Here is a 115,343-nt window from a genome sequence, read left to right on the forward strand (position 1 = left end):
TGCGCGGCCAACCCCTGGTCGGCGTGGAACTGGATTATTTCGATTATCGCGGCCTGGTCCCGGAACGCGGCGCGATGTTGGCGCTGCTGGGCGATTGCGTGCTGGGCGCGGACGCGGCGGCGGCGTTGAAACTCGGTCCCGGCGACAGCCTCCTGACCACGCCCGACAACCTGTTCGACCTGGCCGGTATCTATCCCCTGAAGCTGCATGTGGTGGGCGTGCTGGGCAAGAGCCACAGCCCGGACGACCAGGCCGTGTTCGTGGATTTGCAGACCGCCTGGGTGATCGAGGGACTGGGCCATGGCCACGCCGGGCAGCCATCCAGCCCGGCGGGCGCGGGACCGTTCGCGGAGGCCGAGGCCCGCGCCCAGGCCAAGCTGGTCACTTATACCGAAATCACCCCGGACAACCTGGATTCCTTCCATTTCCATGGCGATCCGGCGGACTATCCCATCAGCGCGATCATCGCCGTGGCCCACGATGCCCGCTCGGCCACCCTGCTACGCGGGCGCTACCTCGCCCCGGACGATACCGCGCAGATTGTCCAGCCGCTCAAGATCACCCAGGGCTTGTTGCAGAACATCTTCCGGGTGGGCGCCTTGTTCGACGCGGTGTCGCTGTGGGTGGGGGCGGCGACGCTGTCGGCCCTGGGGCTGGTGTTCGCCCTGTCGCTGCGCCTCCGCCGGGGCGAACTGCATACCATCTTCCTGCTCGGCTGTGGACGGCTGACGGTGTTGCGCTTGCTCGCCGCCGAGATCGTCTTGCTCCTGCTCGCCAGCGGCTCGGTCTGCCTGCTCGGGTTGGAAGTCCTCCACCGTCATGCCGGCGATTTGATGCGCCGGTTCTTTATTTCCTGAAACCCGGAGAAACAATCATGTCCTTTCGCTTTGCGCTCCTGGCGCGGTATGGCTTCGCGCTGTGCCTGTGGTTCCTCTGCGCGGCCCTGGCGCGGGCCGACGCGGGCCGCTTGAAGATCGTCGCCACCAATTATCCCCTGGCCTATTTCGCCGAGCGCCTGGTCGGCGACCGCGCCGCCGTGGAGTTTCCCGTGCCGGCCGCCGACACCGATCCGGCGTACTGGGAACCCAAGGCCAAGGGCGTGGCCGCGCTGCAAAAGGCCGATTTGATCCTGCTCAACGGGGCCGACTACGAAAAATGGCTGTCCCGCGTCAGCTTGTCCAAGCTCAAGCAAGTCAACACTTCCGCCGCCTTCAAAGACCGCTATATCCACACCGAGGGCGTCGTCGTCCACAGCCACGGACCCGGCGGCACCCATGCCCATGCGGGGACCGTCTATACCACCTGGCTGGACTTCGAGCAGGCGGCGCTCCAGGCCCAGGCCGTGGCCGAGGCCATCGCCAAGAAGCGCCCGGAATGGAAAAGCCTAGTGATGGAGAACCTCGCGGGGCTCAAGGCCGACCTCCTGGCCTTGGACGCCGATTTGCGCAGCGCCGCCGCCGCCCAGCCCAACAAGTCCTGGCTGGCCTTCCATCCGATGTACGATTATCTGGGGCGGCGCTATGGTTTCGATATCGCCAGTGTGCATTGGGATACGGACGAGATGCCGCCGCCGCAGGAATGGGAGGCGCTCAAGCATACCCTGGCGGGACATCCGGCCAAGTGGATGCTGTGGGAGGCCGCGCCCTTGGCCGAGGTCGCCGCCCAACTCAAGGCGATGGGGGTGGCAAGCGTGGTGTTCGATCTTTGCGGCAACCGTCCACGGGAAGGGGATTTCCTGACGGTGATGCGTGCGAACGTGGAGAACCTGAAGGCGGCGTTGCGCTGACACGCCTGCGGCAGCCGGGAAACCCCGGATCCGTCCCCCAATCCCCGGACCGCGCCGGGGATTGGTTTCGGGGCGCGTCTATACGGGAAAAACCGTAGGAAACCCTGGTGATTTCACCGCGACGCGCTGCGTCCACGCCACCGCTCCCGCCCCGCAGCCCTTGCCGGGCGCGGCTTCGCGGCCAAGGCCACCATTGGCCCGGACCCTGCAATGAGCCGCCTGGGCTGGTCTTCCAGTCTTCCTCAATCCACTCTATTAGGAGATAGCTTTATGTTGATGGGCGCACTCGCCACCTTCACCCTGGTCGCCCTCATGGGCGTGATGATGGTCTTGAGCATGGCCCGCGGCCTGCCACCCGATCCGTACTACCCCAGGCTGCACGCCCTGGCGGCGTTGATCGGCTCGGGCTTGGTGATCGCCGACGCGGTCGGCGGGGACGAGCGGCTGTATCTGAACATCGGCCTGGCCGTGGTTATCATCGCGCTGGGTTTGGTCATGGCCGTGACTTCCAAGAAGGGGAAGAAAATCCCCAAGGCCGTCCTGATCGCCCATGCCGGGCTGGCGGTGGCGTGCTACGGCATCCTGGCCTTCTTCACCTTCAATCCCCAATCCACCTTGATCTAAGGCCGACCCCCGCCGGGGAAGGCCGCACGCCTTCCCCGCCCATCGTGGCCGATGGCGTCCGTCCATGCCACCCGACAAGCGGTGGCCGGGAATCCATGGGCTCCCGGCACAGTCAGTCCCCCCCTCAAAAATTCAGCGTGATCGTGGCCCGCACCTGCCGGGGCATCACCGGATGGATCATGATCCCCTCCGCGGCGGCGGCGTTCTGCGGATAGCGCGACTCGTAGTAATAGGCGATGTCGTTGGCCTTGGAGTCGAACAGGTTGAACACGTCCACCTCGAATTTCAGCTTCTGGTACTGGTAGCCCGCGCCCAGATTGACCAGGGTGGTGTCGCCCATGTAGGCGGTCCCGGTCTCGTTCAAGGGGACGTGGCCGAAATAGCGTACCCTGGCCGTCGCGAAGAAATCGTAGGGCAACAAGGCCACCACCCCGGCCCCGATCACCTGCCCCACCGAATTGGGGATATCGCTCTCGCTATGGGGCACGTCCTGGTAATGGGCCGAGGTGAAGGCGAAATCGGCGTCCAGGGTCAGCCAGTCGTTGGGCTTGTAATAGTTGGTCCATTCCACGCCGTAGCGCTCGCTCTGGCCGGTGGGCTCGGTGGTGCCGGCATCGCCCAGGAACACCAGCTCCGAATCCGAATGCAGGTACCACACCGCCAAGGTGCTGACCAGGCCGGGGATATATTGGGTGCGCAGCCCGCCCTCGGCCCCGCGTTGCTTGGCGAGGCCGGGAGCGCCTTTGACCGGCATCGTGGGGTCGAGCGGGTCGTAATGGTTGGTGACGCCGCGGGCGTCGTTGGAATGGAAGCCATAGCCGAAGTTGAGGAAGAATTCGGTCTCGGCCCAGGGACCGAACACCAGGGACAGCTTGGGGCTGACCATGGACGAGGTCTGGCTGCCCGAATCCTGGGGATGGAGCTTGTCGGTCACGTCGAAGAAGAAGGTGTCGCTCCTCAGCCCGGCGATGCTGCGGAACCAGGACAGCCAATGGGTCTGGTTCTTGAAATAGAACGACAGGCTGGTCTCGTCCACATCGTCCACGCTGATCGAGGCGAGGAACCGGCGGTTCACGGTGTGGTTCAGGGTCAGGTTGGAGATATTGTCGTAGCGCACTTGGAAGCCGACGCTGTTGTCCATGTCGAAGCCCAGCACCCGGTTGAACCAGGTCTGCTCGCCCTCGCCACCCGCCACCACCCGGCGTTCGTGCTGGTTGAGCTGGTCGCCGTTGACGGGGTCGTCGAGATAGCCGGTGAAATTGGAATACAGGTCCAGGTCGTAGTACAGGGCGTAGAGGTTGAGCTGGTTCTTATAGCCATCGCCCTTGCTCCACACATTACCGGACAGGCTGTAGCGGTCGGTCTTGCCGCCGTCGCTGGGGTCCATGGTGCCGTACAGGTCCAGGAGCCCGGCCTGCACGTCGCGCTTGGGAATCTGGTTGGTGGCGATCCAGTTGGAACGGTAGGCCTTGCCGTTGACCGAAAGCCCGAAATCCTCCTCGTCGATGGTATAGCGGATCATCCCATTGTATTTGCCCGATTCTTCCGGCTGCTTCCACGGCCCTTCGAAGAACGCCACCTCCCCGGCGTAGAGCAAATCCCCCCGTCCCAGATGATTGGAATTCGCCAACACGCCCCGGTAATAGTCGTATTCGCCGCCGGTGAACTTGGCGATGCCCTCCGCCAGGCGGTGGAAGGTGTGGAACTGGGCATAGCCCGCCGAGGCGAAATCGCCCTGCTCGGCGTAATACGGCCCCTTGCCGTAATCCACCTTATCCACCAATTCCGGGATGATGCTGTTGAGGTCGAGATAGCCCTGGCCGTGGGCGTGGGTGCGCAGGTTCATCGGCACGCCGTCCAGGGTGGCGTTGAAGTCGGTGCCGTGGTCCAGGTTGAAGCCGCGCAGGAAGAACTGGTTGGCCTTGCCCGAGCCGCTGTGCTGGGTGGCGACCGCGCCCGGCACCACTTCCACCAGTTCGCCCACCCGCGACAAGGGCCGGTACTTGAACTCGGGCTGGCCCACCTGGCCCTGCGAGGCCGAATCGGCGACGCCGAGCAAGTCGGCGGCGCGGCCTTCCACCTCGACCGTTTCCAGGTTGACCGATTCCGGTTCTTGTTCCTCGGCGGGCTGGGGATGGGCGGAGACGGGACCGGCCAGCAAATGCAAGGCCGCACCCAGGCATGGAAAGAGCGGGAACCGGGTTTTGAATCGCTGCATGGGGAGTACCTCGGAATAGGGGAAACACCGTTATTACGGGCTGGACGGTCCCGGTGGATGTATGAACTTTATAAAAATATTCTTACAGAATCGGCGTAAAAAAACCCGCGCCGCCGGGGCGGGACAGGAAAGGCGGGGAAGCGGTCCTAGAACCCGCGCTCAGTCGTGCGGGGGGGCGTGCCGAGTGGAGGGCCGGTCGGTCCGGTATTTACGGTGATCGAATTCAAGGCGCTGTGCCGCACCCCGCACCGCCTGGCCGCGTCATGGAGGGACTGGCCCGAAACCTGGCGTCCCGCCTCCAGTTCCCGGCGTAGCAGGTCGCGCACGGCTTCGGAGCGGTTGGCTACGGTTGCTTTTGCGGGGCTTCCGCCGGGGCGGGTTCGGCGGGGGCGGCTTCTTTCTTCTTCATCCATTCCGGCCGGCCCTGGGGCGGGGTATTCCCCAATGGCCCTTCGTTGCCACAACCGATGAGGAACAGCGCGAGTTGCGCCGACACCAACCCGAACAGGTATTTCTTGAACAAACCGACCTCCCGAAAAATCAAAAACGGCCAAAATCCGGGGTCGGGTAGCCACCTATGAACGCGATCCGACAACGGCTACCCGGAACCCTCCGACCGCTATCTAGCAAATCCGATGCCCAAGGTCGCGGCAACCCTCCAAGCGGAGGCCGGTTTCCGGCTCGCTTGGGCGGAACCCATGCCCAGCGCGGGCGGCCGGGTTAGCGCTGTGTGGGTATTTGGCAGGTGTAGATGCGCCTTATCACGCGGTATGTTCCCGATTCCATCGGCCTTCGCTGCCTGAATTTCCCCCGAGGGGTCCGGGCGTATCGGCGGTGGCTGGTGGATCGGGCGGTTTCGCCGTCGTTATGCGCGAGGCCGGGCCGCGGTCGATCATTGGCGGCAGGGGGCGGGCAAGTGGGAAGATATCGTCGGCATCCTTTGCCAGCGTTTGGCGTTCCTGTTGGGTGCGGTGGCCAAGGCTTTGCTCGAAACCATCGGCGCGGAAACCCGCCGGCCTTGGGCTTCAAGCCCCAAGCTTTTTATCCCGCGCCCGGCGTTTGTCCAGCCAGATCAGCACCCCGGTGAGCGATAGCCCGGCCACGGCGAGTCCGGTCGCGGCGACCGCGATCCGGCCCGGCCAGCCCGCGATCCGTCCGCTGTGCAAAGGCAGTTGCAGGGATTCGAACACATCCCCCGCCGTGCCCGCGCCGGGCCGGTAATCGCCCAATAAACGCCCGTCGTCGCCGTCGAAATAGAGGTAGGAAGGCCCGAGCCCCGCCGCCCGCGCCGCGCCGAATCCGACCCCGTAGATGCCATAGCCTGGATTGTAGAACAAGTCGGCCGCGGGTTCGGTCCAGCCGCGCCGGGCCGCTTCCGGCTCGGCCCGCGCCAGGATGGTGGCGAAGGATTGCCGGGGTTCCGGCGAAGCGCCGTCCGGTTGTTCCTCGCGTTGGTCGAAAGGCGAAGGTGTCAAGGATGAGAACAGCCCCACCACCGGCTCGAACACCGCGTCCCGCAGGTTGAAGGATATCCCGCTGACGGCCAGGATCAGCAGGGCCGGGAACAACCACAGACCGCCGGCCCGGTGCCAATCCATGTGCAGGCGCGGCCCCCGCGCCCCGCGCTTGATCTTCCAGGCCACGCCCCAGCGTTGCCGCCAGGAGCGGCCCCCGCCATCCCGCCACTTGGCCGGGAAAGTCAGATAGACGCCCAGCAGCGCGGCGAAAATCCAGGCCAACGCCATCCCGCCCATGATCCATAGGCCGGTTGCGCCCGGCGCTTGCAGGCTGTAGTGCAGCACGTACAAACAGGGCACCAGGGCCGCGCGTCGCCAGTGGCATTCCCCCCACAACCGCCGCCCCAGGATCGCCCCGCTGGCCGGATCGGCGAATACCTCGTCGAAATCCAGCGCGAACGGCTGGCCGGTAGCGGAATCGATGCGGGGGCTGATTTGCAGGCGGGCCGTTGCCCCGGATTCGATGCGCAAAGGCAAGGCGGTGACGGCCAAACGCGGGTCGGCGCGTGCCACCCTGGCCGCGAGTTCGGCGGGCGGCAAGGCCGGACCCCCCGGCGCGACGCGGAACAACGCCGGGTTGAGCCAAGCGTCCAACTCGGCCTGGAATACCAGCATGCCGCCGCTCAGGCCGGAAAAGGCCAGGAAACCCGCCAGCGCCAAGCCCACATAGCGGTGCAGGCGGACACATAACGCCCTCATGCCGCGCCCCGCTAGAAGTCGTAGCGCAGGCTGGCCAGTACCGAGCGCCGGTTGCCGTAGTAGCAGAAGCCATCGCCACAGGTGGCGACATACTCGCGGTCGAACAGGTTGCTCAGGTTCACCGCCAACCGCGCCCCCTTGAGGCTGCCGTCCAGCTTGCCGAGATCGTAATGCACCACCGCGTCGATCAAGGTGTAGGACGGTGCCCTGAGGCTGTTGGTCAAATCCCCGTAATTGGACCCCACATAGCGGAAACCGCCCCCCAACCCGAAACCCGCCGCCGGACCGACCGGCACGGTGTAGTCCAGCCAGGTCGAGGCTTGCTGGCCGGGCGTGTAGGGCAGGCGCTTGCCGAGTTGGTTGGCCTCGGTGGTTTTGGTGGTTTCGGAATCGTAGATGGAATAGCCCGCCGTCAGGTCCAGCCCTTCGGCCAGGCTGGCCTTGCCTTCCAATTCGATGCCCATGACCCGCGCCTCCCCGGTCTGGATGCTGTAACCCTGGTGGGCCGGGTCGGGATCGGCGGTCACGATGTTCTGCTGGGTGAGGTGGAAGGCCGACAAGGTGAGGAAGGCGTTATAGCCGGGCGGTTGGTATTTGATGCCGACCTCCCATTGCTGGCCGGTGGTCGGCTGGAACGGCGTGCCGGAGAAGTCGGTACCGGGCACCGGCTCGAACGAATCGGAATAGCTGGCGTAGGGCGCGAAACCGCTGTCGAACAGATAGTTCAGCCCGATCCGGTAGGTGAAGGCGGAATCGTCCTGGCGGGTGTCGGTGAGGGTGGAATACAACAGGTCGTTCTCGTGGGTGAACGACTCGGCCCAGTCGTGGCGGCCGCTCAGGGTCAGGCCGAAACGCTCGTATTTGATCTGGTCCTGGAGGTAGAGGCCGAACTGGTCCAAGTCCTGGTGCCGTTTGAGGTCGATGGGCGGGCGGTCGAAGGGCTGGCCATAGACCGGGCTGTACATGTCGATATTCGGGGCCGAACCGATACCGCTGTTGTTGTCGCCGCCCAGGTTGCGGTAATCGGCCCCGAACAGCACGGTATGCCGCACCGGGCCGGTGTCGAAATCGGCCTGGGCCTGGGTGTCCAGGGTGAATACGCCCGCGCGCGCTTGGTACAGCCCGGCGGAACGGGTGACGGTGCGGTAATCGACCGGCAAGCCATTGGCTCCGGTGACGAAGCCATCGACGAAGATCACCGGATAATCGGTCTCGACGTGGGCGTAGCGGAGGTTTTGCCGCACCTGGAAGATCGAGTTGAAGCGATGCTCGAAGGCATAGCCCACGGTGTATTGCTCGCGGTCGAAACGGTCGTAGTCCGGTTCGCCCAGGAAGCGGCTGGTGGGTATCCGGCCATTGGGATTGGGCTGTAGCGAGCCTTGTGGCGGTAGGAATTGCATCGAATTGCCCGCCTCGTCCTTCTGGTAATGGGTGAGCAGGGTGAAGGAAGTGTCGGCGTCGGGCCGCCAAGTGAAACTGGGCGCGACGAAATAGCGGTCGTCCTTGGCGTGGTCCACCTGGGTGTCGCTGCCACGGCCCAGCGCGGTCAGGCGGTAGAGGAACTGGCCGCTGTCGTCGAGCGGTCCGCCCAGGTCCACAGCACCCTGCACCCGGCCAAAACTGCCGCCGAGCAGTTCGACTTGGTGCAAGGGTTCGAGGGTGGGCCGCTTGCTCACCAGATTGACCAAGCCGCCGGGCGGGTTCTGGCCGTACAGCACCGAGGACGGCCCGCGCAGGATTTCCACCCGCTCCAGCCCGTAGGGTTCGGTGCGGATATTGGCGTAGCCGATGCCCAGGAGCCGCAGGCCATTGAGGTATTGCGGCACGTCGAAGCCGCGCAGGTTGAAATAATCGTCGCGGGTGCTGGGACCGAACATCTCGGTGAGCAAGCCTGGGGTATACGCGGTGGCTTGGCTGAGGTTCTGCGCGGCCCGCGCCGCGATTTCGTCGCGGGCCACGACGTTGATGGTCTGCGGCGTCTCGATCAACGGGGTATCGGTTTTGGAACCCGAGGCGCTGCGCTTCGCCACATAGCCCCGTACCGGACCCCAGGCGGTTTCGGTGGATTCAGTGGTTTCCCCCGTCACCGTGACCGCTTCCAGGGATACCGTCCCGTCCGGTCCCGATTCCGGGGTTTCCGCCTCCGTCCGGCCCGCCACCACGCCGCCCAACATCAACACCATCGCCCGGATCGCCGCCGCACCGGCCCTGTCCGCGCCATTGTCACGCCATCGTCGTTTCATATCGTCCTCCAGGAATTCGTGTACCGGATCACTCGGCATGGCGCGAGCATAGAGGATTGTGGTAGCTTAAAGCAAATGAGAATCACAATCGTTTATATGAATACTGTGTCGCATATCCGGGCGGACCGCGCTTTTTTCGAAAGAGGAGCCGGGCAATGAACTTGATCGGTTTGATGTTCCGGCGCTTCCGCCTGGGTTTGCTGGGGGTATTGCTGCTCAGTGTGGCGAGCGCGGGTTTGACGGTACAGGTCATGGCCTTCGTCAACGAACGCCTGATCCAGGACCCGATGGATTTGGAGACGGCCTTGCCCTATTTCGCGGGCTTGCTCGCCGCGCAATTCCTGGTCGCCACCTTGGCGCAAATCTGGATGACCACCCTGGGCCACCGGCTGGTCTACGAGTTGCGCCGCACCCTGGTCAAGCGGGTGCTGGATACCGACCTGGAACACCTGGAAACCCTGGGACCGGCCCGCATCCTCGCCAGCCTGGGCAGCGATACCGGCCATCTGACCTCGGCCTTCATCGGCCTGCCCACCGCGCTCTACGGCGTGGTCCTCAACCTGGGGGGCTTCGCCTATCTGGCTTGGCTGTCGCCGCCGCTGTTCCAGGCCACCCTGGCCTGGATGGCCCTGACCGTGGCCGTGGCCTGGATGCTGCTCCGGCGGACCCATGCGCGGGTGGAGCGGGCGCGGGAGGTCGAGGACCGGCTGTACGCGGATTACCAAGCGGTGATCGAGGGCCGCAAGGAACTGGCGCTGAACCGGGAACGGGCGCGGCGGTTGTACGAGGAGGATTTCGAGCGGGACGCCATCGCGGGCCGGAACGAGGAAACCCGCGCCGATCTCTACAACGGGCTGAACGAGAACTGGGCCAACACCATGATCCTGGGGGTCATCGGGCTGTGTTTCTTCCTGGCCCAGGGCGCGGGCTGGGCCGATACCGGCGTGGCCACCACCTATGCGCTGACCCTCCTGTTCCTGCGTACCCCGCTGGCCGGTTTGGTGACGGCGGTTCCCGGCCTGATCGGGGGGAGCGTGGCCTTGGCGAAGCTGAAATCCCTGGAATTCCCTGAATATTCCCCGACGTTCAAGGTCCGGGGCTGGCAGCCCCCCGCCACCTGGACCCGGTTGGAACTGGATAGCGTGACCTATCGTTATCCCGGCAACGAGGGGGAAGACGGCTTTGGCGTCGGTCCTTTGCACCTGGATTTGCGGCGGGGGGAAACGGTGTTCCTGATCGGCGGCAACGGCAGTGGCAAATCCACCTTCGCCCGCTTGTTGACCGGGCTATACCGTCCGCACGGCGGTGAAATCCGGCTGGACGGCGTGCCCATCGGCGAAACCCGCCGCGCCGGATTCCGGCGCTTGTTCGCCGCGGTGTTCGCCGATTTCCATTTGTTCCAGCGTTTGCTGGGACCGGACGGGTTCGAGGCTGACGCGGCGGATGCCCGCTCCTGGCTGGAAACCCTGGCCCTGGCCGACAAGGTCGCCATCGACGGCGGCCGTTTGGACGATACCCGCCTGTCCCAAGGCCAGCGCAAACGGCTGGCCCTGTTGCTGGCCCTGTTGGAGGAGCGGCCCATCCTGGTGTTGGACGAATGGGCGGCGGACCAAGACCCTGGGTTCCGGCGTTTCTTCTATACCGAGCTATTGCCCAGGCTGAAGGCGGCGGGCAAGACCGTGGTGGCCATCACCCACGACGAACATTATTTCCATGTCGCCGACCGGGTACTCAAGCTGGACCTGGGGGAAATCCGGGAAACCACGATTGAGTAGACCGCCTATCCCCAAGGGCGGACGGGTTCTTCCGCCGGTTCGGCTTCGCCCTGCCCGGCCCCGCCCAGCGCCTTGTAGAGCGCGATCAGATAGGTCGTGGTCCGCGCCTGGGAATCCGCCAAGGCTGATTCTTCCGAGAGGCTGGCCCGTTGGGCGTCCAACACTTCCAAATAGGTTGCCAACCCCGCCCGGTAACGCGCTTCGACTTGCCGCAACGCCTCCTGCAACTGGCCGACGGAAACGGCCAGTTGTTCCCGCCGCCGCTCTTCCTTGAGGAACTGGGTCAGGGCCGTTTCGGTTTCGTGCAGGGCCAGCAGCACCGTGCGTTCGTAGTTGAAATAGGCTGCCTGCTGCCGGGCGTCGGCGAGGTCGATGCCCGCCCGGATGCGCCCGAAGTTGAAGATCGGTTGGGCCAGGGAACCACCACCGGCCCAGGCGAAGGCCGACGAGCGGAACAGGCTTTCCAAGTCGGAGTTATGCAATCCCGCGAAGGCGGCGACCGATATCTTGGGGAACAACTCGGCGAAAGCCGCGCCTTGCAAGGCGGTCGCCGCCGCCAGGGCGCGTTCCGCGCCGCGCACATCCGGGCGGCGGCGCAAGGTCTCGGCGGGTGTGGTCAGCAGGGCGCGGGCGTCCGAATCGGGCACCCCGCCCGGTTCCGCCAAGCGGGAGGCCCAGGCTCCGGGTTTGCCTCCGACCAGGATTTCCAGCCGGTGCTGGGCTTCGGTCAACTGGGCTTCCAGGGCCGGGACGCGGGCCGCCGTGTCCCCGGCCTGGGCTTCGGCCCGCGCCACCACATCGCCGGTGGCCAAGCCTTCCCGGTAGAGTTGCCCGGTCAATTCCAGGGTATGGCGCTGGGTGGCGAGATGGGCCTGGACAATATCCAACTGGCGGCGGAGGTTGCGGTATCCGGTGTATTCGCGGGCCAGCTCGGCGCAGAGGATCACCCAGGTCTGGCGGTATTCCTCCGCCGTGGCCTCGGCTTCCGCCGTGGCGGCTTCCAGTTTGCGGCCCAGGCGCCCGAACACATCGATTTCCCAAACCGCGTCGAACCCGGCCAGGAAGAAATCCAGCGGCTTGGACCCGCCCGGCTGGCTGACCGGGAACACATTGTCCAGGCGGGCACCGACGGCGTTGGCGGAAACCTGCGGGAACAACCCGGCCCGGCTGGCGTGGCGTTCGGCGCGGGCTTGCCCGACGCGGGCCAGGGCTATTTTCAGGTCGAGGTTGCCGACGCGGGCTGCCGCCATGAGCCGGTCCAGCACCGGGTCGTGGAAGCTGCGCCACCATGTTTGCAAACCGGCGTCCGTGGCCGGTTCCAGGGCGGCGGCGGGGTCGCGGGCGGCTTGCCAATGGGTCGGCAGGATGGGCTGGGGGGGATGGTAGTCCGGTCCCACCGCGCAGCCCGATAGCAGGGCGCATAACGCGAGGATCGCGCCTGGGGCGGGTCTGGAAAAGCTAAGTTTCGCGGCCATGCTGCCCCCTCATTGCAGCTTGCCGCGCACGAACAGCGTGGCGGTGGACAGGGTGGCGACGGCGATGACCGCCATCGGCCAGGCGTGGGCGAACACCTCGGCGGGCGGCAGCGCCTTGAGGAAACTGCCTTGCAGGATGATGAGATAGTGTTTCAAGGGGATGGCCTCGGCCAGCCATTGCAAGACCTCCGGCATGTTCTCCACCGGGGTGGCGAAGCCCGATACCAAGACCGCAGGCACCCCGACGGCGAAGGTGCCGAGGATGGCTTGTTGTTGAGTGGCGCAGATCGAGGAAATCATCAGGCCGATGCCGACGATGGAGACGATGAACAGCAACAGGCTGGCGAACAGCAGCGGAAACGAGCCGGTGAAGGGGACACCGAAACCGAAGACGCCCGCCGCCGCCATGAACAGGCCCAACAGCGTACCGATGAGCAAGGCGGGAACGATCTTGGCCACGATGATTTCTGCGGGCGTGCAGGGCGACACCAACAACTGGTCGAAGGTCCCCAATTCGCGCTCGCGGGCAATGGACAGCGCCGTCACCAGCAAGGTCACGAACATCACCAGGACGCCGCCCAGGCTGGGCACGATGAACCAGCGGTAGATGAGGTTGGGATTGAAGCCATGGCGCACGGCCACATGGCCGGTGTCCAGGCTGGATTCGGCGTCCAGCCCGGTCACGATGGCGTTGAGATAGCCGAGCAGGATTTGGGCGGCATTGGCCCGGCGGCCATCGAGGATCACCTGGACCCGCGCCGGACGCCGCGCCGCGATGTCCCTGGAAAAGTCTTCCGGGATAACGAGGGCGGCGATGGCTTCGCGCCGGTCGATCACGTCCCGGATTTGGTTCGCGCTATGGACCGGGCGCACAGCGCGCACGAAGCCCGCCGCGCCCACCCGCGCCGTCAACTCATAACCCCAACGCCCGGCGTCGCGGTTATAGACAGCGATATCGACGTGCTTGAGTTCCAGGGTGGCGGCGAACGAGAAGATCAGCAATTGAAACAGCGGCGGGATGGTCAGCACGGCGCGGCTCTTGGGGTCGCGCAGCACGCTGAGCAATTCCTTGACGATTTGCGCCCGGAGGCGCGGCGATAACAGGGCCATGGCTCAGGTATCCAATGATTTGCGGGTCTTCAGGCGGACCAGGACGAACAGGACTAGGCCGATGATGAGCAGCGCCCCGATATTGGGCAGCAGTAAGGCCCATACATCCCCGGCCAGGAACACGGTCTGCAAGGACGACACGAAATAGCGGGCCGCGACGATATAGGTCAGGGCGCGGACCGGGGCGGGCATGGAGTCGATCTCGAATAAAAATCCCGACAGCAGGAAGGCGGGCAGGAAGCCCGAGAACAAGGCCAATTGGGAGGCGACGAACTGGTTGCGGGCCAGGGTCGAGATCAACAAGCCCTGGCCCAGCGCCGGGAACATGAAGGCCAGGGACAAGGCCAGCAAAGCCAGCCAGGAGCCGCGCAAAGGCACGCCGAACACCGACACCGCCATCGCCGCCGACAGGAACGTGGCCCCGAGGCCCAACGCCAGATAAGGCAACAGCTTCCCGGCGATGATCTCGCCCACCGAGGCCGGGGTGGACAGGATCGCCTCCATGGTGCCGCGCTCCCATTCCCGCGCCACCACCAGGGCGGTCAACAAGGTGCCGATGATGGTCATGACCACGGCGATGGCCCCCGGCACCAGGAATCTACGGCTCTCGATCTCCGGGTTGAACCAGAACCGGGGTTCCAGGCCGATGCCGCCGCCGACCGGCCCGGCCCGCCGCGCCGCCCGCCAAGCGTTCACCACGCCCTGGGCATAGCTGGCGACGAAGCTGGCGGTATTGGGCTGGGAACCATCGGTCACCACCTGGACCCAGGGGCCGGGCGTCCCGCCCCACAAACGGCGCTCGAAATCCTGGGGAATTACCACGAAACCGCGCAAGCGTCCGCCCACAAGGTCCGCGGCCACCGCCCGCCGGTCACGGGTCGGCACCGCCACGAAATAGCGGGTCGCGGCGAACGCCGCCGCCAGGGAGTGCGCTTCGTCGCCATCGGATTCCAAGACCACGCCGATGGGCACGGTTTTAATATCCAGGGACACGGCGTAGGCGAACAGGAACAGCATCACAGCGGGCAGCACGAAGGCGACCAGGATGACCGAAGGGTCGCGCACGATTTGCAGCGCTTCCTTCCAGGCCAGCGCCCACACCCGGCGCGGGTCCGGTCCCGGCCAGCGCTTCATGCCGCCCCCCGTGGGGTGTCCGCGGCGGCGTCCACGGCCTCGATCAAGTGGATGAACGCCTGCTCCATGGACGGCGGTTCCAGGCCGGGCCGGGCGGCTTGCCGTTCCAACGCGGCGGGCGTGTCGAGCGCGATCACCTGGGCTTGGTACATCAGGGCTACCCGGTCGCAATATTCGGCCTCGTCCATGAAATGCGTGGTCACCAGCACGGTCACGCCCTTGCGCACCAAGCCGTTGATATGGGTCCAGAATTCGCGCCGGGTGATGGGATCGACGCCCGAGGTGGGTTCGTCCAGGAACAGCACCGGCGGCGCGTGCATCACCGCGCAGGCCAGGGCCAAGCGTTGCTTATAACCCAGCGGCAGTTGGTCCGGCGATGCCTTGAGGTAGCTTTCGAGGTGGAAGATTTCGATCATCTCCGCGACCCGCTCGCGTTTCGCCGCCCCGGCGAGGCCGTAGACGCCCGCCGAGAATTCCAGGTTCTGCCGCACCGACAACAGCCCGTACAGCGAGAATTTTTGGGCCATATAGCCGAGGCGGCTCTTGGCCGCGCTGGTCGAGGTGCGGAGGTTCAAACCCGCCACCAGGGCTTCGCCGGAACTCGGCTTGAGCAAGCCGCACAGCATCTTGAAGGTGGTGGACTTGCCCGCGCCGTTGGGACCGAGCAGGCCGAAAATCTCGCCTTGGCGCACTTGGAAATCCACCCGGTCGGCGGCGAGGAACGCGCCGAAGCGGCGGGTGAGTTGCCGGCATTCCACCGCGAACCCGGCATCCAGCGCGACCGGACCGAAGCGTTCGGCCAGGGCCGAAGTGCCGCCCGGCCCGCCGCCCAATAGATCGATGAAGCCATCCTCGAAACGTGGGGCCACCGGGACCAGTTCGGCTTCCACCGCGTCCGCCAGGGTTTGGATTTCGGCGCGGGCCGCGTCGCGCCGCAACACCACCCGCACCGAATCGCCCTGGATCGTGCCATCGCAGACCGAGGCCAGGTCCAAGGCCCGCGCCAGCACGGCGCGGCGGTCCTGCCGGGGCGCGACAAGGCGGAGGCTGCGTTCGGCCAGCCGGGCGGTCAAGGCGGCGGGCGGGCCGTTGAACTCGATCTTGCCCTCGTTGAGCAGCAGGACGCTATCGCAGCGCTCGGCTTCGTCGAGATAGGCCGTGGCCCAGACTACGGCCACGCCCTCGGCGGTCAGGGCATGGACCATGCGCCATAAATCCTGGCGGCTGACCGGATCGACCCCGACGCCCGGCTCGTCCAACAGCAACAGCCGGGGGCTGGCGATCAAGGCGCAGGCCAAGCCCAGCTTTTGTTTCATGCCGCCCGACAAGCGCCCGGCCAGCCGCTCGGTGAACGGCGCGAGCCGGGTGAAACCCAGCAGGCGGTCGAAATGCTCCTGGAGCGACCGCGTTTCCAAGCCGCGCAACCGGGCGTAAAGCCGCAGGTTCTCCAGGACCGACAGGTCTTCGTAGAGGCCGAAGCGCTGGGGCATATAGCCGGTGAGCTCGGGGAGGCGGGCCGCGTCCCGCGTCACGTCCAGGCCCAAGACCCGGAGGCTGCCGCCGCTGGGCCGCATCAGGCCCGCCATGAGCCGCATCAGGGTGGTTTTGCCGGCCCCGTCCGGGCCGACCAAGCCGGTCAGGCGGCCAGGGTGGATGTCCAGGGTCAAGCCGCGCAAGGCTTCGGTCTTGCCGAAATACTTGGTCAAACCGGCGCTGGCGACGGCGGGGGCCGCTTCCATCTCAACGGCCTTCCGCGCCGCCGCCGATCCGTACCGTCACCGGCATCCCCTGGCGCAAACCCTGGTCGGCGTTGGCGACCACAATGCGTAGGCGGTAGACCAGATCGGTGCGGAGTTCGGTGGTTTCCACCGATTTGGGCGTGAATTCGGCGCGGGGCGAGACGAAGCCGATCCGGCCCCGGTAAACCTTGCCGGAAGAATCCGATAGCACGGCGACCTCGGTGCCGGGCACGGCCCGTCCGAGTTGGGGTTCGCCCACATAGGCGCGGACATAGACCGGGTCGCGCAGGGACAGGGTATACACCGGGGCGCTGGCATTGACCATGCTCCCGGCCTCGCGGACGCGGGCGAGGACGATGGCCTTCGCGGGCGCGGTTAAACGGGTGTCGGCCAGGGCCGTCTTGGCCTGGGCCACCGCCGCTTCGGCCCCGGCCAGCTTGGCCTCGGCAATGGCGATATCCTCGTGGCGGTAGCCTTCTTTGCGCATAGCCCACACCGCCCGCGCCGCCGCCATTTGGGCGGCGGCCTGGTCCCGCGCCGAACGGGCCAGGTCGTAGCTATGGCGGGTGGTGGCCCCGGAACCGACCACCGCGCCCTGCCGCCCGAGTTCGCCCGCTGCGTATTCCAGCGCGGCTTCGGCTTGGCGGACGGCTTGTTCGGCCTCGGCGATTTCCTGCGGGCGGTAGCCCCGGCGCAGCTTTTCCAGTTCGGCCCGCGCCTGCCGCTCCCCGGCCTCGGCGGCGGCGAGCGCGTCCCGGAACGGCTGGGCGTCGAGTTCGGCCAGTCCTTGGCCGGGTTCCACCGCGTCGCCCTCCTCGACAGCCAGGGTCGCCAGCCGTCCGGCTTGGCGGAAGGCCAATTCCACTTCCCGGATATCGACGTTGCCGTAGAGGACGATGTTCTCGTTCCCCGGCTTGGGCTGGCGATCCAGCCAATCGCCACCGAGGGCGATGGATGTGGCCAGGCCCAAGGCCACCCATATCAAGCTTTTGGCGTGTTGCATTCCCGGTCCGGTTCCCGTGGTGATCGCCATCATTATGGCAGACCGGCCCGGTGTGGAAACGGCTACCGGATGGGTTTGGCCGGGAGGGTCCAAAAGGCATACGCCGGATTTCCACCGGCGGAAGATGAATCCATGGCCGCGCTGGAAATCGCCATCAAACCCGCCGTTCAAGCCGGGTCATGCGGCATCCGGTTTCGTGGCCGAGAACCGCAGACGCACATAGTCCGCCCACCAAGCGCCGTTGGCGTCGCACAATGGGCCGCGCAGCGCCTCGACCAGCCCAGCGATGAAATCCCCCCGCTCCGCCACCGGCAAGGCGGCGGTGTAGGCTTGGGCGAACGTCGCCAACCAATCGCCCACATCGCCCGGCAACAGGGTGGGACGGGGCATCAGGTCGAGGCGTGTCACCTCGAAGCCGTGGGATCGCAGCAGTTTTCCGTATTCCTCCGGGCGGGGGAAATACCAAGGATCGGGGACCGTCAAGCCCCGCGCGGTCAGGGCCGCTCCGAGCGCCGCGACGATGCCGGCCACGTTGCCATGACCGCCGAATTCGCCGACGAAGCGCCCGCCCGGTTTCAAGGCGCGCCATACCCCGCTCACCACCCGCTCCGGCGCGGTCATCCAGTGCAGCGCCGCGTTGGAGAACACGGCGTCGAATTCGTTCTCGAACGGCAGGGAATGCCCATCCACAACCTGGGCGTCCAGGCCGAGGGCTTGGGCCGCCGCGATCATGGCCGCGCTCGCATCGACGCCGACCACCTCGCAGCCCCGGTCCACCAGCTTGCGGGACAACGCGCCATCGCCGCAGCCGAGATCGAGGATCCGCTCGCCCGGTCGGGGGTCCAGCCAATCCACCACGGGCATGCCGAGGTCGGAGACGAACCGGGCGTTCTTACTGTATTGCGCCGGATTCCAGTGTTGGGTATTCGATGAGGACATAGGCCACTCCACGGAAGGTGAACAGGAGCCGCCGATTTGAACGGCGGAGGGTATGGCCCCGGATTGCCAGGTGATTCCGTTGCGGTTAAGGCCGCTGACGATGGCCTTGGGCGCGGCGGTAACGAGGTTGGCGTCGATGGGGCCGTTGCCTTCCCCGGCGAGCAGGCGGGTATTCCTGAACACGGGGAATGGTGGAGCCATGTTAGGCGACCCCGGCCCGCAGGCGCTTGCGTTTTTCCATGGAAAATGCGCGATTTCGGCAATTAAATTGCGCTTGTTTGGTACTATGTAGATTAATATTGCCGAAATCAAACCGAAGGGAAAACCCATGGCACTCGACCGCTACGACCGCATGATCTTGGAGACGCTACAAGCCGACGGACGCATCAACAACCAGGACTTGGCCGACCGCATCGGGCTGTCGCCTTCGCCTTGCCTGCGCCGGGTACGGGCTTTGGAGGCGGACGGCTTGATCGTCGGCTACCGCGCCCACCTCGACGCCAAGAAGTTGGGGTTGTCGCTGATGGCGCTGATCGGCATCGCCATGGATCAGCACACCCCGGAGCGTTTCGCCCATTTCGAGGCCAATATCGCCGCTATCCCCGAGGTTTTGGAATGCTTGCTCATCGCCGGCCAGCGGGCCGACTACCAGCTGAAGGTGGTCGTCGAGGACATGGAGGCGTACCAGGAACTCCTATTGCACCGGATCACCCGCATTGCCGGGGTGGCCGGGGTGCATACCAGTTTCGTCCTGCGCCGGGTGGTCGACCGCGCCGCCTTGCCGCTGCCGGGATGATATCCGGTCGGCGCGCGCCGCCCCATGGATAGGTCCGGCTTTGTTCAAACCGGGAAAACCGCCAAACCGTGGAGATGGAACTTCCTCCGGGCGGACCCCGAGTTGCCCTGGGGAGCGGAATACGCCGGGTTTATCGGGAATCGATTGAAGGAGGCAGGTAAGGCTCGCGGCTTTTCGATGTCCCGTGCCGCTCGGCGGGCATATATCCGATCTTGTCGGCTTACCGCCGCGCCAAGAACCGATCCAGCGCGTTGGCGAACGCCTGGATATCCTTGGGCTTGAGCGCCCCCGGACCCCCGGTCTGGATGCCGCCGGCCCGGAGGGTGTCGAGGAAGTCGCGCATGTTGAGGCGCGCGCCGATGGTGTCCGCCGAGAAGGCTTCGCCGCGCGGCGAGAGTGCGTGGCCACCTTGCTTCAAGACCTCGGCCGCCAGGGGAATATCGCCGGTGATCACCAGGTCGCCGGGTGCGAGGCGCGCGACGATCTCGTGGTCGGCCACGTCGAATCCCTTCTGGACCCGCACGGACCTGATGTACGGGGACGGTGGGATGGGAATGGCTTGGTTGGCGACCAGGGTGAGGGTTACCTGGGTCCGGTCGGCGGCCCGGAACAGGATGTCCTTGACGGCGGCGGGACAGGCATCGGCATCGACCCAGATCATCATTGTTTGGCCCATGGGTTCAAGTGGATATTGACCAGAGGGATTGGCCGGTGGCGTCCAGATGGCTGAGGTAAGCCCGGACATCGAACTCCAACTGGTGATAGGCGGGTTCCATGTGCAGGCATAGTTGATAGAAGGCCTTGCCATGGTCCCGCTCTTTGAAGTGGGCGAGTTCGTGGACGGCGATCATCCGCAGGAACGCCTCGGGCATGTCCTTGAAGACCGAGGCGACCCGGACCTCGCGCTTGGCTTGCAGCTTGGCACCCTGCACCCGCGCGATGTTGGTGTGCATGCCCAGGGCGTGCTGGATGATCTGGAGCTTGCCGTCGAACATCACCTTGCTCAGTGGCCCGGCGTTCCGCAGATAGGCGCTCTTGATCTCCGAGACATACTCGTACAGCGCCTTGTCGGTGCGCACCCCATGGGCGACCGGGTACTTGCGCAACAACACCCCGGCCAGCCGGTCCTGGTCGATCAGGTGTTGGACTTGCTCCACCAGGGCCAGCGGATAACCGGCAAGGTATTTGGAGGGCGGGTTCGGTTTCATCGCGGCGGGTATCGGAACAACGGGGCCGGGCATTCTAGCAGACATCGTCCCGCGTTCCTGGGAACGGGCTGCGGCTGGCAGGGCCATCGCGCCATCTAGGATTCGCCGGGAGTGGCGGGCCGTCCCAGCCGCGCCTGGAAGACCGCTCCCAGGCGGGCGCTGTTGACCCTGAGGACGTAATCCGCCAACACCCGCGCCCGCCCCGCCTCCGCCAAGTTGGCCCGCAAGCCGGGGTCGCCGATCAAGCGTTCGATGGCGTCGGCCAGGCCCTCGCGGTCGGAAGCCGCCACCAGCAAGCCCTGCACCCCGTCTTCGATCAACTCGGGCAGGCCGGCGATACGGCTGGCGACACAGGGCAGGCCGGTCGCCATGGCCTCCATCAACACCACCGGCCAGCCCTCGGCGAAGCTCGGCAGCACACAGGCGTCGGCCCGTGCGTACAAACCCAGCACCGCATCCCGCCCAATCGCGCCCGTGAAGCGTACCGCTTCCCGCAGGCGCAGTTCCGCCGCCAAGGCTTCCAGGGCGGCGCGGTCGGGACCGTCGCCGACCAGGGTCAGATGGACGTTGTGGCCGCGTTGCCGCAGCGCGGCCACCGACTCCAACAACACGGCCTGGCCCTGGGCCGGTACCAAGCGCCCCACGCACAGCAAGCGGAACGACTCGGGCCGGGCGGGCCGCGCCACCGGCGCGAAGCGCTCGGGATCGATACCCAGGCGGCAAACCTCGAATTTCGGCCATTGCGCCAGCGGGGACAGCCGCTGCATTTGGCTGCGGGCATAGTGGCTGACGCAGATCACGAAATCGGCTCCCTGGATTTTCTCGGCCAGGGCATGGCCGGGCGCGTCGTAGAACTCATCCGGGCCATGGACGGTGAAGGAATAACCCACGCCGAACATGGCCTGGGTCAACAGCCCCACCGTCGCCGCCGGGGTGGCGCAATCCACGTGCAGATGGTCGAAGCCCCCCGCCCGCAGCCAACGCCCCAGCAGCGCGGCCCCGGCCAGGTGGGCCAGGTTCCTGGCGACACGCCTGGGATTGCAACCCCCCATTCCCAGGGCCAGTCCGAGTCCGCGCCAGAATCCCAAGGGCCGGGTGGCGAGGGTGACGGCCAGGGCGGTGGCCGCGCCGATCCAGCCCCGCCGCCTGGGATACCAGATCGGTCCCGGTCCGGCCCCGGCCCACCCATCGGCGTCCGGGCCTTCCGGGGCGGGATCGGGACCGTCCAGCGCCGCCACCGCGATGGTGAAACCGAGATGGCGGAGTTCGGCGATCTCCCCCAGCACGGAGGGACGGGAAAAGGTCGGATATGGCCCGATCAAATAGGCCAGCCGTGGATGCTCGCTCATGGTGTCCTCCCGATAAAACGTCCCGTGGTTCCGCCCGGACCGCCTCAAGCCCCGGCAGGTGGGATGATGCCTTCGTCCACGTAGCGCTCGTGGGTTGCGGCGATCAAGGATAGGCAATCCTGCGCCAACACCGGGGCCGATTCGGCGATATCGCGTTTGCAGGCGATTTCGAGGGCGGCCAGGGCTTCGGCCAGGCGCACGGCCCCGATCAACCGCGCCCCGCTCTTCAAGGTATGGGCTTCCCGCTCCAGGACGTCCAAGGCGCCCCGCCGCCGCCCCAGTTCGATCCGCTCCGCATGCACAGCCATCCCGGCGAAGAACGCATCCACCGCCATTTTCATGGTGTCCGCGTCGGTGTTGCGGACCAGGAGTTCCAGGATGTCGCGGTCCAGCAACGGCGGCAGGGTGGCCTGGATCGCCGCCGGGGCCGGGACCGTGGGCCGGAGCCAACGGGCCAAGGTCGCCAACAGCCGGTCGCGCCGGGCCGGCTTGGAGATGAAATCGTTCATCCCGGCGGCAAGGCAGGCTTCCCGGCTCTCGGCGGAGGCATCGGCGGTGAGGGCGATAATGGGGATGCGCGACTTGGGACCGGGCATGGCCCGGATCGCCCGCGCCGACTCCAGACCGTCCATCACCGGCATTTGCACATCCATCAGGATCAGGTCGTAATCGCGTTCGCACAGGGTTTGGTAGGCTTCGCGCCCATCCTGGGCGGTCGCCACGATATAACCGGCCTTGCCGAGCAGGGCGGTCATGATGAGGCGGTTGGTTTCACCGTCCTCCGCGATCAGCAAGCGCCGGTCGGTCTGGGCGGCGGCGGGGGGCAGGGCGTCCTCGGCGCTGGGTTCGGACCCGCTGATCCCGAGCCGCGCCGTGAACCAGAACACACTGCCCCGGCCCGGAGCGCTGTCCACGCCGATTTCCCCGGCCATCAGCCCGGCCAGGCGCTTGCAGATCGCCAGCCCCAGGCCGGTGCCGGGATGGCGGCGGGCCGGGCCGCAATCGACCTGCACGAATTCCTGGAACAAGCGCTTTTGCAACTCCGGGGCGATGCCGATGCCGGTGTCCTCGACTTGGAAACGCAGCCGGACCGCCTCCTTCTCGTACCCGGCCAGGGCTACGGCCAGATCGATCCGGCCCTGGTCGGTGAATTTCACGGCGTTGCCCAGCAGGTTGACCAGGATTTGCCGGAGCCGGAACGGGTCGCCGCGCACATAGCGGGGAATCTCCGGGGCGACCTGGAGGGATAGGTCCAGGCGGTTGGCCAGGGCGCGATCCTGGAACAGCCGCACGACCTCGTCCAGCAAGGCGCGGAGGTCGAAGCCCAGATCGCGGAGGACCAGCTTCCCGGCCTCGATCTTGGAGAAATCCAGCACGTCCTCGATCACGGCCAGCAGCGCCAGGGCCGATTGGTGGGCGGTCTTGACCCACAGGGCTTGCTCGGTGTCGAGGGGCGATTCCCGCATGAGGTCCAAGGTGCCCAGGATCGCGTTCATGGGCGTGCGGATTTCATGGCTCATGGTGGCGAGGAAGGCGCTCTTGGCCTGGCTGGCGGATTCGGCCTCGCGCTTGGCCTCCACCAGTTCCCGCTCGTGGCGCTTGCGCTCGGTGATATCGCGGGAGGAGGCGAACAGGAACGGTTGCCCCTCCAGTTCCAAACCGATGGTGCTGATTTCCACATCGAACACCGTGCCGTCGCGGCGGCGGTGCCGGGTCTCGAACACCCGGCCACCGCCGGCGATCAATTCAGGGAGCAGGGCCCGCAATTCATGCGGGGTGAAATGGGCGTCCCAGTCGGCGACCCGCAGGTTGGCGGCCTGTTCGCGGGTATAGCCCAGCATCCTGATGAACGAATCGCTGGCCTCGTGCAACCGGCCCTCCGCGTCGAGCAGGTGGATGCCGTCGCTGGCGGTTTTCAGCAGGGAACTGAGGCGGGTGGATTGTCGCGCCAACAGTTGTTCGTAGCGCTTGCGCCCGGTGATATCGCTCTGGATCGCCATGAACTGGGCGACCCGCCCGCCGGAATCGGGGATGGGATGCACCGCGATATGGATGAAATATTCGCCGCCATCCTTGCGGTAGTTCAGCAGCTCGGCCTGGAAACCCCGCTCCTGCCGCAGGCAGCCGCGCATGTATTCGACCGTTTCCGGGTCGGTGCCCGGACCTTGCAGCACCGCGCCGGGCGTTTTGCCCAGCATGTCCGCCAGGGTATAGCCGGTGATCCGGGTGAAGCCTTCGTTCACCCATTCCACCCGGCCCTGGGCGTCGGTCAGCACCACGGCGTTATCGGTCAGGCCCGCGACCCAGGCCAGCCGTCGCGCCTCGGCCTCCTTGTCGCGCAAGCGGGCCTCGGTCGCGGCGAGATATTCGTCCCGTCGCCGCAAGCTTTGGCGGGCCTGCCGCGATTCGGACCGCTGTTCCACGGCGGCGGCAACCCTGGAGTCCGGTTCGGCGGGCGACCATAGCAGGATCAATCCGGCGGGTTCCTGTGTGGGCAAAACCCGGCCCTCGAATTCCAGCCCGGTCTGGAGGTGCCGCCAGCGCATCGGCGCGGCGGCCACAGGCCGCTCGAACGCCAAGGGGGGATCATCGGGACACGCCGGGGCGAATATCCGCGCCCAGGGCAGGCCCTCCGCCAAGTCCGGGCACAGCGCTCCGAGCGCGGGGCCGGCCCGCAGGATGCGAAGTTCGGCGTCCACGGCCAGATGGTGGGGGAATACAACGTCGAATTGGGCTTGATCGAGTCCGATCAAGCCGCGATGGGAAGTGTTGGGCACCGTCATAAGCAATGGGCACGGCGGACCGGCCCAAGCCGGGATAATATCGGGGTGGGTTCGAGCATCGGCATCCAGGGTCTCCGTTTCACGGCGAAAGGCATCGTGATATTCAGCCGGGGCCGGGTGGCGGGTTCATGAGGATGACCCGGCGCGGCCTTGCCATCTTACGCCAAAGGGCGGGCGTCGCGGCTGTGACGGATACTTTCGCCGAAGACCCGCTCCCAGGCAACGGGCGCGGTGGGAACATCCACTGGGCGTACCGAGGCGGTGTTTATGGGAGCCGTCCATTTTCCCGGCAGGCGGCCCGCTCGCGTTCCTCCGGGGCCAAGATCGTCTGGAATCAGCCTGCAAAGGCGTTATTTTCAGCGGGTGCGCATTGATCCAGGCCGCCGCGCCAATGGAAGCCCAAATCCGGTAATCCCCACCCATCCTCCCTGACGAAGACGCCGCCCGGCTGCCCCTCTCCAACCGAGGCAACCGGACGGCGTTTAATCCCTACCTTGCCGGGACCGGCGGGTTCGCGCCCCCGGCCCCCTCTTCCGTTTTTAGGTGCCGGCGGTGATTTCGAGGCTCCAGCCGCCGAGGATCGAGCCGTCGTACCAGAAGAAATCATCCACCACATACAGATGCCAATCGCCGGTCGGAACCCCGCCGTTGAAGGTGCTGAGCTGTGGACCCGAAGTCACCAATTTCTGGACGGCGAGCGCGGCGGTCGAGGTATCGACCACGGTGCGGGGCGTCACCATGCCGGCGGGCGTGGGGGCCGGGAAGTAGTCCATGTCGTCCACGCTGAGCGGGTTGGTGGCGTCGTAGTCGGTCGGTTTGTAGCGGCGCGGGGCCGGGTCGGTCCAGACATTGACCCACTCGTCGTAGACGATCCCGGCGAGTTCGCTGGTCGTGCTGCTGGTCAGCGTGCCGTCGTTGCGGTTCGAGTTGGGCAGGGGCAACGCGGCGGAATCGTCGAAGGTGAAGGTGAGGTTTTGGACCGAATTGGGGGTGGCGGACGAGGAATTGGCATTCGACATCACCATCACATAGCGGCCATCCGGGGCGATCAGCAGGACGTCGACATCGTCCAGGTTGGTGTGGGACACGCCTTTCAGGGTGACATTGATGTCTTTGATCTTGAAGCCGGCCGGGAAGGCATTGGCGGGCACCTTGATCAGGCTGCCATAGGGGCTAGCCGCTTTGGACGGGATGATGACGTTGGTTTCGCGGATGGGGTAGAAATCGACCAGTCCGGCGCACTTATCGAGCGATGGGTCCGCGCACAGGTCGTTGATCTTGATGGTACGGGTGTTTTCGAACGACTTGGTGAGTTGGTCGGCGGTGGCGGCTCCGGCGGCGGCGACAGCGGCCAGCGTGATCATTGCGCGGATCGTTGGATGCAGGAAGTTGTTTTTCATCGTCGTATGCCTCTATAGGAAGGATGAAGTCCAATGGGATCGGTCGATGGGATTGCTTTATTGAAATTACGCGACTCCCAAGATTTGCCTCATTTTTTAATTTATAAAAATGAGAACGATTATCATTCTCTACCTATCCAGGGAGAGATGCAAGAAAAATCGTAATGGGGAAGGATGGCGTGTGGATTGTTAACGAGAAAGGGCCGTGCCATGGTCGGGGGAACGATGGCGGAGTGTTACGGTTTGCCCTGGAAATCCTGGAGGATGGCATAGGCCACCGGGGTCAACACCAGGCTGGCGGCCATGCCGAACAGCAAGCCCGCCGCCAGCGACAAAGTCATGGGTACCAGGAACTGGGCCTGGGCGCTGGTTTCCAGCAAGGTGGGGAGGAAACCGGCGAAATTGGTGAGGAAGGCCAGGAAGATCGGGCGGAACCGGGCGGCGCAGGCGGCTTGGACGAAGCTTGAGGCATGGCGCTGCCCGCTTGGCGCTTCTTGTTGCGGGTTTCCAGCCTCCGGCTTATCGCCCACGGCCTCGATATGGTCGAGCAGCACCAGGCTATCGTTCACCACCACGCCGCTGGCCGCGATCATCCCGACCAAGGATTCCATCGACAGCGGCAGCCCGGCCAGGGCGTGGGCCAGCACCGCCCCGCTCCAGGCCACCGGCACGGCGAACAGGAAGATCAAAGGCTGGGCGTAGGAACGGAAGGTCGCGGCGATCAGGACGTAGATCACCGCCAGCGCGATGCCGGCGTTGTGCCAGAGTCCCGCCAACATGGTTTCCTGTTCGCGCCGTTCCTGGCCGATCTCGGCGCGGAGTCCGGGGTAGCGCCGCGACAATTCGGGCAGCACGGTGTTTTCCAACTCGGCATAGAGGGCGTTGGCGTCGGCGTGTTGCGGGTCCACCCGCGCCACCACCTCCAACACGCGCCGCCGGTCTCGGCGGTTCAACTGGGCGTAGCCCGGCGCGAACGACACCTCGGCCAAGGCCGACAGGGGCGCTTGCCCTCCTGCCGGCAACCGGACCGGCAGGGTCAGCAGGGCATCCAGCGAGCGCCGCGCCTCGGGCGGATAACGCACCACCACCTTGACCTCGTTGCGGCCCCGCCGCAGGCGCTGGGCTTCCTCGCCGTAATAGGCGGCGCGGACCTGTTCGGCGAGATCGGCGAGACGCAACCCCAACCGCTCGGCTTCCGGCTTCAAGACGAGGCGGACTTCCGGCTTGCCGGGCACGGCGGAATCCATGACATCGGACACCCCCGGATAGGCCGCGAGTCGCTGTTTCAATGCCTCGGCCCCCGCCGTCAGGGCTGCGGGGTCGGGGGCGCTCAGGTCCAGTTGGATGTCGTAGGGCACATCGCCTTCGCGGTAGATGAAATCGATCCGCGCCTGCCCCAGGTCGCCGATGCGCCGCCGCCATTCCCGCACGAAATCCTCGACCCCCAGCCGTTGCCGCGCCGCCGGCGAGAGTTCCAGCCACAATCCGGCCTCCTGTTCCCAGATCATGGTTTCCTGGCCGACCAGGACGGAGAGTCCTTCCGCCCGCTCCAATTCATCGCGGTAGTCGAACAAAGCCTGTTCCACCCGCGCCGCCGCCCGGCGGATACCGTCCGGCGGCGCACCGGGCGGCACGGTCAGGCGTACCCAGAATGAATCCTTGGTGACATCCGGGCTGAGCGACAGGCGCAGATAGCCGCCCGCCACCAGGGCGGCGCTCAGCAAGGGCAGGACGATGAACAGCGCCAAGGCCAGATAGCGCCAAGCGATGGCCCGCGCCAGGAACGGGGTGTAAAAGCTTGCGACGAAGCGGTCCAGCCTGCGGTTGAGCCCGGCCCGCCAGCGCTCCACCCGACCGGGCCGGGTGGCCCCGCTTGGGGTCGCGGCCAAATGGGCGGGCAGGATGAACAGGGCTTCGGCCAGGGAAAACACCAAGGTCAGGATCATCACCAGACAGATGGGCCGCATCATCTGCCCACCCCAACCCGGCAGGAACAGTCCTGGGAGAAAGGCCACCAGGGCGATCAAGACCGACAGCGTCACCGGCAAGGCCACGGAACGCGCCCCCTGGATCGCGGCGTCCAGCGGGGCGAGTTTCCCGGTCGCCTGCTCGGCATGGACGCTCTCGCCGATGATGATGGCGTCGTCCACCAATATCCCCATCGCCAGCAGGAAGCCGAACAGCGACAACATGTTGAGCGAGACATCCAACACCGGCATGAACCACAACGCGCCCAGCACCGAGGTCAGGATGCCCAGCCCGGCCCAGACCGCGACCCGCAGCCGCAAGAACAGGGTCAACACCAAGCACACCAGCAGGAAGCCGCTCACCCCGTCTTCCACCAGGGTCCGCACCCGCTCCTCGTAGGCTTCGGAATCGTCCCACCAGGTCTTGAGGTGCAACCCCTCGGGCAGTTGCCCGGCTTGCCGCGCCACATAGTCCTTGACCCGCCGCGCCACCTCGATGGCATCGCCCCCGGCGTGGATTTCCCAGCCCTGGGCCGGTTGGCCGTCGTGTCGCCATTGGAACCAGCGTTCGTCCAGGCCGTCGCGGACCTCGGCCACGTCCTTGAGCAGCACCCGCCCGCCGTCCGGGCGGGTCCGCAACACCAATTCGCCCAGGGCTTCGGCCCGCTCGGCCCGGCCCTTGACCCGCAGCAGCAATTCGCCCGCCGGGGTCCGCACCGCGCCGCCCGCCAAATCCAGGGAAGATTGCCGTACCGCCTCGGCCAGCTCCCGTGGCGAAAGACCGTATTGCAACAGCTTGTCGGGCTGGGCCAAGACGGCGATTTCATAGGCCATCCTGCCGTAATCCACGGTCTTGGACACGCCGGGCAGGGCCGCGAGATCGGCCCGGATGCGCTCGCCATAGCGTTTGAGCGCCAGGGGATCGACCGGGCCGTACAAAGCCACCCAGATCACCCCGTTGTCGTCGTCGCGGGTCGATTCCCGGACTTCGATCCGTTCCAACGAGCGCGGCAGGCCGGGAATGGACTGGACCCTGGCCTGGACCGCGCTCATCAGCGCCTCGCGGTTATGGTCCGGCAGCACCTCGACCCGGATTTGGCAACTGCCCTCGAACACCGTGGTGACTAAGCGCTTGATGCCGGACACATCATGGATGCCCTCTTCGAGCGGCACGCAGACCGCCGCTTCCACTTCCTCGGGACCGGCCCCCGGATAGCTGGCCTCGACTTCGAACTGGTGCGGGCTGAAGCGGGGATAGACCTCCCGCTCCAGGGTCGTGAGGCCGAATCCGCCGCCCAGCCAGATCAGCAGCATCAGGAGGTTCGCGGCCACCGGGTTGGCGGCGAACCAGGGGATGAGCTTCATGGCTCCACCTGCACCGCCATCCCTGCCACCGGCACTTCCACCCCCGACACCACCACCCGCTCGCCCGCCGTCAAGCCGCCCCGGACCAGCACCCGTTCCGGTTCGCTACGCAGCACTTCCAGGCGGCGCACGCGCAGGCGGTCGGCGGCATCCACCAGTAGCGCTTCCTGCGCGGCATTGAGGACGCCCTGCGGTAAGGCGTACACATCCGCCCGCGCCCGGCCTTCGATTTCGGCCTGCACGAACTGGCCGATCCGCAGCGGTGGGCGTCCGCCGCCGCGCCCGGCATAGCCGTAGGGATCGCGCACCGCGGCCACCGCGAACAGCACGCCGGTGCCTTCTTCCATCACGCCCTCGGTGCGGATGATTTCGCCTTCCCAGCGCTGGACCTCGCCGCCATTGCGGGTGCTGAGGACGACCTTGGGGCCGGGACGGCGGGCGCGGCCCGGCCCGTTCTCCGGCAGGTCCAGATAGGCGAGTTGGTCGGGAGCCAAAGGCAGGCGGATTTCCGCCACGTCCACCGAATACACCCGTGCCAGCTTGTCGCCGACGGCCAGGGATTGGCCGATGCCCACCCGCTTTTCCCGCACCTGCCCGGCGAAGGGCGCCCGCAAATCGCAACGCGCCCGCCGCAGACGGGCGTCGGCCAGTTCGGCCTCGGCTTCCTTGAGGCGGGCGCGGGCCTCGGCCATTTGCGGCTCGTGCAGGGCCAGGGGCGTGGGCTGGCCTTCGCCCAGCACCTTCCATTCGCCCTGGGCCTGGCGGACGGCGGCTTGCTCCTGGGCGATGCCGCGCTGGGCCTCGGCCATCCGCGCCTGGGCCTTGATGATGGCGTTGTCATAGTCGCGGGGATCGATGGACAACAGGACTTCCCCCGCCTCGAAATAACCGCCCACCACCAGGCCGGGATGGACCCACACCACCTTGCCGGAAACCTCGGCGGCCAGATCGATCTCGGTGCGGGCCTGGACCACGCCCTGGGTGTGGACATCCAGCCGCACGGTTTCCGGTTGGGCAACCAGGACGCGCACCGTTGGCGGTGCGCTGGCGGATGGCTTGGCTTCCAGGGCCGGGCCATGGGCGACGATGGCGGCGGCGGCGGCGATCCCGCCCAGCAGCACCGCCAGCGGCAACAGGATTTTCCAAAGCTTCACGCCGCCCCTCCCAAGGCCAGGTACAGGCCGACGCGGTTCTGCAACAGTTGCCGCCGGGCCGAGAGCAGGGCGCTACGGGCGTTCAAGGTGCTGCGGTAGCTGTCCAGCAGGGGCAGGATTTCCACCGTGCCGTTGCGGTAGGCATCGATGGCGAGCTTGCGGCTGGTTTCGGTGCGGGCCAGGGTTGCGGTCAGGGCGTGTTCGCGCTCCGACAGCCAGCGCTCGGCGGCCAGGGCTTGCTCCACCTCGCGGAAGGCGTTCAGCGCGGCTTCGCGGTAAAGCTGCAAGGCTTCTTCCACTTGGGCACCGGCCAGATCGATCTCGGCGCTCAGCCGTCCCCCGGTGAACAGCGGCTGGGCCAAACCCATCGCCAGATTCCAACCAATGGCGCGGGGATCGACCAGTTCTCCCAGCGCGGTCCCGAAAGTGCCACCGGCAGCGGTCAGCGCCACCCTGGGCAACAGGGCTTTCTCGGCGCTGTCGAGGCGGGAATCCAGGGCGCGCAGGCGGGCGAAAGCGGCCTTGAGGTCGGGGCGGCGGGCCAGCAGTTCGGCGGGCAGCCCGACGGGCAGGGCGGCGGGCAACTCCGGCAGGTCGGCGCAGTGGCGCAAGGCGGCGGCGGGATAGCGGCCCAGCAGGGTTTCCAAGCGCCGCGCCGCGGCTTGTTGGCGGTCGCGGGCCTCGGCCAGTTGCGCCTCGGCGTCGTTGAGGTCGGTGGCGGCGAGGCTGAGGTCCAGCCCGCTGCCCAGGCCCAGTTGGAAACGCCCGCGCACCAGTTCGACCACCGCCTGCCGCTCGGCGATGGATTGCTCCACCACCCCCACCTGCTGGCGGGTTTCGGCCAGCTCGAAACATGCTTGCACCGTGCGGGCGCCCAGGGACAGCGCCGCGCCTTCCAGGTCGGAACCCGCCGCCAGCGCCTCGGACTCGGCGGCTTGCCGGGTCGAGCGGATACGGCCCCACAGGTCCAGTTCCCAAGACAGGTTGAAGGGCAGTTCCCAGAAGTTGCCCGCCACTTCGCCATTGCCGACCAGCCCTAGATGCTGGAAACCGGGCGCGAGTTCGACCTGGGGCAAGCGCTCCGCGCCCGCGATGCGGACCTGGGCGCGGGCTTGCGCCACCCGCGCCGCCACCGCCTTGAGGTCGAAATTGCCGACCAGGGCGGTGCCGACCAAGCCGTCCAGCTCGGGGGAGGCGAAGGCACGCAGCCAGGGCCGCACCGCACCCGCCAGCGCCGCCGGATTCGACCAGCGGGCCGGGACCCTGTGGGCCGTCCGGGCCGGGTCGCGTTCCGGGGGCGTGGCGCAGGCGGCGAGCAGGCCCAGCGCCAAAATGAGCGGGGTTTTGGAGAATCCGCCAGCGGTGCGGATAGCGAACCGGAACTTAATCCGCATCCAGCCCGCCCGCTTCCAGGATCGTCCGCAAATCCGCCAAGAATTCCGGTGCCCGCACGATGGCGGCATGGTCGGCGGCGACCCTGGCCGAGTTCCGCGCCGGACGGCCCCAGCCTTGTTCCAGCCGGGCTTGGGCCAGGGCGGCCCTGTCCCCGGCTGCGTCCGACCACCAACAATGTGGAGCCACCCGCAAGGGCCGGACCCGCCACTCCCGCGCCAGGAGGCTGAGCTTTTGCATAATTCCGAAGCTCCGCGCCAGTTGGGCGGCGTCCGGGAGGGCTTGGCCCGCTGGGGTGGCCGCGATTTCTTCCAGTAAGGTCAGCACGGTGGTCTCGTCGATCCGCGTGCCGGACAGCCGTGCCAGCCAAGCGTCGGCCTGGATGCCGGGGCAATGCTCCCGCAGGAAGCCGCCCAGATCGTCCAGGGCGGCTTGCTCCGGCGTATGCCCCACTTCGTCGAAACCCGGCGCGTAGCTATCCACCAGTCCCAGGAACGCCACTTCGCGCCCGGCGCGTTCCAGCAAGTGGGCCACGTCCAGTGCCAGGGCACCGCCCAAGGACCAGCCCAATAGATGGAACCGGCCTTCCGGCTGGGCTTCCAGCAAGAGGCGGGCGTAGTCTTCCGCCTGCGCGGCCAGGGAGGGCGGATTCCAGGCGCTATCCAGGAATCCCGGACAGAGGACGCCATACACGGGCCGCGCCAAGCTTTGGGCCAAGGGCCGGTAGCCGAACACCGCCCCACCCGCCGGATGGATGCAGAACAAGGGGGGGTTCCCGTGGTTCGCCGTATTCAGGGCGATTAAAGGCGTGGTGTCGGACGACTGCCGCAACAAGCCCGCAATCGTCGGGAAGCGCAATACCTGGGCCAGGGTCAGCTTCAAGCCCATGCGCCGTTCGGCGAGGCCGACCAGGCGCAGGGCCAAGAGCGAATGTCCGCCCAACTCGAAGAAATCGTCGGTGATGCCGACCTGTTCCAATCCGAGGATGTCCCGCCAGAGTTCCGCCATGCGCTGCTCGGCCCCGGTGCTAGGAGCCACCAGGGCGGGGGCGTCGCGTTCCGGCTCCGGCAGGCTGGCGCGGTCCGGTTTGCCATTGGGCAGGCGCGGCAATTTGGGCAAGGCCACAATACGGGCCGGGATCATATATTCCGGCAGGGAGGCTCCCAGGTAAGCCTTGAGCGTTTCCGGCAAGTCCCGGTTTTCCGGCGCGACATAGGCCGCTAGATAAGCCCCGCCCACGCCTTCCCACACCCGCGCCGCCGCTTCCGCCACCGCTGGATGCGCGGACAGGCGGGCTTCGATGTCCTCCAATTCGATGCGGTGGCCGCGAATCTTGACTTGTAGGTCTTGCCGTCCCAGGTATTCCACCGCGCCATCTTCCAAAAGGCGGGCGCGGTCGCCGCTGCGGTAGAGCCGTCCGCCGGGCGATGGCGCGAAAGGGTCGGGCACGAAGCGCTCGGCGGTCCAACCGGGCCGCCGCCAATAACCCCGCGCCAGTGCCGCGCCGCCGATGTATAGCTCCCCGGCCACGCCCGGTGGCAAGGGATTGAGGTCGGCGTCCAGCACATAGGCCATGCGTCCGCCCACCGGGAAGCCAATGGGGGCGTAACGGGTCGGGCAAGCGCTGTCCGGTTGCGCCGTCCAGGCCAGCGGGGTGACGACGGTCTCGGTGGGACCGTAGGCGTTGACCAGCCGCTCCGGGCGCAATGCGTGTTGGGCGGCGATGTAGGTGTCGCGGGGCAGGGCTTCGCCGCCCACGGTGATCGAGCGCCACCGCGGACCGGCGGCGGGGTCGGCCTCTGCCGCCAGTTCGGCCAGATAGTCCGGGGACAGGTCGAGGCGGGTGATCCCCTGGGCGGCGCTTTCCCGCAGGATACGGTCCGGGGTCCAGGTGTCCGGTCCCATCGGCACCACCGCCGCCCCGTGGGCCAAAGGCACGGCCCATTGGTCCAGCGCCGCGTCGAAGCACAACGAGGCCGACAACAACACCCGGTCGTCGGTTGCCAGCCGGTACAACGCGCCCATCGCCCGGCAATGCGCCGCGAAAGCGCCATGGGCCACGGCCACGCCCTTGGGTTTGCCGGTGGAACCGGAGGTATAGATGAGATAAGCCGTTTGCTGCGGGTGGATGGCGACGGCGGGCGGTTCCGTCGATTCGGAAACAAGGCCGTCCCAATCCAAGCGTAACCGCCTTGGGGTGGGCATATCCCCATGCCCACCGTCCACGCATCCCGCCGTGCCCGCGGACTCCACCAGAATCCCCGCGCCGGCGTCTTCCAGCATCTCCCGCAGCCGTTCCTGTGGATAGGCCGGGTCCAGCGGCAGATACACACCGCCCGCCTTCCATACCGCCAAGGCCGCGACGATGGCATCGGCACCGCGTTCCAACAGGACGCCCACCGGGATTTCCGCGTCCACGCCCAGCCGGATCAAGCGCCGGGCCAAGCGGTTGGCGCGGTTGTCCAACTCGCCATAACTTAGGCTTCCGGTCTCGAAAACCAGGGCTGGGGCATCGGGCCGCGTCGCCGCTTGCCGCTGGATGGAGACATGGACCGGTTCATGGGAAGCTTGGAGCGCGGCGGAACCCGTCGCGGATGCTGCCGCCAAACCCAGCCGCCCGACCGGCCTGTCGGCGTCTTCCGCCAATGCCAAGAGCAGCCGTTCCATCTGCGCGGCCAGTGACCGGATATCCTTTTCGTGGAATCGCCCCCGGTCGTAGTCGTAGCCCAGTTCCATCGCCCCGTCCACAGCGATATCCACGGTCAAAGGGTAATGGGTGGCGTCGTCCTGCGCGACCTGTCCCAGCTTCAAGCCGGAGGCTTGCAAGGCCGGATCGACCGGATAATTCTCGAACACCAACAAGGTATCGAATAAAGCCTGTCCCGCCCCGGACCGGAATCCACCCCCGGCCCAACGCTGGATGTCGTACAAGGGAAGATGCCCATGCTCGCGCAGGCCGAGATTGCGTTCCTGTAGCGCCCGCAGCCAAGCGCCCACCGGACGGGCCGGTTCCAGGACGTGGACCACCGGCAAGGTATTGATGAACAGGCCCAACAGGTTTTCCACCCCCGGCAGGTCGTCGGGACGCCCGGACACGGTGGACCCGAAAGCCACCGCCCGCCGTCCGCTATGGCGGGACAGCAGCAAGGCCCAAGCGCCTTGGGCCAGGGTGTTCAGGGTGATGCGCTGGCGTTCGGCGAAATCGCGCAGGGCGCGGGTTCGCTCCGCGCCCAGGCTGTGGCGCAAAACGCCGTGCCCGCCGCCGTTTCCGGGTCGGGGCGGGACCGCGCCCAGCCAACAGGGCTGTTCCAGGTCCGCCAGTTGCCCGCGCCAGAATTTTTCACCCGCCGCCCGGTCCTGCCGCGCTAGCCAAGCGATGTAATCCCGATAGCGTCCGGCGGCGGGTGGTGGGCCGGTTTCGAGGCCGCCTTGTCCGCGTAGGACTTCGCCCATGAGTTGGGATTGGCTCCAACCGTCCAGCAGTAAATGATGGCCGGTCCACACCAGGTAATATCGCCGTTCATCCAGCCGCGCCAACACCAGCCGCAGCAAGGGCGGGCGTTCCAGGTCGAAGCCACGTTGCAATTCATCGGCCCGGAGTTGGGCCAGGACTTCCGGCGTGGCGTCCCGATCCCGCCAATCCTGTTCCTCCACCGGCAAGGCCAGAGACCGATATACCGCCTGCAAGGGTTCGGCCCAAGCCTCGCGCCATAGGAAGCCGGTCCGCAGGATATCGTGGCGGTCTAGGGCGTCCCGCCAGGCTTGCTTGAAACGTTCCGGGTCCAGCCCTGTGATTTCCGCCGCCCACTGGGTCAGGTATAGCCCCGCGCCGGGCTGGGCCAGGGTGTGGAACAACATGCCCTGTTGCATCGGGGCCAACGGGTACAGGTCTTCGATGTCGCCCCAGGGCAGGTGGAGGGCGTCGAGTTCGACCTGTCCCAGCCCGGCCAGCGGGAAATCCGCGGGCGTCGCGCCGGGAACCGCGCCCAGGCAATGATCGATCAGGGCTTGGATTTCGGCCAGATAGGCGTCGGCCAGCCCCCGCACCGTGTCCTCGCGGTAACGCGCCCGGCTATAGCCCCAATCCAGCCGCAATCCGCCCGCGTAGATTTCGCCGTTGATCTCGAATTCGTTGCCCAGCGGGGCCATCGGGTCGCGCTCTTCGCCGGTATTTTCCGGGGCTGGGGCGAACATGCCCCGCTCTGGGTCGAAACTGGCGTCGAACTGGCCGAGATAATTGAAGGTGAGCTTGGGTCGGGGCAGCGCGGCGATGCGCTGGCGGAGTTCCGGGGGGGCCATGGATTTAAGCAGTCCGAAGCCGATGCCATGGTGCGGCACCTGCCGTAGCCGCTCCTTCACCGCGCGGAGGCAAACGCCGGGATCGGCGGCGGCGGCGAGCGTCACCGGGTAGGTGGTGGTGAACCAGCCCACGGTGCGGGTCAGGTCGAGTGCCGGGAACAGGTCTTCGCGGCCATGGCCTTCCAATTCGACCAGGATTTCCGGCTGGCCGGTCCAGCGTGACAAGGTCCGGGCCAGCGCTGCCAATAGCAGGTCTTGCACCGAGGTGCGGTAGGTCGATCCGGCGTGGTGCAGCAAGCGCCGGGTTTCCTCGGGGTCCAAGCGCAGGCGCAGGACGGCGGCATCGCGGTTGCGGGCCGGAGCTTCGGGATGATCGCAAGGCCAAGCGGGGTCCATCCCGGCCAGTTGGGTTTCCCAATAGGCGCATTCGGATCGCAGGGCATTGCCCTGGGCATACTCTGCGAGATGGCGCGCCCAATCCTGGAAAGCGCTGGTCTTGGGCGGCAAGGGCTGGCCGGGTTGGGCATGGATGGCCTGTAAATCCTCTAGCAAGATGCGCCAGGACACGCCATCCACCACCAGATGATGGACGACCAAGAGCAGCCGTTCCCCGCCCTCGGTCAGGCGGATATGGACCGCCCGCAACAGCGGGCCGCGTTCCAGGTCCAGACTACGCTGGGCCTCGGCGGCGATGGCTTCGATCCCGGCGGTATCGGTCGCGGCGCGGTGCCAGAGCCATTCCGGTTCCGCTTTGTCCGCATAGCTTTGGCGCCAGCCTTCCGCCCCGTGCCGGTAGCGCAGCCTCAAAGCATCGTGCTGTTCGAGCAGGCGCCGCAGGGCGGTTTCCAAGCTTGCGGGGTCCAGCGGGGCGCGGGGGATCAACAGCACGGCTTGGTTCCAGTGCTGGCGGTTGGGGATATCCCGGGCGAAGAATTCCGCCTGGATGGGGATCAGCGGCACGGTGCCGCTGGCCGGACCTTGGGCGATAACCGACGGGGCGGCGGTACGGACCACCCGCGCCAGCCGCTCGATGGTCTGCTGTCCGAACAAATCCTTGGGCGTGAACGCCAACCCGGCCCGCCGCGCCCGGCTCGCCGCCTGGATTGACAGGATCGAATCGCCGCCCAGCTCGAAGAAATTATCGGTGACGCCGATATCGTCCCGGCCCAGTAAGTCGCGCCAGATCGCCAGCAAGCGCCGCTCGATATCGGTGCGGGGAGCGGTGGTTGGCCGTGGCGCGGCGGGTTCCGGCAATGGGAGGCGCTGGCGGTCCACCTTGCCGTGCGCGGTGCGCGGCAAGGCGTCCAGCACCCTCAGCGCCGCGGGCACCATATATTCCGGGAGCCGTGCCGCCAGCGCGGTGCGCAGCGCGTTGGCGGTGATCCGCCCGTCCGCGCCGACATAGCCCGCCAAATAACGCCCGCCCCGGTCTTCCCGCAACACCACCACGGCCTCGCGCACGCCGGGCAGATTCAGCAGCGCCGCCTCGATCTCGCCCGGCTCGATGCGGTAGCCGCGCAGTTTGATCTGTTGGTCGGTCCGGCCCAGATACTCCACCGTGCCGTCGGCGAGTTGGCGCACGCGGTCGCCGGTGCGGTAGAGGCGGCTGCCCGGTTCGCCCCAGGGATCGGGGATGAAACGCTCGGCGGTCGGTCCGGGCCGGTCGAAATAACCCCGCGCCAAGCAAGGCCCGCCGATATAAAGCTCGCCCGCCACCCCCAAGGGCACCGGCTCCCAATCGGCATCCAGCACATGGAGCGTGCGTTCGCCCAAAGCCTGGCCGATGGGCGCGTAGGCGCTGGCACAGGGCGTGTCCGGCCCGGCTTTCCAGGCCAGGGGCGTGATCACGGTTTCGGTGGGACCATAGCCGTTGACGACCCATGCGGGCCGTAACCCGCGGCGGATGCGGTCCAGGCTGTCGCGGGCCACGGCCTCCCCGCCCACGGTGCAGATGCGGAGGCCCGTTGCCCCGCTCCGTCCCGCGAGCGCGTCGGCCAGATGTAGCAGGTGCGGCGTGGGTGGATAGATGACCGTCACGCCTTCCCGCTCGACCACGGCGGCGGTATCTTCGCCGGTCCAGCCGGGTTGGCCCAAGACCAGCCCCGCGCCATGGGCCAGGGGCGCGGCCCATTGCTCCACGGCGGCATCGAAGCTGAACGCGGCGAAATGCAGGGCGCGGTCTGGCGGTTCCAATCCGTACAACGCCCCCGCCGCTTGGAGATGCCGACTCAAAGCGCCGTGCGGCACCGCCACGGCCTTGGGCGTGCCGGTGGACCCGGAGGTATGGATGAGATAGGCCAAATGGCCGGGATGGATAACGACCGGCGGCGGTGTGTCCGGTGCGCCGGAACAATCCTCGTCGATCCGCAGGGTTGTCCGGTCCCCAGGCCCGGCATCGCCTTCTGGCCCTTCGCCGACCACCAGGACGCCGACGCCCGCATCGTCCAACAACCGCGCCCGCCGCTCGCAAGGCGCGTCCGGGTCCAGCGGCAGGAAGGCCGCGCCGGATTTGAGCGTCGCCAGCATCGCCACGATCATCTCCGCCGAGCGCGGCAAGGCCAGCCCGACCACCCGTTCCGGTCCCGCGCTCCGCCCGATCAGGCGATGGGCCAGCCGGTTGGCGCGGCGTTCCAATTCGCCGTAGGTGAGCCGCGTGTCGCCGGACACCACGGCCAACGCATCGGGCCGGGTTTCGGCTTGCCGCCGGATCAATTCATGCAACGGCACCACAGGCCAGGTCCGCGCCCAGGTGTTCCAAGCCGCGAACCGGGCGGTTTCATCTTCCCCGAGCATGGCGAGCTGGCCCAGCCGCCGTTCCGGCTGTTCCGCCAAATGCCATAACAGCCGCTCGAAATGCGCCCGCAAGCCCGCCACGGTCGCCGCATCGAACTGTTCCCGTGCGTAATCGAACACGATATCCAGGGTTTCGCCGGACTGTATCGCCAGGGTCAAGGGATAGGTGGTGGATTCCGCGTGGCGGCCTGGCCCGAAGTGCAAATTGCCGCCGCCCTCCCGCAAAGCCCGGTCCACCGGGTAGTTTTCGAACACCAGCAAGCTATCGAACAGCGGGCCGGTGGCCTGGACCGTATCGTCTTCCGCTAACTCCCGCCACCAGCGTTGCACGTCGTACAGCGGCGTAGCGCTATGCTCGCGCAGTTCCAGGTTGTCGCGTTGTAAAGCATCCAGCCATTCGCCCGCGAGCCGTCCGGGGGCGGGCCTTTGCACCACCGGCAGCGTGTTGATGAACAGGCCCACCATATCCTCGGCACCCGGCAGGTCGGCGGGTCGTCCCGAGAGCGTGGCCCCGAACGCCACCACGGCCTGGCCGGTATAGCGCCGCAACAGCAAGGCCCAAGCGCCCTGGACCAGGGTATTGAGGGTGAGTTGCCGGGTTTGGGCGAGCTGTTGCAGGCGGCGGGTCGCGGCAGGCTCGAAGCGCAGCGGCAACCACCCGTGGCCGGTGCCCAGCGGGTGGACCGGCAATCCCTCGGCGAGGCGGGTAGGTTGGCGCAGCGGTTCCAGGCATTCCCGCCAATAGCGCCGGTCGGCCTCGGTATCGCGCCGTTGCAGCCAAGCGATGTACTCGCGGTAATCGGCCACCGGCGCGGCGACCGGCTGTCCCCGGTAATGGCCCAAGACTTCGGCCAGCAGCCGGGCGCTGCTCCAGCCGTCCAACAATAGGTGATGGCAGGTCCAAATCAGGTGATGGCGGGTTGCGTCCAGCCGGACCAGGGTTAGGCGGAACAAGGGCGGCTGCGCTAGCACGAAACCGCGTTCCGATTCCGCCCGACAGAGCGCGTCGAGACGGGTTTGCTCCGTATCACCGCCGCGCCAATCGAGTGTTTCCAGCGGCAATGCCAGCGCCCGCCGGACGATTTGCAGCGGGGCGTCTTCCCGCCAATGGAAGCCAGTACGCAAGATCGGGTGCCGCCGCATCGCGGCTTCCCAGGCGGCCTGGAACCGCTGGGGGTCCAGCCCTGCCACCGCCACATCGAACTGGGTGACATAGGCATTTCCTCCCGGTTCGTAAAGGGCGTGGAACAACATCCCCTGCTGCATGGGAGTGGGCGGATAAATATCGGCGATATCCGCCGCCGGAATCGGCAAGGCATCCAGTTGTTCCCGGCTCAAGCGGGCCAACGGGAAATCCGAGGGCGCGAGGCTCTGGGCCACGCCACGGCGCTCGATCAGGGCCAGGAGTTCGGCCCGGAATTCCGCCATCAAGGCTTCGACCGTGGCCGTGTCGTGGTGGGCGCGGCTGTAGGTCCAGTTCAGCGCGAGTTCGCCGCCGTAGACCTGGCCGTTGATGTCCAGGCCATAGGTCAGCGGTGCGTCGAGGTCTTGTTCGTCGCCCCGGCTTTCGCGGGCGGGCCGGAACAGGGCGTCGCCACCGAAATCCCGGTCGAACTGGCCCAGGTAATTGAAACCGATGCCGGGCCTGGGCAGGTTCCCCAGGGTGGCGCGGGCTGCGGCATCGCCCTGGTATTTGAGCAGGCCATAGCCAATGCCCCGGCGTGGGACTTGGCGCAGGGTCTCCTTGATGGCGCGGACCGAGCCGTCCCAATCCTCGGCAGGAGCCAGGAGGACCGGATAGGCGCTGGTGAACCAGCCCACGGTGCGGCTGATATCCGGGCCGCCGGGCAGGTCTTCGCGGCCATGGCTTTCCAATGCCACCAGTACGCTGTCCTGCCCAAACCGGCGGCACCAAACCCGCGCCAACACCGTCAACAGCAGTTCATCGACCCGCGCCCGGTAGGCGGTGGCGGCTTCTTGCAACAAATCGCGGGTAGCGCCTGGGTCCAGCGCTAGCGTCAGCGTGGTGGCATCGCGGACAAAGCCGGGCACCGATTCTGCCCCGAGGCCGTCGGCCCCGGTGGCCAAACCCGACCAGTATTCCAATTCCGTCCGCAGCGGTTCGCTGGCGGCATGGTGACGCAGATGTTCCGCCCAGGCTTTGAAAGAACCGGTCCGGGCGGGCAGCGCTTCGGCGGGCCGGTCGTAGGCGGTTTGCAGGTCTTCCAGCAGGATGCGCCAGGACACCCCGTCCACCACCAGATGATGGACCACCAGCAGCAGCCGATACCCGCCATCGGCCCCGGCGATATAGACCGCCCGTAGTAAGGGTCCGGTTTCCAGGTTCAAACTGCGCTGGGCCGCCTGGGCGATGCGCTCGATTTCCTGGGCGTCGGCGGCTTCGCGCCGCCATAGCGATTCCGTGGCATCGGTGGTGGTGTAGCTTTGTTCCCATGCGCCATCGACTTCCCGGTAACGCAGCCGCAGCGCGTCGTGATGCTCGACCAAACGGCGCAAGGCCGATTCCAGCGTGTCCGCATCCAACGCCCGCCCGGTTTCCAGCAGCACCGACTGGTTCCAATGGTGGCGGTTGGGCAGGGGCGTCGCGAAGAATTCCCGCTGGATCGGCGTCAAGGGCACCGCGCCCGTGGCCGGGGCCGCCGTCCCGGTCCGCATTTCCAAGCGGCCCGCCGCCGCAGCCAGCGCCGCGACGGTCTGATGACGGAACACCTCCTTGGGACCGATGCCGATCCCGGCTTGCCGCGCCCGGCTCACCACCTGCAAGGACACGATGGAATCGCCGCCCAGCGCGAAGAAATTGTCGTCCAACCCCACCCGCGCCACGCCCAGCAGGTCTTGCCAGATGTCCGCCAGCCGTTGTTCAGTTTCGGTGCGCGGGGCCAGATAGGGCCGGTCCGGGCGTTCCGGTTCGGGCAGGGCTTTGATATCCAGCTTGCCGCCGGAAGTCCGGGGCAGCCGGTCCAAGACCCCGATCCGCGATGGCACCATATAGCCGGGCAGGCGCTGGGCCAGATATTGCGTCAGTGCGTCCGGCGACGGGATTTCCGACGTGCCCGCGACATAGGCCACCAGGATTTTCCCCGCCCCGCCTTCCCGCGCCAGCACCGCCGCCTCGGCCACGCCGGGGTACTGGCGCAACAGGCTTTCGATTTCGCCCGGTTCGATGCGGAAACCGCGTAGCTTGATCTGGCGGTCCAGCCGCCCCAGGTATTCGACCGTGCCGTCGGCCCGCCGCCGGACGTGGTCGCCGGTGCGGTAGAGACGCCCGCCGGGCACTAAGCCGAAGGGATCGGGCACGAAGCGCTCGGCGGTCGGACCGGGCCGGTGCAAATAACCCCGCGCCAGCCCGGTCCCGCCGATGTAGAGTTCCCCGGCCACCCCCACCGGCAAGGGATTGAGGTCGGCGTCCAGCACCCAGGCGGTGCGCCCGCCCACCACCCGCCCTATCGGCGCGTAGGGCGTGGGACATTCCACGCCGGGTGGGGCGGTCCAGGCCAGGGGCGTGATGACGGTTTCGGTGGGACCGTAGGCGTTGATGATGCATTCCGGGCGCAGCCGGTCTCGGACCCGCTCCCAAGTGGCGCGGGGTAATGCCTCGCCGCCCGCCGTGACGCTACGCAGGATTGGCGTCCGGCCTAGTTCCGCCCGCGTCGCCAGTTCGGCGAGATAGGCCGGGGGCAGGTCGATGCGGGTGATGCCCAGCGCGGCGATCTGGTCCAGGGTTTGCTCCACGCTCCACAGCGAAGGAGCGCCGATCACCACGGCGGCTCCGTGCAACAAGGGCACGGCCCATTGTTCCAAGGCCGCGTCGAACACCGAGGCCGCGAAATGCAAGCAACGGTCGTCCTCCCGCATCCCGAAGAGTTCGCCCATCGCCAAGCAATGCAGCGCCAGGGCGCGATGGGAAACCGCCACGCCCTTGGGTTGCCCGGTGGAACCGGAGGTATGGATGACGTAGGCCAGTTGCTCGGGATGGACGGGGGGAAGGCTAGCGTCCTGAGGCGGTAGGTCGGAGGAAAACACATCGTCATCCAAGCGTAGGGTGGGTCTATACCCAGGCCCACCGGATAACCCGGCCAAGCCCATCGAATCCCGTTCCAAGACCAGCACGCCGACCCGCGCATCCACCAGGATGGCGCGTAACCGTTCTGGCGGCGCGTCCGGGTCCAGCGGCAGATACACGCCGCCCGCCTTCAGCACCGCCAGGGCGCAGACGACCCTTTCGACCCCGCGCCCGACCGCCACGCCCACCGGCGTTTCCGGTCCCGCGCCCAGTTGGATCAAACGGTGGGCTAAACGCCGGGCGCGGGCTTCCAATTCGCCATAGCTCAGATGGGTTTCGCCCGCCACCAGGGCCAGGGCAGCGGGCCATTGCTCGGCCCGCCGCCGGATCAACTCGTGCAGGGGTGTGGCGTAGGCGTGGTCCTGCGCCGTCGCCTTGGGTACGGCCAGCCTGTCCCGTTCTGTTTCCGTCCACAGGGGTAGTTGGGCTAGGGGCCGACCCGGTTCGGCCACCCAGGCGGCGAGCAAGGTTTGGAATTGCCGGGCCAAGCGCTCGACCGTGCCCCGCTCGAATAAATCGGCGGCATAGGTCCAAAGGCCCGAGAGCTGGCCGTCGGCGGTTTCCACCGTGTCCAGGATCAAATCGAACTGGGTGGTGCGGTCCTCACGCGGAAAAGGCGCGATGCCCAAGGCGTCCAAGGTGGCGCGGGTCGCGGCTTCCAGCCGCCGATGGTTGTACATGACCTGGAACAGCGGGTTGTGGCCCAAATTCCGCTCCGGGCGCAGGGCTTCCACCAACTGGTCGAACGGCAGGTCGGGATGGTCCTGGGCGCCGAGCGCGGCGTCTTTCACCCGCGCCAGGATCGCGGCGAACCCCAGCCGTCCCTCCAACTCCGTTCGCAACACCTGGGTATTGACGAAGAAGCCGACCACGCCCTGGATTTCCGGGCGGTGGCGGTTGGCGACCGGCACCCCGATCCGCAGGTCGGCCTGTCCGGTCTGGCGGTAGAGCAGCGCTTGGAACACCGCCAGCAGCCCCATGAACAGGCTCGCGCCCTGTGCCCGGCATAACCGGGCGAGGTCGGCGGCCAAGGTGTCCGGCAGGGTGAAGGCCAGGGTCGCGCCCCGGTCGCTGGCGACTGCGGGACGGGGCCGGTCTAGGGGCAATGCCAGGACCGGATGTTCATCGCCCAGCCGGTCGCGCCAATAGGCCAATTGCCGCGCCATGGCCCCGGCGTTCAGCCAATCGCGTTGCCAAGCGGCGTAATCCGCGTATTGGACCGGCAATTCCGGCAAGCGGGGGGCGCGGCCCTCACGGGCGGCGGCGTAAAGCTCGGCGAATTCGCCGATGAGCAAGGACAGCGACCATTCGTCCGCGACGATATGGTGCAGGGCCAGGGCGAATACCCAGAGGTCTTCCGCCAGCTTGACCAGAAGCGCCCGCAGCAACGGGCCTTGCGCCAAGTCGAAGGGCTGGTCGGCGGTGTCGTCCACCAGGGCGGCGGCGGTGGCTCTGCGGTCGCCCGGTTCGGCGGACAGATCGACCCGGCGCAGCGGCACACGCAGTTCGGCATGGATGCGTTGTACTGCCACCCCATCCTGTTCCGGGAAGCGGGTCCTCAAGCTTTCGTGGCGGGCGACCAGGGCGGACAGGGCTGTTTCCAGGGCGGTTGCGTCCACCGGGCCGCGCAGGTACACCGCGTCGGCGAGGTGGTAGGCGCTGCTTTCGGGTTCTAGTTGGGCGAGGAACCACAAGCGCTGCTGGCCGTGGGACAGCGGCAGCGGCTCGTCGCGGCGGACGCGGGCGATGGGCAGCTTGAGGAAAGCATCGCCGCCCCGGCGTTTCAACAATAAGAGCAGCGCCTTGCGTTGGGCGGCGGAAAGATTGTCCAGTGGCAGATGGGGTGGGTTCATGCGGGCTATAGCTCAGGGATGTTCTGCGGTCAGCAAGGACGCCAGCGCTTCCGGGGTGAGTTGGCTCAATTCGGCCAGGGCGTCGGCCAAGGCGTGATCCGGGTCGGTCGATACCGGGCCGGAACCCAGGTGGTCGATTTCCCGCGCGAGGTCAGTCAATTCCGAATGCTCGAAGATTTGGCGCACCGACAATTCCACGTCCAGCGTCTGCTTGATCTGGCCCGCCAGCCGCATCGCCAACAGCGAATGGCCGCCGAGGTCGAAGAAGCGGTCGGAGCGGCCGACCCGCCCGACGCCGAGCAGTTCTTGCCAGATTGCCGCCAGCCTGCGTTCGGTATCGGTGGCGGGGGGCAGGTATTCGCGCCCGGCCCATTCCGGGCCGGGGAGGGCCTTGCGGTCCAGCTTGCCGTTGGGGGTTTTGGGGAGGCGGTCCAGCACCAGGATGCGGGAGGGCAGCATGGCCTCGGGCAGTTGGCGGCGCAGCGCTGCGGCCAGCGTGTCGGCGTCGGTCCCGGCCGCCGCCGCGTAGGCGACGAGGCGCGGTCCGCCGGGAGCGTCGGCCAGCAGGACCACGGCCTCGGACACGCCGGGTTGCGCCAGCAGGCGGGCTTCGATCTCGCCCGGTTCGATGCGGACGCCGCGCAGCTTGACCTGGTGGTCCAGGCGGCCGAGGTATTCGATGGCCCCGTCGGCGCGGTGGCGGGCGCGGTCGCCGGTGCGGTAGAGGCGGGTGCCCGGCCCGGCGGGGTCGGGGACGAAGCGCTCCGCCGTGAGGCCGGGCCTGCCGTGGTAGCCGCGCGCCAGGCCGACCCCGCCGATGTAGAGTTCCCCGGCCACGCCCGGCGGCACCGGGTTGAGGTCGGGGTCGAGGATATGGAGGGCGAGGTTGGCGATGGGGTGGCCGATGGGCACGGACGGGCCGTCGGCGGGGCGGCAGGTCCAATGGGTCACGTCGATGGCGGCCTCGGTGGGGCCGTAGAGGTTGTGGAGGTCCACGCCGGGGAAGCGCTGGAAAGCGCGGTCCCGGAGTTCCGCCGGGAGGGCTTCGCCGCTGCACACGATGCGTTTGAGGGAGGGATAGGGGCGGTCGTCGGCGTGGGCGGCGAATTCGGCCAGCATGGACGGCACGAAATGCAGGGTGGTGACGCGGTGTTCGCGGATCAGCCCGGCCAGCCGGGCGGGGTCGCGGTGGGCGCCGGGCGGGGCGATGGCGAGCCTGGCCCCGGCCAGCAGCGGCCAGAAGAACTCCCAGACCGACACGTCGAAGCCGCAGGGGGTCTTGTGCAGCACGGTGTCGTCCGGCCCCAGGTGGTAGGCTGCCTGCATCCAGTCCAGCCGGTTGCGGAGGGCGGCGTGGGTGTTGCCCGCGCCCTTGGGCCGTCCGGTGGAGCCGGAGGTGTAGATGACGTAGGCCAATTGCTCGGGATGGACCGGCGCGTCCGGGGCGGTGTCCGGCTCGGCGGACAGGTCCGGCGCGTCCAGGTCCAGCACCCGTGGGGCGGGCGCGTCCCCCTGGCCGCTGCCGACGAAGGAAGCCACGGACGCCCCGCCCCCGGCCAGCACGATCCCCACGCCGGAATCGGCCAGCATGTAGGCCAGCCGTTCCGCCGGATAATCCAGGTCCAGCGGCACATAGGCCGCGCCCGCCTTGAGGACGGCGAGCAGGGCCACCACCAGTTCAGGGCGGCGCTCCAGCGCCACGCCGACCAGGGTGTCCGGCCCCGCGCCCAGCCGGATCAGCCGGTGGGCCAGCCGGTTGGCGCGGCGCTCCAGTTCGCCATAAGCCACCACCTCCGAACCCCACAGCAGGGCCGGGGCCTCGGGCCGGGCCTCGGCTTGGCGGCGGATGCGCTGGTGGATGGGCGCGGGGTCCGGGTAGTGCCGGGCCGTCGCGTTCCAGCCCGCCAGTTGCGCCCGCTCGGCCGCGCCCAGTAAGCAGAGCCCGCCCAAGGGCCGCTCAGGATGGGTGGCCAGTTCGACCAGCAGCCGCTCGAAATGCCGGGAAATGCGACCGACCCTGGCGGCGTCGAAACGCGCCGGATCGTATCCGAAGGCCAATCCCAGGTTGTCACCGAGCGTGATGTTGAGGGTCAAGGGGTAATGGGTGGTATCGATATGGAGGGGGACGCCGAAGCGCAAGCGCCCGCCGACCTCGCGCAAGGCTTGGTCCACGGGGTAGTTCTCGAATACCAGCAAGGTATCGAACAAGGCTTGCCCGGAACCGGGCCGCGCCCCCAAACCGTGCCAACGCTGGATTGCGTGCAGCGGCAAGTATTCATGTTCGCGCAGGGCCAGGTTGTCGGCTTGCAGCGCCCGCAGCCAAGCCCCCGCCGCCTGCCCGGAACGCGGGGTTTGCACCAAGGGCAGGGTATTGATGAACAAGCCCAGCATCCGCTCCGCGCCCGGCAGTTCGGCGGGACGGCCCGCCACGGTGACGCCGAAAGCCACCGTGGCCTGTCCGGTATAGCGCCATAGCAGCAACGCCCAAGCGGCCTGGACCAGGGTATTCAAAGTGACGCGCTGGCTTTCGCCACCACGGCGCACCGTGGCGGTGGTGGCGGAATCCAGCCCCAGGCGCAGGTGTTCCACTCCGGCGGCGGGCGCGACCGGCGCGGGCAAAGCCTCGGCCAGCTGGGTCGGTTCCTCCAAGCAGGCCAGCCGGTCGCGCCAGAACGGTTCGCCCGCCGCGCTGTCCTTTTGTTCCAGCCAAGCGATGTAGTCGCGGAATGGCGGCGCGGCGGAACGGCGGGCGGTGGGGTCGGCATAGCATCCGATCACCTCGCCCAGCAGCAGCGAAGTACTCCAACCATCCAAAAGCAAATGATGACTGGTCCAAATCAGGTGATGGCGGTCTTCGTCCACGCGGACCAGCACCAAGCGCAGCAAGGGCGGATTCGCCAAATCGAAGCCCCGAGCATGTTCGGCGGCGCGGAGTCCGGCGAGGCGTTCGGGCGTGGCTTCGCCGCGCCAATCGAGGATTTGGAGCGGCAGTTCCACTTGGACATGCACCGCTTGCAACGGCGTTTCCGCCCCGCGCCACAGGAAACCGCTACGCAGGATGGGATGGCGGCGCATGGCTTCCCGCCACGCCGCGGCGAAACGCTCCGGGCCCAGCCCTTCGATATCCACCGCCAGTTGGTTGACGTAGGTCTGTTGCTCCAGCGCGTACAGCGAATGGAACAGCAAACCCTGCTGCATCGGCGAGAGCGGATAAAGGTCTTCCAACCGGCCCGGCGCAATGGGTAGGGCGTCGAGCCGGTCCTGGTCCAGCCGGGCCAGCGGGAAATCGGAAGGTGTCGCGCCCCGGACGCCGCCCAGGCAATGTTCGATCAGGTCCAGCAATTCGCGCCGGTATTTTTCCACCAACACGGCGAGGGTCGTGGCCCGGTAGAGGGTGCGGTTATAGCGCCAACGCAGTTCCAACTCGCCGCCGTAAATCTGGCCGTTGATTTCCAGGAGGGACGGTAAGGGCGCGGCGGGGTCGTGGTCGTCGCCCGCGCTTTCCCGCGCCGGGAAGAACCAGCTTTCGTCCTCGCGCAATTGGCCGAAATAATTGAATGACACCAGGGGCCGTGGCCCGGCGTGGAGTTGATCCCGGATATCGGGCGCGGTCAGATATCTCAGGATGCCATAGCCCTGCCCGCCGCCGGGGACTTGGCGGAGTTGTTCCTTGATGGCGGGGATGGCGCGGGAAAGGTCGGCGGCGGGCCGCAGCCGCACCGGATAGGCGGCGGTATACCAACCCACGCTATGGCTCAGGTCCACATCCCCGGAACGATCCTCCCGGCCATGGCTTTCCAATTCCACCAACAACTCGGGCTGGCCGCTCCACTGGCATAGGGTCCGCGCCAGGGCGGTCAACAATAGGTCGTCGATGCGGGCGCGATAGGCTAGCGGGGCGGCTTGCATCAACCTCTGGGTGTCCTCGCGGCCCAGGCGCAAACGGTGGGTTTCGGCCTCGGCGAAACAGCCTCGCGGACCGGGATAATCCTGGGGCAGATACGGCGTCGGTCCGGCCCGTTGGGCTTCCCAATAGGGCAGTTCGGCCCGCAGGGCGGGACTCGCGGCCTCGTCGCGCAGGCGTTCGGCCCAGGTTTTGAAGGCGCAGGTGCGGGCGGGCAAGGGTTCGGTGGGCCGCTCGTAGGCGGCTTGCAGGTCCGCCAACAGGATGCGCCAGGAGACGCCGTCCACCACCAGATGATGCGCCACCAGCAAAAGCCGGTAACTGCCATCGGCCACGGCGATATGGACCGCCCGCAGCACGGGGCCGGTTTCGAGGTCCAGGCTGCGCTGGGCCGCCTGGGCGATGTGTTCGATCTCTTGGGCATCGGCGGCTTCCCGCAGCCATAGCAATTCCGACCGGGATGCCTCGGCATAGCGCTGAACCCATGCGCCGCCTTCCGCCCGGTAGCGCAGCCGCAGCGCGTCGTGATGCCCGACCAGGTGGCGCAAGGCGGCTTCCAGTGCGGACAGGTCCAAGGCCCGCCGGGTTTCCAGCAGCAGCGACAGGTTCCAGTGCTGGCGGTTCGGAATCGCCTCCTCGAAGAACGCCGCCTGGATCGGTGTCAAGGGCACCACGCCTTGGGCCGCGTTGGCGTTCGATCCGCCCATTGGGCGCGGGTCCAGCTTATCCGCATGGGCCGCGAGCGCCGCCACGGTCTGGTGCAGGAATACATCCTTGGGCGCGATGGCCCAACCCGCTTGCCGCGCCCGGCTGACCACCCGCAGCGATACGATGGAATCGCCGCCCAACTCGAAGAAATTGTCGTCCAACCCCACCCGTTCCAAGCCCAGCACCTCGCGCCAGATCGTGGCCAGGGCTTGCTCGGCTGCGGTGGCGGGGCTGCGGAATGCGGCGCCTTGGCCGGTCCATTCCGGGCTGGGCAGGGCTTTCCGGTCCAGCTTGCCGCTGGGCAAGCGCGGCAAACGGTCCAACCGCAGGATTTGCGCCGGGACCATGTATTCGGGCAGGCAGCCGCGTAGATGACCCTTGAGTTCATCCGCTCCGGTCCCGGCCACGACATAGGCCAGCAGGCGTTTGGCCGAGCCTTCGCCATGGACCCAAACCACGGCTTCCGTCACCGCCGGATGGGCCAGCAAGCCCGCCTCGATTTCGCCGAGTTCGATGCGGTAGCCCCGCAGCTTGACTTGGTGGTCGGTGCGGCCCAGATATTCCACCGAACCATCGGCCAGCAGGCGGGCGCGGTCGCCGGTGCGATAAAGACGTGCGCCCGCTGCCCCGAACGGATCCGGCAGGAAGCGCTCCGCCGTGAGTCCGGGCCGTCGCCAATAACCCCGCGCCAGCCCGGTGCCGCCGATATAGAGTTCGCCCGCCACGCCCACCGGCAAGAGGTTGAGGTCGGCGTCCAGCACATAGGCGCTACGCTCACCCACTGGGGTGCCGATGGGGGCATAGGCGGTCGGGCAGGGGGTTTCGGGTCCGGCGGTCCACACCAAGGGGGTGATGACGGTTTCGGTCGGGCCGTAGCCATTGACGATGGGCGCGGTGCCCACCGCCCGGCGGATCAGGTCCAGGGTTTCCCTGGGCACCGCCTCGCCCCCCACCGAACAGGCCCGCAGCGGCAGGGTTTTACCGCGTTCCACCGCCCAACGCGCCACTTCGGCCAGATAGGCGGGCGGCATCTCGAACCAAGTCACGCCTTGTTCCGCCAGGGTGGTGTACGCCTGTTCCGCGCTCCAGAGTTCCGGGCCGCGCACCACCAGGCAAGCGCCCGCGATCAGCGGCACAATCCATTGCTCCACCGCCGCGTCGAAGCCCAGGGTGGCGAAATGCAGGGCGCGGTCGTCCGGGGTCATGCCGTAGCGTTCGGCGATGGCTTGGCAATGCAACGACAAAGGACCGTGCGCCACCGCCACCGCCTTGGGCTGGCCGGTGGAGCCGGAGGTGTAGATGAGATAGGCCAGTTGTTCCGGGTGAATCCGTAGGGTGGGCGTGTACCCAGGCCCATCGTTCTCGGATGTCCCGGCGGGGATGGCACCCACCCTACCCGTCTCAAGCTCCAATACCACCACACCCGGCGGCAGCCTCAATCCCGGCCTTACAGCGGCATCGGCCACCAGCAAGCGCACGCCCGCGTCTTCCAGCAAGGTCCGCGAGCGTTCCGGCGGGGCTTCCGGGTCCAGCGGCAGATAGCCCGCGCCGGATTTGAGGATGCCCAGCAGGGCGACGACCATCTCCGCCGACCGCCGCACGGCCAGGGCTACCGCGATTTCCGGTCCCGCGCCCAGGCGGATCAGGGCTTGGGCTAGGCGGTCGGCGCGGGCGTCGAGTTCGCCGTAGCTCAGGCACAGGTCGCCATCGACCAAGGCCGGGGCGGCGGGCCGCGCTTCGGCTTGGCGGTGGATCAATTCATGCACCGGGGTCGGCGCGTGCTTGCGTTCCCAAGCGTTCCAGGCCCAAAGTTGCGCCGACTCGGTCGCAGTCAGCAGCGGCAGTTCCGCCAAGGGCTGGTCGGGCCGCGCCACCCAGGCCCGCAGCAGGTGGAGGAAATGTCCGCGCATCCGCTCGATGGTCGAAGCCTCGAACAGATCGGCGGCATAGGTGAACACCCCGCCGATATTCCCCGCCGCGTCCTCCTCGGTATCCAGGCTGAGATCGAATTGCGCCGCGCCGTGATCGAGTTCGACCGGCTCGACCCGCCAGCCGGTGCGCCGCCCCAAGGCGGCGAAATCGCGCCGCTGATGGTTGTACAACACCTGGAATAGGGGATTGCGCCCCAGGCTGCGCTCGGGTTGCAGGGCTTCCACCAAGCGCTCGAACGGCACATCGGCATGGCGCTGGGCGTCCAGGGTGGCGGCCTTGACCCGCGCCAACAGGGTACGGAATCCGCTGCGTCCATCGACCTCGGCGCGGAACACCAGGGTATTGACGCAATAGCCCATCACGGTTTCGGTTTCCGGCCTGCCACGGGTGGCGACGGCCACGCCCACCCGCAGCCCGGCCTGCCCGGTGTAGCGGTAGAGCAAAGCCTGGAACCCCGCCAACAGGGCCATGAACAAGGTTGCGCCTTCGCGCCGGGCCAGTTCCGCCAAACCCGCGCCCAAATCCTGTTCCAAGCGGAACGCCACCCGTCCGCCCCGGTCGCTGGGAATCGCCGGGCGGGGCCGGTCCAACGGCAGTTCGAGGGTCGGCTGTCCATCGTTCAACCGCGCTGTCCAATAGGTTAATTGCCGGTCCAGTTCGCCCGCGTCCAGCCAAGCGCTTTGCCAAGCGGCGTAATCGGCATAGCGGATCGGTGGTTCCGGCAGCCGGGCGGCGCGGTGTTCGCGGTCGGCGGCATAGAGTTCGGCGAATTCCTCCAACAGCCGGTTCAAGGAACCACCGTCGGCGATGAGATGGTGCAAGGTCAGCCAGAGTTCGTGGTCTTCATCGGCGTGGCGGACCAGGGCCACCCGCCACAACGGGCCGCGTTCCAGATCGAACGGCTGGCGGGCGTGGTCGGTTGGGGAAAGCTCCGTTGTGGAAAAATCCAGATAGCGGATATCCACCGGGCCGGGCGGATCGATGTGCTGGAACGGCTGGCCGTCCACGGCCTGGAAACGGGTCCGCAGCGCGGTATGGCGCAGTGCCAGCGCATCGAAAGCCCGGCCCACGGCGGCGGCATCCAACGGACCCCGCAGCCGCAAGCCCCCGGCGATGTGATAGGCGGCGCTGTCGGGGTCCAATTGGGCCAGGAACCACAGTCCTTGCTGGACCGGCGAAAGCGGTGCCGGATCGTCCCCGGCCAAACCCATGGGGATGGGCAACAGGGAAAAATCGATGCCCCGTTCCGCCAAGCGTTCCAGGAACACGCGGCGGCGTTCGGGCGGCAAGGCCACGAACCGCCGGACCAAGGCCGCGGCTTGCTCGGGATCGGTGACGGACGGGTATTCCGCCACCGCGGCCCGGCGGTGCGGGGCTTCGGCGCGTTGGGCGTGATTCATGGCAGGGTCTCCAATTCTTCCAACAGATCGTTCATGGCCGCGAGGCTGTCCGTGCCCAGGACCGACGGGCGGGCCGAATCCAAGCACTGGCCGAACCCCGCGAGGTCCGGGGTTTCAAATACGCTGGCCAAGGGCAGGGCGACACCCCACTCGGCGCGGACACGGGACAGCATCCGCACAGCCAACAGCGAATGGCCGCCGAGGTCGAAGAAGCGGTCGGAGCGGCCGACCCGCCCGACGCCGAGCAGTTCTTGCCAGATTGCCGCCAGCCTGCGTTCGGTATCGGTGGCGGGGGGCAGGTATTCGCGCCCGGCCCATTCCGGGCCGGGGAGGGCCTTGCGGTCCAGCTTGCCGTTGGGGGTTTTGGGGAGGCGGTCCAGCACCAGGATGCGGGAGGGCAGCATGGCCTCGGGCAGTTGGCGGCGCAGCGCTGCGGCCAGCGTGTCGGCGTCGGTCCCGGCCGCCGCCGCGTAGGCGACGAGGCGCGGTCCGCCGGGAGCGTCGGCCAGCAGGACCACGGCCTCGGACACGCCGGGTTGCGCCAGCAGGCGGGCTTCGATCTCGCCCGGTTCGATGCGGACGCCGCGCAGCTTGACCTGGTGGTCCAGGCGGCCGAGGTATTCGATGGCCCCGTCGGCGCGGTGGCGGGCGCGGTCGCCGGTGCGGTAGAGGCGGGTGCCCGGCCCGGCGGGGTCGGGGACGAAGCGCTCCGCCGTGAGGCCGGGCCTGCCGTGGTAGCCGCGCGCCAGGCCGGCCCCGCCGATGTAGAGTTCCCCGGCCACGCCCGGCGGCACCGGGTTGAGGTCGGGGTCGAGGATATGGAGGGCGAGGTTGGCGATGGGGTGGCCGATGGGCACGGACGGGCCGTCGGCGGGGCGGCAGGTCCAATGGGTCACGTCGATGGCGGCCTCGGTGGGGCCGTAGAGGTTGTGGAGGTCCACGCCGGGGAAGCGCTGGAAAGCGCGGTCCCGGAGTTCCGCCGGGAGGGCTTCGCCGCTGCACACGATGCGTTTGAGGGAGGGATAGGGGCGGTCGTCGGCGTGGGCGGCGAATTCGGCCAGCATGGACGGCACGAAATGCAGGGTGGTGACGCGGTGTTCGCGGATCAGCCCGGCCAGCCGGGCGGGGTCGCGGTGGGCGCCGGGCGGGGCGATGGCGAGCCTGGCCCCGGCCAGCAGCGGCCAGAAGAACTCCCAGACCGACACGTCGAAGCCGCAGGGGGTCTTGTGCAGCACGGTGTCGTCCGGCCCCAGGTGGTAGGCTGCCTGCATCCAGTCCAGCCGGTTGCGGAGGGCGGCGTGGGTGTTGCCCGCGCCCTTGGGCCGTCCGGTGGAGCCGGAGGTGTAGATGACGTAGGCCAATTGCTCGGGATGGACCGGCGCGTCCGGGGCGGTGTCCGGCTCGGCGGACAGGTCCGGCGCGTCCAGGTCCAGCACCCGTGGGGCGGGCGCGTCCCCCTGGCCGCTGCCGACGAAGGAAGCCACGGACGCCCCGCCCCCGGCCAGCACGATCCCCACGCCGGAATCGGCCAGCATGTAGGCCAGCCGTTCCGCCGGATAATCCAGGTCCAGCGGCACATAGGCCGCGCCCGCCTTGAGGACGGCGAGCAGGGCCACCACCAGTTCAGGGCGGCGCTCCAGCGCCACGCCGACCAGGGTGTCCGGCCCCGCGCCCAGCCGGATCAGCCGGTGGGCCAGCCGGTTGGCGCGGCGCTCCAGTTCGCCATAAGCCACCACCTCCGAACCCCACAGCAGGGCCGGGGCCTCGGGCCGGGCCTCGGCTTGGCGGCGGATGCGCTGGTGGATGGGCGCGGGGTCCGGGTAGTGCCGGGCCGTCGCGTTCCAGCCCGCCAGTTGCGCCCGCTCGGCCGCGCCCAGTAAGCAGAGCCCGCCCAAGGGCCGTTCTGGATGGGTGGTCCATTCCGCCAACAAGCGCAGGAAATGGTCGGCTAGCCGGGCGATGGTGCCCGGTTCGAACACTTCGGCGGCATAGGCGAACACGCCGGATATCGTGCCGGCGGCGTCCTCCTCGGTGGCGAGGCTCAAGCCGAACTGGGCGGCGAACGCCTCAAGTTCGATGCGTTCGGCGCGGAGTCCTGGCAGCCGGTCCAGGGCGGAAAAATCCCGCTTCTGGTGGTTGTACATTACCTGGAACAGCGGCGCTTGATGCAGGCCGCGTTCCGGCTTGAGCGCCTCGACCAGCCGCTCGAAGGGTAGGCCGGAATGCTCTTGCGCTTCGAGGACGGTGGCCTTGACCTTGGCCAGCAAATCCGGGAAGCCGTCCCGCCCATCCACTTCGGCGCATAACACCAGGGTATTGACGAAGCAGCCGACCACGGTTTCGGTTTCCAGCCGGTCGCGCTGGGCGACGGGTGCGCCCACCCGGAACGTCCGCTGCCCCGTGTGGCGGTAAAGCACAGCCTGGAACGCCGCCAGCAGCGCCATGAACGGGGTCGCGCCCTCGCGCCGGGCCAGGCTTTTCAGATTCCCGGCCAGTTCCGGCGGCAACTGGAACCCATGCTTGGCTCCGCGCCGTCCGGTGGTGGCGGAACGGGGATGGCTGCCGGGCAGTTCCAAAACCGGATGTTCATCCCCCAGTCGCCCGGTCCAATAGGCCAATTGCCGTTCGCCCTCGCTACCCGCCAGCCAGGTGCGTTGCTCTTGGGCGTACTCGGTATAGCGCAGCGCGGGCGGCGGCAAGTGGGCCATGCCATCCGCGAGGGCGGCGGCATAGCTCGCGGCCAGTTCTTCCAGGAGTTTATTCAGCGACCAGCCGTCGGCGATGAGGTGATGCAGGACTAACCATAACTCATGGCTATCCGCGCCGGTCCTGACCAGGGCCACACGCCAGGGCGGGGCTGATTCGAGATCGAAAGCCGGGGCCAGAAAGCCCGCGACCTGGGGTCGGGAGTCGGTTCCAGCGCACAGGTCGAAATCCCGCCAAGCCACGGGCCAAGCCGGATGGACCCGCAGGAAGGGCCGACCGTCCTCGGCGTGGAACGTGGTCCTCAGCATCTCGTGGCGCCCGGCCAGCGCCTCGAAACTCCGGCGCAAAGCTGTTCCGTCTAACGGCCCGGATAAGCGCAAGCCCCCCGCGATGTGGTAGGCCGTGCTATCCGGTTCCAACTGGGCCAGGAACCACAGGCGCTCCTGGCTGTAGGAAAGGCTGGACTCTTGAGGCGGTAGGCTTGGGAGGGAATCCGCTTCCGTCTTGGATGCCTCCGGTCTCACGGCTCCGGTCTCCGGCCCCAAGTCTTCCAAGCTCGCGGCCAAATCGGCCAGCACCGGATGGTCGAACACCTGCCGGGGTGTCAGTTTCAAGCCCTGCTTGCGGGCGCGGGCGATGACTTGCAGGCTGAGGATGGAATCCCCGCCCAGGTCGAAGAAGTTGTCGGTGACGCCGACCCGTTCCACCTTCAGCACCGTTTGCCAGAGGGCGGCGAGGCGGCGTTCGGTCTCGGTGCGGGGCGGGCGGTGGGCGTGGTGCGGGGCTTCCGGGCTGGGAAGCCGCTTGCGGTCGAGTTTGCCGTTGGCGGTGCGGGGAATTTCCGCCAGAGGGATGAGCAAGGACGGCACCAAATAATCGGGCAGGCTCCGCGCCAAGGCCGCCAACAGATGCGGACCCTCGATGCCGCCGCCCGCTGCCGCCACCACATAGCCCAGCAGCCGCGCCCGTCCGGGATCGGACTCCGGCAGGTCGGCGACCACCACAGCATCGCGCACGCCGTCCAGCGCCCGCAAGGCGCGGGCGGCTTCCTCCGGCTCCACCCGGTAGCCGCGTATCTTCACTTGGGCATCGGCGCGGCCCAGGAATTCGACCGCGCCATTCCTGAGCCGGGCGCGGTCGCCGGTGCGGTACAGGCGTTCTCCCGCGGCATGCGGCACGAAGCGCTCGGCAGTCGCGGCGGGCGATCCGAGATAACCCCGCGCCACGCCGGGACCGCCGATGTAAAGCTCGCCCGGCACGCCTTCCGGCAGCGGGTTCAAATCGCGGTCCAGGATATGGACCTGGACGCCCGGCAGGGGGTGGCCTATCGGCAGGGTGGCAGCGACGAGCGCCCCGGACCCCGGTTCATAGGTCAGTGCCCCGACCGTGGTTTCGGTGGGACCGTAATGGTTGACGATACGGCAACCCGGCTTCAGCCGCCGCACGGTCTCGACCAGTTCAGCGGGGCAGGCTTCGCCGCCCAGGATCAACAGCCGTTCCGGCAGGGCGTCGGCGGGCCGGGCCGCTTGCAACAGGCCGCGCAGCAGGCCGGGCACGATCTTGAGCGCCGCCACCCGTTCCCCGGCCATGGCCTCAGCGAAACGGTCGGGATCGGCAACGCAATCCGGCGGCACGCAATATAAGGTCCGCCCGGCACACAAGGCACCGAACAGCACGGTATGGCCCAAATCGGCGGCGGGGGTGGACACCATCGCCAGCGGGCCTTCCGGCCAAGGTTGGAGCCGGTGCAGGACGCCTTGCACGTAATGGTTCAAAGCAGCGTGGCTGACCAACACGCCCTTGGGCGTGCCGGTGGAGCCGGAGGTGTAGATGAGATAGGCCGCCTGTCCGGGCTGGATTGGGGTGGCCAGTGGCGCGGGGCTGAGTTCGGCCAATCCGGGCGCTTCCGGGTCCAGGCATTCAAGGCCAAATTCATTCAGCCATGCGGGTTGCGCCCGGCCCAGCACGATAGTAGCTCCGGCAGCGGCCAACAGGGTTTGGAGCCGCGCTTCCGGCAAGCCGGTATCCAGGGGCAGGTAAACCCCGCCCGCTTTGAGGATACCCAGCAGGGCCACGGCCAGTTCCACCGAGCGTTCCAGGTAGACGCCGACACAGGTTTCGGGCCGCACGCCCCGCGCCAACAAGGCGCGGGCCAGCCGGTTGGAAGCGGCGTCCAATTCGGCGCGGGATAAGCCGCGGCGTCCATCGCGCACCGCCAGCGCGGCGGGATCGAGCGCGGCATGGTACCGCCACGCCGCCAGTACATCGGGAGGGGTTGGGGTCCAAGCTTCGCTCCGCAGCAGGGCTGTCTCGCCGGGTGGGGCGAGGCGGATATTGCCCAGGCGGCGTTCCGGCACCGCGGTCAATTGTTCCAGCAGGCATCGCAAGCGTCCGGCCAGCACCGCCATCGCCCCCGGCTGGAACCGCTGGCGCTGGCCGGAATAGGTCAGGTCCAAGGTTTCGCCCCAATGGGCGATCAAGCTCAGGGGATAGTTGTTGCGGCCCCGGCCATGGTCCAAACAGCCTGCCGGCGCATGGCGGTCCAGCAGGTCGATCCGCAAGGAGCCGTCCTGGCGCTGTAAAGCCGCGTCCAGGGGATAGTTCTCGAATACCAGGATGCTCTCGAACAGGGCCGCGCCTTCGCCGATGGCGCTGGCCTTTTGAATATCGGCCAAGGGCGTGGCTTCATGGCGGTGCAGTTCCGCGACCTGGGCTTGCAGGTCGCGCAGCCAGTCGCCGACGCTCCGGGCCGGATCGAACCGCACCCGCAGCGGCAAGGTGTTGATGAACAAGCCCACCCGCTCTTCCATCGCCGACACCTCGGCGGAACGCCCGGACACGGTGAGGCCGAACACCACCTCGCCGCTGTCGGCATGGCGGCCCAACAGCAAGGCGTGGGCGGCTTGCAACAAAGTGCCGGGCGTGACGCCCAAGCCATGGGCGGCGGTACGCAAACGGGCGGTGGCCTCGGCATCCAGCCGGGAAGCGTGTTCTTCGTAACCCGTGGCCTCCGAACCCGGCGCGGCGGGCAAGGGCAGGGGCGTGGCTTGGTCCCAATCCGCCAGTTGTCCGCGCCAATCATCCAGGGCGGCGGGCCGGTTCCGCAGCCACAGGACGTAATCGGCGCAATCCGGGGCCGGTCGCTCGAACACCGGCCCATGGCGGTAGGCCCGCATAAAATCGCGCAATACCAGCCCCAAGCTCCAACCGTCCATGGCGATATGGTGATGGCTCCACAGCAACCAATGGCGCTGGTCCGCCACCCGCAACAAGTGCAGGCCGAAACCGCGTTCCCCGGCGAAATCGAACCCCCGCGCCCGTTCCGCTTCGATCAATCCGGCCAGCCGGTGCCATTGCTCCGGTTCCGGCAGGCCGCGCCAATCCTGCGCCGCCAGGGCCAGTTCCCGCTGCTTGCTGACTATCGACACCGGGCTGTCGTCCCAGCGGTAGGCCGAGCGCAAGGCCGGATGGCGGGCGACCACGGCCCGCCACGCGGCGGCGAAGGCGTCGGGCTCCAACTCGCCTTCCAACAGGAACGCCCGCTGATAGAAATAAGGATCGTCCCGGCCCAGTTGCAGGGTGTGAAACAGGATGCCTTGCTGGATCGGCGACAGCGGATAGATATCCTCGATCCTGCCGGGCTGCGGCAGGGCGTCGAGTTGATCCTGGGTCAAACCGGACAGCGGGAAATCCGCGGGCGTGACGCCGTGGACGCCGCTGGCGCAATGCTCCAGCACGGCCCGCAGCGCGTCCCGGAATCCGTCCATCAAGGCGCGGATCGTGGCTTCCCGGTAGCGTTCCCGGCTGTAGCGCCATTCCAGGCGCAGGCTTCCGGCGTAGACCTGGGCGTTGATTTCCAATTCGTTGGCTAGCGGGGCATCGGGGTCGCGTTCCAGTCCGATGCCCTCCGGCGCGGGCCGGAACAGCGCTGTGTGCGGATCGAAACTGGTGTCGAACCGGCCCAGATAATTGAAGGTGACGGCGGGCCGGGGCAAGGCCGCGATCCGGGCGCGGAGGTCGTCCGGGGCTAGCTGTCTCAGCAGGCCATAGCCGACGCCCTGATGCGGCACCTGGCGCAAATGCTCCTTGACGGATCGGATCGACCCGCCCAGGTCGGCGCCGCCGTCCAGCCGCACCGGGTAGACGCTGGTGAACCAACCCACGGTCTGGCCGGGGTCGAGTTCCGGGAACAGGTCCACGCGGCCATGGCCTTCCAATTCCAGCAAGGTTTCGGTCGGCCCGGCCTGGTGGCACAACGCCCGCGCCAGGGCCGCGATCAGCAATTCGTGGGCATGGGTGCGGTAGGCGTGATTGGCCCCGTGCAACAAGGCGTCGGTCGTGGCGGGGTCCAGCCGTAGTCCCAAGCTGGCGCGGTGGCGGGCCAAGCCTGGACCCGTGGGGTGATCGGGCACGAACGAGGGTGGAATATCGCGCAGTTCATTTTCCCAATAGCCGATTTCGGCGCGGAGTTCGGCGCTATGGGCATAAGCGGCCAAGCGCTGGGCCCAGGCTTGGAAGGTGGGCGCGGGATTCGGGAAGGATAGCGGCGGATGCCCGGTTTCCAGCCGGGCGTATTCGGTTTGCAGGCTTTCCAGCAGGATGCGCCAGGACACCGCGTCCACCACCAGATGATGGGCGACCAGTAGCAGCCGTTCCGCGCCATCGGCCAGCCGGAAATACACCGCCCGCAGCAACGGCCCGCGTTCCAAATCCAGGCGGGTCTGGGCTTCCTGGGCGATGCGTTCGATATCCTGGGCATCGGCGGCGGCGCGGACCCAAAGCAGTTCCGTGGCTTCCGGCTCGGCGTAAAACTGAACGGGCCGGTATGGTCCGTCCGCTTCCTCCAGGCCCGCATAGCGCAGCCGCAAGCTGTCGTGCCGGGCGGGAAGGCTGTCGATAGCCTCCCGCAGATGCTCAAGATTCAGGGGCCGCCGGATTTCCAGCAGCACGGCTTGGTTCCAGTGGTGGCGGTTCGGAATGGCGAGGGCGAAGAATTCGGCCTGGATCGGGGTGAGCGGCACTTCGCCCGTGGCGGGAGCGGATTCGGACGGCGGCGCGGCGGCGGTCGCATCGGCCACCCGCGCCAAGGCTGCAATCGTCTGGCAGCGCAGCAAATCCTTGGGCGCGAACCGCAAACCGGCTTGCCGCGCCCGCCCCGCCACCTGCATCGACAGGATGGAATCCCCGCCCAGCTCGAAGAAATTATCGGCGATGCCGACCCGTTCCAGCCCCAACAGGTCTTGCCAGATCGCGGCCAACCGCCGTTCGGTTGCAGTGCGCGGGGCGATGTAGCCCGTCTCCCCGGCGTATTCCGGTAGCGGCAGGGCGGCGCGGTCCACTTTGCCGTGGCGGGTGCGTGGCAGCGCGTCCAGCCGCACGATGCGGGCCGGGACCAGATATTCCGGCAAACGCCCGGCCAGTGCGGTCTTGAGCCGGTCGGGTTCCACCGCCGCGTCCGCCGCCACATAGGCCGCGAGATAGCGCTGGCCCCGCTCCTCCCGCAACATCACCACGGTTTCGCGGATACCGGGCAAGGCCGCGAGCGCCGCTTCGATCTCGCCCGGTTCGATGCGGTAGCCCCGCAGCTTGATCTGTTGATCGACACGGCCCAGGAATTCCACCGTGCCATCGGGCAGGCGGCGCACCCGGTCGCCGGTCCGGTACAAACGCCCGCCCGCCGCGCCGAAAGGGTCGGGGATGAAGCGTTCGGCGCTGGCACCGGGCCGGTGTAGATACCCCCGCGCCAAGCACGGCCCGCCGATATATAACTCGCCCGCCACGCCCACCGGAACCGGGTTGAGGTCGGCGTCCAGCACATAGGCGGTGCGCTCGCCGAAAATCTGGCCGATGGGCGCATAGGCCGTCGTGCAAGGCGTGCCCGGACCCGCCACCCAGGCCAGCGGGGTAACGACGGTTTCGGTGGGTCCGTAGCCGTTGATGAGACGCTCGGGACGTAGAACCCGGCGGATTCTGTCCACGCTGTCCTGGGGCACGGCCTCGCCGCCCACGGTGCAGATGCGCAAGGACAGGCGTCGGCCTTGGGCTTCCAGGCTGTCGGCCAAGTGCAGCAGATGCGGGGTCGGCGGATAGATCACGGTGACGCCATGCCGCGCGATGGCGGCGGCGGTATCCGCGCCGGTCCAACCGGGCTGGCCCAGGACCAGCCCCGCGCCATGGGTCAGCGGCGCGGCCCATTGCTCCATCGCCGCATCGAAACCGAAGGCGGCGAAATGCAGGGCCACATCCTCGCCGCCATAGCCGTACAAGGCTCCCGCCGCCTGGATATGCCGGGCGAACGCGCCATGGGAAACCGCCACGCCCTTGGGCTGGCCGGTGGAGCCGGAGGTATGGATGAGATAGGCCAGTTGTTCGGGATGGATGGATATCCGTGGCGCGGTGTCCGGTGCGTCCGAATCCTCCGCGTCCAACCGTAGGCTGGGCTTGTCCCCAAATCCGGCCTCGCCTTCTGGCCCTTCGCCGATCACCAGGACGCCGACGCCGGCCTCCCGGATCAATTGGGAACGCCGTTCGGCAGGCGCGTCCGGGTCCAACGGTAGGAAGGCCGCGCCGGATTTGAGCGTACCCAGCATCGCGACCAGCATCTCCGCCGAGCGCGGCAGCAACAGCCCGACGATGCGCTCCGGCCCCGCGCCCAGCCGGATCAGCCGGTGCGCCAGCCGGTTGGCGCGGGCTTCCAATTCGCCATAGCCCAAGCGCCGTGCCCTATCCACCACGGCCAGGGCGGTGGGCCGGGCTTCGGCTTGTCGCCGGAATAACTCGTGTACCGGCACGGGTGCCCAGCGCTTTTCCCAGGCGTTCCAGGCCGCGAACTGGGTTTGTTCCGCCGCGCTCAATAAGGGCACAGCGCTCAGTGGCCGGGCGGGCTGTTCGGCCCATTGCCGCAGCAAGCCCAGGAAATGGCCGCACAGGCGCTCGACCGTGGCCCGCTCGAACAGGTCGGCGGCATAGGTGAACACGCCGCCGAGATTCCCCGCCGCGTCTTCTTCGGTATCGAGGGCGAGGTCGAACTGGGCCGCGCCGCTGTCCCAATCGAGCCGCTCGACCCGCCAGCCGGTCCCGTTTTCCAAGGGCGAAAAATCCAGCCGCTGATGGTTGTAGGCGACTGGGCACAGGGGATTGCGCTGAGGGCCGCGCTCGGGCCGCAGGGCGTCCACCAAGCGCCCGAACGGGAGGTCGGCGTGGTTTTGGGCACCCAGGGCGGCGGCCTTGGTCCGGGCCAGCAGGCCATGGAAATCGATTCCGCCGTCCACCTCGACCCGCAATACCAGTAGGTTCACCCAATAGCCGACCAGGTTTTGGGTTTCGGCCCGGTCGCGCTGGGCGTGGGGCACGCCTATCCAAAGGTCGCGCTGTCCGGTGTAGCGGTACAACAGCGCTTGGAACCCGGCCAGCAGGGCTATGAACCGGGTTGCGCCGGCTGCCTGCGCCAAACGGGTAAGCCGCCCGCCCAAATCGCGCTCGATCTGGAATACCACCCGTCCGCCGCGCGGGCTGGGCATGGCGGGACGGGGCCGGTCGGTGGGCAGTTCCAGCATCGGCGGTTCGCCGTCCAAGCGTCCGGTCCAATAAGCGAGTTGCCCGTCCCACGCGCCCGCATCCAGCCGGGACCATTGCCAAGCGGCGAAATCGGCGTGGCGGATCGGCAGTTCCGGCAGGCGGGGCGCGCGTCCTGCGCGGGCGGCGGCGTAGCACTCGGCCAGTTCCGCCAACAACCGCTCCACCGAACGGCCATCGGCGATCAAATGATGCAAGCCCAACCACAGTTCATGGATATTCTCCGCCACCCGGACCAGGACGGCGCGACACAAGGGGCCGCGCTCCAAATCGAAGGGACGGCCGATGGCGGCGCAGGCGGCGGCGGAATCCGGGGCCAGCGACCACGCCACCCGCCCCGCTGGATCGATACGCTGGCAAGGGCGTTCCTCGCCAGCATTGAAACAGGTCCGCAGGCTGGCATGGCGGAGCGCCAAGTGATCGAAGGCGCGGCGCAAAGCGTCCGGGTCCAGGGGGCCGGACAGGCGCAGGCCGCCGCCGATGTGGTAGGCCGTGCTGTCGGCGTCCTGGCGGGCCAAGAACCATAGGGCTTCCTGGCCGGGGGAGAGCGGTAGCCGGTCGTCGTCGGAAAGCCGGGGAATCGGCGCGATCCGGCCCGCTCCGGCTTGGGTGAACCGCTCTTCGACCCGCGCGGCGAATTCGCCCAGGGTGGACGCCTCGAACAGCAGCCCCGGTTCCAGGTCGATCCCCCATTCTTCCCGCAACCGGGCCAGCAGCCGCGCCGCGTCGATGGAATTGCCGCCCAGCACGAAGAAGCTTTGGGTCGGCCCGATTTCGGCAAGCCCCAGGATTTCGCGCCAAGCCGCGGCGATTTTAGGCAGGAGCCCCGAGGCTTGGGCCTGAAGGGGGAGGCCTGGGGCTGCGGGCTTGAGTTCTCTCCAGCCCTCAGACCCTGGTCTCAAGCCGCCCACAGCGTAGCTGTCCAGGCTCCCATCGCGCCAACCGGATCGGCAGGCGGCGCGTTGCAGTTTGCCGCTGCTGGTCTTGGGCAGGGCGCCGGGTTGGAGCAACAGGATAACGCAGGCCGGTTCCTGGAAGGTTTCCGCCACCGCTGTCCCGATGGCCTGGAACAAGGTTGCCGGCGGCACTAATTTTTGGATATTACGGCTGACTTCGGCGGCGATGCCGATGGCTTCCCGCCCTTCGATGTCCACGGCGAAGGCGGCGACCCGGCCCTTGCGGATCAATTCCACCTGCTCCTCGACCGCTTGTTCGATATCTTGCGGATAGAGGTTTTGGCCCCGGATCAGGATCACGTCCTTGAGTCTGCCGGTGACGAACACATGCCCGTCGGCGTCGAGGCAGCCCAAATCCCCGGTACGCAGCCAGGATTTGCCCGCGTGGACCGGGAAGGTGGCCGCTGTCGCTTCGGGGTTGCACCAATAGCCCTGCGCCACGCTGGGACCGGACAGCCAGATTTCGCCGATGGACCCTTGCGCTACGGGCTCGCCGCTGGCGGGATCGAATAGCCGAAGTTCATGGCCGTCCTGGACCCAGCCGCAATCCACCAATTCGACGCCGTCCGCCAGCGGTGCGGCGCGGTGCCCGGCCAGCGCGGCGGGATCGAAGCCACGGGACGCGACCCCGCCACCGGCTTGCCCCCCCGTGACCAGCAAGGTGGATTCGGCCAGGCCGTAACAAGGATACAGCGCCTGGGGCTTCAGGCCGCAAGCGCCGAACTGGGCGGCGAAGGCGTCCAGGGTGGCGCGGCGCACCGGCTCGGCCCCGCAGAACGCCAAGCGCCAGCTTTCGAGGTTCAGTCCGGCGGTTTGGGCTGCCGACACTCGTTCGACGCAGAGTTGGAAGGCGAAATTGGGGCCGCCGCTCACGGTGCCGCCGAAGCGCGAGACCGCTTCCAGCCAGCGCACCGGGCGTTCCAGGAACTGCCGGGGCGTCATCAAGGCCACGGCGATGCCGCTGTAGAGCGGTTGCAGCAGCCCGCCCACCAAGCCCATGTCGTGGTAGAGCGGCAACCAACTGACGAAAGTATCCGTGCCGCCGATGGCGAAACGGCGCTGGATGGCTTGTTCATTCGCCATCAGGTTGGCGTGGGCCACCATCACGCCCTTGGGCGTGGCGGTGGAGCCGGAGGTGTATTGCAGGAAGGCGATGGTTTCCGGGCGCGGGGCGAAGTCCCGCCAAGCCTCGGCCAGTTCGTCGGCGATGGCGTCCACCGCGATGAATTCCGGCGCGGCCCCGGCGGCGGCATCGGCCAGGGCCGGGCGCAGGGTATCCAGCAGCGCCGTGGCGGTCAGGACCACGCGAGGCCGGGCGTCGGCGAGGATGGCCGCGAGGCGCCGCACCGGCTGGGGCCGCAGGGATTCGGGCGGGTAGGCCGGAACCGCGATCACCCCGGCATACAGGCAGCCCAAAAACGCCTCGACATACCCCGCCCCGCTGGGCAATAGGATCACGGCCCGCTCGCCCGGCGCAGCGATGGCTTGCAGCCGTGCCGCCACGGCCCTGGCCCGCAGGTCCAGGTCGGCGTAGCGGTGTTGGAGGGCGGCTCCGTCCCCATCCAGGCAATAGAGGGCGGTCCGCTCGGGGTGGGACTCGGCCCGCCAGCGCAGCAGTTCGACGAAGTGGTTGGCGTGGGAAGGAGGGTTCATCGCATATCTCTCTTGACGGAGGGTCGGGGCGGGAGGCTCGGGGCTTGAGGAAAAAGGGTTTTTTCCTCCGGCCTGCGGCCTCAGGTCTCAAGCCTCCAGGGCTCGGCCATCGCCACCACCACCCGGCGCGGTCCCTCGAAGGGGGCGCGGGCATGGGCGGCCAGCATGTTGTCCAGCATCAGCACATCGCCTTCCCGCCAGGGAAAGCTCAGGGTTTCCAGGTCCAAGACGCCGCGGATTTCGGCCAGCGCCGCGGCCTCCAAGGGCGTCCCGTCGCCGTAATAGGCATTGCGCGGCAGGTCTGCCTCGTCCAGGACTTCCAGCAAGGTTTCCCGGACCTCGGGTTCCAGGTTGGAGACATGGAACAAATGGGCTTGGTTGAACCACACCGCCTCGCCCGTGACCGGATGCCGCGCCACGCCTTGGCACACTTGGCGGGTGCGGAGTCCGCCATCGTCCTTCCATTCGCAGGCGATGCCATGCGCCCGGCAATAGGTCTCGACCTGGGCGCGGTCCTGGGTGTTGAACACCTGGGTCCAGGGCACATCCAGGCCGTTGCCGTAGTTGCGGACATACATCACGCCCTTGGCCGCGAAGCGCTGGCGCAAGCCGGGATCGATCCGGCGATAGATGGCGCGGCTGTCGGCGATGGGAGTTGCGCCGCCATGTCGGGCCGCCACTGCGCAGTGGAACCAGATTTTCATCGGCCATTCGCGGGTATAAGCCTGCTCGTTATGCAGGGGGATGGCTTGGTGGGGCGGGTATTCGGTGGAGGTGTAAATCCCTTCGCCCACCTGGGTGCGCGGCGTGGAGCCGAAGTCGTAGCCCAGCAGCGGATGGCCGAAGCCTTCGGCGAAGGCACGGAATTCCTCGACGCCATCGACCTGGAAACCGCGGAACAACAAACCGCCATGGCGGTGGAGCCGGCTTTCCGCCAGCGCCCATAACCGGGACAGGTGGACAGCGAGCCTGGGATCGCCGTTACCGGGTTTCACCAGCAGCGGTAACGCGCGTTCCGCGAACAAAGGTCCGGTTTCCAGGCCGGACCCGGCCCATCGGATCGGATCGGTCATGGGCGTTCCCCCCCGGCCAGCCGTTCCGCATAGCCCCGGATCAGGCCGAGTACCTCGTCCTCGCGCTGGCGGATGAAGAAATGGTCGCCGTCTAGGATGTCCAGGAAAAAATCGCCGTGGGTTTCTTCCCGCCAAGCGCCCAGAGTGTCCGGGGTGGTTTCGTCCCGCGTGCCGCCGAAGACGTGCAGGGCGCAGCCCAAGGGTGGCCTGGACCGATGGCGGTAATCCGCGCACAGCGCGAAATCGGCCCGCAACACCGGTAGGGTCAGCGCCAGGAATTCAGGGTTGTCCAGCACTTCCGGCGGGGTGCCGTTGAGCCTGCGCAGTTCGGCGATCAACTCCCGGTCGGTTCTTAGCCTGGCATAGCGGGTGGTATCGCGGCGGCTGGGGGCGTGGGTACCGGACACGAACAGCCCCGACGGCGTCCCGCCCGGATCGGCCGCCAGCCGGTGCGCCACTTCAAGGGCCAGCAAAGCGCCGAGGCTATGGCCGAACAAAGCGTAGCGGCCGCCGGTCGCGGGCCGCAGTTCATTGGCCAATTGCCCGGCCAGGGCGTTCAAATCGGATTGCGGCGGCTCGTCGAAGCGCATTCCGCGCCCTGGCAGTTCCACCGGCTTCACTTCCAGCCAGTCCGGCAGACAGCGTCGCCAGCGGGCGTAGACTGTCGCGCTGGCCCCGGCATAGGGAAAGCAGAACAGCTTCATTGGCCTTGGGCTTCCATGGATTGGCGCAAACTCAAGGGCCGCATATCGGTCCAGACCTGCTCGATATATTCCAGGCATTCCCGCTTCAGGCCGGTCTTGCCGGCTTCGCGCCAGCCCGGCGGGATTTCCTTGTAGTCCGGCCAGATGGAGTACTGCTCCTCTTCGTTCACCACCACCCGGAACACCGTGTCTTCGCTATCGAAACTCATGTGCTTGTCCTCTTTGGTTGCATTGATATCGCAATCGGTACCGCCGCGGTCCGCTCATCGGTAACGAGAAGCATTCCTATTAACAGCATTAAAAAAAAGGCGTTCACCCAGAGCCACCTACCCCCACGATGAACGCCCCAGTCCATGCCGACAGAAGGAACGCGGGCTGGCCCGGTCAGGGGCAAAACGGGTCGAAGAACACCTCGCGCGGCAACACCATCAGGGCGGCGCGTTTGTGCGGGAAATCGAATTCCTTGGCCTTATGGAAACCGGCCTTCTGCATGTAGCCGATCATCTTGGCGTTGTCGGCGCGGGGTTCGGCCACCACCGTGCGGGTGCGGGGATCGTCCAGGAACAGGTAATGCGCCAGCGAAGGCAACCAAGCCGCGACCCGGTGCGGTCCCCGGAACCGCTCCTCGCCCACCAGCATGTGGAGGCCGCGGTCGTAGTCGTCCACGTTGTAATAAGGCGCGATGCGGTCCTCCTTGGCCCAATACAGCTCGAAATAGCCGAAGGGTTCGCCATCGAAGCAGCCCAGCACCGGATGCAGATGGGCATCGGCCAAGACTTTGTCCAGATAGCGCCGATGGTCTTCCAGGCTGCCCTCCAACTCCCAGAAATGGGAGACGCGGGGGGTGTTCATCCAGCGGTGGAAGATATCGAGGTCGCGTTCCGGGTCGAGGGTCCGCAGCGACAGCAGGCTCCCCAACGCCGGGATGGGGCGGCGGTAGACCTCGCCGGGCTGGATCGGTGGCCGCAGAGGATGGCGCTTACCCTCGCTCATGGCATAGCGCAGCGGGAACACCGTCTCGCGGGGCTGGGCCAGCCACAACTCGGCGCGTTGCCGCACCCAGCCCCGTGGACAGGCGATGGCCGCGCCCGGTGTTGCCGGCCTGGGCGCGAAGCCGTGGCGACAGAGCGCTTCGGCCAGGGCGGGCGGTCCGTCCGCCGCCCATTCCACCCGGTCCAGGCCCGGCACCGCCTCGAACAAGCCGGCCAGGGCCGCGCCCAACCAGAAAGGTTCTGCCTGGGTTTCGGGCCAATCCAAACAGGCCAGGGCCGGTACACCGCCCTCCGGGGTTTGCAAACGCCCGCTCAAAACGGGTTCGCCATCAAACCGGACCCGCACAACGCCCGCTTCCACCCGCAAGTCGATCCGTGGTCCGGCGGGAAACACATGGGAAAAGGAGATCGGGTTCATCGGCTGGGCTCCGGTCGGGGTTCAGGGATTACAGTGTGATTTAATGATAATCATTATCATTTGTATGCGCAAGACCCGCCCGCCACCGGAACAACCGCGCCCCTCCGGTTGGCGGTGCCGGGGCCGCCGACCCGATGAGGACTCAGGATGAACATAGCCGCGCGGCGGGTTGGGATTCGCGGCGTCCGCCGGGTTGGGTACCCGCCCAGGTCAAGGGCGAAGGGCAGGGTTCGGTGGCGTACACCTCCCGGCCCGCCACGCTGTTGACGATCACGGCGGAACGCCAGGCCGCCAAGCTGAGTTGGGCGTCGGCGACGCCATGGCTGTTGCGGCCCGCGTTCAACATATAGATGCGGTGTTCCGCCGGACCGTCCCATTGGGCGGAATAATCCTCCGCCAACCGGGGAAAACCTTCCGGGTCCAGCGACAGGGCGGGGGTCAGCGCCGCCAGGCAATCCGGCAAGGCGTAGCGGTAGCCGGTGGCGAGGATGACCAGATCGGCGGACGCCGCTTCCTCGCCATGGTTGAAGCCGTTGTTCATACGGAGGTGGAAGCCGCCCGGTTCGCGCCCCATCAGATAGACTTCGCGCTGGGGCAGAACGCGATAGGGCGTGGCGGCGTCCCCGGCCAGGAAATCGCGCTCGTAGAGGTATTGGGACAATTCCTGCAAAGTGACGGGCGAAACCCCATCGCCGGTCAGCTTGTGCGAACGCGCCAGGGCCGACCTGCGCTCCTCCGGCAAGCGGTGGAAATGGCGCAGGTAATCCGGGGTGAAATACTCGTTGATGAAGGCGGTCTCGTCCAAGGGATCGAGATTGGGCCTGCGGGTGATCCAGGTCACGTCCGCCGCCCGGCCCCGCGCCCCGGCCATCAATTCCAGGAAAATCTCGGCCCCGCTCTGGCCCCCGCCGATGATCGCCACCCGGCGGTTTTCCACCGAGAATTCGGCGTTCATATAACTGTGGCTGTGCCAGCAGTGCTTGCCCAGATGCCGTTCTGCCCAGGGCGGGACGTGCGGGGCCATGCCGGTGGCGACCGCCAGATGCCGGGCGGACACCGCCCGGCCATCGCCCAGGGACAGCCGGAAACCCCGCCCGTCGAATTCCACCCCGCGCACGCCCTGGCCGAAACCCAGGTTGGGCACCCGTTCCGCCGCCCAGCGCAAATAATCGGCGAACTCGACCCGCCTGACCCTGGGGAAATCGGCGTTGATGAAGCGGTAGAACCGCCCTTTTTCCACCAGATAGGACAAGAATCCGTAGGGGCTGGTTGGATCGACCGGAGTCGCCAAATCCTTGAGGTAGGACGTCTGCATCCGGGTACCCGGCAGCATCATGCCGGGATGCCAGTCGAACGCCGGGCGCCGCTCGAAGAACCGGGCGCGGACGCCGGGCACGGGAGCCAGCAAGGCCGCGAGGCTGAGGTTGAAAGGGCCGATGCCGATACCGGCCAGGTCGAGGGTTTGCATGATGGGGATTCCTTGGGTGGGTTGTTGAGGCCGGAGGGGTGTGCTTTCCTCAAGCCGCATCACCCAGGTTCCAGCCGCAGGGTGGATTCGGCGTCCTTCACGATCCGGTCCCGGTCCATCACCAAGGGCAGGTAGCGGCCCCCGGCCCAGGGTTCCGCCATGTCGCGGTAATGGGGGGACAGGGGATCGCCGGACTGGCCCGCGCTCAGGACGAACAGCGAGTGGTCGGGGTCGGCCAGGTCGTAGAGGGCGCGGAAGCTCGGCCCGGCCTCGCCCACGTAGCGCCCGGAGCTTTCGTCGTAGGCGTAGCCGCTGACATTGATGGTGTCCATGCCGCCGGGGCTGGGCACTTCGACATTGAACAACCAAGACAGCAGCGGCAAGCTGCCGTAGGGATGGTGGAGCGAGCGGGCGCTATGCGCCCGGCCCCAGGTCCAGCGGTCCGGGTCCGCGCCGTAGCTTTGCTTGAGCCCGTCCAAGGCCAAGGCCAGCGCCCGTCCGAGGGCGGCGGCGCAGGGTGGGTCGCCATCCCGCGTCGGGCCGGGGCACCAATGCGATGCGCCCTCCCCGCCCAGCAGGTTGGCGAGGAACAAGGGGTTGTAATCGCCGACTTCCTCGTACAAATCGCCCAGCGCGTCCCGGTACAGCACTTCGGATAAACGCCTGATCCATTCCGCGAAGATCAAAGGTTCGGCCCGGTCCCTGGCCATATCGCCGTTCCAGTCCCGCAGCCGCGCCAGGATTCGGCGTTGCTCCGGGTCTTGCGGTGTGGCCCGCAGCAGATGGGGCAGGAGTTGCAAGGCCACGGGATTGACCGCGTCGGTCTGGATGGCGGCGAAGGAGGCCATGTCGTGGCGGTCGGTGGCGTCCAGCAGGGCGTCGATGCGCTGGGCGCGGTAGGGCGGCAGCCAGCCGGAAGTGATCCAATAGGGATAACCCGGCGGGGTGATTTTCTGGTTGGCGGTGACGATCTTGCCCGATTCCGGTTGCCGGGATTGCGGCAAGGCCTCGAAGGGGATGAAGCCGGTCCAGTCATAGCGGGCGTCCCAGCCTGGCGCGGGGGCGAGGCCCATCAGATCGTTATCGGAACGCCGGATCGGTATCCGTCCCGCCGCCACGAAACCGATGCCGCCCCGGTCGTCGGCGTAGACGATGTTCTGCTGCGGGGCTTGGAAATCCCGCGCCGCTGCGCGGATGCCGTCGCCGTCGCGGGCGCGGGCGGCTTGGTGCATGAAACGCAGGGTGGCGTCTTCCGGGTCCAGGCCGGTCCAGCGCAAGGCCATGGCCGTCCCGGCGGGCAGCACCGCCTGGGCTTCGGGACTGGCGTCTGAAATCACCGGGCCGTGGCGGGTGGTCCGCACCGCCAGGGTTTCCGGGGCCGCGTTTCGGACCCCGATGGTTTCGGATATCCGTCCGAACGCCGCCGACCCATCCGGCGTCAGGTAACGGGAAGCGTCCCCGGCCAGGGGCTTTTCGACATAGATATCCTGGGTGTCCGGGCCGGTATTGGTGAAAGCCCAGGCGGCGTGGCGGTTGCGGCCCAGCACCACGGCGGGTACGCCGGGCAGGGTCGCGCCGACGACGCTCAGGCCGGGCGCTTCTAGATGGGCGAAATACCAGACCGGGGGCGCGCCCAGTTTCAAATGGGGATCGTTGGCCAGGAGGGGCTGGCCGCTGCGGGAACGGTGGCCGTCCACCGCCCAGTTATTGGAACCCAGGCTGCGGCGTGGGCCTTGAATCTCCAAGGCCATCAAGGCTTGGGCGGAAGCGTCCAGCCCCGCGTACAGGGAATCGAGCGCGGGCAGCCGGAACGCCGTGTCGCCCGGATAGGGCGGGAACAACTCGGCGATCCGCTCGGGCGGCAGGCGGCGGCTGAGGCGCAGGTTGAGCAATTCCTCCCACCAATTACCCGACAGGTTCCAGGCCAGGGTCTTCAACCACACCAGGGAATCCACCGGGGTCCAGGGCGCGGGCCGGTAGCCTTGCACCCAAAACTCCAGGGGCAACCGCTCCCCCCGTCCCACATAGGCGTTCACGCCCCGCGCATAGGCGTCCAGCAGGCGGCGCGTCCCGGCATCCAACCCTTCGAGATTTTGCTCCGCCGCACGGCGTATGCCCAAGGTCCGCATGAAGCGGTCTTGTTCGAGCGCTTTTTCCCCCAACACCTCGGCCAAGCGGCCCGATCCCAAACGGCGGTTCAGGTCCATTTGCCATAACCGGTCCTGGGCATGGACATAGCCCAGGGCGAAATAAGCATCCGCCTCCGTGTCCGCGTAGATATGGGGCACGCCTTGCCGGTCGCGGATGATTTCGACGGGCCGGTCCAGGCCGGGTAAGGGGGCCGCGTCCTCTGGCCGGGATCGATAGCCCTGCAACAACGCCCATCCCGCAACCAGCAGACCTAGATAGATCAAGGGTTTGCCCGGTTTCATCGCCGCCCGCCGCCCGTCCTGGAGGACGCGAAAACGCCGGGGTTCCTTGCGGATTCATACATGGCGTTTACTCCTCGGCTCCGGGTTGAAGGATTGCGTGACAGCGCGGGCAGCGCCGACATTCGGGGTCGGTGCCTTGCCTACAGTTCAGTAAATGATAATCATTGTTATTTGCATGTCAATCTTTTCTGCACATCGTGGCCGCTACGGCGGCAACAGGTGTGCGGGACCGACTTGAAGGGAGCGGGAAGGCGATGGCGATGGGTAGGATTGCGGTTGGGGCCGAGGCTATCGGCGTCTAGCTAGAGATTTTCTGTAGGGTGGGCACACGGAATACATGCCCATCCTACGGCTTTCGAGGGGCGGGAAACGGTGGCGTAGTCCCCCTTGAATTCATTTCACGTTCGTGAAGAAATTGCCTCAAAACGGTCTGTTTCGGGCGGTTTTGAGGCTGTCGGAAAACTGACAAGTCATTGATTTAAAAATATTTTTTGTGGCATTCGCCATATCGTCGAGGTAGCTGTAAACCGCCGGGATCACCAACAGGCTCAACACGGTCGAGGTCACCAAGCCGCCGATCACGGCGATGGCCATGGGACTGCGGAACGAGGGGTCCGCCGTCCCGGCTCCCAAGGCCGCCGGCAACATCCCCGCTCCCATCGCGATGGTGGTCATGACCACCGGGCGGGCGCGTTTATGGCAGGCGTCCATGAGCGCCTCGAACCGTCCGAGGCCCAGTTCCCGGCGGGCGACGATGGCGTATTCCACCAATAGGATGGAGTTCTTGGTGGCGATGCCCATCAGCATCACCAACCCGATCAAGGAAGGCATGGAGAAAGCCTTGCCCGCCAGCAGCAAGGCCACGAAGCCGCCGCCGAAGGCCAGCGGCAAGGCCGCGAGGATGGTCACGGGTTGTAGGAAATCCCGGAACAGCAGGACCAGCACCACGAAGATGCACAACACCCCGGTCAGCATGGCGAGGCCGAAGCTGCCGAATAACTCGGCCATCATCTCGGCGTCGCCGATGTTGATCTGGCGCACACCGTGGGGCAGGTGCTTGAGGCTGGGCAATGCCGCCGCCGCTGCCGCCACCTCGCCCAAAGGCAGGTCGGACAGTTCGATCTGTAGGCTGATATTGCGGGAACGGTCGTAGCGCTGGATCACGGCGGGACCGCCCGAGAGTTCCAGCCGAGCCACCTGCCCCACCCTGACCGAACCCACGCCCGGTTTGGACGAGGGCACGGCCAGTTGTTCCAGCAAGGCCAAATCCTTGCGGCCATCGGCGCTCAGCCGGACCACCACCGGGATTTGGCGCTGGGCCAGGTTGAGTTTGGGCAGGGACCAGTCGTAATCACCCACGGTGGCGATGCGCAGGGTCTCGGCGATGGCGGCGGAAGTCACGCCCAGGTCGGCGGCCTTGGCGAAGTCGGGCCGCACGGCGATTTCCGGCCTGACCAGGGCCGCGCTGGAAGCGATGTTGCCCAGGCCGGGGAGGGTCCTGAGGTCGCGCTCCACGGCGCGGGCGGCGCGGTCCAGCGCCGCCGGATCGTCGCCGCTGAGGACCAGGACGTATTTCTCGCCGGAACCGCCCAGGCCGACCTTGGTGCGGGCGCCGGGCAGGCGTTCCAGGGCTGTGCGGATTTGGGCTTCGATGGCTTGCTTGCGCACCGGGCGCTCGCCGCGCCTGGCCAGGGTGAGGGTCAAGGTGGCTTTGCGGACCTCGCCGTCGGCCTGGACCGCCATCGGGTCGCCGCCAGCCGAACCGCCGCCGATGGTGGTATAGACGCTACGCACATAGGGCACGGCGGCGACCAAGTGCCGGGCCGTTTCCGCCGAGGCGCGGGTTTGCTCCAGGGTCGCGCCGGGGGCCAATTCCACGAACACCTGGGTTTGGGGAGAGTCGTCCGCCGGGATGAAGCCGGTGGGTAGGAGCGGGATCAGCAGCAAGGAACCGATGAAAAAAGCCATCGCCCCGGCCAGGGTGAGGAAACGATGGCGCAGGCAAAAGGCGGCGAGCCGCATATACAGCGCCATCAAGCGGCCCTCGCGGCCCCCGCCGCCGCCCGTGTCCTTGAGCAGATGGGCCGCCATCATCGGCGTCAGCATCCGCGCCACCACCAGGGAAGCGAACACCGCCAGGGCGGCGGTCCAGCCGAATTGCTTGAAGAACTTCCCCACCACCCCGCTCATGAAGGCCGTGGGCAGGAACACGGCGATCAGGGCGAAGGTGGTGGCGACCACCGCCATGCCGATTTCGTCCGCCGCCTCCATCGCCGCTTGGTAGGGCGTCTTGCCCTGCCGCAGATGGCGCACGATGTTTTCCACCTCGACGATGGCGTCGTCCACCAGGACGCCCACCACCAGGGACAAGGCCAGCAAGGACACCCCGTTGAGGCTGAAACCGAAGGCGTACATGCCAATGAAGGTCGGGATCGCCGACAAGGGTAAGGCCACGGCGGACACGAAGGTCGCCCGCCAGTCCTTCAGGAACAGCCAGACCACCAGTACCGCCAGCGCCGCCCCCTCGTACAGCAAGGCCATGGAACCTTGGAATTCCTCCTCCACCGGGGTCACGAAGTTGAAGGCTTCGGTGAATTCCAGGTCGGGATGGGCCAGGGCCAACTCGTCCAGCGCCTTGCGCACGCCAGCGCCCACCTCGACTTCGCCCGCCCCCCGGCTGCGGGTGACCTCGAAACCCACCACCGGCTTGCCGTCGAGCAGGGCCAGGGCGCGGGGTTCGGCCACGGTGTCGCGCACCGTGGCGAGCTGGTCCAGGCGGATGCGCTGTCCATCGGGCAGGGCCAGGGGCAGGGAGCGCAATTCATCCGCCGTGGCGACCGTGCCCAGGGTCCGCACTGGCTGTTCGCCGCCACCAAGCTCGGTGCGTCCGCCCGCGCTTTCCCGCTGCACCTCGCGCAATTGCCGGGAAATATCGGCGGCGGTCGCATCCAGGGCTTGCAACTTGACCGGATCGAGGGCCACCGAGATTTCCCGGCTGGCCCCGCCCACCCGGTTGACCGCGCCCACGCCGGGAATGGCCAGCAGGCGCTTGGTCACGGTATCGTCCACGAACCAGGACAAGGCTTCGTCGTCGTGGCGGCGCGAAGCCACGGTGTAGGCCAGGATGGGGGTTTGCGCTAAATCCAGCTTGGTTACCACCGGATCGCGTAGTTCGCCGGGCAAATCGGCGCGGACCTTGGATACCGCCGAGCGGGTGTCGTCCAGTGCCTCCTCCACCGGCTTTTCCATGCGGAATTCCAGGACCAGGCTGACACTGCCGTCCTGGATTTGGGCGCTGATGTGCTTGAGCCCTTGCAGGGTGGCGACGGCGTTCTCCAGCTTGCGGGCCACCTCGGTTTCCAATTGCGGCGGGGCCGCGCCGGGCAGGCGGGCGTTGATGATGACGGTGGGGAGGTCGAGGTCGGGGAAGTTCTGCACCGACATCGCTTTGAAGCCGAGCAGGCCACCGAAGGTCAGCAGCACGAACAACATGAGGGCGGGCAGCGGATTGCGGATGCAGGCGGCGGAAATGTTCATCTTGGAATGGAGGCTGGCTGGGGGGCGCGGGATTCTAGAGCATTTTCGGTCCGGGGACGCGACCGGGTGGACGGCGGTGATTCCGTCCGCGCCCAGGCCGGGACAGCGGTGATTTCCCCTAGGAAAACCACGGATTCCGCGGGTTTCCTGGGCCAGGGATAATCGGGTCTTTTAATAAGAAGGTAATGGCCGCAGTGGCCGGGGGGTGAACCATGTGGAATACGACGATGGCTATGGACGGAAAATTCGATATCGGAACGCCGGTGGTGTTCGCGCCGGACAATCCCGCGAAACATCCGCGCTTTATCGGCAAGGACGCGGTGGTGGTCGATTATTCCGGGGATCGCCACGGGGATTTGGATGTGTTCATCGCGGTCGATGGGCGGATCGTGCTGCTGGTGAAGGAAGCCGACCTCAAGCCCGCCGCCCGGACTCGATCATATGGGCCGGAGTCCTGGGCGCGACGCACCCAGTGAGGCCCACGGCGCGGGCCGCCAAGGCCGGGTACTGGCCCGGCCCGGCATACCCGCGGTATCTTGCTCCGGGGCGCGGTCCCGTCCGCCAATCCCGGCGCGGCGGGCATATCCCGACGCCCCGGATTTCCCCACCCCTATGCAATACCTCTTCATACTCGGCTGTCCGCGCAGCGGAACCACGGTCACGGCCAGGCTGCTAGGCAGCCATCCCGCCATCGTCCTGGGCATAGAACGCTACGCCAAACTGTTTTTCAAGCACGGGCTGGAACCCGCCCTGTTCGAGAAGGACCGCTTTTTCGATATCCGGCCCGGCGACGCCATCTATCAGGATTTTTCATTCAAGGGCTATACCGCCGACGCGGCCACCCTGCGCCAACGCTACGACCAGGCCCGCTATGTCGGCGATAAGATTCCCGGACTCTATCGCCAACCGGAAGCGCTGGCCCGGTTCCCCAAGACGGAAACCCTGGTGATCGCCACGCTGCGCAATATCTGGGATGTCTGCCTGTCGTATCAGGCAAGGTTTTATTCCACCGGCAAAAACAAATGGGACAAGACGGCGCTGCAAGGCGTGCAGGATTGGAATCGGTCGTTGCGGGGAATCGCGGCGATCCAAGCCGCGGGGTATCGGCTCATCATCGCCGATTATGACCGCCTCCATACCCCATTGCAGAGCGAGGAGGACTACCGCGACAACCTCGCCGCCCTGCTGCAAACGCTTGGCCTCGCTTGGCACGAACAGATTGCGAGCCAAGCCGCCTGCGAATGGAGCAGGGTGGCGGACTTGGAAAAAATCCGCCTGCAAGCCAGCCTACCCTTGGACGTGCGTCTCGCCATTTGCCGGGATGCCGATTTCGAGGCGTATCGCCGCCTCCTCAAGAGCGCTTGATGGCCGGGCGGGGCTCGAAAAAAGTGTGGAAAAATTCCACACTTCCGACCCCCGCGCCGCCGCCCCTCGCGCCTCCGCCAGCATCCACAGCCACAGGCATACCCGTGCGCCCCATCCCGGCTCGCTGTTGATTTCCATGCCGCTCAGATGCACATCCCCAGCCCGGCACCCGGCACCTTGCACGAAGTGTCGGCCCGGTAGAAGCGGTCACAGACCCGCGCCATCTGTTCCGGGGCCAGGCCGATGCGTCGGTGATAGCGCCCGGAGGGTCGCCGGACGGCACGGGCAATCCACGGCCCGTATCAGGGCTCCGGGGCCGGCCATCCCCTCCCGCCTTCATGCCGCACATCGACCAAGGGCGGGCTTTGCCTGGACGTGGCCACCACCGGTAGCAACACCGTCACCAAGGTGCCCTTGCCCGGCACGCTCTGGATTTGCGCTGTGCCCCCGGATTGGCGGGCGAAGCCGTACACCATGGCGAGGCCCAGCCCGGTGCCCTTGCCCCGCTCCTTGGTGGTGAAGAAGGGATCGAAGGCCCGCGCCGCCACCCCAGGACTCATCCCGGCCCCGGTGTCGTCCACGCCGATGGCGATGTATTCGCCGGGCGGCAGTTCCGGGGCGGTTTCCTGGTGTTCCAACAGGCCCAGCCAATGGGTGTAGACGCAGAGCGAACCGCCTTGGGGCATGGCGTCGCGGGCGTTGATGACGAGGTTGAGGATGGCGTTGCTGAAACCGCCCTGGTCGATATGGGCGATGGCGTCCACCGCCAGCGGGGCGACTTCGACCTGGACGGCCTTGCCCGCGGTCTGCCGGATCAGGGGTTCCAACTCGCGCAGTAAGGCGTTGATATTGACATCGCGGGCTTCGAGCGGCTGGCGGCGGGCCACCGCCAACAGCGAACGGGTCACTTCGACGCCCCGCTCCGCCGCGGTCAGGGCCGATTGCACCACCTGGCGGCGTTCCATGGCCGTCAACGGTTCGTTCAAAAGCTCCAGGCTGCCGATGACGATGCTCAGGATGTTGTTGAAATCGTGGCAAAGCCCGCTGGTCAATTGGCCGATGGCTTCCAGCTTCTGGGCTTGCACCCAACGGCCCTCGGCCAGCAAGCGGTCGGAGATATCGCGGATGAAGCCGGTATAGCAGCGCTGGCCGCCCAATTCGAGCTGGGAAGCCTGGATTTCCACCGGCATTCCGCCCCCATCGCGTTGACGGGCGATGAACCTCCGGCGGCGGCCGCTGCCCTGCTCCCGGCAGGTCCGCAGGAAACGGGCGAACACATCCTCCGGTTCGCCCGGATTGCCCCGCGGCTGGATGGCCTGTTCCAACGACCGGCCCGACACTTCTTCCTGCGTGTAGCCGAACATGCTTTCGGCGCGGGGGCTCCATTCCTGGATGCGGCCCTGTCCGTCCAGCACGAAATAGGCATCGGGCGAACCCTGGATGGCGCTGCGGTAGAGCGCCTCGCGGCATTGCCCCGGCCCGGCCCGCTCCCCGGCGTCCGGGATATCGAGCCGGACCGCGAGGATTTCCATTCCGCCCGGTCCCGCCCGGTGGGCCGCGAAGCGGTCGCGCACCCGGACATAGTCCTCCTGGCCGGGGCCGGGGCGGCAGCGGTATTCCAATTCGACCTCCCCGCCCGCTTCCAGGCCGGCCAGCGGGCCGACGACCTGGGGCCAATCCTCGGGGTGGATATGCGCGGCCCAGGAGCCGGGTTCCCCACCCATCATGGCCGGAGCGTCGGCGCGGAACCTGGGATTGGCATGGATCAACTCCGTGCCGCCGTCGTCCCCGCGCCAGAGCAGGTACATCGGCACCGGGCTGGCATCGAAATAGCGCAGGGCTTCCGCGCCGGGGGACTGGATTGGACTGGACATGGCTTCGCTCCTGAAGGCTGGAGAGGGGGAGCTATGGATCGATCCGGCGGGGCTGGGCTGGGATAGAAAGGGGAACAGTAACCTGCCACTGGCTTCGATGCCGCTAGGGGGCCGCGTTCGATCTGATTTTTAGTAAAAATTAGAACATATTAAAAAAAATCAGTAAAATAATTTCGGCGGCTGCGACGAAAGTATAGGGAAAAATCGGCGCGGGAACGGTCGGCCGCGGCGGGACCGCAGGAGTGGCCGGGCCCGCCGCCATCCATCCCCACCGCCCGGCGCATTCCACCGGCAACAGAAAAACGCCATGGAGAAACCACCCAAGTCCTTCCGTCCCAAGATTCCCAAGAGTTTCTGCACCACCGCCCAGGCCGCCGAAAAGCTGGGGGTGTCCATCCGGACGGTGCAACTTTGGACCGAAAGCGGTTTGCTGGCCGCCTGGAAAACCGGGGGCGGCCACCGCCGCATCCCCCTGGAATCCTTGGACAAGCTCCTGCTCCATCCCCCGCCCGCGCCGGACGGGGCCGCCGTGCCCGAATCCAGCCTGCGGGTGCTGGTGGTCGAGGACGAACCCGGCCTGTTGACGCTGTACCGCGCCCAGGTGCGGCGCTGGCCGGTGGCGACCGAACTGGCGACGGCCCAGGACGGTTTCGACGCCCTGCTCAAGCTCGGCCAGGCCAAGCCGCATCTGATGATCACCGATCTCCTGATGCCGCACATGGACGGCTTCGGGATGCTCAAGCGGTTGCGCGGCCTGCCTGAGTTCGCGGATATGGCCATCGTCGCCGTGACCAGCCTGGACCCGGAGCAAATCGCCGAGCGCGGCGGCCTGCCGGGCGGGATTCCGGTACTGTCGAAACCCATCCGCTTCGATGCGCTGGAGCGAATCGCGATTAAACTTGCTGTGGCCCGGCGGCTATTGCCCGCCGGGTAGGCCATCGCTTCATCAAGCGCCGCCGGTCCCAGGGCCAGGGCGCGATACCGGATTGAACAACCATGCACAAGATATTGGTGGTGGACGACCATCTGGATATCCGCAAGCTCATGCGGATCACCCTCGACAAGGAATACCTGGTGACCGAGGCCGAGACCGGCGACAGCGCCTTGGAGATCATCCGGCGCGAGCGGCCCGGCCTGGTGCTGCTGGATATCATGATGCCGGGCAAACTGGACGGCCTCGCGGTGCTGGAAGCGGTCAAGGGCGACCCGGAGTTGAACGGCACCTGCGTGGTGATGTTGACCGCCCGCGGCCAGGTCAAGGATTACGAGGCGGGGATGCTGCGCGGGGCCGACGGCTACTTCATCAAGCCGTTCAGCCCGTTGCAGTTGCTGGATTTCATCCGCAAGCGCCTGGGCTGAAAGCGGCACCGCCCGCGCGGCGGGGTATTCCGCGACCCACGCAACCACCATCGACCCCCCTTCCCGAGGCCATGAACAGCCCGATCCTGGTATATACGCCCTATCTTTGGCCGCTGTGGATGGCAGCGGGCCTATTGGGTGCCTTGGGGCTTTATGCCTGGCGCTACCGGGCGGCGGCCCTGCCTTTCGCCCTCCTGATGCTGCTGGCGGCGGCGACCAACCTGTTGTATTCCCTGGAAGCGGCGGCGGCGGCGCTGCCCTTGAAGATGCTGGCCTCGGAATGGCGCTTCGTGCCCTGCGCCTTCCTTCCTCCCATGGTCCTGGCGACCGCGCGGTCCTACTATACCGGGGCCGGGCACGGGTTTTCCGCCCTGGGCTGGGCCGCGCTGCTATGCGTGCCCACCCTGACCGCCCTCGCCCCGCTGGTCCCCACTTTCCACGCGCTGTTCCGCGACGGGTTCCACCTGGAATGGCGCGGGGTCCAGCCCGTGCTGCTGTGGGAGAACGGTCCCTGGTTCACGGTGCATTACCTCTATGGTTCGCTCCTGATCTGGACCAGTTGCGCCCTGTTGCTCGCCGCCCTGCGCTCCCCCCGCCTCAAACGGAGCGATACCCTCTTGCTCCTGCTGGGCATCGCCCTGCCCGACGCGGTGGATATCCTGTTCCAACTGCGCCTGCTGCCGGTGCGGGGCTTCAATTTTGCGTTCCCGGCCACCGTGTTCACCGGCCTGTGCTTCGGCTGGGCCTTGTTGCGGGGCCGGGCCTTCGAGGCCATGCCCCTGGCCCGGCGCATCGTGCTGGATAACCTGGGCGATCCCCTGCTGATCCTGGACCCCGGCCTGCGCCTGGCCGACGGCAACCGGGCGGCCCACGCCCATTGGGCTATCGGTGCCGCCGACCTGGGCCGCCCCGCCAAGGAGTGCCTGCCCGTCGCCTGGGCGGACCTGCTGGACGGCTACGACGGCCGGGAACCCCGCCGCAAGGAAGCCGGGATCGAACCGGAGCGGCGGCGGGTCTACCGGCTGGCGCTCTCGCCGATCCTGGAACCGGGCGGCGGCCTGCTCGGGCACCTGTTGTACGGCCACGAAATCACTGCCCACAAGGCGGCGGAAACCGCGCTCCGCGACAGCGAACAGCGCTTCCGGCAATTGGCCGACAACACCACCGATGTGTTCTGGGTGGCGGAATGGCCGAGCATCAAATTGCTCTATATCAGCCCGGCCTTCGAGTCCATCTGGAGCCTGCCCCGGCACGCGCTATACCGCGATCCCCGGCGGCGCTGGCGGGCTTCGGTCCATCCCGGCGACCGCACCCGGCTGTGGCGGCGCTGGCGCGAGCAGATGGAGGGCGGCCAATCCGAACTCGAATACCGCATCGTCCGGCCCGATGGCGGGGTGCGCTGGATCGAGGACCGCAGCCGTTTGATCGCCGATGGCCGGGGTTTCAGGATCGTCGGCATCGCCCGCGATATTACCCGCGCCAAGCAACTCTCCGAGGAATTGGAACGCCACCGCCACCACCTGGAGGATTTGGTGGCCGAGCGCACGGCCCAACTCGAAGAGGCCCGCCGCCAAGCCGAATCCGCCAACGCCGCCAAGGGCAGCTTCCTCGCCAATATGAGCCATGAAATCCGCACCCCGATCAGCGCGGTACTCGGGCTGGCCGACCTGTGCCTGCAAACCGGGCCTTCCGAACGCCAGCGCGGCTACCTGCTCAAGATCAAGGGCGCTTCGACCGGCCTGCTCGGCATCATCAACGACATCCTGGACTTCTCCAAGATCGAGGCGGGCAAACTGGAATTGGAGGACATCGAGTTCGGCCTGGACGAGGTGCTGGAACGGCTGGCGGCGGTGGTGGCGGAACAGGCGCGGGAACGCGGGCTGGAACTGGTGTTCAACGGGGCGGAACGGGTGTCGGCCCGCCTGGTCGGCGATCCCCTGCGGCTGGGGCAGGTGCTGATCAACCTGGTGGGCAACGCCATCAAATTCTCCGCGCGGGGGACGGTGGCGGTGGATTTCCGCGAAGAGACCGGGGAGGACGGCGTTTCGGTCCTGCATGTGGCGGTTTCCGACCCAGGCATCGGCCTGACCCCGGCGCAATTGGCCGGCTTGTTCAGCCCGTTCTCGCAGGCGGATTCCTCGACCACCCGGCGCTATGGCGGCACCGGGCTGGGCTTGGCGATCAGCCGTCGCTTGGTGGAAATGATGGGCGGCACCTTGTCGGCGGCCAGCGAATACGGGCGGGGCAGCGTGTTCCGCTTCAGTGTGCGGCTACGGGCGGGGCGGGGTGTCGCGTCGCCATCCGGCAGCGGCGCGGACACGGACGTGCTGGCCGGGCAATTGCTCGGGGCCGATATCCTCCTGGTCGAGGACAATGTGATCAACCGCGAAATCCTGGTGGAACTGCTGGGCGACCGGGGCTTGCGGGTGCGCCCGGTGGAAAACGGCCTGCAAGCGCTCCAGGCCGTGGCGGCCCGGAAACCGGACGCGGTGCTGATGGATTGCCAGATGCCGGTGATGGACGGCTACGAAACCTGCCGCGCACTCAGGGCCAATCCGGCCTACCGCGACCTGCCTATCATCGCCTTGACCGCCAACGCCCTCGGCAGCGACCGCGAGCGCTGCCTCGAAGCCGGCATGAACGCCTATCTTGCCAAGCCGGTGGACCTGGACGCGCTGCTGCGGGCGCTGGCCCGATGGGTGGGGTCGGCGCGGGCGGCGGCGGAACCGGTTCTGCCCGCCGCCTCCGGAACCGATTCCGATTCCACCCCCGCTATCGACATGGCGGCCGGGCTGCCGCGGGTGGACCACAACCGGGAACTCTATTTCAGGCTTTTGCGGAAATTCCGGGACGAACACCTGCCGGGATTCGAGGTGGCGTTCCGGGCGGCGGCGGCGGCGGGGCATTGGGAAGCGGCCCGGCGCTCGGCCCATTCCCTCAAGGGCACGGCCCGGACCCTGGGCGCGGAACGGTTGGGGGACCGGGCGGCGGAACTGGAAGTCCTGGCCCGGCAAGCCGGGCCGGTGGAGGAGGCTTTGGCCGGACTGGCGGTGGAACTCGACCGGGTCGCCGCCGCGATAGACGCGCTCCCGGAAGAATAAGGCCGCGGTCCCCGGCGCGGCCCGGAATCAGGCGAAACCCACGGCCAGCAACGCGCCCAGGTCGATATCGCCGCTATCGTTGGCGGGCGCGGCGGGGCGGGCGGAGCCGGTCCGCTGTTGCTCGGCCTCGTAATATTCCCCCTGTACCCAATTCGCGCCCGCCGCCAGGCTCAGGTCGGCTTGGCGGGCGGAAGCCACACCTTCCACCACCACCTCGGCCCCGAGTCCACGCGCCACCGAGATGGTCGAGCGCAACCGCGACAGCGCCTCGGTGGTATCGAAACGGTCTGGGGCCGGGCCGAAACCATGCGGGGTGATGAAATAATCCGGGTTGATTTCCCGCAACAGGGCGAGTTCGCTGTTCTCGGGATGTGGCTTGCGCTCGCTCTGGAGGGCGATTTGGTAGCCCCTGGCGCGGTAATTCTCCAAACCCCGCGCCACGGCGGTGGCGGCGCGGCCATCCCACAGGCCCAGCGACACCGAGACCACCACCTGTTGCGGCGAGCGCTCGCAACGGGCCAGCACGTCCTCGAAGTAAGCCCCGTGGTTCTTCTTGACCGCGATCACATAATTGGGATTGACCGGCAGGAACAACCGGGCATCGTTGTCCGGCAGCCCCAGGAAATTGAGCAGATGGATGGTCCGGCACAATCGGTCCAGGTTGATGAGGGCCGAGGTGTGCTGGGCGTTGGCGAAATCGTCCAGGGCGAAATGGGGGCTTTCCCGTTCCGCGTACAGCCTGAGTCCGGCCTGATAGCCGTTCACCCTGCCCGGCTGGGCGGCGGAGCGGATGTGCTTGAATACGGTGCTGAGATATAAATCGCCGAAGCGGCCCTCGACCTGCCCATCCCGCAGCAGTAAGGGGGATTCGTCCAGGGCGCTTTCTTGCTTGAACAGGTTGCCGAGATCGCCGATCAGTAGGCTAGGGAGAAGCATGGGGGTGGCTCCTATGGTGTTCCATGGGCGGCCTCCTGGGCCGGGAGCTTCCCGGCGGCATGCGCCGTGGGAAGTGTTGCTGGCACTATAGCAAGCGCAATCATGCTTAAAAAATAATAAAAAACACTTCTTCAATTCCTTTTGGTTATAAAAAACTGGCCGTCGGGCTGTGTTCAAGGCCGGCCTTGCAGGCGGTCCCGGAAATCGTCCAAGCCGATGTTGACGCCCGCCGCTCTCAGCGCCGCCTGTACCTCGCCCGGCGGGACGGCGCGGGGTTGGATATATTTGCGCACGGCCAGGGCTCAGCTTAGCCGGGGAATAGCTCAGAGTATATATATTTTAGTATAGTTTCTTTGGTCTTGGTTATAAAAAAGTCAGAATATTGATCGATATTTCTGAGTCAGTTGTTTTTATAAAATGGCTTATTAGATAGATTGTTAACTAGAGCGAGCCGTAAGAACAGTCTCTATATTAATGCGGATGTCGTCTATGTTATAAACATAAGACTGTAGGGAGTTTACTTTCTGCTCGGTCTCTGGCTTTATATATTGAAGCCGTTGCCCTCTCAACGCAGATATCGCGGATTGAGTCCAATTCATGAAAGAATTAGCTAAGACGACAACAGAGGTAGAGTCCGGAGAAAAAACCGCGTTGTGCAACGCGCTGCCGAACTCCCCGATAATCAATTCAGCTTGGGAAAACAAAGCTATCTGATCGCTGAATGACAGCGACTCTGGATAGAACGGAACTATGCCAAACTGCTTTAAAATTTCCAACAACGAATCTTGATTATCCAATGTAGTTTTTCTATTTATTGCGCCATTACCCCTTAATATAAAAAATTTTTTAGGAAACTTGGTTTGATTGTTAGTGACTGTTGCTTTATTCATTAAGGAAACATATAATAAATCATTAACAAAATCATTAAATCTTGGAGAAATAGCCGGGCTGACCCTCAAATAAGATGGAATAATCAGGTTTTTAATTGAAAGTATTTGATTAGCCTCATCGAAATAAATAATCATATCCCGACATATGCCAAAGTAATCACTGATAATATCGATAGCCCATCCAGGTGTCCCTTCTTGTAAAACAAACTTAAAATCCATATCAAACGATTGAGTTGAACAGAAATATTTAAATAGCCATAACGATGGCAGTATATCTAGCAGCCAATGCCCGTAGACCTTAAATCCTGGATTGGCAAGTCTCACGTAGATAATATCATTATCACAACTAATTATTTCTTTTGTCTTGATTGTCTCAATAGAGTACCTATCCAGCTTTTTGGTCCAGAACGGTGATACTATATCTGGGGAATATACTAATTCTCCACCCTCATTAATAACCATGCCATTGGCAATAACCAAACAATTGGTGAGCCTATGCACGCCTAGCGGCGGCAACCATCCAAAGACTTCACTGTGCCTATCAGAAAACCATTGCGGGCAGATATCCGGGGCAATCAATGGCAGCGGACGCTTAGAGGGTTCAGAGGGAAATAATAGGCTAGAAACTAAGTTATTATTTCCAATTATTAGCGGGCTTAATAATGTTTTCATTTCATTAAATTTCTAAATATTTTTATATACAATTATATTTGATGATATCCAATCATCATTTATTTTAATGTCAATTGTGCGTTTGCCAGAGACAGATAAAGAAATTTTTGTGATTCCACTTGCATCGACTTTAGCGAGTGAATGCACTTTATCTGCCATAATGGCAGTCCCTACCATAATATTTTGGGTGATTACTTGGAAAGGTACACCCGCCTCAATTTTGTCAGGAGCAATAATTCTAGGTTTCTGAATAATGGTAGTAATTTGATCGTCAAGCATGGCGGATGAATCCGTATTATTAAATAATAATAAATCCGCTAAAAGATGATCTTTCCCGTCTAATGAGTGATTTGATATTAAAGCTAGTCTTTCTTTTCCAATATAGTTATACAACATATAATAATTATTTATTAGAACATCAATGGTTATATGTGTATCTTTGTGCTTGATAAAAAAGTTGCGAGAATTATCATAATTAATATTTAAATCGCCTAAGATGAATTTTTGTAATGGATAGCTAATCATATTTAATGGATCAAGCGCGATAACTTCCTGCATTTCCTCATCGCTTGCGTCTACACCGAGATGACTAAATAACTGGTGACAGATATCTGCCAAAACTTCTCCGCTAGGATGGCTTGGGGTATGAAATAACAAACTCTGCTTATATCGACTTTTTATGAAATCACTGATCCGGATATCGATAGCATGTTCTATTTCAGCCTGTAGCAGACGGTCCCAGCTATCCTGTATTCTAGCATGATAATATTCAATATCTTTATCAGATGCCTGATCAAATGAAACAATAGCCGCTTGGAGACTAGCTCCAGATAAATAGGATTTGACAATCTGATGAAAATGATATAGCTCATGTATGGGTAAACCGAATATTTCCTTGCAAATTGAAGATATATCTTCACTGGCGGATTTGAATAAAAAAACTGTTGGGTGATAACAATAAGACTGGATCGAAGGAAAACTGATTGCCCGCGCACCTTCCTTAAGCTGGGTCAATAAATATTTGCTCGAGAATCTGTCATTACCACGATAACCCTCTTTAACAGGCTGGTAAAGCAAAACATCGAGGTTAGGAAGGCTTTTATTCAGAAAAGCATCGTGGGCGGCGTTGGAAATCAAATGTACTGGGTCGAGTTTTATGATCTCGAATTTGTTTCTGAAGTCTGAAAACCGCATCAGTACCGAAGCCAAGGCTAAAGATTGGCAATTGCCATAAATGGCGAATTTCTTTTTCTCATGCCGGGGCCGGATGATATTGATTTCAGCAGAAAGCCATGTTTCGCCACATTTTATATCCACGCTACGCTTACCCAAGGCGTTCAATACTACCTTGACAACCCCGGCATTCGTCACTTGTCCCACTATATAAGTTTTATCAGCGAATATTTGGGTACCGGAAGCTAATCCTTCGGTAGCAACTTCAAAAGGAAATCCGACTTCGCTTTCTTGGGGCACCTTGATTTTAGGCAGCCTCAGTTCGACCCGATGCTGAAGGCCATCCATGGCGTTGTTATTTGCAATCTGGGAATCACTAATGGAAATTAGTTTCTCAGATGATTTTCCAAGTTCGGCGTCCTTCGCCGGAGGCCCGATTTCATGATGCGGATAAATCGTTTGCTTCTTGCTGCGGAATAACATCAGCATTCCTGACACCGCAACTATTGCTATCACAGTTTCTATAATCATGGATATCTAGATAAGCAATCTATAGAAAATAAAAATTTACTTTCTTTCGGCTAAGAATCAAAGAATCCACCTTCGATTTCAAATCATATAATCCTTTAGTTGAGGATTCATAAATCCCCGCCAAATCCAATTCCGGGAAAGAATAGATCGAATCCACGCTCTCGAACAAACGGGCGTTGGTATGATGGATGATATAGTCCGCGATACCCAGTTTCCGGTAAAGGTTCACGAATTTATCGGTAGTGATGAGCGCGAAGGTGGGAATACCATGCATGAGCGCGGCGATGCAGCCATGGAATTTCATGCTGTAAACCGCATCCACCCCATCGAAGGCGTGTAGCAAATCGACATCGCTTTGCCGGACCACCACATCGACCCGGTCGGAATCCAGGCATTCCAGCTTTTCCACGGCGGTCAGGTCGTAATCGAGTTCCTTGCCGGTGCCGAGCATGATGAAACGCAGGGCATGGCCTTGTTGCAACAGAAAATGCACGAACTCCTTCATCTTGCAGTCGGGCTTGTTCTGGCCACCGCGCAGCACGATCCCGATGCGCTCCACCGAGGTTTTAGGCTGGTAGCGGAAATCCACGGTATCCAACAGGCTGAACACGATATCGTCGGCGAAAACCGCTTCCACATGGGGTTTGATATTTTTGTTCACCCATTCCACGCCCTCGATATCGCGGACGCAGATACCTTGTATCGCTTCGGAGCGTAGGAACTTTTTCATATTATTGCAGGCGGTTTCGTCGTAGCCGGTCCAGGTGGGTACGCCCACCCCGTGGACGAATACCGGCACCTGTAGGAATTCTTCCAGGAAATATTGGTTGGCCACATCGTAGCCGGGGATCAGCAAATCGCCGCCGCCGATGATGATGGCGTCGTAGCGTTCGGCGATGGCATCGAGGCGGCTATCGCGGTACTTACGCATCAAGGCACCGCTCCTGCCGAGCAGGTCCATGCGGTATTCGTTCACCGGGAAAACCCGGCGGAACGCTTGCAAGAATAATTCGTCGCCGAAATTGCCGTGGCCGTAGTATCCAACGATGCCGAGTCTTTTCATGGTATAGCCTTTGAATGGAAGCCGGTTCCGCCAGGATACCGACTTGATAGGTAAGCATTATGACGGGGTGGATATTCCACCCTTTGAGTGGGAATCAGGTTTCCGGTTTGAACAGGGCGTTGAGGGCGCGTATCTGGAGCGCTTGATATTCGGTGAATACTTCCCTCGAATTCCGCTGTAAAGCCTCGACCGCCGCGCCGCCTTCCGCCAGCAATCCGGCCAGCCGCGCCGCGAGGCTTTCCAGGGTCGGGCAATGGTGTTCGGGGTGGGGGCTGGCGATGCCGGTGAAGCCATCGACCGTCGATAACACCCCGGTCCCGAACGACAGGGCTTCCACCGTCTTGATCTTGAGCCCGGTGCCACCCAGCATCGGGTTGAGGGCGATATCGACCTGGGCGTAAAAATCGTCCACCCGGTCCACCATGCCCAAGGGCCGGAACGGGCCGAGCCGGTGCTGGGCTATTTTGCCGCAAATCGGTCCGGCCAGCAGGAAATCGGCCTGGGTACCGAGGTCCGGGTGGGCGGCGAGGGCGTCCACCAGTTTCTCGAAGCCGTTCACGTTCCAGGGGTTGGAACTGGCGAGATAGCCCACGGCGATGCGCGGGCGCGGCCTGGGCGCGGCTTGGCGCTGGGGGGTGATGAAACCGACGGTCTCGACCCTGGGCAGTCCCAAAGCCCGGTAATGGTCGCGCTCCTGGTCCTGGATGGCGACGACCAGATTGGCGCGGCGCAGGCCGCGCAGGTCTTCTTCGACCGTGGTGTAGAACCATTCGGGCGGCATCCCGGCCTCAATGGAGCGCAGGTGGCGGTCGCCGAACACGTCGTGGGTATCGACCACCTTGAACACCTCGTCCGGCAGCGCTTCCAGCACCCCGGAAAACCAGACGTAGTTCACCAGCACCAGGCGGTAGTTCCAGCGCCGGTGCAATTCGGCGGCGAGGTCGCCGACACGGGGATCGTACCAGTCGTCGATGCCGTAATGGTCTTCTTGCGACATCTGGCCGCCCGTGGGCAGATCGCAGGGCAGGCTGTAGAAATAATCCCAATCGGCGGACATGTCCTCGCGCTGCTGGGGGTCCAGCCCTTCCAGCGGGTAGTAGAGGAAATGCACGCGGTAGCCCAGGGCTTGCAGGCAGCGCCCCATGCGGTGGATGCGGGCGCTATTGCCTTGGAATTGGGGGTGGCTGGGAATCGGGGAAACGATCAGGCAATGCATGGTTCAGTAATCCCCGCGCTCGATTTCGATATCCATCAGGGCCAAGCCCAGGCGGCGTGGATCGTCGGGGTTGATGGTGTAGGTTTCGGAATGGGTGAACAGGATTTCGGCGACGGGCTGGAAGCGGGCCAAACCGGCCACGAATTCCCCGGCCAGGCCGATATCGTGTTCGCCCTGCTCGATGGCGAGGTCCAGCGCCTGGCCGTTCACGAACACCCGCAGGGTCTCCAGCACCCGCCCGTCGGCGACTTTGAGCAGGCGGCAGGCCAGCCGGTAACGCCCCGGACGGGGCAAGGGCACCCGTGCCGTGGCGCGGGGCTTGGGGCCGGTCCAACGCCAGCGCAAATCCTCCCAGTTCTCGGCGGGGTAGAACCCCGCGGCGTCGGGGATTGCATCGGCTTGCAGATGGATGCGGGCCGGGACCGCGGGGGGACGCCGGTATTCGCCGAGGTAGGCCCAGGCCGCCCGGTCCCGCGCCGCCGCGAAGCCCGCCGGAGTGACGGCCTCGCCGGGGGCGTCGAGCAGGGCCAAAGCCAGACCCGCTGGCAGTCCCAGGAACACGGTCTCCCGCCAATCGCGCAGGGCGGCTTCGATGCCATCGCGGCTATTGAGCGGGGTGAGCGTCGAATCGTGTAGGAGATAGCCCGCCTCCGCCAGGGTCGCGGCCACGGCCAGTAGTTCGGTGGTGGCGAGGGGGATCGATCCCTGCCGCCCACGGGCGATGAGCAAGGCCGGGCGGGCGCTGGCGAGATGGCGGACCGCCCCCCGCACCAAGCCCGCCGAACCGTGGATATCGGTGAGGATCAAGCCGAGGCCCAGGTCGGGATCGAGCGCTTCGTCCAGGACGTGGCACCGCCGCAATTGGGGCCGCGACCCCAGACCATGGGCGATACCCCCGACATCGAGCCAATCGCGCTCGGACCCGCCCAACAAGGTCGGCACCGTCCCGGAATCCCAGGAGCCTTGCGGCCAGACGGCGGAACCCGCCGCGCCGGGAACGGGGAACAGGTAGAGTTCGGCCTCGGTGTTGTGCCGCAGCCAGTCCAGGACCGGCGAGGCCGGATCGGTCGCGCAGACCGCCGTCCGCCAAGGGCCATGGATGCGGAACAAGGCGGGCAAGAGGCCCAGCCCGGCCCCGCCGAAATAAGGCAGGCGGCCGGTTTCGGCCAGCATCCGCCAAGTCAGTTCGGGTGTGTTCATGCCATCGCCTCCGGCTGGGTGGATATGGCCGGTGTCGGCGGACGTGGCGCGATGAACTCGGACACCTTCACCGCCTGCCAACAGGCCTCGAAGGGCGGTTCCGCATCCACGGTCCCCGTGTTGAAATCGATGCCGGGCGCGACATCGGAAGGACCGCCCAAAGCCCGTTTCAGCGGTTTGAAACCGGCGCGGGCGATCTCGGTCTCGATCCGGCGCGGATCGTCCAGCAAGCCAGAAGCCGCAGCCTCCCCGCGCACCAGATCGACCACCAGCACCCCGCCGAAAGCCAGGGTGCGGTTGAGCGCCGCCAGCGTGGCCTGGAAGTCCGGGGCCGCGGGTTCGCGGGCGGCGTAGAGCGCGGCGTCGGCCCCCCGCTCCGGCGGCACTTCCGCCAAGCGGGCGATGTGCCCGCCGCGATAGCCATAATGCTCTAGCCAAACGGTCCGGGTCGCGGATTCGTCGCCCGCCAGCACCAAGCGGCTATGGGCCTGGGCTTCCGGCAGCAGGGCTTCCCGCGCCCAGGCTTGTCCCGGCGGCGGCGGACCGGCCCGCCCCAACAAGGCTTGCAGGGGACGCAATCCCAACAGCCGGTGCGGGGCTTCCACGCCCCAGAACGGTTCGGGCCGTGCCTGGACTTCTAACAAGGCCTCACGGTACGCCGCCGCCGAGCGGGCGATGGCGTGGCGGTCCCGGAGGAAATGTTTGGCGCGGCGGCCGATTTCTTCGCGCAAGGCCGGGTTATCGATGGTCTCCAACAAGGCCGCTGTCAAACTTGCGTCGAAATCTTCGGACCAGGGCACCTTGACACAGACATCGTCCGGCAATTCGGCGAAGGGTCCGTGATCGACCACCACTACGCAGGCACCGCAACCCAGGGCGCGGATCAAGGTACCGCTGGTTTCGCCCCCGGTGGGATAGCGCAGGTTGATGACCAGGTCGGCGGCGGCGATGTAATCGAAGAACGCGGTCTCGTCCAGATAATCGGTGACGATGACCACATCCTCCAGATCGTACTGGACGATGGCCGCGTCCACATCGAATTGGTCCGGCAGACGTGCCCCGGCCAGTACGTAGCGGAATGGCGGCAATTGGTCGCGGAGGGCGGCGAGACAGCGCAGGACGGCGTCGATCTGCTTGGCCTTGGTGATGAAGCCCAGCGAGAGCAGGACCAGTTCGGCGTCTTCGAGTCCGAGCTTGGCGCGGACTTCCTGGCGGTCCAATCCGTCTACCCGCTCGACCACCGGGGTCAGGTGGTGGGGGATGAAATAGGCCGGGGTCCCGGCGCTTTGGGCCTTGGCCTTGAAATAGGCGAAGGCCGAATGGACCACCACGCCCTGGGCCCGAGCCAGCAGGGTACGGGTCAGCGGCAGTTCGTAGAACATCGCCCGCTCGCGCCAGCGGTAGCGCTCGAATTGCTCGCCGAGCAAGCGCCCCGCCGCCCCGTACTCGCGTTCCAACAGAGCCGTATAGCCCGCGAAATCGCCATAGCGCAGGGTCGCGCAATCCATCAGGTGGTGCAGCGAGACATCGTGCAGCACGACCACGCCGGGCCGTTCCAACATCGTGGGCAGCATGTAGACATGGTCCGGGTTGTTGCCGACATGGTAGAGGTGGACATGGTCGGCGTAGTCCTCGGGCCGGGCCAGATACTCGGCCAGGAACACCGTCGCGATGCCGTCCCAGCCCGGACCCCGGTGGGGCGCGGGGTGGTTGTCCTCCAGGACCACGGTGACCTCGAAGTCCTGGGCGTGCCAGGGCAGGATTTCGTGGGTGTAATCGGCGATGCCGTTCTCGCGCGGGGGCAGCGGCGAGAACACCGCCAGTTTGGGTTTGACCACGGCTACCACGCTAGCCGCTCCTTTTGCGGCGGGTGCCCGTGCCGGTGGCCGGGATCGCGGCGGCCTGGGTTTCCACTTCCGCTCCCGCCACCACGGCGGGAATCCCGCCCGTGTCGGCCCGCGCTTCCACAGCTTCCACCACGTCCGCCGCGTCAGCTTGGATTTCCGCTGCCGCCGTCACGGCGATAGCCAGGACCACCTCGCCCGTATCGATTTTAATCCCCGCATCTTCCACCACGACCGGAGCCGCGTCGACGGCTCCGGGCAACGGTTCGGCATAATATCGGGCTGGCATTCCCAGCGCGGCCTTCTTGACCTCCTGCAATTCCCGCTCGAAAGCGTCGCGCTGGATGCTGTAGAACGCCTCGAAGCGGCCTAGCAATTCACGCGCCAGTGTTTCGAAAGTGGCTGGGAACTCGGCGAGTTGCCTGTCGAGCGTGGACGTGACCTCGCGGATACGCAGGATTTCGGTAATCAAGGTATTGGCCGCGCTCGGTCCGAACAACACCGGGCTATTGGCGAGTTCGTAGCCACTGTCCACCACCCGGACCCGTAATGAATGCACCCGGCCATCAATCAAGTCATAGGTCAAGGGCAACTCGAAACCGCTGTTACCGCCCTCGGGATGTTGTCCCTCCACATCCCCGCGATAACGGCTGGCTAGGGCAGTCGCGACCACCCGCTCGCCGTCCAGCAATTCCACTTCGACCTCGTCGCCGGGGAAGGCCAGGTTGAACACCCAGCCCACCATCATGCCGTCGCGGATACCATCGATATAACCCTTGTAGTCATTCAGCAAGGGCTTGGGTAATATCCCGATGAATTCGGCCCGCGAGCGGATGGAGAGCTGGCCGGCCAAAGGGGTTTCCTGGCCCACAACCCTGGCCCAGATATTCAAAGGATAATCGCCCTTGGGCAGGGTTTCCGGGATCACCGAAAACGTATGCATCCCGTTGCCTTTGCGCTGTTTCACCAGGTCCAGGGAAAACCCATCGGCCAGGGTCCTGGCGATCACCACGCCATTGCACATCACCTCCACCTCGACCGGGTCGTAGGGTTTGCCACTATCCCAAGCCCATCCCTCGAAACCTTCGTTACCCAGCGATTGCAACTCGCCTTCTATCGTGGATTCCATCATTCAAATACCTTGCTTAAATCGTTATGCACTCAACGTGGTATGCCATCGTCGCCATGTTTCGCGATATATTCATCGGAATCCAGCAGTCCGTCAATCATATCCCGCCAATCATTTTCCAAAAGACCGATGGCCAAATCCTTGATAGCCTCCCGGTCGGGCACGGTTTCCCCGAGGAATTTCTTGCGCCATTTGCGGGCGATCTCGTTCGGGGTATCGTTCATGAGCATCTTCTCGCGATATTCGTCCGACCGGCACATTGCCTTGATAATCTCCCGCACCGAGAAATTACCATTGGTAAGGTTATCGACACACCAATCAAAACCTTCCGGGTCGCTGTCACGCGCCAATATCGAACCATAAAGCTGGCCGGCGATCTTGCTAGCTTGGTTGAAAGTCATTTTCTTGGCCATTAGAAACCCCTATCGTAGGATATGGTTGGATTTCCCCATGGCGGGTTATCGCCACGGGCAGGAAAATCGAGGGAAAGCGGCCCCGGTCAGGGGCGCCGGATCAATTCGGCCAGCCTGTGGGATATCCGTCCGCCTACCGGGCCTGGCGAATAGTATTGGAGGATATATTCACGCGCCGCGGCACCGCGGGCGCTATAACGGGGATAGTCCAGGAATACCGCCCGCATCTTGGCGGCGGCATCGTCGATATTGGGTTCGGCCCAGGATTGCCCAGCACCGCAGGGATATTCTGTCGCGCCGACCGCCACCAGGGCGTGCGGCACGGGGATTCCCGTGGCCTCGGTCAGGTAGTCGGCGCTGCCGGAATAATCGGTGGCGATCACCGGCTTCCCCATCAGCATAGCCTCGGCCAGGGTGCGGCCGAAACCCTCCGCCCGGTGTAGGGATACATAGGCGTCGCATGCTTGAATCAGCCCCAATACCGCCCCCTTGTCGAGGGTCGCATCGAGCAGGACGATCCTCGGGTCTTGGGTGCGGGCTTGGTCGATTAAGGCCCACAACGGGGAATCGTGGACCGCGTTGGACACCTTCAGCACCAGGTTCACCGGCTCGTCGCCCTGCGGGAAAGCCCGTAAAAACGCCTCGACGCAAGCTTCGGGGTTTTTCCGGGCCGGATAGGACATGAAATCGAATACGAACAGGAACAGGAACCGTTCCTCGGGCAGGCCGAAATCGGCCCGCGAGCGCTCCTCCAATTCGTCGATGGTCACCACCATGGGCATATGCAGGACCGGCACTGGGGAATCGGCGGCGAAGGCCCGCAAGGTATAGTGGCTGGAAGACCAAACCTCGTCCACCAAGCCATAGACCTTATGCCAATCCCTGGGCCATTCCGGCAACTCCCATGGCCAGCAGCCGATGACATAGGTGTTCTGGAAAATATCAGGCCGGTTCAACCAAAACGCGGCGGTATCGAACGCCGTCATGCAGATCAAGGTGATGGGATAGCGCGGATGGGCGGAAAGGTGCCGTGTCATCGAAAAGTCCATTTGCCGGATTTCCTTGCCCGGCTGGCGGTTCAAAATACAAAAGGGGATGCCGGCCGATTCCAAGGCGCGGGTGATCATCCGCACATCCTCGCCTATGCCGAGTTCGCCCATGGCATAGCCGACTAGGTTGACCCCCAGGCAGGCCGGGTCCAAACCGGGCAAATGGGGTTTGCAGGAGGTGCCGGAGGTGTCCGGGCCGTTATCGAATAAACCCTTGGGTTTGAAACCGGGCAGGGGCTTCAGGTTGGAATTCAGAATATCCCATAAGGGTTTGAGTTCGGCCCCGGCATAGAGTTTGTCGTAGAGCAGGGAGCGCAGTTCGATGCGGCCCTCGCGGGTGGTGATATCGATCTTCTCCCGCAACCCATTTTCCGCCAGCCACAAGTACCACATGAGACGGGTGACGGGTGGATTCAAATCCCCTTCCATATAAGGAACCGGCTCGCACAGGCGGACGGCATGCGGCAAGCGGATATATTTGAAATAATGGTGCTTGCCGAGACCATGGATATAGAACCAAGCGACATAGCTTTCCCGCTCGGCCCGTTCCGCCAGATTGAAGGCGGCGGATAAATCCCGCTGCCAAGCCCATACCCCATACATCAGGCGGCTGATGGGCATGGAAACATCTTGTTGCACATGGGGTGACGGGGCTTCGATATAATCCAGTTCGGCCTCGGTCAGCAGGGAAAACAAATCGTATTCGACCACGCCATAGATGAAATACCAATAAGAGAAACGCTCCCAATCGATACCGTTTTCGCCGGCGCAGACTTCCCGCGCATCCTGCCTGGATTGCGCCAGGAAGCGCATGAGTCGGGTGATACCGAAGCCGTTCCATTCCCCGACGACCTCCTGGACGATGGCGGTATATCCAGGGTCGAACCAAGGGGTATCGGGATATTCCCGGCGTCCGAACGCCAGCCACCACGCCACGAACTCCTTTTTCGCCTCTTCCTCGGAGCTGTTTTCGGCCAGCAGTTTTTCCCGTACATCGCCGCGCAACAGCCACAGGAGATTCATGTCGCGGTTCAAGACATCACTGTCGCGGGCGTCCGTAGGAAGAGGCGTGGATTCGCGCTTTCCGCTTGGGTTTCTATGCATTTTGAGCTGGATGGGCGCGTGCTGTTTCGGTACGGATAAACGCACCGGAACACGCGGAGGATTGGAGAGATGAAGCCGGGATTTTTCCCCAGGCCGCCAGCTCGGCTTGGATGGCTTTTTCATTCTTTAACTAATCCGTAATAGTGGTGATTGTGCTGGATTATAACCACCGACCGGCCATTGGATTAGGTCATTTTATTATTTTCATATGCCCTTGCTTGAGCCTGGCTCACAATCCTGGTTGACACTTGGCTCGTACCGCGTTGTCCAGGTGTTTTATGCCTGGACGCGCTGGATATTGCCGTGCGGTTATATGGGGAACCCTGGTAAATGGGATATGTCCGTACGATTTTCAAAGCAGTTTAATCAGCCGAAAATAAGATGTCCATATCCTCTGTTTTATTGGATTCCTCCCGCCGGGAAAAAGCGCCATTATGGAATTGGCGCGTCGATAGGGCGGGTTTGGTGATACCCCGTCCGAAACCGTGGGCCGGCGGCGGGTCCGTCCATGGCCCGCCTAACCGCCGGGGTCGCCTTTCACCCAGTGATGGATGAGTCGTTCGAGTTCGTCGGTTTGTGCCTCGGTCAGGCTGGCGGCTTTGAGGGTGATCTTGATGTGCTTGCCGCCGCGGACCAGGGAGCCGACCTTCTGCCCATGGCGGCTGAACACGACTTCGGCGGGCGCGGCGGCGCGTCCCGGCCCCAGGGCGTAGCGCTTGATCTGCGGGATCAATAGGTTCTGGGCCAAGGCGCCCGATTCGATCAGGTCCAACGCCTTTTGGGTGGCGTCCCGGTAGACCCCGGCCCCGTCCTCCACCGAACCGAACAAGCCCTTGAGGTTGTCGGCGGAAGTGCGGTGGATCAGGCGGGGATTCTGGTCCAGCCGCGCCCGCAGCCAATCCGGCAGGTCGAGGAAGGCCAGATAACGGTAGGTGTCCTTGCGGTCCTTGTTGAGATAGCGGGCCAACTGGCTGGTGGTCTTGAAGCGCTCGCGCAGGTTGCCCAGGGCCAGGGCGATCTCGTAGTCGCTCAAATCCTCGCGGTCGATGTTCTCGACCAGGGCCATCAAGGCGACTTCCTGGTCGGCCAGTTCGCGCACCACGGCGTCGATATGCTGATGCCCGGCCAGCTTCGCCGCCCGCCAGCGGCGCTCCCCGACCACCAATTGATAGCGCTCCTCCTTGCGCCGCAGCACGATGGGCTCGATCACGCCCTGGGTGGCCTGGATCGATTGGGCCAATTCCCGCAGGCCGGCGTCGTCGAAATGGGTGCGGGGCTGCCAGGGGTTGGGATCGATCAAATCGACGTGGATTTTGCGGGCGGCGGACCCCTGCGGCGATGGGCCGAGGTCCGGCCCCACCGTTTCCTGATTGGCTTGGTGGAGACCGATGGATTCTTTGGATTTGGCCGCCAGCTTTTCCAGCGGCGACAGTTTCTTCGGGGCGGGCGGCGCGGTGGTATCGGTGTCGGACATGGGCTGGGTTCCGGGGTCAGGCGGCGTCGCCATTCTTCTGCAAGGCCAGGGTTTCCGCGAGATGGGCGGCGAGCTGCGCGTAATCCTGGGTCACCCGCCCGTCGCGTTCGATCTTGCGGATCGGGCAGCGCGAGACGCTGGCCTCGCCCACCTTGGTACTGGAATGGATCACGATGGGCAAGATCGAACCCACCATGTCCTTGGCGGATTGGGCGATGGCTTTACAGGTGCGCCTGCGCTCGTCGTGGCGGGTCAACAACACGCCCAGGTTGAGCAGTCCGGGGTTCAAGGCCTTGCTCATGCGGTGGATGAAGGCGTGCAGGTCGGTGACGCCGTGCAAGGGGTATTGGGAGTTGGTTTCTATCGGGATCAGGTAATGGCTGGCCGAAGCGATGGCGTTGCCGGACAACAGCCCCAGCCGCGGCGGGCAATCGATGATGATGATATCGTAGACCGAGCGCAGCGGCTCGACCCTGGCCGCGAGTTCCTTATAGGGTTGGGGCGAATAGGCCCGCAGATGGTCCTCGACATGGTCCAGCGACAGGCTGCCGGGGATGAAATGGATGTTCTTGAAGCCGGGATTGACCTCGGTCTGGATCGCGGCGGCCACGGCCTCGATGGTTTCGCCCTTGAACAGGATGGCGGCATTGACGCCCAGGCTGGCCGGATGGGCGATGCCGAGATGCAGGCTGGCGTTGGCCTGGGGGTCGAGGTCGATCACCAGCACATTATGCCCAGTCAAGCCGAGTTCGGCGGCGAGATTCACCGCCGTGGTGGTTTTCCCGACCCCACCCTTGTGGTTGGTGATCGCGATGACGGGCGCGAGGCTGGATGGGGTCATAGGGATCGCTGCTTGTGGATGATGCGGGTCAAAATAACAGCATATTCATCCGTGTCAACTTTCCCCGCACACGGCTTTTCCAAGGTGTGGAATTTTTCCACACTTTTCCTTGAAACCGGGCGGGAGGTTCGTTCCTTCCCAATCCAGGCTTGTTTTGCGATGTTTCCAAGCGAGTGTTCCCAGCCCAATTTGGGCGTCGGCGGCAACCAGGAAAGTGTGGAATTTTTCCACATTCATGCCGCCACTGGGGATGTCCCATTCTGCCAGCGGACTTGACAAGCAAACGCCCGATTTACACAATCGATTTCAATCGCTTGATTAAGCCCAGCCGCCGCGAGACCCGCCTTGACCTCCCTGACCACCAGCTTCCCGAACGCCGCCCGCAGCCGTTTGGTGTGGGCGGCTTGGCGTTTGTCCGCCGGTTTGGCCCTGCTGCCGCCGCTGTGGTCGGGCTGCGGCGGCGGATTGATCGCCACCGTCGGGCCGGATTACCAAGCTCCGGCCCCGCCCACCGCACCGCGTTGGCAGGCGGAACCACCCGCCGCGCCCCTGGCCCATGGTGGTGATCCAGCGGCGCTCGAACGCTGGTGGGAAGGTTTCCAAGACCCCACGCTCGACCGTTTCCTGGCCGCGGCCCAGCGGGAAAGCGCCGACGTGGCCGAGGCCCGCGCCCGCATCGAAGAAGCCCGCGCCGGGCTGGCCGGGGCTGAATCGACCGGCTTGCCCCGCCTCGATGGCAGCGCGGATATCACCCATTCCAACTTTTCCTTCGGCGGTCCGCCTTTCATGCGCGACCAATACCAAATCGGGTTGCAATCGAATTGGGAAATCGATCTGTTCGGCGGTATCGCCCGCCAGCGCGAGGCGGCGGACAGCCAAGTCCAGGCCCGTGCGGCCTCTTGGCACGCCGCGCGGGTGGCGGTCGCGGTCGAGGTCGCCAATGCCTATCTGGAGTACCGGCTGTGCGAAGCCTTGGTCGGGCTGGCCGACGCCGACGCCGCCTCGCGCCGGGAAACCGCCCGCCTGACCGATATCGCCGGTAGCGCCGGCCTGCGCGCCCCGGCCGATGTCGCCCTGGCCCGCGCCAGTGCCGCCGACGGCCAGGACGGCCTGCTGCGCCAGCAAGGGCAGTGCGAACGCGCCATCAAAGGCTTGGTGGCCCTGACCGGCTTGTCCGAACCCGAGGTCCGCCACCGCCTGACCGCCGCCCCGGAACGGGTGGCGCGGATGCCCAATCCACCGCCGTTCCGGTTGGACGGCCTACCGGCGCGGGTCTTGCTGCAACGGCCCGATGTCGCCGCCGCCGAACGCGCCGTGGCCGAGGCCAGTGCCCAGATCGGGGTCGAACAGGCCAAGCGCTTCCCCAAGCTGAGCCTGTCCGGGAATATCACCCCCAGCCTCCAGAGCATCAACGGCGCGGCCCTGGTCCTGGCCCAAACCTGGTCGTTCGGCCCGACCCTGAGCCTGCCGCTGTTCGACTGGGGCAAACGCGCCGCCGACGTGGCGGCCGCCAACGCCCGCTACCAAGCCGCCGTGTCACGGTTCAAGTCCACGGTCAGGACGGCAGCACAGGAAGTCGAAGAAGCCCTGGTCCGCCTCCGCGCCGCCGAACAACGCCTGCCGGAAGCCCGCGCCGCCGCCGAGGGCTACCGGGCCAATTTCCGCGCCACCGAGCAACTCTACCGGGTCGGATTCGGCAGCTTGATCGACGCCGAAGCCTCGCGCCGCCAAGCCCTGGCCTCCGAGCGGGCGGTGGCCGAGTTGGAGCAGGAATACGCCGCCGCCTGGATCGCCCTCTACCGGGCAGCGGGCGGCTCCTGGGAAGACCGGCCCTCGGCCCTTCCCACCGCATCCCCCGGAAACCACGCATCGTGAGCAAGGCAACGCTATTCCGCATCCTCCTGGCCCTGGCCCTTTGCGCCGGGCTGGGTCTCGGCCTCGGGCATGGCGATCCGCCCGCCCCGGCCCCCACGCCCAAACCCGCCCTCAATATCGAAGCCGTGCGGCCCCAATTGCGCGAACTACCGTTGACCCAGGCCGCCAATGGCTCGGTGGCGGCCTGGCAGGAAGCCATCATCGGCGCGGAGGTGGGCGGGCTCCGGCTGGTCGAGGTCCATGCCCAGGTCGGCGACAGCGTGCGCAAAGGCCAGGTGTTGGCGGTGCTGGACCGGGAGCGGGTCGCCGCCGACGTGGCCCAGGCCCGCGCCGCGCTGGCCGAAGCCGAGGCCACCCTGGAGGAAGCCCGCCTCAACGCCGGGCGGGTGCGGCGGGTGGTGGATTCCGGGGCGCTCAGCGATCAGCAGGTGGGCCAATATCTCACCGGCGAGAAAACCGCCGCGGCACGGGTGCGTTCGGCCCAGGCCCAACTCGACCAGCAATTGCTGCGTCTGCGCCATGCCCAAGTGTTGGCGAGCGACGACGGGGTGGTTTCCAGCCGTAGCGCCACCCTGGGCGCGGTGGCGGCGGAAGGCCAGGAATTGTTCCGCCTGATCCGCCAGAACCGGCTGGAATGGCGGGCCGAAGTGACCGCTGCCGAATTGCGGCGGCTCCAACCCGGCGTTGTGGCGCGGGTAGCGGTGCCCGGTGCCGCCGAGGCAATCGGCAAGCTCCGCGCCGTGGGGCCGACCCTCGACGACCAAAGCCGCAACGCCCTGGTCTATGTGGACCTGCCGGACGCCGCCGCCGCCGGATTCAAGCCGGGAATGTTCGCCCACGGCGAATTCCAACTCGGCAACCAAACCGCCCTGGCCGTGCCGCGAACCGCCCTGGCCCTGCGCGAGGGCTTCAGCTATGTGTTCCGGCTACAAGATGAAAACGGCGGTATCGCCCGCGTGGCCGAAGTCAAGGTGACACTGGGGCGGCGCGACGGCGATTGGGTGGAAATCTCCGGCACCATCGGCCCCGGCGACCGGCTGGTGGCGGCGGGGGCGTCGTTCCTGGCCGATGGCGACACCGTGAGGATCGTGCGCTAGGAGCCTGTCGGACTGGAACCCGATCCAACGGACCTGATGCCAGGTGATTCGGATATCGACGAAGCCTGGGGTGCCAACCCCATCGAGCTGCGCCTCGGCGAGGAGATGAGCGGTTGCTTGCGTCCCTCGGGGCGGATCGACCGACATCTTCTTGGCACCACAGCGACCGCGCCAAATAATCCCTTGTACCGGAACACTGTTCCGCATCGCCAACGTCCGCGCCAAGCGCAAAACGCCGGGCCTGATGCGGTGGCCCCTGATCGCCACGCGGGGGCGGCGGCTTCGCCGCCCGCGTTGAATCCGCGCTCCCAAGCGCCTGGGTTGGGCCACGAAACAGCTACACTTGCGCGGCCTTTCTAACGTCCGGTTGCGCGGAAATGGGCATGGCGGCGGAAACCGTGGCCGAACGGACCAAGCCCGCGCCACCAACGCCGGAGTGATCCGGCGCTTTCTGGATGTGGACATCCGCATGCAAACGCTCGGGGAGGGCGTGTTCCGGGTCGAGGTGGGAGGATGTCCCGATTTCGGAGCGGACGCAGTGTTCACCAAGCAGTAAAATACAAAATTCGCTCTAAGCTTTGCTAGTTCGCCAAGACAAGCCGGGTGGACCCATCCGACGCCAGTGCCCAGACAGGATCAACCAGCGATGCCGAGAATGTTTTCCGAGAGGTACAGCCCAGACCAGGCCGACAATTCCATCGCGATCATAGGCACGGCTTGTCGGTTGCCCGGTGCCGAAAACATCGACGCGCTATGGCGGTTATTGGCCGAGGGGCGCTCCGCTTTGCAGGCCATTCCGGCCGGACGCTGGGACATAGGCCACCTCTATCACCCCGAACGTAAAACACCGGGCCGCACCGTCAATCGGCAAGCCGGCCTGATCGACGGCATCGACCGCTTCGACGCGGCGTTCTTCGGCCTATCGGCCCGCGAGGCCCGCAGCCTCGATCCCCAGCAACGCCTATTGCTGGAAACCACTTGGCACGCGCTCGAAGACGCCGGTCTGGCTCCCGAACCCCTGCGCGGACAACGGGTCGGGGTCTATGCCGCCGCGATGGCCAACGACTACCAACAACACACGGCCTCGCCTTTCCACGCGCCCGACGCCTACGCCGCCACGGGTACCTACGCCGCCCTGCTCGCCAACCGCCTTTCGGGGTTCTTCGGTTGGCGCGGCGAAAGTGTCACAGTGGACACCGCCTGCGCTTCTTCCCTCGCCGCCCTGCACCATGCCCGGCTGGCCCTGTTGAGCGGGGCGGTGGACTATTGCGTGGTGGGGGCGGTCAACGCCTTGATTAGCCCTTGGCGGGCGGTGGCGTTTTCCCAGGCTGGCATGCTGAGCGGCGACGGCCTATGCAAGACCTTCGCCGAGGGAGCCGACGGCTATGTGCCGGGCGAGGGCGTGGTCGTATTGATATTGCGGCGGACCCCGGATGCGCTGGCTGCGGGCGACCGTATCCATGGCTTGTTGCTGGGCACGGCCTTGAACCACATGGGACCGGCTCCGACCCTCACCGCGCCATCGGTGGAAGCCGAGGCTGGGGTGATCGCTGCCGCCCTGCGCCAAGCGGGCGTCGATCCGACCCGGCTGTCCTATGTGGAATGCCATGGCACGGGAACGGCGTTGGGCGACCCCATCGAGGTGGAAGCCTTGGCCCGCGCCTTGCCCGCCGGGCCGGCCCCGGTCCTGCTGGGCTCGATCAAAACCAATATCGGGCATCTCGAAGCCGCCGCCGGTTTGGCCGGTGTCCTCAAAGTCCTGCTGATGTTGCGGCACGGCCAGATTCCGCCGACGCTCAATCTGGCCCAGGACAATCCCTTGATCGATTTCGCCGCCCTGTCCTTGGCCCCGGCCCGCCGCTTGACGGCTTGGGACAGCCGCCCCCGGTTGGCGGGGGTCAGCGCCTTCGGTTTCGGCGGCGCGGGAGGCCATGCCATCCTGGCCGAGCCACCGGCCCGGTATTCCCCCGGCGCTGGAAAGCGCCCCGTTTCCACCCAATCGGTGCCGCTTCCGCTGTCCGCCGCCGATCCCACCGCCTTGCGCGATTTGGCCTCGGCACTGGCCGAACACCTAGAACAACCCAACCCGCCGGACCTCGACACCCTCAACCGGGGGTTGAGTTTGCAACGGGGCGCTTTGCCCTGGCGCTTGCTCATCCGCGCCCGCGACCTGCGGGAAGCGGTGGCGGGCTTGCGCCGGGCTGAGTCGGCGATCCAAGCGCCGATGGAGATTACGCCGGATATCGCCCTGCGCCTATGGTCCGGCCCGGAGCCAGCCGCTTGGCAGGAATCCCGCCGCCAAATCCCAGGTTTGGAGCGCATCGCCCTCGATTTGGAACGCCAACTCACCCGCGCCGGTTTCCATCCCGCCGATACCGCCGTCGCCGCCCATCTCCAAATCCGCGCTTGGTTGGATTTACTGGCGGAATGCGGTGTGGAGCCCCGCCTGTTCCATGCCTTCGGCGGTGCCCGGCCTGCCGCCCTCGCCGCCGCAGGCGTGCTGGACGACATCGCGGCGGCCCGTTTGGCTTGCCATGGCCGGGTGGAGCCGACGGATTGCCGACGGCCTGTCGTGGCCTATCGCGATGGCGATACCGGCTTGGAACTGCCGCCGCTGCGTCCCGCCGCCGCCGCGTTGCAGGCTTTGCAGCCGACCGTCGCCGCCACCCGTGAACTGCTGGATTTGGGCCAGCGCCTCTGGCGGAGTAACCACACTTTCCGCGCCCAGCTCGAAACTTGGCAGGATGTGCTGGGAACCGGCCTGGGCGAGCGCTTGACAGGGGAATCCACTCCCGGCTTGGCTTTGGCGGTGGCGACGGCCCTGTGGTCCACCTGTGCGCGTTGGTCCTTGCGCCCGCCCACGGTGGCGGTGCGCTGGGCCGCTTGGCCCGTGGCGGGTTGGGTGGCCGATGGTTGGGTCGGGCGGAACCTGGCCTTGGACGTGTTGGGCCAAGCGCGGCCCTTTACCGAACTGGCCGCACCCCTGGCCCGCATCACCCGCTCGCCGGACGCGGAACGGCATCCTTGGTTGGCACAGCAACGCGCCCATCTGCCGGAATGGGCGGACCTCTCTTCGCCCTTGGAAGGCCCGTCCCGCCCTCCGGTAGCGGAGGCGGCGGATTGGGTCATCGCCTTGGGCAGCCGTTCCACGGCTCCCGCCCTGCCCACTCCCGGCGGGCGACTGTTATGGCTGGACCCCGCCGACGGCCTGGCCGGTTTGGAGGAAGTGCTGGCCGAGCTATGGCACCATGGTTGCGATGTGCGTTACCGGGCCTTGGGTTGGCCCCGCCCCCATATCCCATTGCCGCGCTATCCCTTCAACCGCCAGTCCTATTGGCTCCCCCGGCTCCCGGAAAACGCCAGTCCAACCCTGTGGGAAACCGGCCAGACCTTCGGTGCCGAAGCGGCCACCGCGCCGCCAGCGGTCCCGGCGGACCCGGCCCCGCCGAAGCCAGGGATTGGGTGGCCTGCATACGGGCTTGTGCCGCCGACACCTTGGAAGCCGATATCGATGGGATCGATCCCCACCGGCCCTTGAACGAGCAAGGTATCGATTCGCTGATTTCCATGGATTTGGCCGCCCGGATCGAACGCGCGACCGGGGTTAAGCTGAGTCCCGCTATCATCGAGGAACTGGGGACCGTAACCGCCCTGGCCGAGCGCGTGGCCCACGCCACCAGCCAGGAAGCCGCCCTGCCACCGCCAGCCACCACGACCGCGACGGCGCTTCCAGACTCAGGCACCTCGATCCGCGTCGTCAAACAAGCGACGCCCGGACTGTTGGATGGCCTCCAAGCCACGGCGACCACCTTACCCGCGCCCGGCCCCGGCCAAGTCCAAATCCGTGTCCACGCCGCCGGATTGAATTTCCGCGATTTGATGATCGCCCTCGATTCCCTGCCGGAAGCGCGGGGCGAGCCTTTGGGTTTGGAGTTCTGCGGGGAAATCCAAGCCTTGGGCGCGAACGTCGAAGGCTTCGAGGTGGGGCAGCGGGTGTTCGGGCTCGCTCCTGGGGCCATGGCGGCGGCGGTGAACGTTAACGCTGATTTATTGGCCCCGGCCCCCGCCGATCTCAATGATGCCGAATGCGCCGCCCTGCCTGTGGCCTACCTCACCGCCCTGCGCTGTTTGGAGTTGCCGGAATTCCTCCCGGCTCCGCGCCGTTCCATCCTGATCCACGCCGCCACCGGCGGTTTGGGGCAAGCCACCTTGCGTTTGGCCCAGGCGGCGGGCATGGACATCTTCGCCACCGCTGGCAGCCCTGATAAACGCGCTTGGCTCGAAGCCCAGGGCGTGGCGAAGGCGATGGATTCGCGGCGGCTGGATTTCGCCGATGAAATCCTGGTCGCGACCCAGGGCCGTGGGGTCGATCTGGTCTTGAATTCACTGACTGGCGCGGCGGTGGATCGCGGCTTGGCTTGCCTCGCGGCAGGCGGGGTCTTTATCGAGGTGGGTAAAACCGACCTCCGCGACCCGGCGGATATCGCCCTGCGCCATCCCAGCCGCCATTACCGGATTTACGATCTGGTGGCGGAAATCCGTACCCAACCCGCCCAGGTGGGTCGCTGGTTACGGGCACTGGGGGAGCGCATCGCCCAGGGTGGATTGCCGCCCTTGCCGGTCGAAACCTTCGCTTTGGACGCGGCGCGGAATGCTTTCCAGCAGATGGCCCGCGCCCGCCATCGCGGCAAGATCGTCCTGTTGGCGGAGCCGCCAACCCGCCGGAAACCAACCCCGCCGCCGGATATCGATGCCCCGGTGGCGGATTTTCCTTTGGCCGTGGTCGGTTATTCGGGCCGTTTCCCCGGCGCGGAGGATTGCGCGGCGTTGTGGGAGGTGTTGCGGGCCGGACGGCCTGTGACCGGCACGGTTCCCGCCGGGCGTTGGTCGCAGCGCGAATTGGCCTTGTTTTCCAGTGGCCTACCCGACCCGGCCCGGTTGCAGCGCGGTGGCTTCCTGGTCGGGGCCGAAGATTTCGACGCCGCCGGGTTCGGGTTCTCGCCCCGCGAGGCCCGCGCCACCGATCCGCGCCAACGCCTGTTGTTGGAAGAAACCTGGCGTGCCCTCCACGCCGCCGGCCTCGATTGGAGCGGTCCCGGTGCTAGCCTGCGCCCCGCCAATATCGGCATGTTCGTCGCCGCCGATGCCGGGGATTATGGGTTCAAGCGGGCCACGGCGGGGGCGCGGGGCGATCAACTCGCCCTGGCCGGTAATCTGCCGTCTTCGCTGGCGGCACGCTTGGCCCATGTGTTCGACTGCGCGGGACCGGCCCTGACCCTGGACCTGTCCTGTTCTGCTTCGCTGGGTGCCCTGTGGGCGGCGCGGCAGGCCTTGGCACAGGGCGATTGCCACTGCGCGGTGGTGGCGGCGGTCAGCCTGCATTCGACGCCGATGCTGGCGTCCCAGCTCGCGGCGGCGGATTTGCTGTCGGCGCGGGGGCAGAGCCTACCGTTCACCGTGGAGGCCGATGGCTTGGTGCCCGCCGAAGCCTGCGTGGCCCTGGTGGTCAAACCGCTGGCCCAAGCCCAGGCCGATGGCGACGCCATCCACGCGGTTTTGCGCGGGATCGGGGTGGCCCACGACGGCTCGGGACGCGGTTTCACCCTACCCGATGCCGGACATCTGGCCGATCTTTACGCCGCGACCCTGGACCGGGCCGGGGTGTCCGCCGAACAAATCGATTTGATTTCCGCCCATGGCGTGGGCATGCGCGGCGGGGACGCCGCCGAAATCACCGCCTTGACCCGGACCTTCGCCGCGGTCGCAAGCCCCCGCCCGCTGACCACGGCCAAGCCCTTGCTCGGCCATACCTTGGCGGCGGCGGGATTGACCGCCCTGGTCCATGCCATCCTGCAACTCCGGCATCAGCGCCTGTTGCCGGTCGGATTGGCGGGCCGGAGCTTGATTCCCGAATGGGACGCCACGCGCTTCCATGTCCCCGCCGAACCCACCGCTTGGCCCGCCCGCCCGGAGGGCCAGCCCCGCCGGGTCTTGCTGAATACCTTCGCCATCAATGGCGGTTTGGGCGCGGCCATCGTCGAAGATGCCCCGCCCGGCACCGCGCCCGCGATGCCATTTCCCCGCCTGCCCGCCCGCCAGTTGCAGCGGCGGCGGTTTTGGCCGGAGTTGGACACCGGCCCCGGCTTCGACCCCGATCCGGTCGAACCCACCCCGGCGGAAACCGCCGCCGATGGCCTGCGCGAAGAACTGGGCGAATTGTTGCAGGAAGCGCCCGAACGGCTGGATTTGGAGGCCGATCCGGTGGCCCTGGGCTTGTCGAGTGTCCTGGCCATCGAATTGCAGCACCGTCTGCGCCGCCGCTATGGGTTGGAGCTGGGACTGGACGAGATTCTTGGGGTGGCGCGGTTGGCCGACTTGCTGCCGCGCTTGGCGGAAGGTGGCGTGCCCTTGCCTACGCCGTCGGTCCCGCCCGATGACGCGCCGCACGCGCCCTTCCCCCTGACCGCGTTGCAAGCCGCCTATTGGAGCGGACGCCAGCCCGATGTGCCCTTGGGCGGAACCGATTGCCAAGTCTATTGGGAATTCGAGTGCGCGAAACCCTGGCCGGTGGCCGACCTCGAAGCCGCCTGGAACCGGCTGGTGGCGGCGCATCCGATGCTGCGGGCGGTAATCGACGGCGATGCCCGCCAGCGGGTGTTGGGCGAGGTGCCCGCTTACCGCTTCGAGGTTCTGGACCTCGCCGACGCCCCGGACGCCGCCCAACAGCGCCAGAATCTACGCGACACCCTGGCAACCGCCGCCATCGATCCCGGCGTTTGGCCGCTGTTCCGTATCGCCGTGAGCCGCGTGGGCAACAGCCAACGCCTGCATTGCGCCCTGAACCTATTGGTGATGGACGTGTTGAGCCTGTATTCCCTGCTCGATGAGCTGGCGTTGTTGGCCGATAGCCCGGCGGCGACCTGCGCCAGCCCGGCGGTCAGCTTCCGGCAATGCGTACAAGCCGTGCGGGATGCCGCCGAGGGTGAGGCTTGGCGCAAAGCCGAAAGCTTCTGGGCGGCACGCGGCCCCCGACTGCCCCCGGCCCCGGACCTGCCCATGACCCAGCCTTTGGGACATCTGGGCCGCTTGTCCACCCGCAGGTTCCAAACACGGCTCACGGCGGACGCATGGCGGGGCATCGCCGCCGAAGCCAAGCAACGGGGGCATAGCGCCAGCGTGGCGTTCCTGGCCGTGTTCGCCGCCACCCTGGCCCATTGGACCCGCTCGCCCCATTTCACCCTGAACCTGACCACGCATACCCGCCCCCCCCTGCATCCCGAGGTCAACCGCGTGGTGGGCAATTTCACCGGGACCGTGCTGCTGGATGTGGCGGTCGAGGCCGGACAGCCGTTCCGGGCCTTGGCGGCGCGGGTTGGCTCGCGTTTGCGCGAACATCTGGGCCAGACCGCCTATCCGGGCGTCCAGGTCTTGCGTCGCCGCGCCGCCGCCTTGGGCTGGGATGCGGGTCTGATGCCGGTGGTGTTCACCAGTATGTTGGGCTACGAAAGCCTGCGCAGCGGTGGCAAAACCGCCGCCGCGCCCTTGATCGGCAGCCTGATCCATGGCGCGACCCGCACCCCGCAAGTCACCTTGGATGCCCAGGTCCAGGCCGATGCCGAGGGGGTTTTGCTGAGTTGGGACGTGGCCGAGGGCGTGTTTCCCGAGGGACTCCCCGAAGCGATGTTCGCGGCCTGGACCGAAGCCGCCCGCGCTCTGGCCGAAGCCGCAGGCTGGGAGGAGGATATTCCCGCCCGCATCGCCCGCCACGAAGCTGCAGTACGGGCCATCGCCAACGCCGATACCAGCCCCATTCCCGACGAAGCGCTGTATGCGCCGTTCTTGCGCCAAGCCGCCGCCCATCCCGACCGCAGCGCCTTGATTGCGCCTGGGCGCAGCCTGAGCTACGGCGAACTGGTCGGGCAATGCGCTGGTCTCGCCATCCAGTTGCGGGCCTTGGGTGCCCGGCCCGGCGCATTGGTCGCCGTGGCGATGGAAAAGGGGTGGCGGCAAGTCATGGCGGCCATCGCGGTGCAAATGGCCGGTGCCGCTTATTTGCCGCTGGCGGTCGATTTGCCCGCCGCCCGGTTCCAACAGCTCGTCGAACGTGGCGAAGTGCGTATCGCCCTGACCGAAGCCGGGCGCACGCTCGCATGGCCCGCCGGGGTCGAGGTTGTCGCCATCGACGAGCGGGGGCCGGAACCGGGCGATCCCGCCGACCTGCCGCCGGTCGATCCCGATAGCTTGGCCTATGTGATTTTCACCTCGGGTTCCACCGGCGAACCCAAGGGCGTCATGTTGAGCCATCGCGCCGCGCTCAACACCTGCCTCGATATCAACCGCCGCTTCGCGCTCGGTCCCGAGGACCGGGGCTTGGCCTTGTCGGCCCTGAGTTTCGACCTATCGGTTTGGGATATCTTCGGAATGTTGGCGGCGGGGGCCGCTTTGGTATTGCCCCGGCCCGCTTCGGCCAACGATCCGGCTTATCTGGCCGGGTTGATGCGCGAACAGCGGATCACGGTGTGGAACAGTGTGCCCATGTACCTGGAACTGTTCCTGGCCGGGGAGCCTGCGCCCACGGATGTGGCGGCTTTGCGGGTGGCGATGCTGTCCGGCGATTGGATCGCGTTGGGATTGGCCGGGCGTTTACGGGCCGTGGCCCCGGCGGCGCGGGTGCATTCCCTGGGCGGGGCCACCGAGGCCGCGATTTGGTCGATCCACCATCCCATCGAGGACGCGCCCCGGCCCGGTTGGCCGTCGGTGCCTTATGGCCGGGCCTTGGATAACCAAACCATGCAGGTGCTGGACGCCGACCTACAGCCCTGTCCCGATGGCGTGGCCGGGGATTTGTACATCGGCGGCATCGGCTTGGCACTGGGCTATTGGCGCGATCCCGAGCGCACGGCGGCGGCGTTCATCGTCCACCCCGCGAACGGCGAACGGCTGTACCGTACCGGCGATTTGGCCCGGTGGCGCGAGGCAGGTCTGCTCGAATTCCTGGGGCGGCGTGACGGTCAAGTCAAGATCGATGGCTTCCGGGTGGAACTGGGCGAAATCGAAGCCGTGTTGCGGACCCATCCGGTGGTGCGCGAGGCGGTGGCGGTGGCTCCCGCCGACGGCCAGGGCCGCAGGCGCTTGGCCGCGTTCTGCCTGCTCGATGCCGATACGTCCCCGGCGGTATTGCTCGACCACCTGAGGAGCCGCCTGCCCGCGTATATGATTCCCAAGGAACTGCGTATCTTGGATCGCCTGCCCCTGAACGATAACGAGAAGATCGACCGCCGCGCCCTGGCGGAATGGGCGTTCCGGGCCGGGACCGAGCCGCCCGTGCCGACAGCGGCGGTCGATGCCGGTGAACTGGAACGACGCTTGACGGCGCTGTGGGGCGATATCATCGGCGAGGCGCGGGGAACCCCTTGTGTGCCGGACCCCCGCCGCAATTTGTTCGAGTTGGGAGCCGATAGCCTGATGGCGGTGGTCGCCAGCCGCCGCATCGTCCGCGACCTGGGCGTTTCTTGCACCGTGACCGAGATTTTCAGCCACGCCACCATCGCCCGTTTAGCCAAGGCGCTGGCGGAACGGATGCCACGCGCAGCCGTTCCGCCCGTGTCCGCCGTCCCGTCCGTCGCCAGTGCCGCGCCCCCCGTGCGGGCCGACCGGCGACGGGCGTTCCGTTCCCGACTGGATTGAGTGCTATGAGCCAAGCAACCCCGCCCATGGATTCCGAACGCGCCGTCGCGGTCGTCGGCCTTGCCTGCCGCCTGCCCGGTGCGCCCGATCTCGACGCCTATCGACGGCTGCTCTGGACCGGGGGTAGCGGCATCGTCGCTAGCGACGATGCCTTCCTGCGCGGCCAGGGCGTGCCGGAAAGCCTGCTCCGCCATCCGCATCTGGTGCGGCGGTTCGGGGTGTTGGACGGGGTGGAGGCGTTCGACGCCGCCGCGTTCGGCATTCCGCCCGCCCGCGCCCAGGGGCTCGATCCGCAGCAGCGGGTTTTGCTGGAATTGGCGGTCGCGGCTTTGGAACACGCGGGCTATGCCGACGAGGCCGAGGCCGGCAGCATTGGGGTCTATGTCTCGCTGGCGCATTGCTCGTACCGGGGTGGGAAGCTGGCCGACGCCGCCGACGGTTTCTTCGGCCTGACCGCCAGCGACAAGGATTACGGGGCCACCCGGATTTCCTACGCGCTGGATTTGACCGGTCCCAGCCTGACCGTGCAATCGGCCTGTTCCGGTTCGCTGGCGGCGCTGCATATGGCGGTCGAGGGTTTGCTGTCGGGGCAATGCGATGTGGCTTTGGCGGGGGGTGTGTCCATCGTGCTGCCGCAGGGGGCTTATGTCGCCGCGCCCGGCTTGATGCTGGCCCCGGATGGCGAATGCCGCCCTTTCGATGCGGCGGCGGCGGGGACGGTGCCCGGCAATGGCGCGGGCTTGGTGGTTCTCAAGCGCCTGGACCGCGCCCGCGCCGATGGCGATACGATCCACGCCGTGGTGTTGGGTTCGGCCATCGCCAACGACGGTGCCCGCAAGGTGGATTATCTGGCCCCCGGCATCCGCGGCCAGATGCGGGCGGTGGGCGAAGCGTGGTCGGTGGCCGGGATCGAACCGGCCAGCCTGGGTATGATCGAGGCCCATGGTACGGGCACCCGTTTGGGCGATCCCATCGAGATCGAAGCGTTGAGCCGGTTGTTGGCCCATTTCGCGGCGGATGGCTTGCCGCCGCCCGCCGCCTGCCGGATTGGTTCGACCAAGGCCAATCTGGGGCATTTGAATGTCGCGAGCGGTATCGCCGGGTTCATCAAGGCGGTGTTGGCAGTGCGGGAAGGGGTGATTCCCGGCGTGCCCGGTTTCCAAACCCAAAACCCGGAAGCCCCGTTCGCCGCCACGCCGTTCCGTATTGGGGCCGAGGCGGTGCCTTGGCTGGGGTGGCGGCGGGCCGGGGTGAGTTCGTTCGGGTTCGGCGGCACCAATGTGCATGTGGTGTTGGAGCAAGCCCCGGAACGCACCGCGCCCCGCGCCGGGGATGGCCGACCCTTGCTCTTGCCCTTGTCCGCCCACGATGGGGCGGGATTGGAGCGGGTCCGCCGTGCCCTGGCCGAGCATTTGCGCGGCCCGTCGCCCGGCGATTTCGCCGACATCGCCTATACCCTGCAACGCGGGCGACCGGCCCGGCCCGTGCGGGCCATGTTACGCGCCCGTACCGTGGGCGAAGCCTTGGCTTTGTTAGACGCGCCTGGCCCACTGCCCCGGTTCGAGCCTCAAGGCCCGGAAGATTCCGCCGTGGCGGCGTGGCTGGCCGGGGAAGCCTTGGATTGGGAGACCACACCGGGGGCGGCGGTCGGTGGCCGGATTCCCCTGCCGACTTATCCATTCGCCCGCGAACGGCATGGGGTGGACCAAACCCCGGCTTGGCCCCTGGGCGCGGTCGCCGAGCCGCCGCCCGTGGTGGTTGCCATGGCGGCGGACTCCGCGCCGCGCACAGCTCAATCTGGGCTTCCGCCCGATCTGATGGCATGGCTGCGGGGGGTGTTCGCCGAAGTGTTGCAGCGCGAAGCTGCGGCCATTCCGGTCGATGCGACCTACGACCGGCTGGGCGTGGATTCGCTGCTGGTGGTGTCGATCACCGGGCGTATCCGCGAATATTTCCCGGAAGTGCGCGGTTCCTTGCTGTTCGAGCAGAAGACCCTGGCCGAACTCGCGGCCTACCTGGAAACGGAACGGGCCAAGCGGGCCGCACCTGTTGGGGAAAACGTCGCGTCCATTGTCCAAACCCGCCCGGCGGATTTGGAACCTATCGCGGTCATCGGTCTGGCCGGGCGTTTTCCCGGCGCGGCGGATACGGAAGCGCTGTGGCAATTGCTGGAACAAGGCCGTTCCGCCATCGGTCCCGTGCCCACCGGACGCCCTTGGCCCGCCGCCGCCCGTTCCGGCCCGCAAGCCGCCTTCATCGACGATATCGACCGCTTCGATGCGCTGTTCTTCGGCATCGCCCCCACCGAAGCGCGGCGGATCGACCCACAGGCCCGTGTGTTCCTGGAAACCGCCTGGGCCGCGCTGGAAAACGCCGGGTTGACACCCGCCGGTCTGAAAGCCGCCGTCCGCCGCGCCGCTGGGGACGGCTCCGATGTCGGCGTGTTCGTGGGGGTGATGAATATGCCTTACCGCCTGCACGCACCCGCCGCCGATGCCGTGGGACAGGTGGTCCAGGCCAATCATTGGTCGGTCGCCAACCGGGTGTCGTACCACTTCGATTTCACCGGACCCAGCCTCGCGGTGGATACCGCCTGTTCCGCCTCGCTCAGCGCCGTGCATCTGGCCTGTGAAAGCCTGCGCCGGGGCGAGTGTGGGGCGGCGCTGGCCGGGGGGGTCAACCTGATCCTTGATCCGGTCCAACAAAGCGAATTGGTGCGGATGGGCATGCTATCGCCCAGCGATGTTTGCCACAGCTTCGGGGCCGGGGCCGATGGTTTCGTGCAGGGCGAAGGCGTGGGGGCTGTGGTGCTGAAACCCCTGGCCGCGGCCCAGGCCGATGGCGATAGGATTCTGGGTGTGATTCTCGGCAGCGCCCTCAATGCCAATGGCCGCACTGGGGGTTATACCGTGCCCAGCCCCAAGGCCCAGGCCGATGTGATCCGCCGCGCCCTGGCTGCGGCCCAGGTGCCGCCCGCCAGCATTTCCGCCATCGAGTGCCACGGCACCGGCACGGCCTTGGGCGATCCCATCGAAATCGCCGGTCTGGCCGAAGTATTCCAAGCCACGCCGGGAGCCGGGTCCGTCGCCATCGGTTCGATCAAGTCGAATATGGGCCATTTGGAAAGCGCCGCCGGTATCGCGGGCTTGGCCAAGGTCTTGTTGCAATTGCAGCGGCGGCGACTCGCGCCCAGTCTGCACGCCGAACCCTTGAATCCCGGACTGGGCCTGGAGCGCACTTGTTTCCGGGTGCAGACCCAGGCGGCGGATTGGTCGCCCGCCACCGAT

The 115,343-nt window shown here is 66.1% G+C and carries 55 protein-coding genes and 1 pseudogene (2 of these 56 running past the window's edge); 15 read left to right on the forward strand and 41 right to left on the reverse strand.

Features of this window, described 5'->3' with window-relative positions:
- From B9N93_RS21500 to B9N93_RS21510, 3 genes are all read left to right on the forward strand, one after another.
- Positions 1-857, forward strand: the 3' portion of a protein-coding gene (locus tag B9N93_RS21500; RefSeq protein ID WP_085216476.1) for an ABC transporter permease. The gene continues 313 nt to the left of window position 1, outside the view; only the last 857 of its 1,170 coding nucleotides appear in the window; its start codon lies off the left edge, out of view; its stop codon occupies positions 855-857.
- Positions 858-874: 17 nt separating this feature from the next.
- The gene (locus B9N93_RS21505; RefSeq protein ID WP_085216477.1) at positions 875-1,786 is read left to right on the forward strand and encodes a metal ABC transporter substrate-binding protein; all 912 of its coding nucleotides are present in this window, start codon (positions 875-877) and stop codon (positions 1,784-1,786) included.
- Between the two features lie 270 nt (positions 1,787-2,056).
- A complete protein-coding gene (locus B9N93_RS21510) occupies positions 2,057-2,410 on the forward strand; it encodes a hypothetical protein (RefSeq protein WP_085216478.1) in 354 nt (117 codons plus the stop codon).
- Between the two features lie 124 nt (positions 2,411-2,534).
- Here B9N93_RS21510 and B9N93_RS21515 read toward each other — a convergent pair whose 3' ends face one another.
- The 4 genes from B9N93_RS21515 to B9N93_RS21530 all read right to left on the reverse strand — a co-directional run bounded on the left by B9N93_RS21515 (position 2,535) and on the right by B9N93_RS21530 (position 9,087).
- On the reverse strand, positions 2,535-4,628 hold the full coding sequence (locus B9N93_RS21515; RefSeq protein WP_085216479.1) for a TonB-dependent receptor: 2,094 nt from the start codon (positions 4,626-4,628) through the stop codon (positions 2,535-2,537).
- 343 nt (positions 4,629-4,971) lie between these two features.
- Entirely contained in the window at positions 4,972-5,151 is a 180-nt protein-coding gene (locus B9N93_RS21520; protein WP_125469157.1) for a hypothetical protein, read from the reverse strand.
- Between the two features lie 502 nt (positions 5,152-5,653).
- Positions 5,654-6,844 (reverse strand): PepSY-associated TM helix domain-containing protein, encoded by a 1,191-nt coding sequence (locus tag B9N93_RS21525; RefSeq protein WP_085216481.1) that lies wholly within the window; start codon positions 6,842-6,844, stop codon positions 5,654-5,656.
- Between the two features lie 11 nt (positions 6,845-6,855).
- The gene (locus tag B9N93_RS21530) at positions 6,856-9,087 is read right to left on the reverse strand and encodes a TonB-dependent siderophore receptor (RefSeq protein ID WP_254899503.1); all 2,232 of its coding nucleotides are present in this window, start codon (positions 9,085-9,087) and stop codon (positions 6,856-6,858) included.
- A 152-nt stretch (positions 9,088-9,239) separates the two neighbouring features.
- Here B9N93_RS21530 and B9N93_RS21535 point away from each other — a divergent pair.
- A pseudogene (locus tag B9N93_RS21535) lies at positions 9,240-10,862 on the forward strand (multidrug ABC transporter permease/ATP-binding protein); the annotation flags it as partial.
- Between the two features lie 5 nt (positions 10,863-10,867).
- On the opposite strand, the gene B9N93_RS21540 reads toward B9N93_RS21535, so the two are convergent.
- The 6 genes from B9N93_RS21540 to B9N93_RS21565 form a co-directional block, all read right to left on the reverse strand.
- Entirely contained in the window at positions 10,868-12,337 is a 1,470-nt protein-coding gene (locus B9N93_RS21540; protein ID WP_085216484.1) for an efflux transporter outer membrane subunit, read from the reverse strand.
- Positions 12,338-12,346: 9 nt separating this feature from the next.
- Positions 12,347-13,447: an ABC transporter permease gene (locus B9N93_RS21545; protein WP_085216485.1), complete on the reverse strand. Its 1,101-nt coding sequence runs from the start codon at positions 13,445-13,447 to the stop codon at positions 12,347-12,349.
- Between the two features lie 3 nt (positions 13,448-13,450).
- Positions 13,451-14,581 carry an ABC transporter permease gene (locus B9N93_RS21550; RefSeq protein WP_085216486.1) on the reverse strand — a complete coding sequence of 377 codons (1,131 nt, stop codon included), beginning with the start codon at positions 14,579-14,581 and terminating at the stop codon, positions 13,451-13,453.
- Complete coding sequence (locus B9N93_RS21555) at positions 14,578-16,320, reverse strand: ATP-binding cassette domain-containing protein (RefSeq protein WP_085216487.1); 1,743 nt, start codon at positions 16,318-16,320, stop codon at positions 14,578-14,580. The genes B9N93_RS21550 and B9N93_RS21555 overlap by 4 nt, the downstream gene beginning before the upstream one ends.
- 1 nt (position 16,321) lies before the next feature.
- Positions 16,322-17,323: a secretion protein HlyD gene (hlyD, locus tag B9N93_RS21560; RefSeq protein WP_085216488.1), complete on the reverse strand. Its 1,002-nt coding sequence runs from the start codon at positions 17,321-17,323 to the stop codon at positions 16,322-16,324.
- Positions 17,324-17,500: 177 nt separating this feature from the next.
- Positions 17,501-18,463 carry a class I SAM-dependent methyltransferase gene (locus B9N93_RS21565; protein WP_217807381.1) on the reverse strand — a complete coding sequence of 321 codons (963 nt, stop codon included), beginning with the start codon at positions 18,461-18,463 and terminating at the stop codon, positions 17,501-17,503.
- A gap of 127 nt (positions 18,464-18,590) precedes the next feature.
- Here B9N93_RS21565 and B9N93_RS21570 point away from each other — a divergent pair, with 127 nt between their 5' ends.
- A complete protein-coding gene (locus B9N93_RS21570) occupies positions 18,591-19,058 on the forward strand; it encodes an Lrp/AsnC family transcriptional regulator (protein WP_085216489.1) in 468 nt (155 codons plus the stop codon).
- Between the two features lie 220 nt (positions 19,059-19,278).
- Here the strand turns inward: B9N93_RS21570 and B9N93_RS21575 are convergent, their stop codons facing one another.
- The 18 genes from B9N93_RS21575 to B9N93_RS21660 form a co-directional block, all read right to left on the reverse strand.
- Positions 19,279-19,734, reverse strand: coding sequence for a YaiI/YqxD family protein (locus B9N93_RS21575; protein ID WP_254899504.1), 456 nt, complete (start codon positions 19,732-19,734; stop codon positions 19,279-19,281).
- 4 nt (positions 19,735-19,738) lie between these two features.
- On the reverse strand, positions 19,739-20,266 hold the full coding sequence (locus B9N93_RS21580; RefSeq protein ID WP_085216491.1) for a YgjP-like metallopeptidase domain-containing protein: 528 nt from the start codon (positions 20,264-20,266) through the stop codon (positions 19,739-19,741).
- 95 nt (positions 20,267-20,361) lie between these two features.
- Entirely contained in the window at positions 20,362-21,615 is a 1,254-nt protein-coding gene (locus B9N93_RS21585; RefSeq protein WP_085216492.1) for a glycosyltransferase family 4 protein, read from the reverse strand.
- Between the two features lie 44 nt (positions 21,616-21,659).
- On the reverse strand, positions 21,660-24,398 hold the full coding sequence (locus tag B9N93_RS26740; protein ID WP_085216493.1) for a PAS domain-containing hybrid sensor histidine kinase/response regulator: 2,739 nt from the start codon (positions 24,396-24,398) through the stop codon (positions 21,660-21,662).
- Between the two features lie 539 nt (positions 24,399-24,937).
- The gene (locus B9N93_RS21595) at positions 24,938-25,798 is read right to left on the reverse strand and encodes a hypothetical protein (RefSeq protein ID WP_085216494.1); all 861 of its coding nucleotides are present in this window, start codon (positions 25,796-25,798) and stop codon (positions 24,938-24,940) included.
- A gap of 236 nt (positions 25,799-26,034) precedes the next feature.
- Positions 26,035-29,130 (reverse strand): efflux RND transporter permease subunit, encoded by a 3,096-nt coding sequence (locus tag B9N93_RS21600; RefSeq protein ID WP_085216495.1) that lies wholly within the window; start codon positions 29,128-29,130, stop codon positions 26,035-26,037.
- Complete coding sequence (locus B9N93_RS21605) at positions 29,127-30,284, reverse strand: efflux RND transporter periplasmic adaptor subunit (RefSeq protein WP_085216496.1); 1,158 nt, start codon at positions 30,282-30,284, stop codon at positions 29,127-29,129. Before B9N93_RS21605 ends, B9N93_RS21600 begins: the two co-directional genes overlap by 4 nt.
- Positions 30,281-31,678, reverse strand: coding sequence for an efflux transporter outer membrane subunit (locus tag B9N93_RS21610; RefSeq protein WP_085216497.1), 1,398 nt, complete (start codon positions 31,676-31,678; stop codon positions 30,281-30,283). Before B9N93_RS21610 ends, B9N93_RS21605 begins: the two co-directional genes overlap by 4 nt.
- Positions 31,668-44,705 carry a non-ribosomal peptide synthetase gene (locus B9N93_RS21615; protein WP_085216498.1) on the reverse strand — a complete coding sequence of 4,346 codons (13,038 nt, stop codon included), beginning with the start codon at positions 44,703-44,705 and terminating at the stop codon, positions 31,668-31,670. Before B9N93_RS21615 ends, B9N93_RS21610 begins: the two co-directional genes overlap by 11 nt.
- Positions 44,706-44,717: 12 nt before the next feature.
- Positions 44,718-52,649, reverse strand: coding sequence for a non-ribosomal peptide synthetase (locus B9N93_RS21620; RefSeq protein ID WP_085216499.1), 7,932 nt, complete (start codon positions 52,647-52,649; stop codon positions 44,718-44,720).
- Positions 52,646-65,539, reverse strand: coding sequence for a non-ribosomal peptide synthetase (locus B9N93_RS21625; protein ID WP_085216500.1), 12,894 nt, complete (start codon positions 65,537-65,539; stop codon positions 52,646-52,648). Before B9N93_RS21625 ends, B9N93_RS21620 begins: the two co-directional genes overlap by 4 nt.
- Positions 65,540-65,619: 80 nt before the next feature.
- Positions 65,620-66,612, reverse strand: coding sequence for a TauD/TfdA family dioxygenase (locus B9N93_RS21630; RefSeq protein WP_085216501.1), 993 nt, complete (start codon positions 66,610-66,612; stop codon positions 65,620-65,622).
- Complete coding sequence (locus B9N93_RS21635; RefSeq protein WP_176225388.1) at positions 66,609-67,316, reverse strand: thioesterase II family protein; 708 nt, start codon at positions 67,314-67,316, stop codon at positions 66,609-66,611. The genes B9N93_RS21630 and B9N93_RS21635 overlap by 4 nt, the downstream gene beginning before the upstream one ends.
- Positions 67,313-67,525: an MbtH family protein gene (locus tag B9N93_RS21640; RefSeq protein ID WP_085216503.1), complete on the reverse strand. Its 213-nt coding sequence runs from the start codon at positions 67,523-67,525 to the stop codon at positions 67,313-67,315. Before B9N93_RS21640 ends, B9N93_RS21635 begins: the two co-directional genes overlap by 4 nt.
- 175 nt (positions 67,526-67,700) lie before the next feature.
- Positions 67,701-68,726, reverse strand: coding sequence for a GNAT family N-acetyltransferase (locus B9N93_RS25020; RefSeq protein ID WP_125469158.1), 1,026 nt, complete (start codon positions 68,724-68,726; stop codon positions 67,701-67,703).
- Between the two features lie 142 nt (positions 68,727-68,868).
- Positions 68,869-70,194 (reverse strand): lysine N(6)-hydroxylase/L-ornithine N(5)-oxygenase family protein, encoded by a 1,326-nt coding sequence (locus B9N93_RS21650; RefSeq protein WP_085216504.1) that lies wholly within the window; start codon positions 70,192-70,194, stop codon positions 68,869-68,871.
- Between the two features lie 59 nt (positions 70,195-70,253).
- Positions 70,254-72,626, reverse strand: a complete 2,373-nt coding sequence (locus tag B9N93_RS21655) for a penicillin acylase family protein (protein ID WP_085216505.1) — start codon at positions 72,624-72,626, stop codon at positions 70,254-70,256.
- A 420-nt stretch (positions 72,627-73,046) separates the two neighbouring features.
- On the reverse strand, positions 73,047-76,163 hold the full coding sequence (locus B9N93_RS21660; protein ID WP_085216506.1) for an efflux RND transporter permease subunit: 3,117 nt from the start codon (positions 76,161-76,163) through the stop codon (positions 73,047-73,049).
- 227 nt (positions 76,164-76,390) lie between these two features.
- On the opposite strand from B9N93_RS21660, the gene B9N93_RS21665 reads away from it, so the two are divergent.
- Both B9N93_RS21665 and B9N93_RS21670 read left to right on the forward strand, forming a co-directional pair.
- On the forward strand, positions 76,391-76,639 hold the full coding sequence (locus B9N93_RS21665; protein ID WP_085216507.1) for a hypothetical protein: 249 nt from the start codon (positions 76,391-76,393) through the stop codon (positions 76,637-76,639).
- 136 nt (positions 76,640-76,775) lie between these two features.
- Complete coding sequence (locus tag B9N93_RS21670; RefSeq protein WP_176225389.1) at positions 76,776-77,528, forward strand: sulfotransferase family protein; 753 nt, start codon at positions 76,776-76,778, stop codon at positions 77,526-77,528.
- 302 nt (positions 77,529-77,830) lie between these two features.
- On the opposite strand, the gene B9N93_RS21675 is transcribed toward B9N93_RS21670, so the two are convergent.
- Entirely contained in the window at positions 77,831-79,402 is a 1,572-nt protein-coding gene (locus B9N93_RS21675; RefSeq protein ID WP_085216509.1) for a PAS domain-containing sensor histidine kinase, read from the reverse strand.
- Between the two features lie 307 nt (positions 79,403-79,709).
- Between B9N93_RS21675 and B9N93_RS21680 the strand changes: the two genes are divergently transcribed.
- The 3 genes from B9N93_RS21680 to B9N93_RS21690 all read left to right on the forward strand — a co-directional run bounded on the left by B9N93_RS21680 (position 79,710) and on the right by B9N93_RS21690 (position 83,862).
- Positions 79,710-80,336, forward strand: coding sequence for a response regulator (locus B9N93_RS21680; RefSeq protein ID WP_085216510.1), 627 nt, complete (start codon positions 79,710-79,712; stop codon positions 80,334-80,336).
- 62 nt (positions 80,337-80,398) lie between these two features.
- The gene (locus B9N93_RS21685; protein ID WP_085216511.1) at positions 80,399-80,761 is read left to right on the forward strand and encodes a response regulator transcription factor; all 363 of its coding nucleotides are present in this window, start codon (positions 80,399-80,401) and stop codon (positions 80,759-80,761) included.
- A 71-nt stretch (positions 80,762-80,832) separates the two neighbouring features.
- The gene (locus B9N93_RS21690) at positions 80,833-83,862 is read left to right on the forward strand and encodes a histidine kinase N-terminal 7TM domain-containing protein (protein WP_085216512.1); all 3,030 of its coding nucleotides are present in this window, start codon (positions 80,833-80,835) and stop codon (positions 83,860-83,862) included.
- A 27-nt stretch (positions 83,863-83,889) separates the two neighbouring features.
- Here the strand turns inward: B9N93_RS21690 and B9N93_RS21695 are convergent, their stop codons facing one another.
- From B9N93_RS21695 to B9N93_RS21740, 12 genes are all read right to left on the reverse strand, one after another.
- On the reverse strand, positions 83,890-84,798 hold the full coding sequence (locus B9N93_RS21695; protein ID WP_085216513.1) for an EAL domain-containing protein: 909 nt from the start codon (positions 84,796-84,798) through the stop codon (positions 83,890-83,892).
- 437 nt (positions 84,799-85,235) lie between these two features.
- On the reverse strand, positions 85,236-86,360 hold the full coding sequence (locus B9N93_RS21700) for a glycosyltransferase family 61 protein (RefSeq protein WP_085216514.1): 1,125 nt from the start codon (positions 86,358-86,360) through the stop codon (positions 85,236-85,238).
- A 12-nt stretch (positions 86,361-86,372) separates the two neighbouring features.
- On the reverse strand, positions 86,373-88,016 hold the full coding sequence (locus tag B9N93_RS25025; protein WP_125469159.1) for a WcbI family polysaccharide biosynthesis putative acetyltransferase: 1,644 nt from the start codon (positions 88,014-88,016) through the stop codon (positions 86,373-86,375).
- Positions 88,017-88,083: 67 nt separating this feature from the next.
- Positions 88,084-89,127, reverse strand: coding sequence for a polysaccharide pyruvyl transferase family protein (locus tag B9N93_RS21705; RefSeq protein ID WP_085216515.1), 1,044 nt, complete (start codon positions 89,125-89,127; stop codon positions 88,084-88,086).
- A gap of 94 nt (positions 89,128-89,221) precedes the next feature.
- Entirely contained in the window at positions 89,222-90,343 is a 1,122-nt protein-coding gene (locus tag B9N93_RS21710; protein ID WP_085216516.1) for a glycosyltransferase, read from the reverse strand.
- 3 nt (positions 90,344-90,346) lie between these two features.
- Positions 90,347-91,543, reverse strand: coding sequence for a hypothetical protein (locus tag B9N93_RS25795; RefSeq protein WP_176225390.1), 1,197 nt, complete (start codon positions 91,541-91,543; stop codon positions 90,347-90,349).
- Complete coding sequence (locus B9N93_RS21715) at positions 91,540-93,390, reverse strand: glycosyltransferase (protein ID WP_085216517.1); 1,851 nt, start codon at positions 93,388-93,390, stop codon at positions 91,540-91,542. The genes B9N93_RS25795 and B9N93_RS21715 overlap by 4 nt, the downstream gene beginning before the upstream one ends.
- A gap of 1 nt (position 93,391) precedes the next feature.
- Complete coding sequence (locus tag B9N93_RS21720) at positions 93,392-94,519, reverse strand: hypothetical protein (RefSeq protein ID WP_085216518.1); 1,128 nt, start codon at positions 94,517-94,519, stop codon at positions 93,392-93,394.
- A gap of 29 nt (positions 94,520-94,548) precedes the next feature.
- The gene (locus tag B9N93_RS21725; protein WP_085216519.1) at positions 94,549-94,929 is read right to left on the reverse strand and encodes a phycobilisome rod-core linker polypeptide; all 381 of its coding nucleotides are present in this window, start codon (positions 94,927-94,929) and stop codon (positions 94,549-94,551) included.
- 86 nt (positions 94,930-95,015) lie between these two features.
- Positions 95,016-97,001: a glycosyltransferase family 4 protein gene (locus B9N93_RS21730; protein ID WP_176225391.1), complete on the reverse strand. Its 1,986-nt coding sequence runs from the start codon at positions 96,999-97,001 to the stop codon at positions 95,016-95,018.
- A 598-nt stretch (positions 97,002-97,599) separates the two neighbouring features.
- Positions 97,600-98,556, reverse strand: coding sequence for a ParB/RepB/Spo0J family partition protein (locus tag B9N93_RS21735; protein ID WP_176225392.1), 957 nt, complete (start codon positions 98,554-98,556; stop codon positions 97,600-97,602).
- 16 nt (positions 98,557-98,572) lie between these two features.
- Positions 98,573-99,397 carry a ParA family protein gene (locus tag B9N93_RS21740; RefSeq protein WP_085216522.1) on the reverse strand — a complete coding sequence of 275 codons (825 nt, stop codon included), beginning with the start codon at positions 99,395-99,397 and terminating at the stop codon, positions 98,573-98,575.
- A 345-nt stretch (positions 99,398-99,742) separates the two neighbouring features.
- On the opposite strand from B9N93_RS21740, the gene B9N93_RS21745 reads away from it, so the two are divergent.
- The 5 genes from B9N93_RS21745 to B9N93_RS21770 all read left to right on the forward strand — a co-directional run.
- On the forward strand, positions 99,743-101,272 hold the full coding sequence (locus tag B9N93_RS21745) for an efflux transporter outer membrane subunit (protein ID WP_368655833.1): 1,530 nt from the start codon (positions 99,743-99,745) through the stop codon (positions 101,270-101,272).
- On the forward strand, positions 101,269-102,369 hold the full coding sequence (locus B9N93_RS21750; protein ID WP_085216523.1) for an efflux RND transporter periplasmic adaptor subunit: 1,101 nt from the start codon (positions 101,269-101,271) through the stop codon (positions 102,367-102,369). The genes B9N93_RS21745 and B9N93_RS21750 overlap by 4 nt, the downstream gene beginning before the upstream one ends.
- 646 nt (positions 102,370-103,015) lie before the next feature.
- The gene (locus tag B9N93_RS21760; protein ID WP_085216525.1) at positions 103,016-105,907 is read left to right on the forward strand and encodes a beta-ketoacyl [acyl carrier protein] synthase domain-containing protein; all 2,892 of its coding nucleotides are present in this window, start codon (positions 103,016-103,018) and stop codon (positions 105,905-105,907) included.
- Positions 105,832-112,056: a non-ribosomal peptide synthetase gene (locus B9N93_RS21765; protein ID WP_176225394.1), complete on the forward strand. Its 6,225-nt coding sequence runs from the start codon at positions 105,832-105,834 to the stop codon at positions 112,054-112,056. The genes B9N93_RS21760 and B9N93_RS21765 overlap by 76 nt, the downstream gene beginning before the upstream one ends.
- Positions 112,057-112,061: 5 nt before the next feature.
- Positions 112,062-115,343: the 5' end (the start) of an SDR family NAD(P)-dependent oxidoreductase gene (locus tag B9N93_RS21770; protein WP_085216527.1), read on the forward strand. Its footprint extends 6,087 nt past the window's final position; the window shows 3,282 of its 9,369 coding nt (coding positions 1-3,282); it begins with the start codon at positions 112,062-112,064; the stop codon falls past the right edge of the window.

This window comes from Methylomagnum ishizawai, assembly GCF_900155475.1.
Taxonomy (GTDB): domain Bacteria; phylum Pseudomonadota; class Gammaproteobacteria; order Methylococcales; family Methylococcaceae; genus Methylomagnum; species Methylomagnum ishizawai_A.

Bases quoted from the DNA above. Each gene is read 5' to 3' on its own strand.
- B9N93_RS21545 (WP_085216485.1), bottom strand. From the start codon at position 13,447: ATGGCCCTGTTATCGCCGCGCCTCCGGGCGCAAATCGTCAAGGAATTG.
- B9N93_RS21730 (WP_176225391.1), bottom strand. From the start codon at position 97,001: ATGAATCTCCTGTGGCTGTTGCGCGGCGATGTACGGGAAAAACTGCTG.
- B9N93_RS26740 (WP_085216493.1), bottom strand. From the start codon at position 24,398: ATGACGGTGCCCAACACTTCCCATCGCGGCTTGATCGGACTCGATCAA.
- B9N93_RS21570 (WP_085216489.1), top strand. From the start codon at position 18,591: ATGGCACTCGACCGCTACGACCGCATGATCTTGGAGACGCTACAAGCC.
- B9N93_RS21525 (WP_085216481.1), bottom strand. From the start codon at position 6,844: ATGAGGGCGTTATGTGTCCGCCTGCACCGCTATGTGGGCTTGGCGCTG.
- B9N93_RS21665 (WP_085216507.1), top strand. From the start codon at position 76,391: ATGGCTATGGACGGAAAATTCGATATCGGAACGCCGGTGGTGTTCGCG.
- B9N93_RS21550 (WP_085216486.1), bottom strand. From the start codon at position 14,581: ATGAAGCGCTGGCCGGGACCGGACCCGCGCCGGGTGTGGGCGCTGGCC.
- B9N93_RS21680 (WP_085216510.1), top strand. From the start codon at position 79,710: ATGGAGAAACCACCCAAGTCCTTCCGTCCCAAGATTCCCAAGAGTTTC.
- B9N93_RS21600 (WP_085216495.1), bottom strand. From the start codon at position 29,130: ATGAAGCTCATCCCCTGGTTCGCCGCCAACCCGGTGGCCGCGAACCTC.
- B9N93_RS21635 (WP_176225388.1), bottom strand. From the start codon at position 67,316: ATGAAGCTGTTCTGCTTTCCCTATGCCGGGGCCAGCGCGACAGTCTAC.
- B9N93_RS21650 (WP_085216504.1), bottom strand. From the start codon at position 70,194: ATGCAAACCCTCGACCTGGCCGGTATCGGCATCGGCCCTTTCAACCTC.
- B9N93_RS21555 (WP_085216487.1), bottom strand. From the start codon at position 16,320: ATGGAAGCGGCCCCCGCCGTCGCCAGCGCCGGTTTGACCAAGTATTTC.
- B9N93_RS25020 (WP_125469158.1), bottom strand. From the start codon at position 68,726: ATGAACCCGATCTCCTTTTCCCATGTGTTTCCCGCCGGACCACGGATC.
- B9N93_RS21505 (WP_085216477.1), top strand. From the start codon at position 875: ATGTCCTTTCGCTTTGCGCTCCTGGCGCGGTATGGCTTCGCGCTGTGC.
- B9N93_RS21725 (WP_085216519.1), bottom strand. From the start codon at position 94,929: ATGGCCAAGAAAATGACTTTCAACCAAGCTAGCAAGATCGCCGGCCAG.
- B9N93_RS21675 (WP_085216509.1), bottom strand. From the start codon at position 79,402: ATGTCCAGTCCAATCCAGTCCCCCGGCGCGGAAGCCCTGCGCTATTTC.
- B9N93_RS21610 (WP_085216497.1), bottom strand. From the start codon at position 31,678: ATGCGGATTAAGTTCCGGTTCGCTATCCGCACCGCTGGCGGATTCTCC.
- B9N93_RS21565 (WP_217807381.1), bottom strand. From the start codon at position 18,463: ATGGCTCCACCATTCCCCGTGTTCAGGAATACCCGCCTGCTCGCCGGG.
- hlyD (WP_085216488.1), bottom strand. From the start codon at position 17,323: ATGCAACACGCCAAAAGCTTGATATGGGTGGCCTTGGGCCTGGCCACA.
- B9N93_RS21735 (WP_176225392.1), bottom strand. From the start codon at position 98,556: ATGTCCGACACCGATACCACCGCGCCGCCCGCCCCGAAGAAACTGTCG.
- B9N93_RS21690 (WP_085216512.1), top strand. From the start codon at position 80,833: ATGAACAGCCCGATCCTGGTATATACGCCCTATCTTTGGCCGCTGTGG.
- B9N93_RS21760 (WP_085216525.1), top strand. From the start codon at position 103,016: ATGCCGAGAATGTTTTCCGAGAGGTACAGCCCAGACCAGGCCGACAAT.
- B9N93_RS25025 (WP_125469159.1), bottom strand. From the start codon at position 88,016: ATGTTATTCCGCAGCAAGAAGCAAACGATTTATCCGCATCATGAAATC.
- B9N93_RS21705 (WP_085216515.1), bottom strand. From the start codon at position 89,127: ATGAAAAGACTCGGCATCGTTGGATACTACGGCCACGGCAATTTCGGC.
- B9N93_RS21620 (WP_085216499.1), bottom strand. From the start codon at position 52,649: ATGAATCACGCCCAACGCGCCGAAGCCCCGCACCGCCGGGCCGCGGTG.
- B9N93_RS21640 (WP_085216503.1), bottom strand. From the start codon at position 67,525: ATGAGTTTCGATAGCGAAGACACGGTGTTCCGGGTGGTGGTGAACGAA.
- B9N93_RS21625 (WP_085216500.1), bottom strand. From the start codon at position 65,539: ATGAACCCTCCTTCCCACGCCAACCACTTCGTCGAACTGCTGCGCTGG.
- B9N93_RS21720 (WP_085216518.1), bottom strand. From the start codon at position 94,519: ATGATGGAATCCACGATAGAAGGCGAGTTGCAATCGCTGGGTAACGAA.
- B9N93_RS21710 (WP_085216516.1), bottom strand. From the start codon at position 90,343: ATGCATTGCCTGATCGTTTCCCCGATTCCCAGCCACCCCCAATTCCAA.
- B9N93_RS21575 (WP_254899504.1), bottom strand. From the start codon at position 19,734: ATGGGCCAAACAATGATGATCTGGGTCGATGCCGATGCCTGTCCCGCC.
- B9N93_RS21580 (WP_085216491.1), bottom strand. From the start codon at position 20,266: ATGAAACCGAACCCGCCCTCCAAATACCTTGCCGGTTATCCGCTGGCC.
- B9N93_RS21540 (WP_085216484.1), bottom strand. From the start codon at position 12,337: ATGGCCGCGAAACTTAGCTTTTCCAGACCCGCCCCAGGCGCGATCCTC.
- B9N93_RS21630 (WP_085216501.1), bottom strand. From the start codon at position 66,612: ATGACCGATCCGATCCGATGGGCCGGGTCCGGCCTGGAAACCGGACCT.
- B9N93_RS21685 (WP_085216511.1), top strand. From the start codon at position 80,399: ATGCACAAGATATTGGTGGTGGACGACCATCTGGATATCCGCAAGCTC.
- B9N93_RS21615 (WP_085216498.1), bottom strand. From the start codon at position 44,705: ATGAACCCACCCCATCTGCCACTGGACAATCTTTCCGCCGCCCAACGC.
- B9N93_RS25795 (WP_176225390.1), bottom strand. From the start codon at position 91,543: ATGAACACACCCGAACTGACTTGGCGGATGCTGGCCGAAACCGGCCGC.
- B9N93_RS21695 (WP_085216513.1), bottom strand. From the start codon at position 84,798: ATGCTTCTCCCTAGCCTACTGATCGGCGATCTCGGCAACCTGTTCAAG.
- B9N93_RS21510 (WP_085216478.1), top strand. From the start codon at position 2,057: ATGTTGATGGGCGCACTCGCCACCTTCACCCTGGTCGCCCTCATGGGC.
- B9N93_RS21595 (WP_085216494.1), bottom strand. From the start codon at position 25,798: ATGAAAAACAACTTCCTGCATCCAACGATCCGCGCAATGATCACGCTG.
- B9N93_RS21655 (WP_085216505.1), bottom strand. From the start codon at position 72,626: ATGAAACCGGGCAAACCCTTGATCTATCTAGGTCTGCTGGTTGCGGGA.
- B9N93_RS21740 (WP_085216522.1), bottom strand. From the start codon at position 99,397: ATGACCCCATCCAGCCTCGCGCCCGTCATCGCGATCACCAACCACAAG.
- B9N93_RS21670 (WP_176225389.1), top strand. From the start codon at position 76,776: ATGCAATACCTCTTCATACTCGGCTGTCCGCGCAGCGGAACCACGGTC.
- B9N93_RS21530 (WP_254899503.1), bottom strand. From the start codon at position 9,087: ATGAAACGACGATGGCGTGACAATGGCGCGGACAGGGCCGGTGCGGCG.
- B9N93_RS21700 (WP_085216514.1), bottom strand. From the start codon at position 86,360: ATGAAAACATTATTAAGCCCGCTAATAATTGGAAATAATAACTTAGTT.
- B9N93_RS21660 (WP_085216506.1), bottom strand. From the start codon at position 76,163: ATGAACATTTCCGCCGCCTGCATCCGCAATCCGCTGCCCGCCCTCATG.
- B9N93_RS21515 (WP_085216479.1), bottom strand. From the start codon at position 4,628: ATGCAGCGATTCAAAACCCGGTTCCCGCTCTTTCCATGCCTGGGTGCG.
- B9N93_RS21585 (WP_085216492.1), bottom strand. From the start codon at position 21,615: ATGAGCGAGCATCCACGGCTGGCCTATTTGATCGGGCCATATCCGACC.